92 protein-coding genes (1 of these 92 running past the window's edge) are annotated in these 115,343 nt (G+C 42.6%); 52 read left to right on the forward strand and 40 right to left on the reverse strand.

Annotation, left to right across the window (positions count from 1 at the left end; translation table 11 throughout):
- The first annotated feature begins 18 nt into the window (after nt 1–18).
- Nucleotides 19–951, forward strand: a complete 933-nt coding sequence (locus U1P77_RS03155; RefSeq protein ID WP_321155948.1) for an ATP-binding cassette domain-containing protein — start codon at nt 19–21, stop codon at nt 949–951.
- 406 nt (nt 952–1,357) lie between these two features.
- Entirely contained in the window at nt 1,358–2,617 is a 1,260-nt protein-coding gene (gene pncB, locus U1P77_RS03160; RefSeq protein WP_321155949.1) for a nicotinate phosphoribosyltransferase, read from the forward strand.
- A gap of 10 nt (nt 2,618–2,627) precedes the next feature.
- On the opposite strand, the gene xseB is transcribed toward pncB, so the two are convergent.
- The 3 genes from xseB to U1P77_RS03175 all read right to left on the reverse strand — a co-directional run bounded on the left by xseB (nt 2,628) and on the right by U1P77_RS03175 (nt 5,461).
- A complete protein-coding gene (gene xseB / locus U1P77_RS03165) occupies nt 2,628–2,885 on the reverse strand; it encodes an exodeoxyribonuclease VII small subunit (RefSeq protein ID WP_321155950.1) in 258 nt (85 codons plus the stop codon).
- Between the two features lie 257 nt (nt 2,886–3,142).
- The gene (gene xseA, locus U1P77_RS03170) at nt 3,143–4,693 is read right to left on the reverse strand and encodes an exodeoxyribonuclease VII large subunit (protein WP_321155951.1); all 1,551 of its coding nucleotides are present in this window, start codon (nt 4,691–4,693) and stop codon (nt 3,143–3,145) included.
- Nucleotides 4,694–5,080: 387 nt separating this feature from the next.
- Complete coding sequence (locus U1P77_RS03175) at nt 5,081–5,461, reverse strand: hypothetical protein (protein ID WP_321155952.1); 381 nt, start codon at nt 5,459–5,461, stop codon at nt 5,081–5,083.
- A 331-nt stretch (nt 5,462–5,792) separates the two neighbouring features.
- Between U1P77_RS03175 and U1P77_RS03180 the strand changes: the two genes are divergently transcribed.
- The 11 genes from U1P77_RS03180 to purF all read left to right on the forward strand — a co-directional run bounded on the left by U1P77_RS03180 (nt 5,793) and on the right by purF (nt 17,105).
- Nucleotides 5,793–6,452, forward strand: coding sequence for an alpha/beta hydrolase (locus U1P77_RS03180; RefSeq protein WP_321155953.1), 660 nt, complete (start codon nt 5,793–5,795; stop codon nt 6,450–6,452).
- A gap of 229 nt (nt 6,453–6,681) precedes the next feature.
- Complete coding sequence (gene zapE / locus U1P77_RS03185; protein ID WP_321155954.1) at nt 6,682–7,782, forward strand: cell division protein ZapE; 1,101 nt, start codon at nt 6,682–6,684, stop codon at nt 7,780–7,782.
- 84 nt (nt 7,783–7,866) lie between these two features.
- Nucleotides 7,867–8,460 carry a nitroreductase family protein gene (locus tag U1P77_RS03190; protein ID WP_321156598.1) on the forward strand — a complete coding sequence of 198 codons (594 nt, stop codon included), beginning with the start codon at nt 7,867–7,869 and terminating at the stop codon, nt 8,458–8,460.
- A 173-nt stretch (nt 8,461–8,633) separates the two neighbouring features.
- Nucleotides 8,634–10,010: an NAD(P)H-dependent glycerol-3-phosphate dehydrogenase gene (locus U1P77_RS03195; protein WP_321155955.1), complete on the forward strand. Its 1,377-nt coding sequence runs from the start codon at nt 8,634–8,636 to the stop codon at nt 10,008–10,010.
- A 57-nt stretch (nt 10,011–10,067) separates the two neighbouring features.
- Nucleotides 10,068–10,526 (forward strand): phosphohistidine phosphatase SixA, encoded by a 459-nt coding sequence (sixA, locus tag U1P77_RS03200; protein ID WP_321155956.1) that lies wholly within the window; start codon nt 10,068–10,070, stop codon nt 10,524–10,526.
- Between the two features lie 156 nt (nt 10,527–10,682).
- On the forward strand, nt 10,683–12,020 hold the full coding sequence (gspL, locus tag U1P77_RS03205; protein ID WP_321155957.1) for a type II secretion system protein GspL: 1,338 nt from the start codon (nt 10,683–10,685) through the stop codon (nt 12,018–12,020).
- A 136-nt stretch (nt 12,021–12,156) separates the two neighbouring features.
- Nucleotides 12,157–12,717: a type II secretion system protein GspM gene (gene gspM, locus U1P77_RS03210; protein WP_321155958.1), complete on the forward strand. Its 561-nt coding sequence runs from the start codon at nt 12,157–12,159 to the stop codon at nt 12,715–12,717.
- A 235-nt stretch (nt 12,718–12,952) separates the two neighbouring features.
- Entirely contained in the window at nt 12,953–13,444 is a 492-nt protein-coding gene (locus tag U1P77_RS03215; RefSeq protein ID WP_321155959.1) for a DUF4870 family protein, read from the forward strand.
- Nucleotides 13,445–13,633: 189 nt separating this feature from the next.
- The gene (locus U1P77_RS03220) at nt 13,634–14,668 is read left to right on the forward strand and encodes a quinone-dependent dihydroorotate dehydrogenase (RefSeq protein WP_321155960.1); all 1,035 of its coding nucleotides are present in this window, start codon (nt 13,634–13,636) and stop codon (nt 14,666–14,668) included.
- Between the two features lie 110 nt (nt 14,669–14,778).
- Nucleotides 14,779–15,276 carry a CvpA family protein gene (locus tag U1P77_RS03225; RefSeq protein WP_321155961.1) on the forward strand — a complete coding sequence of 166 codons (498 nt, stop codon included), beginning with the start codon at nt 14,779–14,781 and terminating at the stop codon, nt 15,274–15,276.
- Nucleotides 15,277–15,569: 293 nt separating this feature from the next.
- A complete protein-coding gene (gene purF, locus U1P77_RS03230; protein WP_321155962.1) occupies nt 15,570–17,105 on the forward strand; it encodes an amidophosphoribosyltransferase in 1,536 nt (511 codons plus the stop codon).
- 120 nt (nt 17,106–17,225) lie between these two features.
- Here purF and U1P77_RS03235 read toward each other — a convergent pair whose 3' ends face one another.
- The 6 genes from U1P77_RS03235 to yajC form a co-directional block, all read right to left on the reverse strand.
- The gene (locus U1P77_RS03235; protein WP_321155963.1) at nt 17,226–17,585 is read right to left on the reverse strand and encodes an AzlD domain-containing protein; all 360 of its coding nucleotides are present in this window, start codon (nt 17,583–17,585) and stop codon (nt 17,226–17,228) included.
- A complete protein-coding gene (locus U1P77_RS03240; RefSeq protein WP_414479037.1) occupies nt 17,575–18,297 on the reverse strand; it encodes an AzlC family ABC transporter permease in 723 nt (240 codons plus the stop codon). Before U1P77_RS03240 ends, U1P77_RS03235 begins: the two co-directional genes overlap by 11 nt.
- Nucleotides 18,298–18,405: 108 nt before the next feature.
- On the reverse strand, nt 18,406–19,842 hold the full coding sequence (locus U1P77_RS03245; protein WP_321155964.1) for an MATE family efflux transporter: 1,437 nt from the start codon (nt 19,840–19,842) through the stop codon (nt 18,406–18,408).
- Between the two features lie 198 nt (nt 19,843–20,040).
- Complete coding sequence (gene secF / locus U1P77_RS03250) at nt 20,041–21,303, reverse strand: protein translocase subunit SecF (RefSeq protein ID WP_321155965.1); 1,263 nt, start codon at nt 21,301–21,303, stop codon at nt 20,041–20,043.
- 9 nt (nt 21,304–21,312) lie between these two features.
- Complete coding sequence (secD, locus tag U1P77_RS03255) at nt 21,313–23,190, reverse strand: protein translocase subunit SecD (RefSeq protein ID WP_321155966.1); 1,878 nt, start codon at nt 23,188–23,190, stop codon at nt 21,313–21,315.
- Between the two features lie 507 nt (nt 23,191–23,697).
- The gene (yajC, locus tag U1P77_RS03260) at nt 23,698–23,976 is read right to left on the reverse strand and encodes a preprotein translocase subunit YajC (protein ID WP_201553887.1); all 279 of its coding nucleotides are present in this window, start codon (nt 23,974–23,976) and stop codon (nt 23,698–23,700) included.
- 680 nt (nt 23,977–24,656) lie between these two features.
- Here yajC and U1P77_RS03265 point away from each other — a divergent pair.
- The 3 genes from U1P77_RS03265 to U1P77_RS03275 all read left to right on the forward strand — a co-directional run bounded on the left by U1P77_RS03265 (nt 24,657) and on the right by U1P77_RS03275 (nt 29,929).
- Nucleotides 24,657–25,847, forward strand: a complete 1,191-nt coding sequence (locus U1P77_RS03265) for a CNNM domain-containing protein (protein ID WP_414479064.1) — start codon at nt 24,657–24,659, stop codon at nt 25,845–25,847.
- A gap of 336 nt (nt 25,848–26,183) precedes the next feature.
- A complete protein-coding gene (locus U1P77_RS03270) occupies nt 26,184–26,681 on the forward strand; it encodes a hypothetical protein (protein WP_321155968.1) in 498 nt (165 codons plus the stop codon).
- 233 nt (nt 26,682–26,914) lie between these two features.
- Complete coding sequence (locus tag U1P77_RS03275) at nt 26,915–29,929, forward strand: LysM peptidoglycan-binding domain-containing protein (protein ID WP_321155969.1); 3,015 nt, start codon at nt 26,915–26,917, stop codon at nt 29,927–29,929.
- A gap of 171 nt (nt 29,930–30,100) precedes the next feature.
- Here U1P77_RS03275 and U1P77_RS03280 read toward each other — a convergent pair whose 3' ends face one another.
- Both U1P77_RS03280 and U1P77_RS03285 read right to left on the reverse strand, forming a co-directional pair.
- The gene (locus U1P77_RS03280; protein ID WP_321155970.1) at nt 30,101–31,300 is read right to left on the reverse strand and encodes an MltF family protein; all 1,200 of its coding nucleotides are present in this window, start codon (nt 31,298–31,300) and stop codon (nt 30,101–30,103) included.
- A 1,119-nt stretch (nt 31,301–32,419) separates the two neighbouring features.
- Nucleotides 32,420–33,274, reverse strand: coding sequence for a Nif3-like dinuclear metal center hexameric protein (locus U1P77_RS03285; RefSeq protein WP_321155971.1), 855 nt, complete (start codon nt 33,272–33,274; stop codon nt 32,420–32,422).
- 307 nt (nt 33,275–33,581) lie between these two features.
- On the opposite strand from U1P77_RS03285, the gene U1P77_RS03290 reads away from it, so the two are divergent.
- Nucleotides 33,582–34,910: a S1C family serine protease gene (locus tag U1P77_RS03290; RefSeq protein WP_321155972.1), complete on the forward strand. Its 1,329-nt coding sequence runs from the start codon at nt 33,582–33,584 to the stop codon at nt 34,908–34,910.
- A gap of 96 nt (nt 34,911–35,006) precedes the next feature.
- Here U1P77_RS03290 and yfaE read toward each other — a convergent pair whose 3' ends face one another.
- From yfaE to U1P77_RS03340, 10 genes are all read right to left on the reverse strand, one after another.
- Nucleotides 35,007–35,273 (reverse strand): class I ribonucleotide reductase maintenance protein YfaE, encoded by a 267-nt coding sequence (gene yfaE, locus U1P77_RS03295; protein ID WP_321155973.1) that lies wholly within the window; start codon nt 35,271–35,273, stop codon nt 35,007–35,009.
- A 184-nt stretch (nt 35,274–35,457) separates the two neighbouring features.
- On the reverse strand, nt 35,458–36,591 hold the full coding sequence (gene nrdB, locus U1P77_RS03300; RefSeq protein WP_321155974.1) for a class Ia ribonucleoside-diphosphate reductase subunit beta: 1,134 nt from the start codon (nt 36,589–36,591) through the stop codon (nt 35,458–35,460).
- 64 nt (nt 36,592–36,655) lie between these two features.
- Nucleotides 36,656–37,012, reverse strand: coding sequence for a hypothetical protein (locus tag U1P77_RS03305; protein WP_321155975.1), 357 nt, complete (start codon nt 37,010–37,012; stop codon nt 36,656–36,658).
- Nucleotides 37,013–37,615: 603 nt separating this feature from the next.
- Entirely contained in the window at nt 37,616–38,287 is a 672-nt protein-coding gene (locus tag U1P77_RS03310) for a hypothetical protein (protein ID WP_321155976.1), read from the reverse strand.
- A 24-nt stretch (nt 38,288–38,311) separates the two neighbouring features.
- Nucleotides 38,312–38,593 carry a hypothetical protein gene (locus U1P77_RS03315; RefSeq protein WP_321155977.1) on the reverse strand — a complete coding sequence of 94 codons (282 nt, stop codon included), beginning with the start codon at nt 38,591–38,593 and terminating at the stop codon, nt 38,312–38,314.
- Between the two features lie 101 nt (nt 38,594–38,694).
- Nucleotides 38,695–40,971 (reverse strand): class 1a ribonucleoside-diphosphate reductase subunit alpha, encoded by a 2,277-nt coding sequence (nrdA, locus tag U1P77_RS03320; RefSeq protein WP_321155978.1) that lies wholly within the window; start codon nt 40,969–40,971, stop codon nt 38,695–38,697.
- Between the two features lie 552 nt (nt 40,972–41,523).
- Nucleotides 41,524–41,883, reverse strand: a complete 360-nt coding sequence (locus U1P77_RS03325) for a YbeD family protein (protein WP_321155979.1) — start codon at nt 41,881–41,883, stop codon at nt 41,524–41,526.
- Between the two features lie 246 nt (nt 41,884–42,129).
- Nucleotides 42,130–44,007 (reverse strand): RNA polymerase sigma factor RpoD, encoded by a 1,878-nt coding sequence (gene rpoD / locus U1P77_RS03330; protein ID WP_321155980.1) that lies wholly within the window; start codon nt 44,005–44,007, stop codon nt 42,130–42,132.
- Between the two features lie 499 nt (nt 44,008–44,506).
- Nucleotides 44,507–46,609 (reverse strand): DNA primase, encoded by a 2,103-nt coding sequence (locus U1P77_RS03335; RefSeq protein ID WP_321155981.1) that lies wholly within the window; start codon nt 46,607–46,609, stop codon nt 44,507–44,509.
- Nucleotides 46,610–46,761: 152 nt separating this feature from the next.
- The gene (locus tag U1P77_RS03340) at nt 46,762–47,976 is read right to left on the reverse strand and encodes an outer membrane protein assembly factor BamD (RefSeq protein ID WP_321155982.1); all 1,215 of its coding nucleotides are present in this window, start codon (nt 47,974–47,976) and stop codon (nt 46,762–46,764) included.
- 791 nt (nt 47,977–48,767) lie between these two features.
- Here U1P77_RS03340 and U1P77_RS03345 point away from each other — a divergent pair.
- The 9 genes from U1P77_RS03345 (at nt 48,768) to U1P77_RS03385 (ending at nt 60,709) form a co-directional block, all read left to right on the forward strand.
- A complete protein-coding gene (locus tag U1P77_RS03345; RefSeq protein WP_321155983.1) occupies nt 48,768–49,973 on the forward strand; it encodes an RluA family pseudouridine synthase in 1,206 nt (401 codons plus the stop codon).
- Nucleotides 49,974–50,032: 59 nt separating this feature from the next.
- Complete coding sequence (locus U1P77_RS03350) at nt 50,033–51,058, forward strand: purine nucleoside phosphorylase YfiH/LACC1 family protein (protein WP_321155984.1); 1,026 nt, start codon at nt 50,033–50,035, stop codon at nt 51,056–51,058.
- Nucleotides 51,059–51,116: 58 nt separating this feature from the next.
- Nucleotides 51,117–51,743, forward strand: coding sequence for a flavodoxin family protein (locus U1P77_RS03355; protein ID WP_321155985.1), 627 nt, complete (start codon nt 51,117–51,119; stop codon nt 51,741–51,743).
- A 973-nt stretch (nt 51,744–52,716) separates the two neighbouring features.
- A complete protein-coding gene (locus tag U1P77_RS03360; RefSeq protein ID WP_321155986.1) occupies nt 52,717–54,186 on the forward strand; it encodes a cytochrome c in 1,470 nt (489 codons plus the stop codon).
- Nucleotides 54,187–54,322: 136 nt separating this feature from the next.
- Entirely contained in the window at nt 54,323–55,924 is a 1,602-nt protein-coding gene (locus U1P77_RS03365; protein WP_321155987.1) for a flavin monoamine oxidase family protein, read from the forward strand.
- Between the two features lie 46 nt (nt 55,925–55,970).
- A complete protein-coding gene (locus U1P77_RS03370) occupies nt 55,971–56,678 on the forward strand; it encodes a c-type cytochrome (RefSeq protein ID WP_321155988.1) in 708 nt (235 codons plus the stop codon).
- A gap of 259 nt (nt 56,679–56,937) precedes the next feature.
- On the forward strand, nt 56,938–58,287 hold the full coding sequence (locus U1P77_RS03375; RefSeq protein ID WP_321155989.1) for a cytochrome c: 1,350 nt from the start codon (nt 56,938–56,940) through the stop codon (nt 58,285–58,287).
- A gap of 90 nt (nt 58,288–58,377) precedes the next feature.
- A complete protein-coding gene (locus U1P77_RS03380) occupies nt 58,378–59,979 on the forward strand; it encodes a flavin monoamine oxidase family protein (RefSeq protein WP_321155990.1) in 1,602 nt (533 codons plus the stop codon).
- Nucleotides 59,980–60,055: 76 nt separating this feature from the next.
- Entirely contained in the window at nt 60,056–60,709 is a 654-nt protein-coding gene (locus U1P77_RS03385) for a c-type cytochrome (protein WP_321155991.1), read from the forward strand.
- A gap of 49 nt (nt 60,710–60,758) precedes the next feature.
- On the opposite strand, the gene U1P77_RS03390 is transcribed toward U1P77_RS03385, so the two are convergent.
- The 4 genes from U1P77_RS03390 to tolQ all read right to left on the reverse strand — a co-directional run bounded on the left by U1P77_RS03390 (nt 60,759) and on the right by tolQ (nt 64,549).
- Complete coding sequence (locus U1P77_RS03390; RefSeq protein WP_321155992.1) at nt 60,759–62,051, reverse strand: beta-propeller domain-containing protein; 1,293 nt, start codon at nt 62,049–62,051, stop codon at nt 60,759–60,761.
- Nucleotides 62,052–62,199: 148 nt separating this feature from the next.
- Complete coding sequence (locus tag U1P77_RS03395; protein WP_321155993.1) at nt 62,200–63,231, reverse strand: cell envelope integrity TolA family protein; 1,032 nt, start codon at nt 63,229–63,231, stop codon at nt 62,200–62,202.
- A gap of 119 nt (nt 63,232–63,350) precedes the next feature.
- Entirely contained in the window at nt 63,351–63,809 is a 459-nt protein-coding gene (gene tolR / locus U1P77_RS03400) for a protein TolR (RefSeq protein WP_321155994.1), read from the reverse strand.
- Nucleotides 63,806–64,549, reverse strand: a complete 744-nt coding sequence (gene tolQ / locus U1P77_RS03405) for a protein TolQ (protein ID WP_321155995.1) — start codon at nt 64,547–64,549, stop codon at nt 63,806–63,808. The genes tolR and tolQ overlap by 4 nt, the downstream gene beginning before the upstream one ends.
- A 705-nt stretch (nt 64,550–65,254) precedes the next feature.
- Here tolQ and U1P77_RS03410 point away from each other — a divergent pair.
- The 3 genes from U1P77_RS03410 (at nt 65,255) to U1P77_RS03420 (ending at nt 71,208) form a co-directional block, all read left to right on the forward strand.
- A complete protein-coding gene (locus U1P77_RS03410; protein WP_321155996.1) occupies nt 65,255–66,550 on the forward strand; it encodes an NCS2 family permease in 1,296 nt (431 codons plus the stop codon).
- 708 nt (nt 66,551–67,258) lie between these two features.
- On the forward strand, nt 67,259–70,504 hold the full coding sequence (putA, locus tag U1P77_RS03415; RefSeq protein WP_321155997.1) for a bifunctional proline dehydrogenase/L-glutamate gamma-semialdehyde dehydrogenase PutA: 3,246 nt from the start codon (nt 67,259–67,261) through the stop codon (nt 70,502–70,504).
- Between the two features lie 11 nt (nt 70,505–70,515).
- A complete protein-coding gene (locus tag U1P77_RS03420) occupies nt 70,516–71,208 on the forward strand; it encodes a 1-pyrroline-5-carboxylate dehydrogenase (protein ID WP_321155998.1) in 693 nt (230 codons plus the stop codon).
- A 169-nt stretch (nt 71,209–71,377) separates the two neighbouring features.
- On the opposite strand, the gene U1P77_RS03425 is transcribed toward U1P77_RS03420, so the two are convergent.
- A complete protein-coding gene (locus U1P77_RS03425) occupies nt 71,378–72,550 on the reverse strand; it encodes a cupin domain-containing protein (RefSeq protein WP_321155999.1) in 1,173 nt (390 codons plus the stop codon).
- Between the two features lie 154 nt (nt 72,551–72,704).
- Between U1P77_RS03425 and U1P77_RS03430 the strand changes: the two genes are divergently transcribed.
- Complete coding sequence (locus U1P77_RS03430; protein ID WP_321156000.1) at nt 72,705–72,896, forward strand: NF038104 family lipoprotein; 192 nt, start codon at nt 72,705–72,707, stop codon at nt 72,894–72,896.
- Between the two features lie 108 nt (nt 72,897–73,004).
- On the opposite strand, the gene purB is transcribed toward U1P77_RS03430, so the two are convergent.
- The gene (purB, locus tag U1P77_RS03435; protein WP_321156001.1) at nt 73,005–74,402 is read right to left on the reverse strand and encodes an adenylosuccinate lyase; all 1,398 of its coding nucleotides are present in this window, start codon (nt 74,400–74,402) and stop codon (nt 73,005–73,007) included.
- Nucleotides 74,403–74,526: 124 nt separating this feature from the next.
- A complete protein-coding gene (gene mnmA / locus U1P77_RS03440; RefSeq protein ID WP_321156600.1) occupies nt 74,527–75,756 on the reverse strand; it encodes a tRNA 2-thiouridine(34) synthase MnmA in 1,230 nt (409 codons plus the stop codon).
- A 220-nt stretch (nt 75,757–75,976) separates the two neighbouring features.
- On the opposite strand from mnmA, the gene ispF reads away from it, so the two are divergent.
- The 6 genes from ispF to U1P77_RS03465 all read left to right on the forward strand — a co-directional run bounded on the left by ispF (nt 75,977) and on the right by U1P77_RS03465 (nt 81,318).
- On the forward strand, nt 75,977–76,468 hold the full coding sequence (ispF, locus tag U1P77_RS03445; RefSeq protein ID WP_321156002.1) for a 2-C-methyl-D-erythritol 2,4-cyclodiphosphate synthase: 492 nt from the start codon (nt 75,977–75,979) through the stop codon (nt 76,466–76,468).
- A gap of 181 nt (nt 76,469–76,649) precedes the next feature.
- The gene (gene grxD / locus U1P77_RS03450; RefSeq protein ID WP_321156003.1) at nt 76,650–77,000 is read left to right on the forward strand and encodes a Grx4 family monothiol glutaredoxin; all 351 of its coding nucleotides are present in this window, start codon (nt 76,650–76,652) and stop codon (nt 76,998–77,000) included.
- 201 nt (nt 77,001–77,201) lie between these two features.
- A complete protein-coding gene (locus tag U1P77_RS03455) occupies nt 77,202–77,708 on the forward strand; it encodes a hypothetical protein (protein WP_321156004.1) in 507 nt (168 codons plus the stop codon).
- Between the two features lie 248 nt (nt 77,709–77,956).
- Nucleotides 77,957–79,852 (forward strand): tRNA uridine-5-carboxymethylaminomethyl(34) synthesis enzyme MnmG, encoded by a 1,896-nt coding sequence (gene mnmG / locus U1P77_RS03460; RefSeq protein WP_321156005.1) that lies wholly within the window; start codon nt 77,957–77,959, stop codon nt 79,850–79,852.
- 239 nt (nt 79,853–80,091) lie between these two features.
- Entirely contained in the window at nt 80,092–80,247 is a 156-nt protein-coding gene (locus U1P77_RS13505; RefSeq protein WP_414479065.1) for a ChaB family protein, read from the forward strand.
- Between the two features lie 111 nt (nt 80,248–80,358).
- Nucleotides 80,359–81,318 carry an AEC family transporter gene (locus U1P77_RS03465; protein ID WP_321156006.1) on the forward strand — a complete coding sequence of 320 codons (960 nt, stop codon included), beginning with the start codon at nt 80,359–80,361 and terminating at the stop codon, nt 81,316–81,318.
- A 124-nt stretch (nt 81,319–81,442) separates the two neighbouring features.
- Here the strand turns inward: U1P77_RS03465 and U1P77_RS03470 are convergent, their stop codons facing one another.
- From U1P77_RS03470 to U1P77_RS03485, 4 genes are read right to left on the reverse strand one after another with little or no spacing between them, the layout of a single operon-like run.
- The gene (locus U1P77_RS03470) at nt 81,443–82,033 is read right to left on the reverse strand and encodes a condensin complex protein MksE (RefSeq protein ID WP_201555489.1); all 591 of its coding nucleotides are present in this window, start codon (nt 82,031–82,033) and stop codon (nt 81,443–81,445) included.
- Complete coding sequence (locus U1P77_RS03475) at nt 82,030–83,403, reverse strand: hypothetical protein (protein WP_321156007.1); 1,374 nt, start codon at nt 83,401–83,403, stop codon at nt 82,030–82,032. The genes U1P77_RS03470 and U1P77_RS03475 overlap by 4 nt, the downstream gene beginning before the upstream one ends.
- Nucleotides 83,400–86,318, reverse strand: coding sequence for a coiled-coil domain-containing protein (locus tag U1P77_RS03480; RefSeq protein ID WP_321156008.1), 2,919 nt, complete (start codon nt 86,316–86,318; stop codon nt 83,400–83,402). The genes U1P77_RS03475 and U1P77_RS03480 overlap by 4 nt, the downstream gene beginning before the upstream one ends.
- On the reverse strand, nt 86,308–86,940 hold the full coding sequence (locus U1P77_RS03485; protein ID WP_321156009.1) for a hypothetical protein: 633 nt from the start codon (nt 86,938–86,940) through the stop codon (nt 86,308–86,310). Before U1P77_RS03485 ends, U1P77_RS03480 begins: the two co-directional genes overlap by 11 nt.
- Nucleotides 86,941–87,684: 744 nt before the next feature.
- Between U1P77_RS03485 and U1P77_RS03490 the strand changes: the two genes are divergently transcribed.
- From U1P77_RS03490 to U1P77_RS03520, 7 genes are all read left to right on the forward strand, one after another.
- On the forward strand, nt 87,685–88,950 hold the full coding sequence (locus U1P77_RS03490) for an NAD(P)/FAD-dependent oxidoreductase (RefSeq protein ID WP_321156010.1): 1,266 nt from the start codon (nt 87,685–87,687) through the stop codon (nt 88,948–88,950).
- A gap of 55 nt (nt 88,951–89,005) precedes the next feature.
- The gene (locus tag U1P77_RS03495) at nt 89,006–89,344 is read left to right on the forward strand and encodes a RidA family protein (protein WP_321156011.1); all 339 of its coding nucleotides are present in this window, start codon (nt 89,006–89,008) and stop codon (nt 89,342–89,344) included.
- Between the two features lie 584 nt (nt 89,345–89,928).
- A complete protein-coding gene (locus U1P77_RS03500) occupies nt 89,929–91,374 on the forward strand; it encodes an NAD(P)/FAD-dependent oxidoreductase (RefSeq protein ID WP_321156012.1) in 1,446 nt (481 codons plus the stop codon).
- A gap of 90 nt (nt 91,375–91,464) precedes the next feature.
- A complete protein-coding gene (locus U1P77_RS03505) occupies nt 91,465–91,812 on the forward strand; it encodes a hypothetical protein (RefSeq protein WP_321156013.1) in 348 nt (115 codons plus the stop codon).
- Between the two features lie 235 nt (nt 91,813–92,047).
- Nucleotides 92,048–93,286, forward strand: a complete 1,239-nt coding sequence (locus U1P77_RS03510; RefSeq protein WP_414479038.1) for an efflux RND transporter periplasmic adaptor subunit — start codon at nt 92,048–92,050, stop codon at nt 93,284–93,286.
- Nucleotides 93,283–94,506, forward strand: coding sequence for an ABC transporter permease (locus U1P77_RS03515; RefSeq protein ID WP_321156014.1), 1,224 nt, complete (start codon nt 93,283–93,285; stop codon nt 94,504–94,506). The genes U1P77_RS03510 and U1P77_RS03515 overlap by 4 nt, the downstream gene beginning before the upstream one ends.
- Nucleotides 94,499–95,206 carry an ABC transporter ATP-binding protein gene (locus U1P77_RS03520; protein ID WP_321156015.1) on the forward strand — a complete coding sequence of 236 codons (708 nt, stop codon included), beginning with the start codon at nt 94,499–94,501 and terminating at the stop codon, nt 95,204–95,206. The genes U1P77_RS03515 and U1P77_RS03520 overlap by 8 nt, the downstream gene beginning before the upstream one ends.
- 311 nt (nt 95,207–95,517) lie before the next feature.
- Here the strand turns inward: U1P77_RS03520 and U1P77_RS03525 are convergent, their stop codons facing one another.
- The 7 genes from U1P77_RS03525 to U1P77_RS03555 form a co-directional block, all read right to left on the reverse strand.
- On the reverse strand, nt 95,518–96,678 hold the full coding sequence (locus U1P77_RS03525; RefSeq protein WP_321156016.1) for a glycerate kinase: 1,161 nt from the start codon (nt 96,676–96,678) through the stop codon (nt 95,518–95,520).
- Nucleotides 96,679–96,879: 201 nt separating this feature from the next.
- Nucleotides 96,880–97,698: an enoyl-CoA hydratase gene (locus U1P77_RS03530; RefSeq protein WP_321156017.1), complete on the reverse strand. Its 819-nt coding sequence runs from the start codon at nt 97,696–97,698 to the stop codon at nt 96,880–96,882.
- A 579-nt stretch (nt 97,699–98,277) separates the two neighbouring features.
- The gene (locus U1P77_RS03535) at nt 98,278–98,952 is read right to left on the reverse strand and encodes a glycosyltransferase family 2 protein (protein ID WP_321156602.1); all 675 of its coding nucleotides are present in this window, start codon (nt 98,950–98,952) and stop codon (nt 98,278–98,280) included.
- Nucleotides 98,953–98,985: 33 nt separating this feature from the next.
- A complete protein-coding gene (locus U1P77_RS03540; protein WP_321156018.1) occupies nt 98,986–99,900 on the reverse strand; it encodes a class I SAM-dependent DNA methyltransferase in 915 nt (304 codons plus the stop codon).
- Nucleotides 99,884–100,702 carry a PIG-L deacetylase family protein gene (locus tag U1P77_RS03545; RefSeq protein WP_321156603.1) on the reverse strand — a complete coding sequence of 273 codons (819 nt, stop codon included), beginning with the start codon at nt 100,700–100,702 and terminating at the stop codon, nt 99,884–99,886. Before U1P77_RS03545 ends, U1P77_RS03540 begins: the two co-directional genes overlap by 17 nt.
- A gap of 56 nt (nt 100,703–100,758) precedes the next feature.
- Nucleotides 100,759–101,577, reverse strand: coding sequence for an acyl-CoA dehydrogenase family protein (locus U1P77_RS03550; protein ID WP_321156019.1), 819 nt, complete (start codon nt 101,575–101,577; stop codon nt 100,759–100,761).
- A gap of 222 nt (nt 101,578–101,799) precedes the next feature.
- A complete protein-coding gene (locus tag U1P77_RS03555) occupies nt 101,800–102,516 on the reverse strand; it encodes a 3'-5' exonuclease (RefSeq protein WP_321156020.1) in 717 nt (238 codons plus the stop codon).
- 372 nt (nt 102,517–102,888) lie between these two features.
- Here U1P77_RS03555 and U1P77_RS03560 point away from each other — a divergent pair, with 372 nt between their 5' ends.
- The 3 genes from U1P77_RS03560 to U1P77_RS03570 all read left to right on the forward strand — a co-directional run bounded on the left by U1P77_RS03560 (nt 102,889) and on the right by U1P77_RS03570 (nt 105,684).
- Nucleotides 102,889–103,896, forward strand: coding sequence for a DUF1852 domain-containing protein (locus U1P77_RS03560; protein WP_321156021.1), 1,008 nt, complete (start codon nt 102,889–102,891; stop codon nt 103,894–103,896).
- A gap of 67 nt (nt 103,897–103,963) precedes the next feature.
- Nucleotides 103,964–105,022 (forward strand): methionine synthase, encoded by a 1,059-nt coding sequence (locus U1P77_RS03565; RefSeq protein ID WP_321156022.1) that lies wholly within the window; start codon nt 103,964–103,966, stop codon nt 105,020–105,022.
- Between the two features lie 161 nt (nt 105,023–105,183).
- Nucleotides 105,184–105,684, forward strand: a complete 501-nt coding sequence (locus tag U1P77_RS03570; RefSeq protein ID WP_321156604.1) for a flavin reductase — start codon at nt 105,184–105,186, stop codon at nt 105,682–105,684.
- A 647-nt stretch (nt 105,685–106,331) separates the two neighbouring features.
- On the opposite strand, the gene U1P77_RS03575 is transcribed toward U1P77_RS03570, so the two are convergent.
- Nucleotides 106,332–107,411, reverse strand: coding sequence for an alpha/beta fold hydrolase (locus U1P77_RS03575; protein WP_321156023.1), 1,080 nt, complete (start codon nt 107,409–107,411; stop codon nt 106,332–106,334).
- A gap of 631 nt (nt 107,412–108,042) precedes the next feature.
- Between U1P77_RS03575 and U1P77_RS03580 the strand changes: the two genes are divergently transcribed.
- The 6 genes from U1P77_RS03580 to U1P77_RS03605 form a co-directional block, all read left to right on the forward strand.
- Entirely contained in the window at nt 108,043–108,528 is a 486-nt protein-coding gene (locus U1P77_RS03580) for a class I SAM-dependent methyltransferase (RefSeq protein ID WP_321156605.1), read from the forward strand.
- Nucleotides 108,529–108,740: 212 nt separating this feature from the next.
- On the forward strand, nt 108,741–109,610 hold the full coding sequence (locus tag U1P77_RS03585) for a PP2C family protein-serine/threonine phosphatase (protein WP_321156024.1): 870 nt from the start codon (nt 108,741–108,743) through the stop codon (nt 109,608–109,610).
- Nucleotides 109,611–109,710: 100 nt separating this feature from the next.
- On the forward strand, nt 109,711–110,799 hold the full coding sequence (locus U1P77_RS03590; RefSeq protein WP_321156025.1) for a helix-turn-helix transcriptional regulator: 1,089 nt from the start codon (nt 109,711–109,713) through the stop codon (nt 110,797–110,799).
- 51 nt (nt 110,800–110,850) lie between these two features.
- Nucleotides 110,851–112,089, forward strand: coding sequence for a PDDEXK-like family protein (locus tag U1P77_RS03595; protein ID WP_321156026.1), 1,239 nt, complete (start codon nt 110,851–110,853; stop codon nt 112,087–112,089).
- 67 nt (nt 112,090–112,156) lie between these two features.
- Nucleotides 112,157–114,871 carry a leucine-rich repeat domain-containing protein gene (locus U1P77_RS03600; protein ID WP_321156027.1) on the forward strand — a complete coding sequence of 905 codons (2,715 nt, stop codon included), beginning with the start codon at nt 112,157–112,159 and terminating at the stop codon, nt 114,869–114,871.
- Between the two features lie 94 nt (nt 114,872–114,965).
- Nucleotides 114,966–115,343, forward strand: the 5' portion of a protein-coding gene (locus tag U1P77_RS03605; protein WP_321156028.1) for a DUF1810 domain-containing protein. 72 nt of this gene lie beyond the right edge of the window; the window shows 378 of its 450 coding nt (coding positions 1–378); its start codon is at nt 114,966–114,968; its stop codon lies off the right edge, out of view.

The following is a 115,343-nucleotide window of genomic DNA, read 5'->3' on the forward strand; positions in this document are numbered from 1 at the left end:
AAAACAACGAGAATAATAATGAATCATATCCAGCTAGAGAATATCAGTAAAATTTACAATGCCAATGCGACCCAAGCACAGTCCGCGCTAGCATTATTGGCCGAAGGTATGGACAGCATTGCGGTCAAAGAAAAAACAGGTTACTCGGTAGGGCTTTATGATATTAATTTAGCGATTAGAGCTGGCGAGCTACATTGTATTATGGGGCTGTCAGGTTCGGGGAAGTCGACCCTAATAAGACATATTAATCGTTTAATTGATCCCACTAGTGGCAAAATATGGGTCGATACTGGTGTTAATTTAAACAGCAATTCAAATAACATCTCGCAACCTGCTTTATCAACCTCAACAGCGGCCGTTAACAATATAGAAAAAATGGCAACGGAGAACGCTTCCTCATCGTCAGCTATCAATATATTAGAGCTCGATGATAAGGCGTTACAAGGGTATCGCCAGCAAACAGCCAGTATGGTGTTTCAACATTTTGGTTTAGTACCGCATATGACGGTCATACAAAACGTTGCTTACGGTCTGCGCGTACGTAAAATGAGTACTGCCGAGCGCCATGAAATCGCACGGCATTGGTTGAATGAAGTCGGTCTGCCTAACTTAGAGAACAGCTATCCTGATGAATTATCAGGTGGTATGCAACAGCGCGTGGGATTAGCAAGAGCGTTAGCAACTGACACGCCTATTTTGCTCATGGATGAAGCGTTTTCTGCCCTTGATCCGCTAATTCGCGCCCAATTACAAGATCAGCTGCTTGAGCTACAAGCGCGTCTTAATAAGACCATTGTGTTTATCACTCATGATATTGATGAAGCAGTCAAAGTTGGCCAGCGTATAAGCATCTTAAATGGCGGACGTTTGGTGCAAACCGGTACCCTAAGCGATTTACGTCATAATCCGACAGATGATTACGTAGCGGAGTTTATAAGTGCTAAGACATAAAGCATTTAATTTTCTACATTTATCTCCATATAACAGTCAAGCAATTAGGCTACGCACCACTAGTGAAGTTGGTTAAACCGGCGAAACCGTATTTGTATAATAGCTATTATACAAATACGATCTAATTTGCAAAAAAGACGTTAAGGAATCCTTAGCGTCTTTTTTTATAACTTATGTGATGTAAACAGGGTTGTAGATAATCTTATTAATCGTAGTAGTTTTGCTGTTATAGCGTGTGAACTCAGAAAAACACCCTAAATTTCGTTATACTCAATAGCTTATTAATAGTTCATTGTTCATCTATACACAATATTATTAACCGCGTTTAGTAACACTCGCCCCCATATTTTGTCGCTCAATTGATTGAGCGGTGTTCATTTCTTATTTTTGCGTTTAAGGCTGTAACATGACCGTTACCCATGCACCTATTATTACCTCATTACTTGATAACGATTTGTATAAATTTACTATGCTACAAGCCATGCTGCATCAGTTTCCGCAGACTCATGGTGTGTATCGTTTTCGCTGTCGCAATAACAAGGATGCTACTTACCCGCTTGCCGATATTAAGGACGCTTTAGAGCAGCAATTAGACAGCTTATGTGAACTGCGTTTTTTGCCAGATGAGCTAGATTACTTGCGTGGCTTGCGTTTTATGCGCTCAGATTTTGTTGATTATCTGGAATTATTCAAATTTAAGCGTCGCTTTATTACGGTCAGTACTGATGTTCAAGGTCGCTTGTCTATTGACATCGAAGGCCCGATGATTCAAGCGATGTTTTTTGAAGTGTTTGTATTGGCTATCGTCAATGAGTTGTATTTTAAAGCTTTCCCAGACCCCAGTGTTATTGAAGAAGGGCAGCGACGACTGGATGAGAAGGTGGCATTGTTGCATAGCTATTCTCAGCAACAAAAGGCCGAGCAGCAGGCGACTCAGAAGCACAAGACCAATGCACCGCCCTTTATTGTCGCTGATTTTGGTACGCGACGCCGTTTTAGTAAGGTCTGGCAGGCGCATGTAGTGGCTACGTTACATAATGCTGAGCCCAATATTGTTAGTGGGACCTCCAACGTTCTGCTTGCCAAAACGCTAGGAATGACCCCGATAGGAACCATGGCACATGAGTTTATGCAGGCTTTTCAGGCATTAGATGTGCGTTTACGCGACTCCCAAAAAGCGGCCCTTGAAGCTTGGGTGCATGAATATCGAGGTGATTTAGGTATTGCCTTGACTGACGTAGTGGGAATGGATGCGTTCTTACGTGATTTTGATTTGTATTTTGCCAAGCTGTTCGATGGTTTGCGTCATGATAGCGGCGACCCTTATATTTGGGGTGATAAAGCCATTGCCCATTATCAAAAATTAAAAATAGACCCGAAGACTAAGATATTAACCTTTAGTGACGGTTTAGACTTGAATAAAGCCTGGGATTTGCATCAATACTTTAAAGACCGTATCAAGACCAGCTTTGGTATTGGTACCAATCTGACCAATGATATGGGCTTGACTCCGCTTAATATCGTTCTTAAATTGGTCGAGTGCAATGGCCAGCCAGTTGCTAAGCTATCTGATAGCCCGGGCAAAACCATGATTAATAACGATACCTATTTGGCTTATTTGCGCCAAGTATTTGACGTTGATGAACCTAAACCTGAATCTGAATAAAAACCAAACGTTAACTAGCGTTGCTGTCTTCGATAATGGTGCTATCTTCTTCGGCAAAGGCAGCATCTAAGGCACGTTGAACCGCATTGATACGAGTTTCGCAGACTCGATAAGCGGTGATTGATTCTTCAACGGTAGTCATCAAGTTGTCGATATCAGGTTCGTCTTGTTGCTGTAATTCGGCGGCATTGGTTTTTAGAATGTCGTAGGCTGCCTTAAAGGTTTTTGGGGCAGCTTTTTTGCGTTTACGAGTAGAGGCAGTGCTCATAATAGTTCCTAAGGTTTTAGAGTAATAAACAATAAAGTATGAAAAAAATAGCTAGATAAGGATGTGTTATTAATTTGGCAAATTATCAATTGCTGCGGTCTCAAGATTAATGCTTTTAATATAGTTAATCTAATTTGGAAACGGTACCGTGCTACTGGGATGCTATTGTAACAAACGTTTTGCAGCCTCTGTCACGCTGGCGAACAGCACGCAAGAAAAAATGATACCAGTAGCGCGTTGCTATAAGAGTATCTCTTTTATTTTGAATCGACTATATCAGCGCTTTCAATATCAGTACTCTTAACATCCAAAACCCGCGCCGTTGCTTTACCATCTTTTAAGATAATATGAATGGTCTGCTCAGGGTGGAGCTGGTCGCTACTTGTCAGTATCTTTCTACCTTTCTCATCAGTAAGCATAGTATAGCCTTGCTTGAGCACGTGCGTTGGCCGATGTAATAGCACGATATCACGTAGGTGCTCACTATTACGCTGCGCATGAATGACCTGCTGTTGGGCGTTCTGCATGGTGGTTTTTTGATAGCTGTCACACTCAACATGCGCGCTTGCCAATTGCTGGTAAGCCGCTGTTTTCGTTTGCGATTGCCATTCAGTGGTCAGTCTTGCTGCTTGCTTGACCTGCCGCTGCGCACTTTGTTGAATACTACGCCAAGCAAAATCACTGTCTTTTCGCATGGCCGTCAGCCGACCAATAGTTTGCGATTGTATTTGACTTAGTTGCCGCGCCGTTTGCGGCTCAACCAGAGTCAGTTGACGCTGGGCTGACTGTTTGATTTGCGCTTGATAATGGAGCACTTGAGTAACCAGCTGCGCTAAATGGGCACCAATCGCAGCAATTACTTTCGAGGGTGTATCAAAGCTACTGTGCGCTACCTCATCTAAAATAACCTTATCACGCTCATGACCAATACCTACCCACACGGGGACAGGCTGCTCGGCGACTAAGGCTGCCAGCTCATAATCATTCAGATAGGCAAGATCACCCACTGCACCGCCGCCGCGAATAATAACCAGTAAATCTGGCAGACGCTGATAAGTGGCGTAGAACTGTTGCTGGGCGCTGACAATCGCTTGGCGTATTTCGGCTGGCGCGTGATTACCCTGAAAGGTAGCGTTATGGTAATGAAATTGACAGGCACCCGCTGTCGCCAATCTATCCGCATCGGCTTGAAAGTCGCCCAATCCTGCGGCCTTTTCAGGGGCGATGACGATAACGTGTTCGATATCAAATGGGGCTGGCAGTTGCTGATTCAGGTTTATCAACCCTTCGCCAGTCAAACGATCTACCATCTCGGCATATTGCCGCGCCAAATCGCCTAAGGTATAACTGGGGTCTATATCTTCGATCGTTAACGAAAAGCCATATTGCGCATGAAAGCCTGCGGATACTTTGAGCAGAACGGTCAAATCACGACTGAGTGCCATACCCGTTGCGCGCTCAAACTTTGCCAATACTCGGGCGGCTTTAAAGCGCCAGAGATTGCCTCGGCAGCTAGCGACCACTTTACCATCATCGTCCTTTTCAGCCAATTCAAAGTAATAATGTCCGCCTTTGCTAGACAAGTTACGAATCTCAGCTTTGACCCAAACGCGGTGATCAAAGGTCTGTTTGATGACCATCCCAACCGCCGCCAAGTAATCACTGAGCCGCAAAACGGTATCTTCAAGGTTTTCTTCGAGACTGCCTTCTCGCTCAGCAAGCTCGGCTTCGAGGGTCGTTAAGTCTTTGGCAGGGGCTAATGTCTTGGCTTGTTTAGCATTGATCTGTGCCAGATTGGGTTTACGCATAATATCAGACCGATTATAGATAATAGGTGTGGTTAAGAGTTTAGCCTAAAAGAAGGCTGGCAAACAGAGTATATATAAAAAGAAAGCCAATAAGCGTACGATTAAGATGTTGGCTTTATCGCATACTTATTGGCTAGAGGCTGTTTTTTTATTTAACAGCTAAATTACTGATTGCTATTGTAGGTACACTTGAAAACAGAGACAGTGCGGCTGGTAGAAATTTTTGCAGCCTCTGTCTGGCGAAGCGCACAGCACGCTAGAAAATTTTTACCAGCTGCACGCATTTATCTACGTATCTCTTTTATTTAGTATTGACTATAGATAACTATTTTGTTCAAAGTTATTCACTCAAAACAGCCTATTATCTTAGCTTATTAGCATCAACACTTATTGGCAGCGGAAGTTAATCATATATTCATAATCATCATCGCGAGATAAGTTAGGCGAGCCGGTACCAAATATTGAACCGACGACTGCGCCCACTTGATCAATCATACGACCTGTATTTTCATCTAAAATGCCATTATATTTAACCTTATCCTCAACGACAATAACTTGTTTACCGCGGCAGGTATTCTTGGCACTGTCGAGCGCGTTTTGTTGGGCTTTCACTTTGGTAGTGGCAATACCTGTGGTCTCATAAATAGAGTTAGCACGCTGAATTACTGGTGATGATGGGGTGCTTTGGCAAGCACTCAAGGCGAGTGCAGCGGCTAACGTTGCCGTTAAAGTGGCTGTTTTGGTAAAAGTTGTGTTTAAAATAGTCATAAAAGGTTCCTGTGAAAAGTCAAAAGTCAAAAGTCAAAAGTAAAACAAATCAAAAGCTGGGCAATAAACACTGTAAATTTAACCTGTTTATACTCTTAAGGTCTAGACTGTTATTGTGTGCGGTGTTGCGGCCATGTTTCGAGCTTTATTGTAACTTTGTTTCAAAATTATTCTAGTTATTGGATGCCTGCTTAAAGAGGGGCAGTTAACTGTAAAAAGCACTACGAATTACTGTGAAATAGGACAAATCTTACCAATACACAGCAAATCACTTGAAATATAAATCATATCTAGGATAATTGAATCAACTTTTTAACTAGTATTTAAACTTATGCCATTAATTCCTGCTCCTGCTGGCGTGTTAGAGATCGATGCGCTGTGGCAACAAGACAACCCAAACGATTCTAATACTGATACGGTGGCGCTACTTTGCCATCCTAATCCGCTGTTTGAGGGGACGATGAATAATAAAGTAGTTACTACCATGTACCGATTTGCGCGCGATCATGGTATGCATGTGGTTCGTTTTAACTTTCGCGGTGTGGGGCAGTCAACCGGTGAACATGATTATGCTGAAGGGGAAGTGTTGGACGCCATGACCGTGCTACAATGGATTGCTGGGCAAACCAATGCGCGTAAGTTATGGCTGGGTGGGTTTTCTTTTGGCGGTTATGTGACCGCACGTGTCGCTGAACAAGTGCTGTTATCGCCACATGTGTGGGGTTTGAGCGATTTTGAGATTGCCAAAGTTGCCCTTATCTCACCATCGATAGAGAAGAATAGTAGCGAGAATTTAAGCTTGCCCATTGAAAAGACTTTTGAGATTTATGGTGACGCTGATGAGGTAATCGATCCGGCTAATATGCAAGCCTTTGCGGAACGTTTGGGCCTTGATATTAGTGTGGTTGATGGCGCTGGGCACTTTTTCCATGGTCGATTATCTGAGCTTAAGCGCTTATTAGAACAGCATAGCTTTGGTAACGTAGATTAGCTCTTCCCCAAAATATAATTATTTTTATCGTATTTAACAGCACTAATTTTATAGCAATACCTATTTATTAAAGCAATGCCTTAAGCCGTGTTAACCTAAAGAATGGCTATGAAGAGCCATTCTGACATATCAGTCGCCACTGTCTCAGTGTAAAAACCATAAGTTAGTGGCAACTGACGGTATCAACATATTACTTTATTATTTATTTTGTCTAATGACGAGTCGCATTATGAGATTATCTCCACTGCAGCGCTATGAGCAAGCCATCAGCACTGATGACTTTACCCGAGATGAACAGCAGTATCAGGCCATGAGCTACCTAGATGATTTATATCAGGAGCTCAACGATACTGCGGAACAGAAAAAAGGGTTTTTTAGCTTCCTAAAATCCAAACCTGCGGCACCAAAAGGTTTGTATATGTGGGGAGGCGTTGGGCGTGGTAAGACATGGATGATGGACATGTTTTATGACTCATTAACCATCGATCGCAAAATGCGCCAACATTTTCATCATTTTATGCAGCGTGTACATCATGAACTAAATGAGATACAAGGCGAGAGCGATCCGCTGGAAAAAGTTGCCGACATTATTTACGAAGAAGCGGTCATTATCTGCTTTGATGAGTTTTTTGTCTCTAATGTGTCCGACGCCATGATTTTGGGTGATTTGTTTACCATGCTGTTCGACCGTGGTATTACCTTGGTGGCTACCTCAAATATTGTGCCATCGGGACTATACAAAGATGGCCTACATCGCGACCGTTTTATGCCCGCTATTGCTGAAGTTGAGCGTCATACTACCGTGATGAATATTGATTCTGGTATTGACTACCGTCTGCGAGTTTTGCAGCAAGCCGAGCTATATAAGTCGCCTATGACCAAAAGCAACCATCACTGGCTGGCCAACCGCTTTGCTAGTCTCTCGAATAACTTAAAGATTAGCAATGAACCCATTACCATTAATGGCCGTGAAGTTAAAATCAACGCTCGCACTGAAACTATATTGTTTTGTGACTTCCGCCATTTATGTATGCAGCCGCGTTCAGCCGCTGACTTTATTGAAATTGCCAGTCAATTTAGCACGGTACTGGTCAATGCAGTTCCCGCACTAAATGATGATCTTCGCGATCCGACTCGCCGTTTTATCTATATGGTTGATGAATTTTATGATCGCCGCGTAAAGTTATTGATTCGGGCAGAGCAGTCTATTCTTGATTTATATCAAGGCGAAAAGCTAACGTTTGAAATAGAGCGTACCCGTTCGCGGCTACTCGAGATGCAGTCAGAAGACTACCTAAAAATGAAACATCACCTTGATGACGCGGCTTAAAATTACAAATAAGGATAACTCATGAGCACGCTTGACGATAATAAAATACAGCAAAATAACGAGCAGGCTCGTATTGAAGATGAGATGTCAGATAACGCACAAGTCACTGACGAGCAGCTGATCAATTGGATTAAATCAAGACGCAGTATTGGCAATCTAGATATTCCTGCGCCCACTCATACCCAGATTAAAGCCGCCATTGAGTGTGCGGCTACTGCGCCTGATCACAAAAAGCTGCAACCGTGGCGCTTTATTGTCACTGAAGGTAATGCCCGTCATCAACTAGGGCGCGCATTCCTTGCTGCTGCTGAAGCGAAAGCGGCTAAAGAAAGTGAGGTGCTGTCTGAGAAAACTCAGCAAAAAACTTACAATATGCCGCTACGTGCCCCCGTTATTATTACTGTCGTTACTAAGATGCAAGACCATAAAAAAGTACCACCCTTCGAGCAAATGCTGAGCGCCGGTGCGGCAGTACAAAATCTTATTCTGGCTTTAAAGGCGCAAGGATTCAGTACCGTATGGCGTACGGGTCTGCTGTGTAACGAGCCTGCGGTGAAAGAATATTTTGGAGTTGCAGAAGATGATTATGTCCTGGCTTTTGTTTATACTGGCACCAGTCCCTGTGATAAACCCGTACGTAAACCTATGGATATTGAGCCGTTGCTACGCTTTGAGTAATAAATAAACGTGGGCAATATCAAAACTTTCGCATTAATTTGGCATTATCAAAACATTCACACTATCAAATAGGCTGCTTTTAATTAAGCAAATTAGCCTCACCATATGTGCACTACAAGTGCTATAAATAATAGCGATAAACCATATAAGTCGGCTAACACGGATAAATAATTATGACCAGCTCAACTGATAATAATTCTAAAGATACAGATGCAAGTACTGACAATAGCGAAGCAGAGAAAAATACCGTTGAAAAACAAAATAGCCTACTGGCAGGTATCATTGAACGTGCTGCGTCAGGTCTTGGCCGTAAAAAACTGAATCCTAGTACCGTTGAGACTGCTGTAGCCAAAAACATGGCGCAAATCCACAATAACCCTGCTAAATTGCGCTTAGCCTTCTTAGGCGGCGGTAGTTTTGGGACGGCTATGGCAAACTTAGCCGCACGTAATGGCTGTGATACCACGCTATGGGTACGTAATAAGCGTACCGTCAAATCTATGGCCAAGCTACGGGTAAATAAAAAATATCTACCCGGCTATAAACTTGATGATCGCCTCAAATACAGCCATGATTTAGAAGAGACAGTCAAAGATAAAGACATCATCTTCATCGCTGTACCCAGTTTGGCTTTTCGTGAGACTTTAAAAAGTATCGCTCCTTTTATCACAGGGCAGTCGATCGTTTCACTGACCAAAGGTATGGAAAAAGATACTTTTGCCTTCATGAGTGACATCATCAAAAATGAGCTGCCTGAGGTCAATTTTGGAGTCATGTCAGGACCCAATTTAGCCATAGAAATTATGAAAAATATGCCGTCCGCAACCGTGATTGCCAGTAATTCTGAGCCATTACGTCATGCGGTACAAGCAGCGCTGCACAGTGCATTTTTTCGAGTATTTGCCAGTGATGATGTTCGCGGTGTTGAGCTTGGTGGCACGCTTAAAAATATCTATGCGATTGCGATGGGTATGGCAGCCGCTTATGAAGTGGGTGAAAATACCAAAGCGATGTTATTAACGCGTGCCTTAGCCGAGATGAGCCGTTTTGGGGTCGAAACGGGCGCTAATCCGCTGACATTCTTAGGCTTATCTGGCGTTGGCGATCTATATGCTACTTGTAGTTCAGAGTTAAGCCGTAATTACCGCATTGGCAATATGCTTGGTCGCGGTATGAGTATCGATGCTGCAATTAAGAAACTGGGTCAGACGGCTGAAGGGGTAAACACCATTCAGCAGGTGCACGAAAAAGCCAGCAAAGAGGGTATTTATATGCCCATTACCCATGCTCTATATGCGGTAATTTATGAAGATAAAGCCGCACTTGGCGTCGCTTTGCACTTGATGGAAGTGGGATTTCGTAGCGACGTCGAGTTTGTGATGCCTCATGACCATAGCAATGCCGCGCTCACGGCACAAATGCAAGCGGCAAGCAATAACTCGGTTGATGACGACTCGCACACTGATGCTCCCGACAATGAACTGGTTAAAAATAAAGCTGATAAAGATAAAGCTGATAAAGATAATAATGTTAATAAAAATAAAGACTAAACGTTATAAAGATAATAGGAATAAAGGTTTTAATCGAGACCTAAATCAAGGAATGATATGAAAATTATATTGATGCGTCACGGTCAAGCAGAAGATGAAACGCGCCCAGATAGCGCGCGGCAATTGACTGGTTTTGGACAACAGCAAGCTGCGCAAACGGCAGATTATATTACTAAAAGCTACGCGCCAGATTATTTTGTAGTTAGTCCTTATGATAGAGCGCAGCAGACTCTAGCTCAATTGCAATCGTGCGCGCCTGACGTTGTCACCACTGTGCAAGATAATATTACGCCTCCTGATGACGCACGTACCGCTCTAGCCGAACTGGCGAATATTGAAGCAGAGTGTTTGGTGGTAGTGTGTCACATGTCTATCGTAGCTAATATTGCTAGCCTTCTGACTGGTGATAACCCTGAGGGCTTTTCTTTAGGTGAGGCCAGAGTGTTTGAAATGGAATTTGTAATGTCAGGAATGGCCAATGAAATTGACCGCTTTATTCCCGTTCAGCCGCATTAAGATTTATAGCCGCACTGCCATATTGTTATTTAATTGAGCCTCAATGCTGTTTAATATCGACGACAAATTTAATAGTAACTTTTATAACAACCGTTTAGATTTTACTTTTATCCCTGATCCAATAAATCAGCAGTTTAACAAGTAAGGACGCGCTTAGTGTTACACGTTTGGTTAAGAGCGCAGCATAGTTCGCTAGCTGTTTGGCATGCCGATACGAAACAGTGGCAGTCAGTCGATGGTTGGCAGCAGTTGCATGATGTTTATAGTATTCGTGGACATAAATCACTGTGTTTGTATTTTCCCTCAAGTCATGTATTACAAGTAGATACGGCGCTCAATACTGCCCAGCTTAAACAATTAGGCAGTAGCGGTAAGCAATATTTATTTGAAGAAACGTCATTAACGCTTGTCGAACAGCTGTTAGTCCGGCAAATGAGTCATGCCAATGCCCATTGTCTATACGCACTAGCTCAAAGCGATATTGAGACTTGGCAACAGAGTGCTACTCTCGCTGGCTTAAGCATTGTTGCGTTACTGCCTGATTTTTTATTGTTACCCACTCCAGAAGAGGGCGCCGGGCAGCAAGTTGTCTTATATCAAGACGAGCAGACGATGCTACTACGGCAATCGCTACTTCAAGGGATGGCAGTCAGCTACTTACCTTTAATTTTTGAAAGATTGCCGCATTTGAGCGAAGTTTGTGTGTTGCCATCTATTGAATCGTCTGGCAGCTCCTCAATCAGCTCTCCAACCAATGCTTCTGTTAATGCGTTTGCTGACGTTGTAGATAATGATAGTAGTATAGCTTTACAAAAGACCACATCAGCATCAGAACCCATGTCAGGAACAGCAGTAACCACTATTGCCGAGCAAACAGCAGCGCTTATAGCTGAGCACAAATTGCTATTAACCACGCTGCCCACTATTCCTACGCCTGTTGACAGTCCTGAGCGCCATGCGCTTAATTTCTTTACCAAATCATCGGACTCGCAGCTGTCTCCTTATCTACGCGTGGCGATGATGGTAGCGTTATCGGCATTAGTGCTACAAATTGCGACCGATGGTGTGCAAAGTTATCGCTATAACGAAGCGGCGGCTGCCACTAAGATAGCGGTTGCTGACCAGTATCAGTCTTGGTTCCCTAATGAACCACTCAGCACGCGTACCAAACTACAAGTGCAACTGCAACCAAAACTACGTAGCGACAGTCAAGCACCAGCCTCGCATATGGCGGTATTGGCACGAATATCACCACTGATTAAACAATCCTCAATGCAAGCGCAAGCCTTAGTTATGCAGCCGTCTGCGCTTAGCTTTACCTTGATTGCGCCGGATCGTGGTAGTCTTGATCAGTTTACCAGTACCCTGGTTGCACAAGGTTTGACTGCCAATTTAGAGCGGGTCAATAGTAATGAGCAAGGGCAGTTTAGTGGTCAAATCACAGTAAATATCATGGAAGACAGCGCTACACAGAATAAAATGGCTGACTCTTAATTATTTAACTTGAGATATGCTTAATCTTAGCCTGGTTTAACTTTAGCTTTATTTATCCATTAAACGTTTGTCTATTAACAACCCAGCTATTAGCAATTCATCCATCAGCAACCCATTTAGTAATAAAGGTCAGGTAATGAAACTATTACAGCGTCGCGCCAAAAGTCGTGCTAAAGACAGTAGTTCTGCGAACGTCATATCAGAGCGTATGAACAGCTATCAGAATATGCTGTGGACACGCTGGCAAGCATTGTCATCACGTGATCAAGTTGCCTTAGGTATATTGTTAGTATTTTTACTGCTATTCGTTGGTGGCTATGGTGGCTATAGCGTTCATCAAGCGGCTAAAGACAGTAAGTCTGACTATCAAGAGCAGATCGCTGATTATTTTTGGCTACGTGCGCAAGCGGGCAATATTAATAGCAATGCTTTAAGCGCTGCTAATACGCAAGGCGGTGATGCAGAAATGCCACCTGCCAGTAGTGTCAGCTCGTTATTGAATGCCTCTAGTATCAATAACGCACAAGTGGTTGCTGCTGGGGGCGCGGTGCAACTGAGCTTTACTCATCCTAGTCAAGCGGTAGTGAGCGCGGCACTGGGCAAGCTTGAACAGCAAGGCTGGCAATTTACTCAGCTATCGATACAGCAAGATCTAGCCACTAAAGCTATTCAAGTACAAGCGGCGGTTGTCTCCTAAGTAATGCCTCTTAAATAGGGTCTTTTAAATACAGTCTCTTAGCGGCATTGTAGTCTCATAAGTTTTTAATTTTAATGATAGGGTAGGGTTTAGGTGATAGCGCCTTATTTTTTGGTAACGGTTTCTAGAATTTATACTTCAATATCTGTATCTTGAAAATAGTCTTATCCGCCACAATTAAATACCTAGTGGCTACGTTATTATTAGAAGTTATTGTCAGTTATGGATATTTATTATGAATCATTCTTCTGATCCTAAATCTCCTGACCTTCAATCTAACGAGCAGCCCAATCACCAGCTTTCACAGCAAGGACAAAACGCTATGATGAGTGATAACAAGCGCCGCTCTTTAATCACCTATAACCATGTGACTTACTTATTGTATGTGGTCAGCTATTTTACCGCAGGACTGCTGTGGATTGTACCGATTGTGATGAACTATGCGAAGCGGCACGATGCCGATGGCACATGGCTCGCGACCCATTTTGATTGGCAGATTAAGACTTTTTGGTACAGTACTGTCTTGTTTGCCATCGGAGCACTATTGATCGTGTTTGCACTGGGTGGTTTGGGGGTTGGTATCATGGCGGACAGTGGTAATATAACCATTGGCTCATTTTTATTGACGGGTCTTGGTCTGTTGATTATGGCCTTTACGTTTGTTTGGCATCTTTACCGTATTATACGCGGCTGGGTTGCGCTGACAGATGGTCGTCCCGTACCATAACTAATACCAAGTTAAACCTTTTTTATAACAATCAAGTCTTTGTTTATAAGCGATTGCACGCCCTTTTATATAAAATGATGTCGCATGAAAATTTGGTCTTATTCCTGTTAAGCTGATATAATCGCAGCGCCTGATTCTATTCATTTTGTCCCATTCACCATTTCTTCTCAAGCAGGGTTTATCGCCATTATGTCTTATGCCTTACTTCGCCCGTTTTTATTTAATATGGACCCTGAGAACGCTCACGACATGACCTTGTCTTTACTGCATAAAGCCCATAAAGCGCGTGCTTTAGGTTTGGTCTATGGTCAACCTATGCAGCCAACGGATTGTATGGGGTTGCAGTTTTCTAATCCGGTCGGGCTAGCAGCAGGTTTGGATAAAAATGGCGACTATATTGACGCCTTAGCAGAGTTAGGTTTTGGCTTTATTGAAGTGGGCACGGTGACCCCAAAGCCGCAGATTGGCAATGATAAGCCGCGGCTATTTAGACTTAAGCAAGCAGATGCGATTATTAACCGGATGGGCTTCAATAATCAAGGCGTTGATTGTCTTATTGAAAACGTCAAGCGCTGTAAATATAAAGGTAATATTGGAATCAATATTGGTAAAAATGCCAGTACGCCGGTCGAAAATGCAGCTGATGATTATGTCTATTGCTTAGAGCGTGTTTATCCTCACGCCTCATATATTACGGTCAATATCTCATCGCCAAATACTGCGAATTTACGCGACCTACAAAGTGGTGAAGCGTTAACTCATTTATTAGATACTATTAAGAACCGTCATGATCAGTTGGCAACAGAGTATGGCTTTTATGTGCCACTAGTACTAAAGGTCGCGCCTGATTTAGATCCGCTACAAGTCGATTATATCTCCCAGCAGTTATTAGATTTTGAGATTGATGGTTTGATTGCGACCAATACTACTTTGAGCCGGGTCGGTGTCGAAGATTTGCACGACAGCAATCAAACAGGCGGCTTATCAGGTCGTCCCGTCAGCCACATTAGCACTCAAATTTTACAACAGTTTGCTGACCAGCTAGATAATAAAGTAGCTTTAATTGGCGTTGGCGGCATCGATAGTGGTGAAAAAGCCGTTAAGAAGATTAAAGCAGGCGCAGATATGGTGCAACTCTATACTGGTCTTATTTATAGAGGCCCCGGACTGGTACAGTCTTGTATTCAAGCTATCGGCGGCTATTACGACGCCATGGAAAGCTAGACAAACGACAGTAATATCAAAATGAAAGTAGTACTAAAAAGCAGTACTAAACAAACAGCAAGTAAAAAAAGTTAATGGGCTAAAGTTAAGAGATTAATGAGGCGGTAAGCATGAGTAGTCTGGATATTATGATTGCCATTGTTGTCTTAATTGGCTTATGGCGAGGTTTTCAGGTTGGGCTGATTAAGACGGCCTTGGGCTTAATTGGGTGGTTTATTGCCCTTATTGCGGCCACCCAGTTGGCAAGCGCTGTTGCCCCGCAGCTAGCAGGTATCGTGCAAAACCCTGTCCTACAAATGGCATCGGCCTTTTTATTGGTAGTGATAGTCGTGTTAGCCATCATGCACATGGTGGCCTTTGTATTCTCAGGAGTGCTTAAAACCTTGCGACTTGGGGTAGTTGATAAGATGGCGGGCGGCGTACTGGGCGCCGCCAAGAACGTACTGATGATATTGGTCATACTTAGTGTCAGCGCCCCTTTATTAGTACAGATGCCACAATGGCAGACTTCAGTACTTGCTCCTGAATTGCTACCTTATGCGCCGATGGCAAAAAATTTAGTAACAGATGCGTTCGGCGTTGCTTGGGACCAAGTTAATCAGTCGTAAGCTTTGATAGACCGAGCTTTGATAAACTCAGCTTTGATAAATCTAGCCTTGATCAACTGGCCTTGATAAAAAATTATTTAACAGCATTTAGCGTTCATAAAGTACAATTTATTAGTCATCAATAATTTATCTTCTTTTGCGTATCAGGAAGACTTTTTTTTAGTAACAACCTAATTTATAACAACCCAATTTCAGCAAATAAAATCATCAGTGCCGATCGTCTGACAGATATTATTGTCAGTAATTGTGCCATCATTGCGTTACTAATGTATGATCTAAAATAGGACATAACTATGTGTGGAGTCGTTGGGGTTGCAGCTCATGAGCCAGTCAACCAAATTCTTTATGATGCCTTAACCATGTTGCAGCATCGCGGACAAGATGCGGCAGGTATTGTTACTTTGCAGGACGGGCGCTTATATTTACGTAAAGAAAACGGCATGGTACGCGACGTTTTTATGAACCATCATATGGTTAGGTTGGTCGGAAAGTTTGGCATCGGTCACGTCCGTTATCCTACTGCTGGTACCTCAAGCAGTGCTGAGGCTCAGCCATTTTACGTCAACTCACCTTATGGTATTACTTTGGCGCATAATGGCAACTTGACCAATGCCGAGAGCTTGGCCAAGTCCTTATATCAAGATGACCGCCGCCATTTAAACACTGACTCAGATTCTGAGGTGTTGTTAAATGTGTTAGCGCACGAAATGCAAAATTTAGGTAAAACTCATCCGACTGCTGATGATATTTTTGAAGCAACAAAAGCGGTTTATAGTCGCTGTGAAGGGGCTTATGGTGTGGTCGCGCTGATAACCGGTCATGGCTTACTCGCGTTCCGTGATCCAAACGGTATTCGTCCGCTAATTTTCGGTGAGCGTTTGGCGGCAAATGGTGGTACTGAATATATGGTTGCCTCAGAATCAGTAGCGCTTACCGGCTCAGGTTTTAGCATTATTCGTGATGTTAAACCAGGGGAAGCCATTTTTATTGACTTAAATCATCAATTACATACTCATCAGTGTGTGGAGCAGCAAGAATATACGCCTTGTATCTTTGAATATGTTTATTTTGCGCGTCCCGATTCGATTATGGATAATATCTCAGTTTATAAATCACGTTTGCGTATGGGTGAAAAACTGGCTGATAAGATTCTTGCGGAATGGGGTGAAAATCACGATATCGATGTGGTCATACCCATTCCTGATACCTCGCGTACTTCCGCGATGGAATTGGCCCTAAAGATGAATATCAAGTACCGTGAAGGGTTTATGAAAAACCGCTATATCGGTCGTACCTTTATTATGCCAGGTCAGCAGCAACGTAAAAAATCTGTTCGTCAAAAACTTAGCCCTGTACCATTAGAATTTAAGGGCAAAAATGTCTTGTTAGTTGATGATTCTATCGTCCGTGGTACTACTTGTCATGAAATTATTCAAATGGCACGCGATGCAGGCGCTAAAAAGGTGTTTTTTGCCAGTGCGGCGCCGCCCGTGAAATACCCCAATGTGTATGGTATTGATATGCCAGTACGTAGTGAACTGATTGCCTCAGGTCATACAGTGGAAGAGGTACGTGACATTATCGGTGCAGACCGCTTAATTTTTCAAGATTTAGAAGACCTTATTGATGCGGTAAAAGATACTAAGTATAGTAAGGTTGAAGGTTTTGACTGTGCGGTATTCAATGGCTGTTATGTTACGGGTCAAATCAATGAAGCCTATCTTGATCATCTACAAGATCAGCGCAATGAAACCGCTAAAACAGGTAAGAAGGGGATGCAGATAGTTGCTGATACTCCCGTTGATATTATGGGTGTAGAAGAATTTTAAGCTAGCAAATCGTTAAAAAATAATAGCGAATTGTAAAATACAAAAAGGCTGAATTCTATAAGGAATTCAGCCTTTTTCGTTGAAACTAAGTTAATTTATACTAACTCATCTAATAATAAACTAACCTAAAAAATAGCTAAATAGCCACAACAACCCATTTATAGCAGCGATACCAACCACCATACTCACTAGCAGCTGGCGACTAACATGATAGACCAGCAACACCAGTAGTAGGGCACCAATCTGCGCCAACAATAAATGCAGCTCCGCGCTACTTAAGCCAATATTCGCTGATAAATCTTGGTAAGAAAGACTGGTTAAAATTAATAATACCAAAACGGATAACGGTAAGCTCTCGTTAAGACGATGTAGCCAAGGTTTATCAAGTAGTTTTTGCGGTATTAGTGCTGGAATAGCACGAGTGATAAACGTGACTCCTGCCATTGCCAAGGTTGCGAAAATCAGATAGCTACTGGTCATTAGAATCTCCTGTTACTGTCCGCTGTATCCAAAATGCACGCGTTAAGATCAGCAACATACAAATCGCAATCGCTACTAATAACAACCAATCACTGGTAAATAGCAAGGCACTAACTAAACCAATAACGGCAATTCCAATCGGAAAATAACGTTTAATACTCTGAAACTGCTCATAAGCTAAAATCACAAACAGACAAATAAGCGCAAAGTCCAAGTTTGGTACTAGATCATTGAGAGCGCTGCCTATCATTACTCCAACGGCGCTCGCCAATACCCACCAGCTTTGATTAAATAAGCTTACCGGCAGTATCAGCGCTTGCCGTGTATTCGCAGGCAAACTGGTCATGACCGAAAAAGTCTCATCAGTGAGGGCAAATAAGCAATAAGTTTTGGCAAGCTTATGGGTCGGTAAGTATTGCAATAACGGCACACCATAAAACACATGGCGTAAATTAATAGCAGCGATATTGGTCGCGATACTACCAACCGGTAATCCGGCGCTAAGCATAGGCAAGCAGGCGTATTGAGCGGCACCCGCATACAGTACGATACTGAGCATAATGGTCGCCCATACTGGTACGCCTGCAACTTGCGCCAATACGCCAAAGGCAATACCCGCGGGCAGGTAGCCCATTGCTACCGGAATACTTTTTTTAAAGCCTTCAGCCCACTGGTAGGTCGGCTCTCGTTGCTGCTTAGATTGAGTGATCACAGGATGTCCTAAATTTTTCTAGCTTGATTATTAATTTTCTAGTCGTTATTTTGGTTCAATAATGCACGATGGTTTTTAAATAGTTGTACTGCTTATAACCTGTGCTGCTTATAACTGGGGCTGTAATTTTTCATAGCTACCAGTGATATGAGCGCGGTATAAAAATCCACTAAGAATAATGAACCGTAGGAGTAATAAGCACCAAACACTCAGCCAAATACCGGTCATACCCCATTGTTGATAGAGTAGCCAGCTTAGCGGAAAAAAGATAACCGCCAATATTAATGCCGCATTACGAATCACATTGCCAGCGGTTAATCCAAAGAATATCCCATCGAGCCAATATGCCCCGACACCGATTAAGGGTAGCAATACCGCATACACATGATAATTATAAGCAAGGGTAAAGACTGGCTCAATATTGGTCATTAGTTGCAAATATGTGGGCATCGCAAGCCACCATATCGCACTTAATATCAAGGCAAGACCGTAGCTGACCACACCGGTGCGCTTGACAATAATACGAAAGCGCGGCCAATCACGCCGTCCTGCGGCCTGACCACTCAACGTCTCTGCTGAGACCGCCACGCCATCAAGCGCAAAGGCTGAAATGCTTAACACTTGTAATAAGATAGCATTGGCGGCCAGTATCAAATCGCCACTCTGAGCCGATAATCGTGTTATCCATGCAAAGCTTAAGGTTAAAATTAACGTGCGAATAAAAATGTCTTTATTTAGCGAAAATAGCCTAAGCATTTTTTCTTTAGCAAAATACTGTGGGTCAGCGGTAAATAGCGCTCTCCAAGTTAGTTGCAAGTGACGGCGGCTCAACCACAAGGCTAAAACAACTCCCATCCAGAAGGCGATAGTCGTCCCTAATGCCACGCCTACCAGTCCCATCTGCATACCATAGACAAAGAACAGGGTCAGAATGATATTGAGTATCGCGATAAAACCTTGTTGATAAAGCATATAACGGGTCTTACCTTGGCCTGCAAACCAGCCAATAAAAGCAAAGTTCATCAGTTCAGCTATCACACCCCAAAATCGTACGTCTAGATAAGTTTTTGCAGCAATTCCACTTTTAGGATTGGCTGATAACGCTTGTAAACCAAAATCAATCAGCCACGGTTTAGCGAGTAGTAGTATTGCCCCGATGATAAACGCTAATAATAATGCCCGCTGTAAAATAGACAGTAGTGGTGATTGCATTTGCGGCTTATTACTTGAGATTTCATTTTTCGAGGTGTTAGTTGCCGAGGGGTCATCATTATGAGCCAGTTGCCCTAGTGCCTGAGCGGACAGCCCAGATGAGGCATATTGCAAAAAATTAAAGCTAACCAGTAATAAGGACAACAGCTGTATCGCCAAACCCATACCCGCAAGCTTAGCCGTATCGTTCATATTGCCAACAATCGCTGTATCAATGACGCTTTGTAGCGGCATGGCTAGATTGGCCAATAAGACCGGCAAGGCAATGGCAATGATGCGCGAGTAGCGGGTGTCGATAGGTGGCATGGCACGAGACGGCGTAACGGTTGGCATTCTAGGGTCGCTTATGCTGAAACACAGAAAATATTGCCCGTCACCTTAAACTGTGGCGATAGGGTGGGAGTGCTTTAAAAAAGGTACGATTTGATAGCCACATAAAGACAAAAGCACCTATTTATTAGGTGCTTTTGTCATGATAATACTTATAAGGTTAATAGACTAAAAAATTTGACTATTAGCCCTAATTAACTATCAATCTTGTTCAAACATCTTTGGATCGTTAAAAGTGACAATTTCCTCTTCAAATTCTGGTTTTACTTTTACCACAAAATCATCACGTGATAATCCCATACTTAGCGGGATAGAGCTTGAAATATAGATTGAAGAATAAGTACCTGCAATCAAGCCAATGGATAGTGCTACAGCGAACCAGTATAAGCCGTCACCGCCTAGGAATAACATCGCTAACACCACTAACATCACCGTTGAGATAGTCATAATAGTACGGCGTAACGTTTCTGTTAATGATAAATCAATCGTTTGACGGGGGCTAATACCACGGACCCGACGAAAGTTCTCGCGAATACGGTCATAGACCACAATAGTATCATTCAATGAATAACCGATAAGCGCCAGTACGGCCGCCAGCACCGTTAAGTCGAACGGCAAACCGAACAAGGCAAAGAAACCGACAGTCACGATAGCATCATGAAATAGCGCCACTACCGCACCTATAGCGAGCTTAAACTGGAAGCGTAGGGCAACATAGCCCAGCATACAGGTTAGCGCTAAGGCCACTGCCATTAATGAGTTTAAGTACACCTCGTTACCGACTTGGCTACCAATAATATTAACGTTACTAATTTCAGCATTATTATTGGGTAAATCAAGCGCTTGATTCAAAGTAGCATTCAGGCCATTGATATTATCTGACTGCGGTGGCAGGCGTACTAACAGCTCTTGGCGTGTACCAAGATACTGCACTACGGAATCATCAAAGCCATTATCAGCCAGCGCTTTAACCACTTCCACTTGTTCAGCCGGCTGCTCATAGCGCACATCTGCTGAGACCCCGCCGGTAAAGTCAAGACCTAGGTTAAGGCCATTAATCGCAATAGCTAGAATACTACCGATAATTAAAACGATAGATAAAATCGCCATCGGCTTTTCTAAACTCATAAAGGGAATGAGGCGTTGATTGCCGATCGCTTTGATGCCACCTTCTGCTTTTGCTGCCGCGTCATCAGCTGCGTCATCTGCCGAGATATTAGGATCGATATCAGTAGTAGAATTAGGACCTTGTGTTGCTAATGCCTGACTGTTTTGACCGGCGCGACGACCTTTACCTTTGCTCGATTTTGGAGTAGTAGAATTATTGGTTTGGTTATTGCTACCTTTACCATCACGGCGCGGCTTATTACGGCGGCGACGTTTATCGTCATCTGAACCACCGCCTGAGCTGTTCGAGGTCGGCGTGTTTGGTTTTTTCGTGGGATTATTCTGTTCAATCGCCATATGTTTCTCCTAGCCGATGCTCAAACGTTTGATAGATTTGCGCTTACCGTAAGCAATTTGTACCAGTGCCCGCGTGACTAAAATTGCGGTAAATAATGAGCTAATAATACCAATTGCTAAAGTGATCGCAAAACCTTTAATTGGACCCGTACCAATAGCAAACAGGATAAATGCGACCAATAAGGTGGTGATGTTGGCATCGAAAATACTACTAAAGGCACGATCAAAGCCTGCCACAATAGCAGATTTGGGCCGCACCCCATTTGCCAGCTCCTCACGTATGCGCTCAAAAATCAGCACGTTGGCATCGACCGCCATACCAATGGTTAATACGATACCCGCAATACCGGGTAGGGTCAGTGATGAGCCTAAAATAGACATGATAGCGATAATGATAATGACGTTAACTGCCAGTGCCACATTAGCAATCACACCAAATAAACGGTAAAAAATAATCATAAAGGCAAAAACTAACAGATAGCCAACTTGGGTAGAAAACAGACCTTTGTCAATGTTCTCTTGTCCTAATGACGGGCCGATAGTACGTTCTTCGACAAAGTACATGGGTGCCGCTAATGCGCCTGAGCGCAATAACAGAGCAAGCTCTGCCGCTTCAGCACTGCTGTCTAAACCAGTAATACGGAAAGACGAGCCAAGTACCGCTTGAATATTGGCGCGGTTGATCACTTTAGTTTCAGCATAAGGCGTCCGCACTTCGACCGTCTCGCCAGTAACTGAATTTTCTTCATAGGTGATTTTTTGCTTGTTTTCGATAAACAATACGGCCATTTGCTCGCCAACTGCGGTACGCGTGGCATTTTGCATCAGCTTGCCGCCAGCACTATCTAAGGTGATACTGACTTCGGGCATACCACCTTCATCAAGGCCAGTCTGAGCATTAGTCACTTTATCACCAGTGACAATAGCTTGACGATCTAACAGTACTGGTGGACCATCAAGCGTTCTAAACGGAAAGGCTTCAGTGCCAGCAGGCGGAATCCCGCCCATGAAGTCTTCGCTACCTTCTGCCACCATCCGGAATTCAAGGTTCGCGGTACGACCCAACACACGCTTGGCCTTAGCAGTATCTTGCACCCCAGGTAGCTCAACCACAATACGGCTAGCCCCTTGTGACTGTACTAACGCTTCAGTAACACCAAGCTCGCTGATTCGGTTACGCAAGGCAGTCAAGTTCTGATTGACTGCATAGCTGTTAATCTCATCTAACGTCGCATCGTTATACGTCATGATTAGCGCCGGACCTTGATCATCAATAGAGGATTGGAGACTAAAGTTATTACTCATTGATCCTTGTAGGATGTTTTGGGCACGATTACGAATATCCGTATCGGCAAAATGTAGCACGATACCTTGTGCCTCTGTTTTGATACCCTTAACCGCAATACGCTCAGCACGTAGTTCACGGCGCACATCGCGGCTAGCACTTTCTAGGCGCTGCTCGAGCGCCTTATCCATATCGACTTCTAAAACGAAGCGTACCCCACCACGTAAATCTAGTCCTAGCTTCATCGGTTTAGCACCGATATCACGTAACCATTGAGGGGTGGTTTGCGCTAAGTTTAGCGCTACCACATAGTCATCACCCAAGTTCTGTCTTAATGCTTCTTGTGCTTTGAGCTGCGCGACTGGATTGTCGAGGCGTACCAGTGCACTATTACCCTCAAATGTACCATCATGATAGCTCACGCCAGCCTCTTCTAGCAGGCTCTGTGACTGGGTCAAGATACCCTCAGACAGCTGTGTACCTGCTGCCGCACTGGTAATCTGCACAGCAGGTTCATCAGGGTAAAGGTTCGGGGCAGCATACAGACCGGAAACGATTAGCACGATGAGGATGACGAAATATTTCCAAGCGGGATATTGCATAATCACTTCTTTAAGTTGATAAAGTACTGGCGACGCAGGCCACAAGTCAGCAGATGGGATGTTAGCGATCGCAATGGGTGACTGCCATATTTAGTAACTGGCATCTTTATCATTTGCAATTGTCCACCATCGCGATCATCCGCTATGATAATAGAGCATAAAACGGTAGCGTATAAAACACTTTAAGGTGCAAAGCGATATAGCTTCTAAAAATAGCTATTTAGTTTTTTCTAAAAACTTATATTACCTTTATAACTGCAAGTTAAGTTATTTATAGAACTATAAGGTATAACGACAAGCCTATTACATGAAGCCTGTTTGACTATATTCTTGCTTTAATTGACTGACTAACAGCGTAAAATGACCGTAAACAATGAACGGTCATTTTTATAAATACGATGATAATAGATAAATACCACGACTCTAATAGCAACCAAAGAGTAACCAACTGTGTTTATAATTAATCACAGTTATTAGTGACTACTAGTAAATCACGATCGCTGATATTTATACGCTCTCAATAGTACCTTTAGGCAATACTGAAATCACAGAGGCACGTTGCACCTTAACATCGGTATTATTGTTTAAGCTAACAACGGCATAGATATCTTCAAGACTTTTAATACGACCCATCAGACCACCAGCAAAGATTATTTCACTGCCAACGGTTAAAGAGCTGACCATCGCGCGGTGTTCTTTAGTACGTTTAGACTGCGGACGGATCACCAAAAAGTAAAAAATAGCAAAAAATGCTACTGGTAATAAGATTTGACCGAATACTTCCATATCTCTCTCAATATATAATAGACAATAATAAAATTAGACGCATAGTAACAAAAAATACCAGACTTAGTAACTGTTAATCATGGGATGAGCGTATTTTTCTTAACGCATCGGCATACTATCAGTCGTTATCTATCACGACAATCCTTTTGGCTTACTAAAGAGGAGAATCTACAAAACTATTAGGCAGATAGGTATTGAATTTAGGTGTATTAGATGCCATAGACATCGGCTGTAATAATAGGTGGTGTTAATATTAGCGATCATACTTAAGTGGTGTATTTACTTTACATTAGTTTATCTATAATAAATGATTATTTTTGAAAACAGATAGCATTAATAAAAACAGATATCATCACAAATTATTGTTAAAGAGCAGTATCAATGCTAATATCAAATGGCTATTTTTATCTCTACTAAATTTTATAAAAATTGGTTAGTAATATCAATTGATGGCGTTTCTAGTACCATTTTTTAGTGAGATAGATGATAAACAGCACTTAGTTAATATTTTATATATGGTCGCAGATTTCATCGTGTTTCATCCTTTTTCATTTTTCTTTTTGTTTAGGTTACCTAACTTGTCCACCACTTTTTTGTTTACACCCCGTTTGTGTCGTCCACGCGCTTATCGTAAAGAAGCGTCTGCTAAACCTCCCCCGACGACTTGTCACCACACTTGCCTGAAGGCGGCACCAACATTGATAGTGTTATTACTGACGATACTTCCTTATTCAGCATCAGCCGCTGAGGTGTTGGTAGAGCAGCCAACCACTACCAATGTAATGCTACTGATAGGTTTTGTCAGTATGGCTATCGGCTTGTCCTTTATTTGTTCGATGGCAGAATCTGTACTGCTCAGTATGACACCTTCATATATTGCCGATGTTCAAGACAGCAATCCTAAAAAAGCGAAAATGCTCAAGCGCTTGAAACAAGATAAAGTTGATCAATCACTGGCAGCGATTTTAACCTTAAATACGATGGCCAATACTTTAGGCTCTATCGGCGCTGGGGCACAAGCGACTATTGTATTCGGTAGCGCTTGGTTTGGACTGTTTTCAGCCTTGATGACACTTGCTATCCTAACTTTTTCTGAAATCATCCCCAAAACATTGGGTACGGTATATTGGCGTCAGCTTAGTGGGCCAGTAGCTTACTTCGTGCGCGGCATTATTGTTGTCTTATATCCCATTATTTGGCTTTCAGAGCGTTTGACCAGACTATTGGTACGTGGAAAAGAGACCGACGTCTTCAGTCGCCGTGAGTTCGCCGCTCTTGCCAGTATTGGTGAAGAGGCCGGGCACATCGATCCACTAGAGTCACGGATTATTCGTAACTTGTTAGCATTCGGTGCGATTAAAGTTGAGGATATTATGACGCCGCGTTCAGTAATGCTGGCGTTTGAGCAGACTAAAACGGTTGCTGAGGTACTGGTCGATCGCCCAAAGTTAACCTTTTCACGCTTGCCAATTTATGATGGTGAGCTTGATAATATCACCGGCTTTGTATTAAAAACGGATATGCTATTAGCGAAAGTTAATCATGCCATGCACAAGCCACTGACTCAGTTTCAGCGAGACATTACTTATGTATTCTCAAAAATGAAGCTGTTTGATTTATTAGAGTTGATGCTAAAAAATCGTATTCATATCGCTATTACCGTCGGTGAGTATGGTGAAGTAAAAGGACTGGTTACTTTAGAAGATGTGTTCGAAACCTTATTAGGTCTTGAAATTGTTGATGAGATAGACCGAGTAGAAGACATGCAGGCGCTGGCACGGCAAATGATGGATAGACGAGTAGAGCGCTTAGGGATGAAGCTTAGTGATGATGAACGGTATGATGATATTAATACTGAGACTAAGCTTTAAAGAAAAATACTTATTATAATGCTAACTTAAACGCAATAGAATAAAAGTAGCCTTATAAATACCGCAATGGGAATGTTAGCGGTAATACCATGAGGCGCTAACGGTTACCAGTTATGGGCAAACTTATTGTGTTCATGTCAGGATTAGGATACACGCAAGAATTACACATGGTGTTACATGGCTGTGAGGATTAAATGCTAGGCTAAAGCATATTATTGGTTAACCACAACGACGAAAATAATATCGATAAGGGCTTTTTTATTAAAGGCTTTTTAACCAAGAGTCATGCTAACTAAAAACTATGTTAATTAAAGGCTACGCTAACTAAGGACTATGATGAAACGACTATGGGGGCAAGGGCTATTTGCTCTACTGATCAAAGCTGCTAGCGCAACTGCTTTATTCGCTGTAGCAAGTACAGTAAGCATCAGTGCACAAGCGGCTACTATGACCGAAGGCTTGGTACAAAACTATGCTTCGGCTATGAAATCAGCAGCCAACAGCCAAAATACCAACCAAGTGGCACGCCTCGTTTCTGATGATGCGTTGATCTCATTGTCAAGAAAAGGCAAGTCTACCAGCTTAGACAAAGATGCGTATTTAAGGTTGTTGCAAAACAGCTGGAACCAAACGTCGAACTATCACTACGATATCACTATCGATAACATCGTCATTACCGGAGTGCAGGCTAAAGCCAATGTAACAACAAACGAAAGCTGGGTAAAAGAGGGGAGAAATGTCTCATTTGTGACGACTTCACGAGTGACGCTGACCTCACCAACTGGTAATGCGGTACTTTTACGTGCAGTATCGCAAGTGACTATTGAATATTGAATAATAAAAGACAATGAGGATACGCCCTAGTAACATTACTCTAACCGACTAATACTTCTAGTACTTCGGTTTATATAGCTAGTACTTATGGTGTTAGTCTTAACCTTTAAGACAATCGCTTAAGTTTTGTCTGTTATCTTTTATATTACACTGGTCTTTGCTTTACATTGCATACTATACTGTCAATTAATTTTATTTCCATCTATTCTTGTTGTTAGGAAGCTCCTATTATCATGTCTACTGTGTCATCAACTTCTCGCTCATTTATCGCTTTACCACTGACGCTTGCGGTGTCGGCTTTACTCCTCAGTGCTTGTAGCAATACCTCAGCAGTGAAAAGTACCGGTGCAACCAATAGCGCGCCTGTGGTCACTAAACGCTCTGCTACTGCGGTAAAACCAACCACTAGCGCTGACTATTCAACCGCTTATTTAGACGCTGATAGCTTGGATGAGTTGGCAGATTTATTAGAAGCCAGTGATATGACCATGGTTGAAGACAATAGACTTGCCATTCAACAATACGGAGACTTGTGGAGTCGTCTGCGGGCTGGCTATCAAATGAATGGTAGTAAAGCGGTTTATAATCAGCGTATTGAAGGACAAAAAAGCTGGTTTACCAGCCGTCAGGATTATCTAAACCGCTTGACTGCGCGCGCCAGCCGCTACTTGTACCATACCGTACGTGAAGCTGAGCGTCGTAATATTCCTACTGAGTTAGCATTGTTACCCGTCATCGAGAGCTCGTATGACCCTAGTGGCACAAGTAGTGCTGCTGCGGCAGGTTTATGGCAATTTATTCCGAGCACCGGCCGTATTTACGGTCTGAATCAAAGTAGTAGCTATGATGGTCGCCGTGATGTTATCGAGTCGACCCGCGCGGCTTATGACTTTTTGACGGCATTACACAATCAATTTGGCAGCTGGGAGCTGGCCTTAGCTGCTTACAATGCGGGCCCTGGTCGTGTTCAAAAAGCTATCGATGCCAATGCGGCTCAAGGATTGCCAACTGATTATTGGTCACTCAGGCTACCGACTGAAACCATGAACTATGTTCCGCGCTTTTTAGCCGTTGCTGAAATTGTTGCTCAACCTGAGCAATATGGGGTTTATCTACCAGCGATTGCCAACCGTCAGCATTTTCGTAGTGTGCCAGCCAATTATGGTGTGAGCTTAGCTGAAGTGTCGCAATTGACAGGGGTTAGTTATGACGAGCTAGAAAAGCTTAATACGGCCCTAACCTCATCACGTATTGACTCATCAGGTCCACAGCGGGTCATCATCCCTAATGACGTTAACTTAACGGTTGATGCTAAGTTAAGCGCATTGAGAGGTAATGGCAGCAGCAATGTCATTGCTTCAAGCAACGCTAATAGTAATACGACTGCCCCTAGCTATTCAAGTCCAACGTCTCCTAGCTATAATAGCAAGCCTTACACTAGCTCATCGTTGCCTTCTACGGGTGGTGGTTTAGCTGATTATGCAGCCAGTGCTAGTGTACCTCAGCAGACGACCAGCTATATTACCCCAACCAGCACGCCCACTAGCAGCTCTGTTTATAGCAGCAACGTGTCAGTCCGTACTGAACCACCGCTTACCAGTAAAGAAACCAATAAAATCAATGCTGAGCTAAAAAGCAGTAATAGCTTACCAACTACTTCGGCAACGATTACCCAAAATAATACTATTGTCCAAGAACCACCATTAAGTAAAGAAGAGCGCGATTTTATTGTTAATCAAATTCAGACACAAACGCCGGAAACGAATGTGGTTAGCACCATTGACGGTAACATTAAATTATCGGCAGTACAGACACAGCAGTCTATATTAGAAGCTAGCGGCAAAGAGAAAAAGCTTAGCTTCCCTAAAACCTCAACCAGCAAACCAAAACCGCAAGGTCAACGTACCACCTACGCTGTAAAACGTGGCGATACCTTGTCTAATATTGCCAGCCGAGCTGGTGTTAGCTGGCGTGATATCGCAGAGTGGAACCAAATAGATGCCAGCTCAAAATTGCTCTCTGGTAGCACTTTATATCTGTATGATGCCAAAACAATTGAGCCACTGAGCAGTGCCAGTACTAACAGCGCAAATCAACCAGAAAGCTACGTGGTACAAGGGGGCGATACTCTTATTGGTACTGCCAACCGTTTTGGTTTGTCAGTGACCCAGTTAGCAACCTATAATAATTTGAGCAGCCGTGCTGACTTATTAAGAGGCCAAAAGCTGTGGTTGATACCAGGTAAAGTGACTGCACCTATAAGTACGCCAGCGGCACCATCTTCGAAATCTAGCAGCAAGTCCACAGGCGCGACTAAAAACTACAGAGTACAATCTGGCGATGGTCTGATTGCTTTGTCACGGCAATTCAATGTCTCAATCGATACTTTAGCCAGTCTCAATAGTATTGGTACCACAGACTCGCTGTATGTGGGTCAAACGCTGAAAGTGCCTGCCAGCGTAGACGTTACTGCTGCTAGTAGTAATAGCGCTAGTAGTAACACCAGTAATACAAGCAGCTCAACGCCTACCAGTAACTATAAGGTAAAGTCAGGTGACACTTTAATCGGTATTGCCAATAGTATCGGGGTTAGTGCACAGCAAGTAGCAGCTGTTAATAGCAGCTTTGATGCTAAGGCTCGTTTACAACGTGGACAGACGATTAAAGTGCCAGCATCTAAAGCAGAAGTAAACCGTCAATTAAATGATCAACCAACCAACTACAAAGTGCAGTCGGGTGATACTTTGACTGGGGTGGCCAAACGCTATAATATTGGTTTGAGCGACTTAGCATCAGCGAATGGTTTGAGCAGTACCTCAAACTTGATACTTGGTCGTACTATCACTATTCCTGCCAGCGGTAATAGCGTGAGTATTCCAACTAGCAAGAGCAGCAGTAGTGGTAGCAGTAACACAGCGACCACTAGCAGTAGTGGCAAAAAGCTGGGTAATACAGAAAACTATAAAGTTCAGTCAGGTGATGGTTTGATTGCTTTAGCACGCGGCCTTGGGGTTTCAGTAGAAGACTTAGCGGCGACCAATAATATGGCGGCTAATGCACAGCTACAGCGTGGGCAAACCATTAAAGTCCCGAAAGTCACGGTCAGTTATACCGTTGGCTCAGGCGATAGCTTGATTGGATTGGCACGGAAATATGGGGTCTCAACGCAAGAGCTGGCTGATATGAATAAGATCGCGCCAGATACGATGTTACAGCGTGGTCAGCGTCTGACCGTACCAAATCGTTAATATCTGCTAGACAAATCATGGTTTTAACTGACTGTGGTTTTAACTGGATTTTAACTCATAGAAAAAGCTGCCTTAGTGATAAGGCAGCTTTTTTATTTGAAGATTTTTTATTTAAAGTCTTCTTGTTTAAAGACTTTTTTAGAGAGTGCTATCAAACCGTTTCAGTCTTAATTAAACAGTCTCGGTCTTGATAGTTTCAAGATAACTTCTAATGTTGCTTACATAGTGCATAGCCTGACCGTAACGGCTATTCGATGCTCTATGTTCTGATAGATAGGCATAGACGTTCGCCCAGCTCTTGTCATCAATACCGTCAGCACTAAGCTTACGCTGAATGCGCTTCACTGCATTCGGACCCATATTATAGCCAGCTAGCGCGAACCAAATGCGATCTGTTTTTGGCACATCCGCAAAGTCGGACTTCATCTGCTCTAAATAGCGGGCGCCGCCACTGATACTTTGGCTAGGGTCAACGCGGTCAGAGACCCCCATGGCTTTTGCGGTGCTATTAGTCAGCATCATAAGACCGCGCACCCCTGTTGGTGATACGGCATTGGCATCAAGATGCGATTCTTGATAGCCCATTGCTACCAATAGCTCCCAATCATGATTATAGTTTTGCGCTTGCTCTTCAAAAGAAGACTGATAATCAGGCAATTTCTCGGTCAGTGTGGTCTTGAAATGCTGCTGACTATAAGCGTCTTTGAGTAAGTTTTGATTATAAAATGCCGCTAATTTTTGAGTCTCTTCTAGCTTGATACCATTACATAAAAAATAACTGGCTTTTTTTGATAACGGATCATCTGCTCCGTTAAACGTCCAGCTGACTTTAGGGTGTAAGCCATTTTTAGTCAAGCTGGTATCATAGCCACAGCTCAAATTAACTGAGGATAAGGCAAGCTGGCTTTTCAATTGGGTACTAGCAGTCGTTAACGCCATGTCAGCATCACCTGACTGTAGCGCTCTTAGTGCCGCTTCCTCACTAGCATAGGCTTTTAGATCAATAGTGACCCCAAGCTCATCTGCATAGCTGCGTACCAAGTCATAACCGAAGCCATGTTGGAAGCCATCAGTGGCAAAGTAGGTACTGTCGCCAGGCACAGCCGCGATAGTTAACGTCTGTTCCAGCATGACCTGATCATAGGCTGGCACCGGATCGCCCATTGTCGTTAGACTCTCGGCGGGTAGGGATAATAAAGCAATGCTGGCTGCTTGTATTAATTTTTTAGACTTTCCAAAACGAGACGATGAAAGGTGGGGAACGAGGTTACTTCTAGTGCTAAGTGAGCGCTTGGCCGGACGCAGTAGGTAAGAGATACGGCGTTTGGCACCTTGCGCAGATACTTTGACACGATAAGTAATACGTTGCATTGAGGTCTCCTAATTTTAGCCATCCTGCTTACCCTAAAAATGCGTTATCAGCGTAGACCTATAATCATAAGACAGGCATACGCTAAAATTACATCTTAAATGACATCACACTTAGTAATAGCATAAGAGTGGTATCACTTTGAATAAATATAGAAGCCATTTACAGAGGTTATTTACATGAGTTAGTCATACAAAAAAACAATATAAAAATGGCGGTGTAACCCGTTTGCTAGCGTAAGATTAAAAGTAATAACGCACAGCACGAATAAGGACAAAAATTAAATGATCCTTCAATCAAAAACAGGTTAAACAACTATATTAAACATAGGTAAGGTCATGAATAAGTTATCGAGACATAGGCGTGGGCAGTAATACTGACGTTGATACAGTCGTTAAAAAATACAACTAAAACTTGAATCAACTTTTACTGCGCTATTGTTAGTGGTTGTATACTCTATATATAACTGATAGGGCATAGTCTTTACTGATACGCTAACGTCTAGCAACACGAATAAATAACTGACTTTATGAAATTTATCATTCAACTAATAAATTAATTTATAAAATCATGCTACACCGTTATTGCTATGCTAAATATAAGAGATACGGTGACGCTGAGTATATATTGTGCAATCACAGTGTCTCTTTAGGTAATTATTCCGATTTTCATCAGTCATTATTATTGGTAAATAGCAAACAAAAACCGATTATTTCGTATATTTGAAGCTATGTACCATATGATGTGATGAGTATGTAAACAATGACCATTTATCTAGCGCTATAACTGGAAGCTGTAATAAATGGGAAGTTTCATGACAAAACGTTCTTTTACAAGTAACTAATATGCGGTTATTAGTCACAGTATTCAAGTTAAGTTAAGAAAAGAGCGATAAAACTTAACAATCAGGCTACAGACGGTCAAGAAAAGACCTATTTAATATTTTTTTAGTAAACTAAAGTTTTACAAATATAAAATAACTCTTGCTTAGCATCTTATCTTTATAGTGGGAAGTTAAATTAAGGAATAGCGTTGATTGGCTCATCAAATCAGAGCAACTATTATGTTTAATTAGCGAAATGCATCATTATCATGCCTCATTCGATGAGCTTAGCCGCTTATTAGGCTGGGTTATCAATGTCAATAAAGCTTACTGGTAATTTAAAATGTTGGGCGATTAACTCACCCAATGCTTGGATACCGTTGCGTTCTGTAGCGTGATGACCGCAGGCGAAATAGTCGATTCCAAGCTCACGAGCAATATGGGTGGTACGTTCTGAGATTTCACCTGAGATAAAAACATCACAGCCCATTGCTGCTGCTTGTTCAATCATGTCTTGTGCGCCGCCAGTACATATTCCGATACGCTTAAGCAGCTTTGAGTCAGCAGTATTGTTTTCGATATCAGTCGGGATATTAGTGGGAGTATTAGAATGTTGATAGTTACTTGAGATATGCAGCGGTTCTCTTCCTAGTGCTTGAGTGATGCAAGTAATCAGACTTTGCGCACTTTGCGGAGTACAAGTGGCAATATTGCCCACCGGATGCGACTCATTAGGGTACAGTGGCCCAGTAATGGTCATGCCTAGCATCTCTGCAAGTTTAACGTTATTGCCGATGACGGGATGTCCATCAAGGGGTAGGTGATAGGCAATTAAAGAGATGCCATGCTGCATTAATTTACGGATACGTTGACCTTTCATGCCTACTAGGGGGGCAGATTCCCCTTTCCAAAAATAACCGTGATGTACCATAATAGCTTCGGCGTTAGCTGCAATTGCGGCGTCAATTAAGGCCTCACAAGCAGTAACACCAGTAATGATACGTCGAATAGGTCGTCCGCCATCCACTTGTAAGCCGTTGGGGGCGTAGTCTTTAAAGGCGTCAGCAGATAAGTACTCATCACAAAATTGCGTTAACGTTTGCGCGGTTATCGATGTATTCGATAGTTCAATTATGGCATTTTTAGTTGTCATTATATTTTCCTGTTGTGCTTTAATTAGTGTAATAATTAATGGGATTTAATTATTAGTGGGTTTTGCTGAATTTTTGGTATTACTTATAGCATCAAAAGACAGAACAATAGCTAGAATGCTTATAAGAGTGATTTTATCATACCGCTGAAAAAATTCTGATAAGCACACTAACTGAAATGGTACACGATGCGTTACTATTGGACTGTGTTGCCAGTTATAATTTACATACATGAATGTGTCCATCTGAAGCACTCAGCTGATAACCCTTATCAACGCTTGTTTATATAAAATTTATAGAGGTTTTTATATGTCGTCATTCTCGAATGCCAACAATAGGGCAGCTTTTTGGCAATGGTTACCATGGTTATTATTGCTAGTTTTTGTTGCAGGGTTTATTTGGCTATTTGTGAGTATGAAAACGGCTTCGGAAGCAAAATGGGAGCCACCAAGAACCACGCCTGCTGAGCAGCAAGCCTCCGCGCCTGTTGCCGACACGCCAGCACCTATCTCTTCTTATCACAATGCGGTCGCTCGGGCATCGCAGTCGGTGGTCAATATTTATACCACCCAAACTATGGCTGAGCATCCTTATATGGATGATCCCGTTTTGCGGCGCCTCTTTGAGTTTCATGGTGAGTCTCCGCAAGATCAAGACATGACCAATTTAGGCTCCGGCGTTATTGTGTCAGAAGATGGCTATATCGTTACTAATGCTCATGTGATTGAAAAAGCGGATGAGATCACCGTGGCTTTTAGCGATGGCCGTAAGAGTCGCGCCAAAGTTATTGGTACCGATCCTGGTAGTGATTTGGCAGTAATTAAAGTGGGTATGACAGGATTGATTCCCCTTAGCTTTCGTGAAGCGCCCATTCGAGTTGGCGATGTAGCGTTGGCCATTGGTAATCCATTTGGCGTGGGACAGACGGTCACTCAAGGGATTATTTCAGCGACCGGGCGCACTGGACTGGGAGTGAACAAGTTTGAAGACTTTATCCAAACCGATGCTGCTATTAATCCCGGTAACTCAGGTGGGGCTTTAGTCGATGCTCGTGGTGAGTTGGTGGGTATTAATACCGTTATCTTCTCGCGCTCTGGCGGCTCTGTAGGGATTGGTTTTGCCATTCCCACAGTACTGATTGAGCAGGTAATGAATGGTTTAATCAAAAATGGTCGCGTGAGCCGTGGCTGGTTAGGTATCGAGATCCAGTCACAGCTGCGTGATCCAACCCGTCTTGAAACCTCAACCGGTGTGGAAGTGCTTAACGTTATCGATAAAGGTCCTGCAGCCAAAAGTGGTTTGAAAGTTGGTGATATTATCCTAACCATTGATGGGGTGGAGATGACCGACGCCAATAAGTTGATTCAGTATGTGGCTCGTAAGCCGCCAACAACTGAGCTCAACGCACAAATATTGCGTAATGGCAAAAACAAACAAATCAAAATTTTGCTAGCTGAGCGCCCACAGCAAGAAATTGTTGAAATGCCCGAAATTATCAATGATGAAAGCTTTGAGGATCAGCCAAGCTATCACGGCCAAAATCAGAACCAGCCGACGATGTCGGAAGAAGAGCGGGTTCGTATGCGTGAAGAGTTGCTACAGTTGTTTGAAAGAGACGGTGCACCCCAATCTCAGTAGGAATGAATGTTTAAAGTAATATACAGACAATGAAAAGCGCGTTATCTTGCTTAAGATAGCGCGCTTTTCATTGTCTGTTTTTAAAGGACTTATAAGTTAGTTTTTGATATATTCGTGATTGATATAAATAACGCCTTGCACACGACAACAGCATGACAATATTTCATCGTCTTCAATCATTGCCAGCGGCGAAAACGGATAATCAACTGGGTGTGAGCTTGCAATGCGGCGTATACGGCAGCTGCCACAATAGCCTTCTCTGCATTGATAGTTGACCTCATGACCCGTCCGCAATAGCCCATCTAGCAGACTCTCATCGTCATGCAAGTAGAACTGCTTTTTACTGGTCATTACCCATGTCATAGCAAATCCTACGCTGTACTATCAGCCTTCAAATTAAGTTTAGCAGTTAGTTTGACGATATCGAACTAACTGCTGTTCTATAGTAAATACTCAGTAAAATAGTTACAGTATATAAACTTGCGGGCCTGATAAAATTGTTGCGCTTGCTGTGCGACTGTATCACTCAAGAGGCTGCAATAATTCCTTATAACTCAAAGTCATCAAAGTTACTGTCTGATAAATCCGAGTCAATTTGTCCGACTAAATAAGAGCTGATTTCAGTCTCTTGTGGGGCGACCTGAACATTATCAGACGACAGCCAAGTATTAATCCATGGAATTGGATTTGACTTAGAGTTCGGGAACGCTGATGGCAGGCCGACCGCTTCCATACGCAAGTTGGTAATATATTCGATATATTGGCATAGAATGTCTTTATTCAGCCCAATCATCGAGCCATCTTTAAATAAATAGCCTGCCCATTCTTTCTCTTGCTCAGCCGCTTTGCGGAATATCTCAATGCTTTCTTCATAGCAATCATTGGCAATCTGTACCATTTCTGGATCATCTTTACCGTTGCGCATGAGGTTCAGGATATGCTGCGTACCGGTTAAATGTAGCGCTTCATCACGGGCGATAAGCTTGATAATCTTGGCATTACCTTCCATTAGCTTACGTTCAGCAAAGGCGAACGAGCAAGCAAACGACACATAAAAACGAATGGCTTCTAATACGTTGACCGCCATGATGCACAGATAAAGCTGCTTTTTAAGCGAAGTTAAATCAACGGTAACTTGCTCACCATTGACCGTATGCGTACCTGCACCATATAAGTTATATAGCTGAGCATTATAATAGAGATCATCATAATATTTTGCAATATCAGAGGCGCGCTCCAAAATATGGTCATTAGCCATGATGTCATCGAACACGACGCTGGGATCGTTGACGATGTTACGAATAATATGGGTGTAGCTGCGTGAGTGAATGGTTTCAGAAAACGTCCAAGTCTCAATCCAAGTTTCAAGCTCTGGAATAGAAACCAAGGGTAATAGTACGACGTTTGGGCTGCGACCTTGAATAGAGTCGAGTAGGGTTTGGTATTTTAGATTACTAATAAAGATATGTTGCTCATGCGAGGATAGATTACCGTAGTCAATCCGGTCGCGTGAGACATCGACTTCTTCTGGTCGCCAAAAAAACGACAACTGCTTTTCAATCAATTGCTCAAAGATAGGATGCTTTTGCTGATCATAGCGCGCCACGTTGACCGGCTGACCAAAGAACATCGGTTCTTTCATAGCGTCATTTGGCGTTTGATTAAAAATGGAGTAAGTCATGGGGCTGCCTTATAAGTTATACATATTATTAATCTAAAATTTTGAAAACATCAGCAAAAATGAGTTATAAGTTCTCTAAAGATATTTGTATCGGTACTTGTCCATCATTCATATAAGCTTTAAGCATTTCGCTTAGCTCGACATCATCCAATGCGTCTAATTCATCGATAGCACTCTTACGCCGCGTACTCAAATCAAAATCTTGTGGTTGTTTTGATGATTGCTTTGGCGTCTGTTTCTTCACTGGTTTTTTGAGTTGTTTTGGCGCTTGTTTCTTTGGTTCTGCACTTGAGCTTAATTGCTTACGCACATCTTCAATATCTACTTCTACTTGTACAATGTGTGAGTGACCATCGTTTAAGTCTGAAAATACGTTAGGGATAAACAAACCACCGTCTTTGATGATTGCGGTATATTGCACGTCTATGACCTCCGTCGTTTTTATTCTTTGTATGTGTTTCAATTATAGCGGTGAAGCCAAAGTGTTTTCGTTTTATAGTATAAATTTTGGGTAGCCAATCCCGCCTACCGCTTGTATCTGCCTAGCCGATGTCGTGCGGTCTAATGTGTCTGGTCGCATTCCTGTTGTCTCGATACTACGCCTAGCCACGGACCGCATCGCCATCGTCGTCAGCAGGATACCGCTATAGTCGGGGCTAAACAACCTTGTTAGGGCGTAGTTCATTATTTATTAATGGTAAAATCTGGCGTAGGGTGCTTTTTAAGCACCTTTTAACAAGCAAATGTGAACCTAATTTTTACATCTATTAAAGTATTTATTACTCATAAAAATTAGACTTTTCATAACATCGGTGCGTGGAACGCACCCTACAACACAATTAACCGTACGCTATAAGTTGGGCGTAGGCTGTAGCTTTAGCACAGCAACAAGGTTGCAAATTTCTAAATTCTGGGTTAAAAACCCAGCCTACAACACCTGCTACGGTTCTAAAAGTAGGTTGTTGTCGAGGGACGATACACAACCTAAGATAGCTTTTATTTTTTAACAAGCATATATATGATATTAATTAGCGTAGATATAAGTAGAATGATCATCATTTACTGAGATTTCAAAGTCAAAATGCTTACTTATTTCTATTGAAAGCTGACCTATGTTCAAAATCTCATCAAACTTCGGGTTATCAGACGAGATATTACTTAAAATACGTTTGTATATGCTTTCCAATTTAATAAAAAATTCTAAAAACCAACTATGCTCAATATGTTTGTACAGGGCTGTTTCTTCGAGATTCTTATTGAATTCATCATTGAACATCCACCCCAAATAATAGTTTGAGTACTTTATTAAATTCCCGATATTTCTAAATATAATCATCATCATGTCAAATGGTTTATCACTTAAGCCTTTTGCAAAGTTTAATTCATCTACGATAGTTTCTAATTTTTCTATAACTATTTCTCTAAAACTCTGTTCAGGATTTTCCCCAATATTAGCACTAAAAAAACATGCTGAAAATTCTGACCAACCTGCCATAGAGGTTTCATACACAATCTGTTCGTAATGACTTTCATAGTCTTTTATAGTTGGTATTGTTTTAAAAATGCTATGCAATAAGAAATCAACATGTATATGACCGCATTCATGAGCAATTATTTGTAGCATGCGCATTATTTCTTCTTGATTTCCACTTTGTTCTTTAACCAGCAATGGAATGATTGAAATATCTTTAAGCACGATATAACTTTGTAACCCTTCTTCTTATTCTTTTGTTATAGCCATTGCACATCCTATAACTTCACCTTCAGAAGGTTTTCTATTTTCATCAATTAGTTTTATAGCTTTTTTGTACCCTGAATCACCACAAGCTATAGATATACCTTTTAAATTTTCTAAGTCTAAAAGCTTGCCGACTTGAAAAAAAATATCGCGTAAGTTTGAGCAAATGCTATTGGATTGACTATCGGGAATATGGACACAAGTTATTGGAGTCTCATAACTAAAAGTAGATGGATAATCTTCGTATGAAATTTCATTAGCCATTTTCTATCCTTTACAGCAAATTTCAATAGTTGCTATGGGTTCTAGTTTAGCAATAAACAGCGAGCTCAACCCAAAAGCCAAGCCCGCCATCCATCAAAAACCTAAATCTTACAAGCGCCACCAGCACAATCATCTTCCATATCCGCTTGGGCATCATTCGCACCGTCACGAGTGTTGTGATAGTACAACGTCTTCACACCAAGCTTATACGCGGTCAACAAGTCTTGTAATAGCACTTTCATCGGTACGCGCTGACCTTCAAAGCGAGTAGGGTCATAGTTGGTATTGGCAGAAATACTTTGATCCACGAACTTTTGCATGATGGCGACTAATTTTAAGTAGCCGTCATTGTTCGGCATTTGCCACAATAGCTCATACTGGTTTCTAAGCTTGTCAATCTCAGGAACCACTTGCTTTAAGATGCCATCTTTTGACGCTTTAATAGACACCAGACCGCGTGGTGGCTCGATACCATTGGTCGCGTTGGCAATCTGACTGGAAGTCTCAGACGGCATCAAGGCGGTTAGGGTTGAGTTGCGTAGACCATGAGTAGTAATCTCAGTACGCAACGTTTCCCAATCTAGATGTAGCGGCTCTTGGCAGATTTTATCCAAGTCTTTCTTATAAGTATCAATTGGCAAGATACCTTGCGAATAAGTGGTCTCATTAAAAGCAGGGCAGGCACCTTGCTCTTTTGCTAATTTGTTTGACGCTTTTAGTAAATAATACTGTAGCGCTTCAAAGGTTTGATGAGTCAGACCTAATGCTGAGCCATCTGAATAGCGCACGCCATTCTTGGCAAGATAATAAGCGTAGTTAATCACGCCAACACCTAACGTACGGCGGCGCATACTGCCATTTTCAGCGGCTTTAACCGGATAATCTTGATAATCGAGTAGGGCATCAAGCGCACGTACGATTAGCTCAGCTGGTTCTTCAATATCGCTGACGTTATCAACTTTACCTAAGTTGACCGCAGATAGCGTACATAGGGCAATCTCGCCTTCCTCGTCATTGATATTATCAAGTGGCTTAGTCGGTAACGCAATTTCCATACATAGGTTCGATTGGCGAATAGGTGCGACGGTTGGATCGAATGGGCTGTGAGTGTTGCAATGGTCAACGTTTTGGATATAAATACGACCGGTGCTGGCACGCTCTTGCATCATCAGGCTAAACAACTCCGTCGCTGGAATTTGGCGCTGACGAATTGATTTGTCTTGCTCGTACTTAGTATATAGCTCTTCAAACTTGTCTTGATCTTCAAAGAACGCATCGTATAAGCCAGGGACATCTGATGGTGAGAATAAAGTGATGTCTTGACCTTTAATCAAACGGCTGTACAAGGTTTTATTGAGCTGAACGCCGTAGTCCATATGGCGAACACGGTTGTCTTCAACACCGCGGTTGTTTTTTAGTACCAATAGCGACTCAACTTCTAGATGCCATAAAGGATAGAATAAGGTCGCTGCGCCGCCACGGACGCCACCTTGTGAGCAGCATTTAACAGCGGTTTGGAAAAGTTTGTAGAAAGGAATACAGCCAGTATGCTGAGCTTCACCGCTACGGATAGGGCTACCAAGGGCGCGAATACGACCGGCATTGATACCAATACCCGCACGCTGCGAGACGTAGCGTACGATAGCACTGGTAGTGGCGTTGATTGAATCTAGGTTGTCACCACACTCAATCAGCACGCATGAGCTAAACTGACGTGATGGGGTACGTACACCTGACATAATCGGCGTTGGTAAAGAGATTTTAAATTGTGAAGTGGCATCATAAAAGCGTTTTACGAAATTCAGACGTTCTGATTTATCATATTTGCTAAATAAACACATACCGACCAGCATATATAAGAACTGTGGACTTTCATAAACTTTCTTAGCCACGCGGTCTTGTACCAGATACTTACCGGCCATTTGCTCAACGGCAGCATAGGCAAGGTTCATATCACGCCAATGATCGATATAATCGTTTAACTCATCAAACTCTTCGCGGCTATAGTCCGCTAAAATATGTTGGTCGTATTTGCCAGCGTCCGTTAACTTCTGTACATGGTCAAACAAATGCGGCGGTGTAAATCTATTGTAGGCAATTTTACGCAAATGAAAGATAGCCAAGCGTGCGGCTACATACTGATAGTCAGGTGTATTTTCAGAGATTAAATCAGCCGCAGATTTAATAATAGTTTCGTGAATATCGCGAGTTTTGATACCTTCATAAAACTGGATGTGCGATTTTAGCTCAACTTGTGATACTGACACATTATCTAAATTGTGAGCGGCCCACTCAATGACTTTATGGATTTTATCTAAATCAATTGGCTCGAGACGTCCATCACGTTTGGTCACTTGAATTTTATCGATATGTGTCATGCTACCCTCTATTGTTAATTGCTGATATTATTTGTCGCACGGATAAAACCGTTTGACTTTTCTGTAGCACACGGCTATTCAGTATTGCGTTATCTGAGCTTTTCTTAAGCAAAAGACTACCGCTGCTCATGGTGATGTTAAAAATCACTGAACACTATATATAGCGTGTGTAGTAGTAAGTAGGCACAATATAGCGGGAAAATACTAAAAATACTAGATTGATTTTATCAGGATTATATGTTGCGAGTAGAACAGAAGGGTTCGTTTGCGACGTAAAGAACGATGGGATAAGGGTTAGCTGTGATTGGCTTAAAAATAAAATATTTGTAAAAAAATAACTACGATTTGTTTTTTATCACCTGGTGAAATTGTCAATAATAATAGTGATAATAAGGGTAAAAATACGGGTGCTGATTGTACCTGAGACTATAAAAAATCGCCACCCATATGAGTGACGATTGTGGTTATTATAATAGCTGTTATTTTCAATGTTATACGTAGTTTAATAACGTTAGATCATCACCGTACGTACATTACAACGCTATAGGCAAATCACAGTGCCATACGTACGGTTTTCGCACCATCAAGTGACGCATATAGGGTATTGACTTGTTCGGCTGATGTTAAATACAGATTGACCCGTGCCGAGTGGAAACGCCCAGTTTTGGATGGTTTAACTTGGATAGAAGCCAAATCAAAATCAGGGAATTGACTGCCAAGAATCAGCTTTACTTCATTGAGTAAGCTTTCATGCTCGCCTTCATGACCGATAATGCTTAATGGATAGTCCATAGGGAAGTTCCACAACTCAGGATTCTGAATGTCGGTTTTTTTGCCTTTGATATTATCGCTATTTAAAGAAATTTCACTGACATTGACTTCTTTTTTAGGGTCTTGTTGATTGTCACTCATTATAAAATCCTTATCGCCATTTGAAAATTAATTATTTGAAAAATGCGGGTTTAATTATATTTATTTGATGGTTCGATACTGCTTTGGTGGTTCAATTTTGGTGGTTCAGTACTACTGTACTTAATGATAAGCCACAAAAAAGCTGAGACGCGCTCAGCTTTTAGGGTTATATCTAGTACTAGACTTAAAGGTACTGTGCTTAAAAGCTAATACCTTTATAAGGACTTAGCTCCTTACTTTCAAGAACTAGTCATTTTCAAGGAATGAACGCAAGTGCTCAGAGCGTGAAGGATGACGTAATTTACGTAAAGCCTTTGCTTCAATCTGACGAATACGCTCACGGGTTACATCGAACTGCTTGCCGACTTCTTCAAGGGTATGATCGGTTGGCATATCAATACCAAAGCGCATTTTTAGCACGCGCGCTTCACGTTCAGTCAGATTGCCAAGTACATCACGAGTCGCTTCACGCAGACCCTCTGACGTTGCATCATCAACGGGGCTGGAGATAGTCGAATCTTCGATGAAATCACCTAAGTGTGAGTCTTCATCATCACCGATAGGGGTCTCCATGGAGATAGGTTCTTTGGCAATTTTGAGCACTTTACGGACTTTAACTTCGTCCATCTCTAAGCGTTCGCCTAGTTCTTCAGGTGTTGGCTCACGTCCCATCTCTTGTAACAGCTGACGAGAAACGCGGTTAATCTTGTTAATAGTCTCAATCATATGCACCGGAATACGGATGGTGCGCGCCTGATCTGCGATAGAGCGGGTAATCGCCTGACGAATCCACCAAGTTGCATAAGTTGAGAATTTATAACCACGACGATATTCAAACTTATCAACCGCTTTCATCAGACCAATATTACCTTCTTGAATAAGATCCAAGAACTGTAGGCCACGATTGGTGTACTTCTTAGCGATAGAAATAACCAAACGCAAGTTAGCTTCGACCATCTCTTTCTTAGCGCGGCGAGCTTTCGCTTCACCAATAGCCATACCACGTGCCACATCTTTCATATCATGAATTTCCATGTTGAGCTTATGCTCATAATCACGGATAGCACGTTGCAGAAGAATAACATCATCGGTAACTTTTTCTAGCGTTGCAGCAAACGCCGGCTTACCTTTTAGACGCTCGGTGAGCCAATCAACGTTGGTTTCGTTACTGGGGAAAGTCTTACGGAACTCTTCGCGCGGCATACGACCACGGCGAATAACCAAGCGCATAATTTGACGCTCTTGTTTGCGCACATCGTCATAGACGTCATGCATGATCGCCATGACTTGATCTGACAAGCGATTGTTAAGCTTAAGCATCATAAAGCGCTCGGCAAGCTGTTTATAAGCTTCGTCAGCTTGCGTACTACCACGACCGTAATCAAGCAAAGCTTGTTTGGCAGTAATAAATAAACCTTCAATCTCTTCTAAGCGCATGCGCACTTCTTCTGGATCAATACCGCCCGTTTCTTCTTCCTCTTCTTCAGTGTCTTCTGCTTCGTCGTCTTCTTCAGCATCAGCCTTAGCGGTCACTTTAGGATTGACCTTTGGCTTAATGACAGGGATTTTTACTTCTTTGGCAGCCGCTTTGTCTTCATCAGTTTCGGGATCTAAAAACCCAGTGATAACATCAGAGAGCTTTTTGTCGCCATCTAATACGCGCTGATATTCATCAAGCACATATTGCACCGTTCCTGGCCAATAAGACATCGCATGCTGAACATCACGAATACCTTCTTCGATACGCTTGGCAATGACAATCTCGCCTTCACGCGTCAGCAAATCAACCGTTCCCATCTCACGCATATACATACGCACAGGGTCAGTGGTACGACCTGGCTCGGTTTCAACAGCAGCCAATACCGCTGCCGCCTCGTCAGCTGCCGACTCATCATCACTTGAGTCATCGTTCATCAAGATGTCATCGGCATCAGGTGCAGACTCAAATATTTTGATACCAACGTCCGTTAGCATCTGGACGATATCTTCGATCTGATCGCTTTCGGTAATGGAGTCGGGCAGCTGGTCATTCACCTCAGCATAGGTCAAATAGCCTTGCTCTTTACCCATTTGGATCAAGGTGGCCAGCTGAGACGTGGACTTAGAAACTGACTTATCGTTCATAAATACTCACTTTGTTTGCGTCGGACATTTTCGTGATATGACGGGCTACTGCTTGCTCAGTGCGCTGATCTAATCAACAGATTGATCACAAAAAAGCGTAGGGGTTGTCAATAATAACAAAAATGAATTGATATGAATAAAGGTTCAAAAAACGTCAATAAAAACACTCAAAAAACGGCTAAAAATTAAAAGCCTAAAAAATATCAAAAATAATAGGGTCTAATATTGCTGTCAATATAACCGCGGCACAGTTTAACACAGACCACAGTAATCAAGCACAATGTCACTGCTAAACGTTCAACAAGATGACTCTGACGATTGCTAACCATAATCATAAATAATGGGGCCAATATACCTTAATTTAAAGGGCGAGCACATTATAAACAAAAAGTTAACCCTAAAAACTTAATATTAAATATCAGTTTTTACTATTAATGAAATAAAAACTGGCAAAACAGGGTAATAACATCGCTATATCTACCTATATAGGCTATCTATATTAAATACTAATCATTTGCGCCGATTGTTCTGCTTGCTGTGCCCGTAACCAGTTGCTTAATAACTGCGCCTGAATGCGTACGATAGTTGCCTTGATATGATCAGGATTTTTTACCAGCTCTTGTATTTTTTTCTTCATATTGCGTTCTAAGAGTTGACTCACTAAATTTTCAATCTGCTCATCAAGGCTTAAAATATTCCTAGTGATAAGGGTTTTATAAAATGACCCCCAGTTACGGCTAAGTCCTTCTTGAGTTGAAGGCTTTAAGTTAGACAATACAAAATGTGCGGCGGCGTTAGCATCTGGCGGTAAATAACTTAGGCAGCGTTTAATGGTGCTGACCACATCCAGTAAGGCAGTATCTTGCAAGTCTTCCCAAGCTAATGGCCGTAAAGCATCAGGAGAGGCCTTTTGCTTGATATGCGCGGGTAGGTTCAAGCCATCAATACCAGCTTGTTGCCAAATCAACTCAATCGGATCATCCGTTAGGGCGCGCGGCTGAAACAAAAAACACAGCTGTAATTGCTGGCTGATGGTCATATCGCCATCAAAGTCTAATAGCGCATCTTTTGCCTCAATATTTTGGCTGCGTTTGCCGCCCAGCTTTTGATAAATGTCATTATTGAGTAGGTAACGAAAGCTGCTACCTTTAGGTAGTGAGGTCGTCAGCGTGCGCACTTGCGACATCAGCTTGGCTTTACCTTCTGCCAAAGTTAAGTCGTAGCGCTCACTTAAATAGGCAAAAATGTACTGCGATAGCGGCATGGCATTGGTGATCTGCTCACGCATAGCTTCCACGCCATGACTTTTAATAAAAGTATCTGGATCATGGTTGTTAGGCAGAGACAAAAACCTCAGCTCTTTATCATCACCGAGTACGGGTAGGCTGACTTCAAGGGTGCGCCAAGCGGCTTTTTGTCCGGCACTATCGCCATCGAAGCTTAAGGTCAACGTAGGATTTAGAGTCAGTAGGCGTGATATTTGAGCTTCATTAATGGCCGTGCCCATTGAGGCGACTGCGCCATAGATACCGGTTTGGTATAGGGCAATCACATCCATGTAACCTTCGACCACCAACCAGCGATCAGCGCGCTGCTGGCGGGATTCGTAATAGCCATATAATACGTGCTGCTTATGAAAAACAGGCGAGTCTGAAGAGTTAATATATTTGGGTTTTACTTCATCATCGAGCGCGCGACCGCCAAAGCCAATAATACGACCTTGGTTATCACGAATCGGAAATATAACCCGATCGCGCAGCAAGTCATAATCACGCCCAGACTCTGATTGGCGCACCAAGCCTAAGGCTTTAAGTCCTTCTATATCTTGCGGAAACTGATGCTCAAGATGTTGCCAACCGAATGGTGCATAACCCAGCCCAAAGGTTTCTAAACTTTGCTCAGTGACACCGCGCGTGGCAAAATAGTGCTTAGCGTGGGGATGGGTGGTTAGATTGTGCTGATAGAACTGCTGAATTTGGGTCAATAACTCATATAAGTTACCGTCTTTATCGGCGGCGGCATTGTCTACATTTGAGCTTATGGATTCAGCGTCATCTGTCAGCCATGCTGGCGGACTGCTATTATGATCAGTGCCGTCATAATCAGTAGCATAAGGTATGTTAGTGGGAAGGTTGTTGTCACTGGCATTGTCATCATAGGCGTACTGATCCTCATACTGAGGATAGTCAGGTGGGCTACTAGTTGCTATCGACTGTCCCTCTGAGGGTATAACAGGCGCTGCTGGTTTTACTATAGGCTTAGTGACCGGTTTAGGTTTGCTACGCTGATAGCTGACATTTTGCTGTTCTTCTTGCGGTACTTCAATGCCTGTTTGCTTTGATAGTTCATTGACCGCTTCGATAAAGGTTAAGTTCTCATAGTCACGCAAAAAGCTGATGGCATTACCACCAACGCTACAGCCAAAGCAATGATAGATGTTTTTTTGTGGATTGACATAGAACGAGGGCGACTTTTCACCATGAAACGGACAGCAGCCTTTATATTCACTACCGGCGCGTTTAAGCGTGGTATGACGACCAATCATGCTGATCAGGTCAGCTTGGCTATTTAATTGTTCGAGAATATGGTTTGGAATGCTCATGGAAAAAATATTTTACCATAGGATGCTGAAGGATACTTGAAGACAGAAAAATAAGGCCAACCGTATCGTTGACCTTATTTTCTAATAGCGTTTATTTATAATGCAGGGACTTCTTTATGAACTGCTGTAGTTAACAAGCCCTAATGTTAAAATTAATCATCTTCGTTCATATCGTCGCTATCAGACTCAATAGGTGGCAAGGAGATGCTATCGCGGCTATCATTAAGTAACGTAGTGCGGCGCGTAGGATTGATATTTTGTGGATCAACCTCAGCTTCTCTAGCGGCGGCGCTGGCACTACCTTGGCCAGAAACTTGCTCGGTTGAGCTTTCAGGTAATCCTAAACCGAGATTGACACCACTTCGGCGGGTAGGCGTACTGCTAGCAGTTGGAGCGGCGGCCGCATTGTCGGCGGGCAATCTGAGCTGGGTGGCGGTACGAATCATCTGCGTTTTAGTCGCGCCCGTATACTGACCTTCCGTAATCGACGTATCTTTCATGCTGGCACGTCCAAGCTGCCCAAAGGTCAATTTATTCAACCAAGTGCGATCGCCTTTAGTATCAAGCTTGACGCGTCCGTCATTAGTAAGCCAATTTGGATAGTTGATTTGTAGCAAGGTTTTGTACTCCTGTGCTAAATCTGTTAGACCCAATTTTTGATGGCTATAAGCAAGGATAGCAATGGCTTCAGGCATAGACTCGCTCAACGGATAATATTGAAATACCCATTTAGCACGGTTGACTGCAGCGACATAAGCTTCACGCTCAATATACCAATTGGCCGCAGTTAGCTCACTTTCGGCAAACTGATTATAAATAAAAGTCATACGCTGGGCAGCATCTGGCGCATAGGGACTATTAGGATATTTATTGATAAGCTCTTGGAAGTTGGCAAAGGCGATACGCAAATAAGCGGTATCACGTTCGGCCTGATTGGTCTTGAATAGCTTGATGCCTTCAGATGAGCCTTGCATATTGGCCACACCGCGTACGTAATAGGCGTAGCTGACTTGCGGGTTAGACGGATACAGGCTGATAAATCGATCAGCGCTGGCGGCGGCCGTTTCATAATTGCCACTTTCATATTGCGCATACAACGTATCGAGCAGTGCTTGTTCAGCGTACTGTCCGGTAGGGTAGAAGGTACGCAAGTTAGTGAGGTCTTCAATAGCTTGGGTATAGCGTCCTTTATCAATCTGAGTAATGGCGTCACTATAGTAACCTTGCTCTGACTTCTCGGCAGTTTCAACCGCATCGACGTCTTTACCGGTCAAGTTTTTAAAGGTTTGACAGCCGACTAGGCTTACGCTTAGCGAAAGCAGAGTTACTGAGGATAGTTTGATAAACGTGTTGCCAATAGGGCGCATACTTCTTCTCCGACACAAGACGCATAATAGCAGCGGCGCTATCACACTATATAACAGGTTAATGATAAAAAGGCGATGATCACGGTAACGATAGACTGTCTATCATTGGGTGTGCTTATTATTACACGTGTCTATTGATTAAAAGAGTCTATTAATTATAAAATTCTATATTTGACATAACCGTAATTAAACATGCTTTTGATTAGATTTAACTTTGAACAAATTGCAATCAAATACAGTGCCATAGCATACAGCAAAATCTTAACTAATTTATATAATAACTTGCGACTGGTCTACTTTTTCACTATCTATTTTGTAGTTATTTGGCCAGCAAGTCATCAAATTCTATAATGAGTTAAGTTTTACCCCCTTTGTTTAAAGTAGCCGCTGCATTTTTATTAACTCACTGCTATTAATCAACTGTTATTAACTGAATAGACCGCAAGGGAGCTATTTAACGATAAGTGAGCTGTTTAAAATAGCTGTTTGTAGTCTAGCATGGGCGGCTTTAACGGGCGATGACAAATGCCGCCAGCGTTGATAAATATACAGTAAATTAACCGCAATGTTGTATTGCAGAGAGTTAATAGCTTATTATCAGGACGCTAGAGGATGAGTAACAAATGACAGATAACGGTTAGCTACTATAGGGCTTGAGCACTTGGCATGGTACACTACAGCGACCTTAGACCCGCTTTTTTTTGGCTATTTATATTTTTAATAGTCAGCTAATGGCCTATCTGTTTTCTTATAAAGCTCACCTTGGTGACTTTGCCACGTATGAATCTGCTATGAATAATGATGCTATGACCAAAAATTTAACGCCTAGTCCGTTGCTAGATAATGATTTATCAGCGCAAGAGTTACCCGTGCAGGATGAGTTGCTAAACGACAATGAAGCACGTGACGATGAGTTACTTGATAGTGACTTAATAGAAAGTGACTTAATTGACAGTGAAGACGATAATGATGATGGTGATGGTGATGGTGATGGTGATGGTGACGATTCATCTGTAGCTGGACAAGCAGTGCCAGAAATAATCGATATGACTCACACGGTGTCTGAGGAAGAATCCGGTCTGCGCATCGATAAACTGGCCTCGCAAGTGTTTACGGATTTTTCACGTGCGCAGCTACAAGGTTGGGTCAGTGATGGCAGTTTACTCTGTAACGATAACACGCAAAAGCCAAAGTACCGCGTTAAAGTCGCAGACGTTTTACATCTGTCCACGACCCTACAGCAGCATAGTGAAGATCAGCCAGAAAATATAGATATCGATGTCGTTTACGAAGATGATGCGGTATTGGTCATTAATAAACCAGTAGGCATGGTCGTGCATCCGGGTGCGGGTAATCAGACGGGCACGCTAGTTAACGCGCTACTGTATCATTATCCGCAGCAGCACCATTTACCGCGGGCAGGCTTGGTACATCGTATTGATAAAGATACCTCGGGGCTGTTACTTATTGGTAAAACCAAGCCTGCGCAGATGGCCTTGATGGCGCAGCTCAAAGATAAGTCAGTTTATCGTCATTATCAGTGTGTGGTAGCGGGTGATCAGGCCAGTCTAATGCGTAATCGACGTATCGATGCGCCGATTGGTCGCCATCGTAACCAACGCACCAAGATGACCGTAATGACCGCAGGACGTGAAGCCGTCACGCATTTGTTAGATATCACTCCGTTAAATCACAATTATTGTTTATTAGACGTGGGACTTGAAACCGGACGGACGCATCAAATCCGTGTGCATTTGAGTCATATCAGTTATCCAATAGTGGGCGACCGTGTCTATGGCGGTCGCAGGCAGTTGCGAGCAGGACTGACAGAAGAGCAGCGCAATGCCATTAGTAACTTTTCGCGGCAAGCGTTGCATGCTTACGCCTTAGGTTTTGTCCATCCGACGACGGGTGAGGATGTTAAAGTGACTACGCCTATTCCTGAAGATATGCAAAAGTTGATTGCGGCGTTAAATGATGGTTATGATCCTGAATAAAGAGTGTTGAGTATAAAAAGCTAAATGAGCTGCGATGAACTAAAAGTGATGAATAAGCCATGACTAATAAGCTTCCGATGACACTACTGGCGCATTTGGACGATGTAGCTGTTTTTCAAACAGCAGCTTTTGCAAGCGCTGATGTTGAAAGTTTAGATGTTGAAGGTGTTGGCTTTGAAAGTATAAGTTCCGACAAGGCTGACCAGAACATGCGCCAATCAGAGCAGGCGAGTTATGGTGAGTTGAATCTAGGTTTGCATGTGAATGATGATATCGCGCAAGTATTAACCAATCGTATGCGTCTGTTAGCGGCTATTAATGAGCAACTCAGTGCTCAACCGCTAACGCCACAACGTGCGCCTATTACCAACTTGCACTGGATGAATCAAGTCCATGGCAAACAAATCTATGACGTTGATAATACGCCCTTTAGTATGCAACCCGTAGACGCTGACGCAATGATCAGTCAGCAAGATAATCTGGGGCTAGCGGTGATGACGGCTGACTGTGTGCCTATCGTTTTATATCAACCGGCAAGTAGACAAATAGCAGTCATTCACGCCGGCTGGCAAGGGCTTGCCTGCGGCGTTATTAAAGCGACGGCTGAGCGCTTTAGTGCAACTGGGCAGGTTATGGCATGGATTGGGGTCTGTATTAGCCAATCAAACTATGAAGTCGGCAGCCATGTCCGCGACCAGCTGCTGGCAGGTTGTCAAGAAAACAAATCATTAGCACAGTCAAATATTGATAATTTCGAGCAACTGTATGCTGTGGATTCTCAATCTGACGTTGAATCTAATGTTCAGTCTGATGATCATATCGAGCTTGGGCGCTTACATAAGACAGTTGATAAATTATCAAATATCGCTAAAGTAAGCACGAGAAAAATAAAGTTGAACTTACCAAAGCTTGCTGTTGATCAATTGGAAAATGCAGGCATTACCGTGAATATTGACATGCCTATAGATTGCAGCTATGCCGATACGCGCTATTATTCGTATCGGCGTCAGACTCATTTGCAACAGCTGGCAACAGGACGGATGGCATTGATTGTCGTGCGTCGTCCTTCTATAGTCGCCATTTAGATCATTACCTTGATCTTATTAATATTTACCGAATTAATCACCTATTATTAGAGTTCGTATGAATACATCTGTAGCGCCTTCTGTACAATCTTCTCACGTCGCAACTACTGATAACGCGCCTAGCGTAACGATAGCCGTTATTTATCACAGCAATTATGGTCATACCAGGCGCGTTGCTGAAGCAGTGGTCAGAGGCGCACGTCAACAACTACCAGAATCTCAGGCCAAAGCGATAGATATTCATAATGTAGATTGGGATTTTATTGATGAAGCAGACCTACTGGTCTTTGGTAGTGCGGTATATATGGGTAGCGTGACTGCTGAATTCAAAACTTTTATGGATGAGACCTCAAAGCGTTGGTACCAAAGGAAATGGGAAGGCAAGTGGGCGGCAGGCTTTGCCAACTCGGGCGGACTTAGTGGTGACAAGCTGGCCGTCTTGCAGCAGATTTGTCTATATACTATGCAGCATGGCATGAACTGGATTGGGTTGCCGCTGATGCCTACCGGACATAATGATCATGACTTAAATCGCCTGTCCAGTTTTTTAGGACTGATGACCCAGTCAATCGACGCGCCACCTGAGAAATCGCCGGGTAAAGGAGATATCGATACCGCTATTTGGTTTGGTGATCATTTGGCTAAAACCATTATCAAGCACCAGCCAACAGTATCAGCACCGTAAAAGTAAGTTCGCATCAAGTAGGTAATAAAAGTGTCATAAAAAAAGAGCAGATACCACTATTGGTATTTGCTCTTTTTTTTGCTCTATACAAACCGTCTATTTATCCGCAGTACTTATTATCCGCATCACTTATTCATATGAATTATCAACACCACATTTATAAGCAGCCTTCAGCGAGTATTGAACTATTTACCATTATTTTTGCCAGAGGGAGCAGTTACTGGAATAGGGCTATCGACAAACTGAAACAACAATTGGCAGCCTGTGAGTAGCGTCAGCAGTATAAGCACACACGTAAAAGTCAAAGTTTTCATAGTTGTTCTCAGCATAGCGTCACCGACCATAAAAACTATCAATAAAACCGACCATAAAAACCGATGATAAAATAAGTTACATCATAGACAGAATACGGTATTAAGCAATAGCATGATTCTATTAATTATAGAGATGATATCCATCAATAGTAGCGAATATCAGTATCAAAATTTTTATACTAATACCAAATCTGATGCTAAGTTTTAGATTTTGGACTATTCAGTTTGTATTCATTATGTACGTGATAAAACGCAATACTAGCTATAAAATAATATTTTCGAGTGTTACTAATAATGCATACTTAACAAGGCTTTAGAGTGTTTTGTTATCTTTGTAGCTTAACTGCTGTTTATAAAGGGTTTATTAAATTCTGTTGGTTTAATAGGTTATTAACCACAACAAAAATCTTAAAAATCGCACACTGTTTAGGAGTTCATAGAGATTTTGTAAATAAATAGGAGTGATAAGTTACTATTTGAGTAATACCAGCGAAATAGTTTTACCTTAGTAGGGTAGATAGACATTATTTGGCAACTATTTGTGTTAAACACTAAAAATCAGACGTAATATTGAATGTTAAATATCAAGTGCTAGAAAAGCACTAAATAATAACTAAAGCACCCCAGATGCCAGCTATAACCAGCTATAAGAGGATATTATGAAGCCACTTTCTGTGATGTTATCAATGCTTGCTATTGGTATCACTTCCAGCGCCGCGATGGCTCAAAGCGCTAATCTCCCTAACGCCAGATTAGTCAATGCCAGCCTAGCCAATGCTAGCTTACCTAATGTCAGCCCAGCCAATAGCGATTTGGCCAATCGTGGAGCTTATATCGCTCGCGCTGCTGACTGTGTTGCCTGTCATGGTGAAGACTATACCGGTGGCTCGCCTATCGAAACGCCGATGGGAGCTATTTATTCCACTAATATCACCCCATCTAAGCGTTACGGTATTGGCAATTATACTGAAGCCGATCTCAAGAATGTTCTGCAAAAAGGTCGTGCACCTGAGTATATGCTTTATCCTGCCATGCCGTACCCTTCTTATAATGGCATGACTAACGAAGATATTAGTGCATTATTTGCCTATTTGCAGACTGTGCCTGCCGTTGATGAAGCAATAGAACATAAAACTGATCTGCCGTTTCCTTTTAATTTCCGCAGTCTAATGTGGGGTTGGAATCTTATTAACGTGCCATCTACAGAAAACCGTGATGGTCTGACTCAAACGCAGCAGCGCGGTGAGTATCTGGTTAATAATTTAGCGCATTGCGGCACTTGTCATACCCCGCGTAATAGCACCATGGGCTTTGATAAAAGCATGTATTTATCAGGTGCGCCACTGGGCAATTGGCATGCACCGAATATTACTCCTAACGACTCTAGCGGTATCGGCAGCTGGAGTGAGCAAGATATTGTCACCTATTTACGAACTGGTGAGTTGGATCAACGCGCCTATGCTGGCGGACCAATGGGTGAAGTAGTAGCCCACAGTACCCGCTATCTAAAAGATGAAGACTTAGGGGCGATAGCCTCTTATCTAAAAGCCGTTCCTGCCATCCAAACGGATGACAAGGTCACTGCGGTTGATGTAGCCCGTTTACCAAGTCCAGCAAGTGAGTCGATTACTCATGACTTACTTGAGCAAAAGGACTATTTAGCCCAAGCAAAAGCCAGTGTGGGTGCGGGCAGTAACTCGCCAGAGATGCTCTATCTTGCCACTTGTGGTAGCTGTCATGGTGTGGACGGCTACGCGCAGCCTGATGCTCGCTATGCGCCTATCGTTGGTTTAAGTAGTATTCGCCGTGACAAGCCTGACGCTCTAATTAATGTGATTGTTCATGGTATTGATGGGGCGACTAACACCAGTCCTAAAATGCCTGGCTTCTCTGAAGATTTAAATAGTGAGCAAATTGCCGGTATCGCTAACTATGTGCGCGTCAACTTCGGTGGTCTTGCAAGAAGTGATGTCAGTACTGCTGATGTTGATCGTGTTATGACAGCAAAGCCTGATCAACCATTTTTAATTAAATATGCAGGCTTACTGGCCACTCTCGGTATCATTGTGGCACTTATTATTATTGTATTTATTATTCGAGGAATTATACGTTCAAGGCGTCGCGGTTAATGTAAGTGATTTTAATTTGAGTCGCTTCAATTTAACAGCGCTTAAACAACACGGCAATTAATCCTATAAACCTTTAACAAGATTGCTATAAACGCTTATCGCCAATGCACGAACGTCATACTATAAGGACACTATTATGAAAGACATGCTTCAATCACCCACGCGGCGTCAACTGCTCTCTATGATCGGTAAGACCGCTGGGGCAACCGCGATGTATCAGGCCATGACTACATTAGGATTTGCCTCAGAATCTAGCTTTAAAGAATCAATGGATCTAAAGGGCGCGCCTGCGGGTGCCAGCGTGGTTATCCTTGGTGCTGGACTAGGTGGACTTACTGCTGCTTATGAATTACGTAAAGCCGGATACAAGGTTAAAGTTCTTGAGTTTCAAAACCGTGGCGGCGGGCGCAGTTGGACACTGAACAGTGGCGATGAATATACTGAGCTTGGTGGCGAGAAAGTGACCTGCGACTTTGAGGAAGGTAACTACTTTAACGGTGGGCCATGGCGTCTACCAAGCCATCATTATGCAGTGTTCCATTATTGCCGAAAGTTCGGCGTCGAGTTACAGCCATTTATCCAGACCAATGACCGTGCTTATTTGCACCGTACTAACCACTTCGGCGGCGTACCGCAGCGTCTAGGTGATGTGAAAAATGATATACAGGGTCATGTCTCAGAGCTACTATCAAAAGCCGTCAACGTCGGTAGTCTTGATCGTTCAGTAAATACCGAAGATAAAGAGAAGCTGCTAGAAGGTCTAAAAGGCTGGGGTGTTCTTGATAACGACTACCGTTATGTGACTAGCCATGCGACCAGTAAGCATCGCGGCTATAGTGTTTACCCCGGTGGTGGTTTAATGCCGAACTCTGAGCCATCGAGTACCTTACCCATGGATGAGTTATTGAACTCTGGTATGTGGTCGGATATTTATAACAATTATACGGTCCATGTGCACGAACCAACGATGTTCCAGCCTGTTGGCGGTATGGGTAAAATTGGTGATGCGTTCACCCGCGAATGTCGCGATATGATTGAGTTCAATGCCAAGGTGACTAAAATACATCAAGATGAAAGCGGCGTGACTGTCGATTATGTTGATAGTAACAACCCAACAGGTGCGACCAAAACCGTACGTGCTGACTGGTGTATCTGTAATATCCCGCTCACCATATTGACTCAAATTGATATTAACGTTTCAGCACCGATGAAAAAGGCGATGGCGGCAGTGCCTTATGATACTTCTTATAAGGTGGGCTTAGAGTTTAATCGCCGCTTTTGGGAAGAGGATGAGTGGATTTATGGTGGCGTGACTTATACCGACATGCCTATTACCCAGATATCTTATCCTTCGCAAGACATGTTTAAAGATGGTACCGGCGTACTGCTTGGCGCATATGGATTTGGTGCGACTTCTTATAAGTTTAATACCTTAACGCCGCAAGAACGCATTAACGTTGCGCTTGCCTATGGTAAATACATCCATCCCCAATATCCAAAAGAATTTCGTTCAGGCACTTCGGTAGTATGGCATCGTATCCCGTGGACACTGGGTTGCTACGGTATTTGGAGTGAGTCAAGCCGCGATCAGTATTACGATACCCTATGTAGTATCGACAATCGCATTGTGTTGGCAGGTGAGCATTGCTCGCATATTCCCGCATGGCAAGAAGGTGCGATTTTATCTGGCATGGATACCGCAAAGCGTTTACACCAAAAAGCAAAAATGCTCGGTTGACTTTTATAACAATAAGAATTCAGAGGCTATCATGGACAATATAATCATGAAAAACATGACACCCAAGACGCTTGCTGTGATGTTACTGAGTATCGTTGGCAGCACCGCTTTGATAGGTTGTAGTCAGCATGCGGACGACAGCACAGAAACTATTGGCAGTAAGCAAGAAACAGAACAATCCGTTGATTATCAAGCCAGCCGTAATAACGGTGCGTGGGGCGGTGTTGTTATGAGCCGCGATGAGCTCAGATCGCCACCGGCTAATATCGTTGATGCCAGCTCATTGCCAGCTATGGCAGATGATCCCAGTTTGGTAAAGTGGCGGGAAAAATTCGAAGGTATAGAGGTAGAGAGCAGGTATGAAGGGGTAAATGCAGAGGCTAGATCTGCAGGTACAAATACAAGGACCGTGTTTGAAAATACAAACGGCTTTGTTACTACTAATGGTAAAAATCTCTATCACGACTCTTGTGCCGGTTGTCATATGCATGAAGGTCAAGGTGCACAAGGAGCAGGCTATTATCCGCCGCTTGCTGATAACAGCAAAATGCAGTCAAAATATTACGTCATAGATATTTTAATTAATGGCTTTCGCGGCATGCCATCCTTTCATAGCATGATGAATGACGAGCAGATGGCAGCGGTTACTCAGTATGTGCATAGTGAACTGAATAACTTTACTGATACGGTGACTGCCGCTGATGTGGCAAAACTACGTCATGACAATCCGCCGGGCACTGATCCTAGTGAATAAATCTACCATGCTTAATTATCAGAGCTCAGCTCATTATTAGAAAGTATATAATTAGGAACAGCTTATTATTTGCTCATAATTTAATATAAATTGCCCTAATTATTTTGCTTATTTAGAATATTTCTTATTTTAATTTTTGTAAAAAAACGTGCACTATGAATAATTAAGCAAGCTATCTCATTCAAATAGTTTTATTTTAGTAAGGGTGATTTAATGTTATCTGCCAGCAATCAGTTTTTGCCAGCTCTATGAGGTCTATATGAAGCCATTTTCTGTACTGTTGTCAGTAATTGCATTTAGTATGGCCTCCAGCGCTGTAATAGCTGATGGCGCAATTTCTCCTAATATTAGCTTACCCAATGTAAGCCCAGCCAATAGCGATTTGGCCAACCGCGGTGCTTATGTGGCGCGTACTGCTGACTGTATGGCCTGTCATCGTGAGGATTATAGCGGCGGCGTACCGATTGAAACGCCCGTTGGCAATATCTATTCGACCAATATTACACCCTCTCAACGTTATGGTATCGGCAACTATACCGAAGCCGATTTTAAAAAGGTTCTAAAAAAAGGTCGCGTACCCAACCATCAACTTTATCCTGCCATGCCATATCCGTCTTATCACGGCATGGCTGATGCTGATATCAGCGCATTATTTGCCTACTTTCAGACGGTACCCCCAGTAGAAGAGGCCCCTGAAAAAACCACTAAATTACCATTTCCATTAAGTATTCGCAGCTTAATGTTGGCTTGGAACGTTATCAATGTGCCCGCTACCGAAAACCGCCCAGGTCTCACCCAAACGCAGCAGCGCGGTGAATATCTGGTTAATAATTTAGAACATTGCGGCACTTGCCACACCCCGCGCAACATCACTCAGGGACTTGATAAAGATATGTACTTATCCGGTGCGCCGCTTGGTAAATGGTATGTGCCAAACATCACCCCTGATAAGGATAGCGGTATCGGGCGCTGGAGCGAGCAGGATATTGTCACTTATTTGCGTACTGGAATGCTCGATAAACGCGCTTATGCTGGAGGGCCTATGGCTGAGGCCGTTGCACACAGTACCCGTTATCTAACTGATAAAGATTTGAGCGCAATGGCCGCTTATCTAAAAGTAGTGCCGATTATCAAAACAGATGATTACCTAATACCGGTGAATGTCGCACGCTTACCAAGTCCAGTAAGTCGATCTATTACCTATGATTTACTTGAACAAAAAGACTATTTAGCCCAAGCGAAAGCCAACACTGCGACAAAAGCCAACACTACTACTAATAACAGCACTGTCGATGGCAACTCGTCAAAAGCGCTATATCTCGCTAACTGTGCCAGCTGTCATGGAGTGGACGGCTACGCACAACCTGATGCTCGTTACGCGTCTATCGTTGGACTCAGTAGTATCCGCCGTGCTAAGCCTGATGCGCTGATCAACGTCATTGCTTATGGGGCCAAAGGCGCGTTAAATACAGCGCCTAAAATGCCCGGTTTTGCTAAAGAGCTAAGTCCTGTGCAGATTGCCAGTATCACCAATTACGTCCGTGTCAATTTCGGTGGTCTTACTAGCAGTGATGTCAGCGCCACTGAGGTTAAACGCATACTGAAGTAAGCGCTATTAACCCAGCTATTAACCTTAGCTACAAAAATATAAGTCACTATCTGTGGTCATGGACGAGTGCGCTCTTACAAGGACAATAAAATGAACGATCTATTCCAATCGCCCACACGAAGACAGTTACTCGCGATGATTGGTAAGACCGCTGGGGCAACCGCTATGTATCAGGCGATGACCACGTTAGGGTTTGCTTCCGAGTCGAGTTTTAAACAAGAAATGGAGTTAAAGGGAGCGCCTGCTGATGCCAGCATTGTCATACTTGGGGCAGGGTTAGGCGGTCTCACCGCTGCCTATGAGCTACGCAAAGCGGGCTATAAAGTGACCGTCCTTGAGTTTCAAAATCGTGGTGGCGGGCGCAGTTGGACATTGAATAGTGGTGATAAATATACCGAGCTTGGTGGCGGCGAGGTGACCTGCGACTTTGAAAAAGGCAATTATTTCAATGGTGGACCATGGCGACTGCCGGTTCATCATTATGCGGTATTTCATTATTGTAAGAAGTTTGGGGTAGCGTTACAGCCATTTATACAAACCAATGACCGTGCCTACTTACACCGTATCAATCATTTTAATGGCGCACCGCAGCGCTTGGGTGAAGTGCAAAGTGACATACGTGGTTATGTTTCGGAGCTATTGTCTAAAGCGGTTAACGTAGGCAGCCTTGATAGTAGGGTGACTAAGGAAGACAAAGAAAAACTGTTAGAAGGTTTAAAAGGTTGGGGTGTGCTTGATAATAATTATTGCTATACCAAAAGCCATGACACCAGTGAGCATCGTGGCTATAGTGTTTATCCGGGTGGTGGGTTGATGCCTGATGCCAAGCCGTCGACACCGATACCAATGAATAAACTATTGGAGTCGGGCATGTGGTCAGATATTTATGCCAACTATACTATCTATGATCATCAACCGGCGATGTTCCAGCCGGTAGGCGGTATGGGAAAAATCGGTGACGCGTTTACCCGTGAGTGCCGCGATATGATTGAGTTCAATGCTAAAGTTACTAAGATCTACCAAGACGATAGCGGCGTGACTGTTGATTATGTCGATAGCACTAATCCAGATAGCGCATCCAAAACCATTCGTGCGGACTGGTGTATCTGTAATATTCCATTATCAGTCTTAACGCAAATTGACATCAACGTTTCAGCACCGATGAAGCAAGCAATGGCGGCAGTGCCTTACGACAGCTCTTATAAAGTGGGTTTGGAGTTTAAACGTCGGTTTTGGGAAGAAGACGAATGGATTTATGGGGGCATTAGCTATACCGATATGCCTATCTCCCAAATCTCGTATCCTTCACAAGATCTGTTCACTACTGGCTCAGGGGTACTACTGGGTGCGTATGGATTTGGAGAAGCCTCTTATAAATTTAATACGCTAAGTCCAAAAGAGCGTATTAATGCGGCACTACAGTATGGCAAACAGATTCATCCGCAGTACACCAAAGAGTTCCGCTCTGGCACTTCAGTCGCGTGGCACCGTATTCCATGGTCACTGGGCTGCTATGGTATCTGGAGCGAATCAAGCCGTGATCAATATTACGATACTCTATGTAGTATTGACCATCGTATCGTGCTGGCAGGTGAGCACTGCTCGCATATTCCCGCCTGGCAAGAAGGAGCGATTTTGTCAGGCATGGATGCAGCCCAGCGCTTACATCAAAAAGCAAAAAAGCTGGGCTAGTAGCAATAGCTCTCAATTAGGTGTAATGATTAAGTAGGGATAGTGGTTAGTAATAATAATGAACTCAGAGGTAATCATGGATATGATCAAACCAAACCTGCTGGTTACGGTAATAACATTGAGTGTCGGAGTGACAGTCGCATTATCAGGCTGTAGTCGCTATAACAAAGACCAAACCGCTCATACAGCAGCCACCCTTGCTAATCTACAAGCAGCGCAAGTGGTATTTGATAATCAAGCCAGTCGCAATAATGGCGCGTGGGGCGCAGTTTATATGACTAAAGAGGCGCTCAGATCGCCGCGAGCCAATATCGTTGATGTTAGCTCGCTACCAAAAATGTCAGACGATGTAAATCTACAGCAGTGGCTAGCAAAATTTGAAGGTAGTTTAGAAGGTAAAACCGGATTTTTTACTACCAATGGTAAAAAGCTCTACGACGACTCCTGTGCGGGCTGCCATATGAAAAAAGGCGAAGGTGCGCAAGGCGCAGGCTATTATCCACCGCTAGCTGACAACAGTAAGATGCAATCTAAATACTATATTATCAGTGTTGTGATCAATGGCTTGCGCGGCATGCCCTCATTTCACAGCATGATGAATGATCAACAAATAGCGGCGGTCACGCAATATGTGCAAAGTGACCTTAATAATTTTACCGATACTGTCACTGCTGCTAATGTCGCTCAGCTGCGCCATGACTTCCCGCCAGGTTCTGATCCGAGTGAATAGCCTTAATGCGTGATAAATAAAAAATTAACTATAGTTGTGCTGATGTTACTTATTTAGGACTGGCAGACCACACTGGTGAGCGGAGGATCCCTTGACCTGATTTATCGAATGATTCTCCACCGTTGAGAGACTTAATAGTGAGTACACCTTTGCCGCCCTGAGTTGAGGCGTAGACCACACGTTTACCGTTGGGTGAAAAGCTGGGGGCTTCATCAATACCAGTGTTGCCAAGATTGGCCGTTACCGCGCCGCTGCTGTTCATAATGGCTGCTGAGCGCCCATTTAAGAAGGCAATTTGCGACCCATCATTACTAAACTGCGGACTAGTCGCATAACCGCTGTTAGACACTTTGATAGTACGTCCTGAACCGAACTCATAGCGGTAAATTTGCGGTTTATTAAATCCAGATTTATCAGAGACGAATACAAAAGATTGGCCATCAGGTGCATAGTTTGGCTGGACTTCACTACTTGGCCAATTGATAATCCGTCTTGGTGTGCCACCACTAGCACTCATCTCATAAATATCAGAGCTGCCTTCAAAGCTACTAGAGAATAATATCCGGTTGCCATCCGGTGAAAATGAAGGGCTTAAATTGCTACCAGCAAACGGGGTTAGTACACTGGCGCCGCCGCCACTGACACTTTGTACATAAATGACCGGGTGTGATTTTTCACGCTGTACGGCATAGGCGATACGATTGGCATCGGGCGACCATACTGGCGAGAATATAGATCCTGTGACCTCAGTGATAGTTCTGGCATTTTCGCCATCAGCATCCATGACTTTTAGCCGTGAGACTTTATCCTTGCCGCGTCCAATCTCTTCAATATAGGCTATACGTCCTGAGAAGTCGCCTGGAGTTCCGGTAATAAGCTCATACACTTTATCAGCGATGACGTGACCGGCGTAGCGCATACTTTCTTTGTTATTGTCAGCGCTTAAGCTTTGCTTGCCTTCAATGACTAGTCCTGACTTCACATCAATCACTTCATAATCGGTGACTATTTTACCGCGATTGGTACGGGTACTACCGATGACTAGATAGGGAATGCCCATGTTTTGCCAGACCGGTAATGTACCAGCCAGCTCACTACTACTACGAGGCTGCTGTGGTAGATTTTTGCTGGTGACATTCAGCTCAGTTCGACTCAAGTCGCTTAGGATAATAGGTGATAATACGGAATCACCAGCAAAAGGGACAAAAGCGACTTGGTTTTGTTGTACAGGGATTTCGTAATCCAATTCCAATACCACAGGTGCAGCGAATAGACTGGGGGCGACCAGTAAACCTGAGGCGCTGGCAAGTAGAGTAATTAGTAGTTTTTTATGGGTACGCATGACTAAATTGAACTCCTAAAAATAGTGTAATAGCTGTTCTTTATAGACGATAAGTTGGCTATTACGGTAAGACAATATGGCAGGCGGTGCAAGTTGCTTAAGGTAAAATTAGCGGTAATAGAGTAGATAGTAAGGTTTGAGCAATTGATTAGTTGCTGCCCTTAAACTGTATGGTAAAAGTAGGGTATTTAGGATCATCAGTATCAATTGGCAGATTACGGGTGCTTAGCACCGCTTGTTTGGCGGCTTCATTGACCGCACTATCAGAGCCTGAGGCAGAGACGGTCACCACATCACCATTGGCATTGACAGTAATCGTCAAGGTAGCACGCTGGGTCGAGCCTTTAGCCGCTATGGGTGGGTTATAGTTACGTTTGATTAAGTTGATAATCTCGCTATTACTGGCCCCACTACTACCATTTGACGCAGAGCGGCTACTACCTTTTGAGGTACTAGAAGTTGCCATGTCGCCAGATAAGGTAGATTGGCCCTCTGATAAGCTATAATTTTTGCCGCCACTACCTGAGCTACCGGTATTGATTTCTATATTACGCTGGTTGCTATTAGGACGCTCAATCTTGGGGAAAGTGTTCTGTTTGGTGCGAAACTCTTTTAGTTTTTCACGCTCTTCTTCGAGGTTGCTTTGTTTGTTTTGTTCAACGCGCTCTAGTCTTTCTAACGTTATATCATCCTGTTCTGCTGTCCACTCAGCGAGATTACGGTCATACTCTTGTGATTGCTCAGTCAGTCGTTCCTGCTGCTCTTGACTCATGAGCATAGGCTCATCAGAAGGAGCGTCTGAGCGCATAAAGACAGGTACCTGCTGGGCAGTTGAGGATGAGCTGTTGTTGGGTGCTGCGACGCTATTATCATTGGGGTTTAGCGGCTCGTTACTTATAGCACCGCTAAGGCTATCATTGGTTTCTGCTGAGCCATTAGAAGCAGCGGCACGATTGGCTAATATTTGTCCTTGCATCTCAGCCAGTTGTTCAGGCGACACCATAACGGTTTCAATACTGCCAGCAGTTTCTACTTCAATATTTTGATAAGTATAAATCAATATCCCAATCACTAGACCATGCGCCAGCAAGCTTAATAGCGTGGGCAACGTCAGCCCATTACCTTCAGGCTGGGTAGGCACATAGACGGCAGGAGCATTATGCATTACGTTGATACTCATGGACGTGATTCATAGGGTTGTCTACTTTATTAAGCCAAGCTTGTTTGGTTGTTTAATGGAGCGAATTTCATGGAGGGGTACATCATTGATAGCTATGTCATCAATAGATAGGTCACTCATTATAATGTAGGCGTGGGTAGGGGAGCACCGGTTAATAGCCCCACCTTTTGAATGCCTGCTTGTTGCAAGTTTGCCATTAGCGCCATGATGGCACCATATTGATTATTCTGATCCGCATTAATCATCACTTGTAATGGCTGCTCACCGGTATTACTGTTTTGTGTTTGCAGGTTTGACAAGGTATTGATCAGTTCCGGTTCACTGATTGGCATGTCGATGTTGTTCTCATAACTGATAAAAATCTCGCCGCTGCCCGTTAAGGAGACAATCACTGGCAGCTGATTTTGACTCAAAGTATTGGTTTGCTCTCTTGGCAAGTCCACATCGACCCCAGTCGTCAGCATTGGGGTGGTCACCATAAATATCACCAGCAGCACCAACATTACATCGATATAAGGAACTACGTTCATTTCCGCATTGAGCGCTTTTTTCTCACGGCGGTAGGGACTTGGCTTCATAGTCCTTGTACCTGAGTGGTTTGTTTGCTTGCTTGACTGCCTAGGCTGGATGAGGTGGCAGCTACGGGATTATCTGTGCTGGTTTCACGCTGTAGCATACCGGTCATCTCATCACAGAAGAGCGCGCGCGAATCATAAAGGTGACTTGATTTGGCGGTAAAATGGTTATAGGCCAGTACAGCGGGAATAGCCGCAAATAACCCCATCGCCGTGGCAATTAATGCTTCAGCAATACCAGGAGCGACTGAGGCAATGGTAGCTTGTTCGGTTTGGGACAATCCCAAAAAGGCATTCATAATACCCCATACCGTACCAAATAGTCCGACATAAGGTGCCACCGAACCTATACTGGCTAAGGTCGTCAGTCCAGACTCTAGTTGTTGCTGCTGGCGACCCAGTCCAACCCGTAACTTACGCTCAACACCGTCGATGATATCGTCTTTGGGTTGACGTTTTTTATGCATTCTTAAGTATTCAGAAAACCCGACATAGAAAATCTGCTCAAGGCCCTGACGCTCCGGTGAGCCTTGAATGCCTTGATATAGCTTGGCTAAGTCTTCACCTGACCAAAACCAGGTTTCAAACTGTTCATCGAAGTTCCTGGCGGTACCTAAGCGCGCGCTCATACGAAAAATAATAACCCAGCTGAGCAGCGAGGCTAATAATAATAATGCCATTACAATCTGCACCAGTAGACTGGCTTGGGTGATAAGATCGATAATGTTTAGTGATTCAGGCATGTAATAGACTCACGGATAATTAATAACAACTAAGCTAAGCGGCACACTTAGGCCAGATAAAACCTTTCATGGCTGATATGAACAGATAACAGCTTAAGAAGCCCATATTATAGTAATAAGCATTTATACGTGTTCATAAGGTAGCTCTTTGATAATACTATATTAAAAGTACATAGGTTAAACAAAGGATACAGAATAGCGCGGTAGGCTCACATTAACCCGCTAGTGTACTGTTAAATGATAAAAAGGTCATTTATTAATGTGTTAAATGCGTATTGAACAATCGCTTTATTAAATAAGTAATGACAACCTTCTAGATATATATTACTGTGCAATTAGTAAGACAAATTGTAACTTTGTACTCACAAGGTAAGCGTAATGATTGAATTCGTAAGCCGAATTCTCTAAGATGTTAATCTTTGTTACTGCAACTTTCTAATTATAACGTTACCATTTTTTCTTCAGGTAATTTGTTTAGTATTCATAAGCTGTTTATCATTTAGTTAGAAGCGTCATCTACATTCACGGTTCGGAAGCGTTATTTATAGTCGCCATTAGGAGGCGTCATTCATATTCGCAATTTGGAAGTGTCATTTACATCCTCAATTTAAAAAGACGTTTGTTTATAGCTGCAATTTGGAAGCGACATTGACTTAATGCAATTTGGAAGCGACATTTACTTAACGCCATTTGGAAGCGATATCTATGAATGCAATTGAACGCTATTTTGGTATTAATGGTGAAAACACCACGATCAAAACAGAAATTCTTGCTGGTGCAACCACGTTTTTAACGATGGCCTACATTATTTTTGTGAACCCTAATGTATTGGCAGAAGCTGGCATGGACAAAGGCGCGGTATTTGTCGCCACTTGCTTAGCTGCTGCGGTGGGTTGTTTTATAATGGGTATCTACGCCCGCTTACCGGTCGCATTAGCGCCAGGCATGGGACTCAACGCTTTCTTTACTTATGGCGTGGTTCTGGGTATGGGCTATGCGTGGGAAACCGCACTGGGTGCTGTATTCCTATCGGGTTGTATCTTTGTACTTTTAAGCTTGTTTAAAATTCGTGAATGGATCATCAATGCCATTCCAATCGCTCTTAAACAAGGGGTGGTCGCTGGTATCGGCGCGTTTTTAGCCTTTATTGCGCTGCAAAGCTCTGGCATTATCATCGGGCAAGACGCGACCTTGGTTGCTCTCGGCGATATGACAACTTTTGCACCCGTGATGGCTTCGTTAGGGTTCTTTGTCATCGTGGGCTTATCCTATAAAAAAATCCCTGGTGCGGTAACGATTGGTATTTTATTGGTCGCCTTAATCAGTTTATTAACAGGTAATACCCAGTTTACTGGGATTATGTCTACGCCGCCATCAATTGCGCCAACCTTAATGCAGCTTGATATTGCTGGCGCGTTTGACGTGGGCATGATCAGTGTCATTTTTGCCTTTCTGTTCGTAGATTTATTTGATACCGCAGGTACCTTGATGGCTACCACTAGTCAGGCCGGTCTGGTTGAAAAAAACGGTAACGTTCCTAACCTAGGTAAGGCGTTGTTAGCGGATTCAACAGCGACTGTTGCAGGCTCGTTGTTTGGTACGTCATCGACGACCAGTTATGTTGAAAGTGTCGCAGGGATCGCCTCAGGTGGCCGTACCGGACTGATGGCAGTAACGGTCGGCGTGCTGTTCTTACTCAGTATTTTCTTTGCGCCATTAGCCGGTATGATTCCAGCCTATGCCACTGCTGGTGCCATTTTTTATGTGGGCGTATTGATGCTGGCTACCCTAAAAGATATCAATTGGGGAGATGTAACGGATGCCGCACCTGTGGCAGTCGTGCTGTTGTTTACACCGCTAACATACTCTATCGCTGACGGTATTGCTCTTGGTTTTATTACCTTCACTGCGGTTAAATTATTGGCAGGTAAATTTTCTGAAATTACCCTTGCCGTTTGGGTATTAACGCTAATTTTACTGGCTAAAATTATATTTTTATAACTGAATCCAGATAACTCAATAACATTGCACTACTAATATTATTCAGATTTAAACCCTCCTTATTATTGAATAATAAGGAGGGTTTTTTTATTAAAAATGAGAGCAGTTTGTAAGGCTTTATTTAGCGTGATTCGTTGATAGAATTGTGCTTAATCGTCAATAGTAAACAAAAAACTATAACTTAAGCGTCATTACTACGAATGTTCTGTTATCTGTTTGTTTTTAAAGAGTATATTTATTCGTGCAAATGGCCGATATCGTTAGTTTGAAAATTTTTTTCGTGATAACATAGCGGAGTTAAGCGCATCACCTCAATCAACGCCGTAGAGGTTTTTCTTACAGTGAATTAGCATCATCCAAGATCACAAGTTGACGATATTAAGGCTATGCTTCGCCATACTTTAATAGTCGGATAATCTACTGGTCATACTCCTTTCACTACCAACAAGAAGAAGGCACTAATGCCGCTTAACTGTTCGTTGTTGCCTTTGCATTGTTAACGTAGTTCGTTGAACGCTCGAACGACATACTTAACCGTCTCCAGCATATGCTGGATTTGCTCGTTTTGTGATGGCGCCGTTCGGTTCTTTGTTGATAGTTTTTATAAATTAACGGCTTGTGTAAATAACTGGCTTTTATAAACCGCTTTCATAAAAAGTTCCTGCGCACCATTTATTATGGTTTTTAAACGATAGTTGTGGAGTTGGTATGAACCCAATAGACCAGTTTGCCCCGAAAGAGCCGATTTTATTTAATCCCACCGAGTTATTGGTGCCAGAGTATATTGAGCAGTCAGCAGATGAGCTGTATGCACGTATCTCGCCATTATATAGTGTGGACGAAGACCGCTGGTTAACCGACTTGCTGCCACTTGCCAAGCCTAGTGATGAAGAGCGCGAAGCTGCTGCTCAGCAGACGCGCAAGCTAGTCGAGTATGTGCGCAATGATGGTAAAGCCGTCAAGATGGTAGATTCACTACTGCTTGAGTATAGCCTCGATACTCAAGAAGGTATTTTGCTGATGAGTCTGGCAGAAGCCTTAATTCGGGTGCCAGATAACTATACCGCTGATGCACTCATTCGCGACAAGATGAGCGTCGCGGATTGGAAAAAGCATCTCAAAGGTGACAATGGTTTTATCACTAATACCTCGACGTGGGGGTTGATGATGACCGGACGTGTGGTTAGTATTGATAGTGATACAACGGCGTCAGGATTTTTGGATCGCATGACCAAAAAAATGGGCGAGCCGATGATTCGCGGCGCCATGCAAAAAGCCATGCGCGTTATGGGTCATCAATTTGTATTGGGCGAGACCATTGAAGAAGCCAACAAGAACAGTCAAAGCTACCGTAATAAAGGCTATACCTATTCGTTTGATATGCTAGGTGAGGCCGCGGTTACTCATAAAGATGCTGAAAATTATTTTAACGACTATTTGCATGCAATTAAGTCTACGGCCAATATCAAAGTCAAAGACGGCATGCCTAAGCCGTCCGTATCTATTAAGCTATCAGCGCTACATCCCCGCTATGAAGCGACCCAAGAAGCACAAGTGATGGGACTGTTGCGTCAGCGCTGCTTATTGCTTATCGAAGCGGCACGTGAAGTTAACGTCGATCTCAGTATCGATGCTGAGGAAGCGGATCGCCTAGAGATTTCCTTAAAGCTGTTTGAATCGCTATATCGTGACCCGCTAACCGCTGACTGGGACGGTCTTGGTCTGGTCGTGCAAGGCTACGCAAAACGTGCTATTGCTATTTTTGCATGGGTGGCTCGCTTGTCTACTGAAGTCGGTGATCGTATTCCGCTACGCCTGGTAAAAGGCGCGTATTGGGATACTGAAATTAAACTGGCTCAGCAAAAAGGTCTGTCCGGTTATCCGGTATGGACGCGTAAAGAAGGCACGGATACCGCTTATCTGGCATGTGCGCGTTTCTTATTATCAGAGCATTTGCGTGGGTTAATTTGGCCGCAGTTTGCAACTCATAATGCCCACACGTTAGCGACCGTAATGACCATGAGCGCGCATAGAGACTTTGAGTTTCAACGTTTGCATGGCATGGGCGATGCGCTTTATGATCACATTTTGCAAGCCTATAACATTCCTGTGCGCATTTATGCACCGGTTGGTGCGCATAAAGACTTGCTGCCATATTTGGTGCGTCGCCTACTTGAAAACGGTGCGAACAGCTCATTTGTCCATCAGTTATTAGATAAGTCTTATCCTATCGATAAGCTGGTCGTGCATCCGTATGACAAGCTGCTCACTAATGACACCTTGCACAATCCAGATATTCCATTGCCACTTAATCTTTACGGCGATCGCCGCGCCAGTTATGGCCCCAATATATTCGTCGAGTCGCAATGGCATCCGTTTAAAACAGCTGTTGATACTCATTTGCATAAATCATGGACAGCGGCGCCTATTATAAATGGCCAAACTATTAGCGAGTATGCGGTTGATGGCGTATCTAGTAAGCTTGATAGCCACACGATACGTGCCCCTTGGAACCATGAAATCATTGCAGGCAAAGTGCGCTATGCCAATGCGGAACTTGCTCGTAAAGCTATAGATACAGCGGTTGCTGGGCAAGAGGCGTGGCAAGCAGTATCTGCATCTAAGCGCGCTGCGATATTGCGTAAAACAGCTGATTTATATGAAGAAAACTACGCTGAGTTTATGGCACTATGTCAAGTTGAAGCGGGCAAGACCATTCAAGACAGTATTGATGAAATTAAAGAAGCCGTTGACTTTTGTCGCTTTTATGCGGATGAGGCTGAGCGCTTAGACGACGTCGTTCATCAGTTTACCGATTTGACTGGCAACCAATCGCGCCAAGTTTATAAGGCGCGCGGCACATTTGTCTGTATCAGTCCTTGGAACTTTCCATTGGCCATTTATACCGGTCAAGTGGTGGCAGCATTGGCCGCTGGTAATACAGTGGTTGCTAAACCTGCCGAACAAACCAGTTTAATTGCCCACTTTGGTGCGCAATTGATGTATCAAGCGGGCGTACCTGCCGAGGCACTACAGTTTGTTACGGGTGCTGGCGAAGTTGGTGGTGCACTGACCGCAGCGGATAATCTATCGGGTGTTATCTTTACCGGCTCAACCCAAACGGCTCAACGCATCAATCAAAGTCTCAATGACCATGCACAAGCCAGTGGCGAGCTACCGGTATTGATTGCTGAAACGGGCGGTCAGAATGCTATGATCGTCGACTCAACTGCCTTGCCTGAGCAAGTGGTCAAAGACGCGGTATTATCTGCCTTTGGCTCAGCCGGTCAGCGCTGCTCGGCGTGCCGTATCTTATGCGTACAAGAGGAAGTGGCCGATGGCATCATTGAGCTATTACAAGGCAATATGGCCGAGTTGGTCGTGGGCAATCCTATTCATGCTGCCACTGATGTGGGACCAGTTATTGATAGTGATGCCAAGCAAGGCCTTGAGGAGCACATTGAACGTATGATTGCTGAGCCAACGGCGACTATTCTAGCGCAGACTCCTATGAGTGCTAGCTCAGTGGTTAGCGAAGAGCAGTCTACCTTTGTATTGCCAACGGCTATTGAAGTGCAAAGCATTGATGTGATCGGTGGCGAGCACTTTGGCCCGATATTGCATGTACTGCGTTATCAAGCGCGCGATTTAGACAAGCTTATTGACGCGATTAACGGGACTGGCTTTGGCTTAACCTTAGGTATTCATAGCCGTATTGAAAATATCGCTGAGCATATTGAGCGCCGTGCTTTTGTGGGTAATACCTACGTCAACCGTAACCAAATCGGTGCGGTGGTCAACGTGCAACCCTTTGGTGGTTGTGGTCTCTCTGGCACAGGTCCAAAAGCCGGTGGCCCGCATTATGTTCCACGCTTGATGCGCCTCATTAATGCAAACGATACTAAAGCAAGCAGTGGCACTACTCATTCATCTCTTCAAACTGACATCGCATAAGGAGTAGCAATATGGCGACTGAATTCAAAAAAAATCATGCCCAAGTTTGTGAAGCTTGGCGATTACTTAGCGCGGTCAATCGTGCTATCTATCTTGAAGCAGCTATTCCCAAACTGGCATTGCTTACTGGTGATGCTAATAAAGCGCGGCGCTTATTCAATCATTTATTAAGCGCAGCACCTAAGCTTGACGAAGTGCAACGTATGAGCGGTGCAACTGGCGAGTCTAATGAATTATATGTGACCGCTCGTGGTAAAACGATGGTTATCGGCGCCGAATCAGCCAGAACGATGGCAGTCCTTGGACAGCTTATCGCCGCTTTATTAACGGGTAATGAGGTAATACTGCATTGCCCAAGCCAAGATGATATGTGCATAGAAGCCGTAAAAGTGCTTTATGAGACCGGCATCAGTGATGATGTCATCAGTATCGCTAATGACTCACAGACGATTACTTTGTTATATATCGATCGTCTCGCGCAAGTGGCCGTTACCGGTAATAATGCTGAAGTACAAACCGTCAGTCAAGAGCTCGCCAATACGGACGGTATCTTAACGCAAGTGATTGCGGTAACCGATATGGAAGGCTTATCAGATATGCTCACACCTGATTATCTGTATCGTTTTATCACTGAACGGGTAAGAACTATCAACACCACCGCGATTGGTGGTAATGCTAGCTTACTTGAGCTTGGTACAGAATAAATAGCTTGATATGGATTGAATGACTATAAGATTAATAGGACGCTGTTTGGACTTGCTAGATAAAGAATGAGCAGCGTTTATTGATTAAATATTTAGTCTAAAAAAACCGATATCTGGATGTATTCCGGATATCGGTTTTTTATGGCGCTAATTTAAGTTTTATTAAAAACTACTCAGCACAATCTATCCAAATCCAACCATTTTCCAGCCATTCCATCAAATCGTCTGGGTCAACATCTGTAATATCTTCAGATTTTATATGTTCACCATTGGCAAGGCGTACCAGCAGTGCTGTGGCATGATTATCAACACCATCAAGCCGCTGGCCATTGACGTATATGCTTATGCCATCAGCATTCTGGTTATATAATAAACGACCACTATAATCCGCTTGTAGCGTGGCACCTTGCGCCAAAGTTTGTATCAGCTCATCGGTATTCATCGTTTCTTCAGGAACTAGCGCATCATATTGACGCTTACTGACCACTTCACATACCGCTTGGCGAATAATATCAGCACCACGATCCGACTGTAGTAGCTGTAATAATTGTGCGGTGATGGCATCTATACTTTCCGCTTGTAATTCACCTGAAGCTTGTGGCGCTTGTGGCAGAATCATCGGAATAAATAAATCACTATCGTTGGTCGCTACATCGGCAATACTGTCGATAATTTGCATTACATTAGGGCGACGGCAGCCAAATGAAAAGGTCATACAATCGTCTTGCGCCACGCCAAAATGAGATAATTTAGGCGGCACATATAGCACATCACCAGCTTCTAAAACCTCATCAAAGATAATCTCGCCCATATCATCAAAAATACGAATCGGCTCATCAGGTACAAACTCAGTCCGCTCATCACAAAATTTGCCTAACTGCCAACGGCGCTGGCCGTAACCTTGTGCTAAGAACACATCATAATCATCATAATGCTTACCGACTGAACCGCCTTTGGGTGCATAAGACACCATAATGTCATCGCGCTGCCACTGCGGGATAAAGTCAAAGGCTTGCCATAATTGCCCCAGCTCAGGTGACCACTGTTCTAAATTTTGTACCAGTACCGCCCACTGCTCGGGCAAGTTGTCAAAGTCAGTTTCGGTCAACGGTCCTTTTTTAAGTTGCCATTGTGGTTGGTTAGCTTGCTTGGTTGATGATTGGGTTAGTAGGCGAGTTGATGCATCCTCTTCAAGGGCAAGCCCGAGCATATCATCTGGCTCAAACATATCAATCAGCTGCGGCAAACCTTGTTTGATTAGTAACGGCTTTTTTTGCCAGTATTCTGCTAGAAACTGTTCTGGTGTTATGGAATCGGGTAAACAAAGTCTTAAATCACTCATTGATAAATCCATGTCATTTAATTCATTTAAAATGGTTAGGTTGCTTTAGAAAAAGAATTTAATAGTTTATGATTGCCAGTAATCTAGTTATTGATACTCAGTCATTGTTATCTCATTGCTGTTATCAAGCCATTCAATCAGTCATAGGACTTTCATGAAAAAATTACAAATTATCGCTCTACTTGCTAGCGTCTTTCTACTACAGGCTTGTGTGCACAAACTGGTTACTGTACCTGTCAAAGTTGCCTATAAAACTACCAAAGGCGTGGTCAAAGGCACGGTCGCGGTTACTAAGGCCATCATACCTGGTGGCAATGAAGAAGAGGACCAAAAAGATAAAAAATAAAACCTTACTCTGCATACTATGTTTTATTAAGAAAGCCATAGTATGCAGAGTAAGGTTATAGATTGGACTTATTTAAATGAGTAACTAGCAAATGCTCATTTTTATCTCTTATTTATTGAGCTTAGCAATCCACTCTTTAATCGTACGCGCTTGCCCAGCGGCGTTACCGATATAGGTTGCAGGCGTCATTTCACGTAAGCGCGCCTTATCGGCATCACTAACCGCAGACAGCTCGTCGCTTTCAACGAAGGTCAACATTGCTTCGCGAGTCATGGCATTACCACGGGTTAAGGCTTTAAGCTTCTCATATGGATTTTCGACACGGTAGCGACGCATGACGGTTTGAATCGGCTCAGCCAACACTTCTTGCGCCTGATCAAGATCGCTATTAAGACGCGCTGAATTCAGTTCAAGCTTACTCACGCCTTTTAGGCAGGCATCATAAGCAATCATGCTTTGTGCCAGACCCACACCGATATTACGTAAAACGGTAGAGTCTGATAAATCGCGCTGCATCCGTGAAATCGGTAGCTTTTCGCCTAAATGTGCCAGCATCGCATTCGCCACACCAAGGTTACCTTCAGAGTTTTCAAAGTCAATCGGATTGACTTTATGCGGCATAGTTGACGAACCCACTTCACCATCTTTTAGGCGCTGTTTAAAATAGCCTAAGCTAATATATTGCCAAATATCACGGTTAAAATCGATAAGAATAGTATTAAAGCGCTTCACTGCATCAAACAGTTCAGCGATATAATCATGGGGTTCGATCTGCGTGGTATATGGGTTAAAAGTCAGCTCAAGACGCTCATCAATGAAACGCTCAGCATGCGCTTGCCAATCAACGTCAGGATATGAGGCATAGTGAGCATTATAGTTACCGACCGCGCCATTGATTTTACCTAGTAGCTCAACTTGTCCGACTTGTCTAATTTGACGAGCAAGGCGATAGGCGACGTTAGCCATCTCTTTACCTAGCGTAGTTGGGCTGGCCGTTTGTCCATGAGTGCGTGACAGCATGGGCTGATCAGCGTGAGTCAGAGCCAAATCAACAATACTATCAGTCATTTGCTGCATTTTATCGAGTACGATTGTGCGGCTGTCTTTTAACATTAAAGCATACGATAGATTGTTAATGTCTTCGCTAGTACAAGCAAAGTGGATGAATTCTAACGAGTCGTTAAGGGCTGCCTGACCACGGAATTTATCTTTAATAAAGTACTCAACCGCTTTCACGTCGTGATTGGTGGTCGCTTCGATATCTTTAATCGCCTGCGCATCCGCTTCACTAAAATCATCAACGATAGCGTTTAAAAAGGCATTGGTCTCGTCATCAAATGCCGCCAACTCACCAATCGCATCATTGTCAGCCAATGACTGTAACCAGCGAATCTCTACGGTGACACGAGCTTTGATTAGACCGAATTCAGATAAATAAGGACGCAAGCTGTCGGCTTTGGAGGCGTAGCGGCCATCAATCGGGGAGAGCGCGGTAAGTGGGGTCATAGTAATGCCTCAAGTAGTTTTAGTAATGAAAGAAATTAAGAAATAAAACAGCATTTAAAAAATTAAATTTTTATTAAAAATCTGACTCAAAAAGTGGATATAAAACAGTACGTTTTTTCTTTTATTAAAACCCACACGGCGCATCAATAGACTCAATCACACCACCGCCTAAGCAAATCTCGTCAATATAAAATACCGCTGATTGACCAGGAGTTACTGCGCGTTGGGGCTTATCAAATACTACCCGTACTTGGCTGCCATCATTCTCATTATTACTATTGGCAGCAAATACGCGGCACGCTTGATCCGGCTGACGATAACGAGACTTTGCCATACAGCGCAGACCGTCTGAGCTAAAGATAGCAGTAGGCGGTAGACCATCGACCCAATCAAGCTTATAAGCGTGCAACTCATTGCTTAGCATCATGGGGTGTTCATGGCCTTGACCGACTATTAAACGATTCTTATCTAAGTCTTTTGCCAGTACAAACCAAGGCTCCTCGGGGCGGTCTTTGACGCCGCCAATACCGATACCACCGCGCTGACCTAAGGTATAGTACATCAGCCCGTCATGGGTGCCAATGAGCTTATTATCATCAGTAATGATTTCGCCTTTTTGAGCAGGCAAGTACTGCTGTAAAAAGTCTTTAAAACGGCGCTCACCGATAAAGCAAATACCGGTAGAGTCTTTTTTATTGGCGGTAATTAAATCATGCTCTTCGGCAATTTGACGGACGACAGGTTTTTCAAGTTCGCCGACTGGGAAGAGGGTTTTAGCAATTTTGTCACCGCCAACCGCATGCAAGAAATAGCTTTGGTCTTTATTATTATCAAGGCCGCGTAATAGTTGCGCGACACATGTGCCATCAGCGTTGGTATAGTTAACACTGCGGCGGGTATAATGACCGGTAGCAATATAGTCTGCGCCCAGAGTTAAGGCATAATCTAAAAAGGCTTTAAACTTAATTTCTTTATTACATAAAATATCAGGATTGGGCGTACGTCCCGCTTTATATTCAGCCAAAAAATGCTCAAATACTCGGTCCCAATATTCCATGGCAAAGTTGGCCGTATGTAGCTTGATGCCAATTTTATCGCATACCGACTGCGCGTCTGCTAGATCGTCCATCGCGGTACAATATTCGGTGCCGTCATCTTCTTCCCAGTTCTTCATAAACAGCCCTTCCACCAGAAAGCCGGCCTGCTGAAGCAGAACGGCAGATACGGAAGAGTCAACCCCACCTGACATACCGACAATGACGCGCGTGTCGGCAGGATTGTTAATATCGGCAAGGGTCAAGGCGCGATGGGCATTAAAAGAATCAGATAAAGGCGTGGCTGATACATCTGGCATGGCTGGCGTAGCTAACATAAAAAGCGCTCAACAACTTATGGTAAAATAAGCGTCATATTATAACAGCTAATTGAAACCGGTGGCGAGCTGCACGCTTTTACTGCTTTAAAATTTTAGATAACAATCATTGATAGACTTCCATTGATAAATATTGGAATAACGGTTTTCAAAACTTATAAATCACTTTTACCTCTCATTTCTAATAGCTTTTGGAATAATCATGATAAAAATTGGTCAAGGTATCGACGTTCACGCTTTTCATAATAATGGTCAGCAGCAGCAATATGTAGTGCTGGCTGGCGTAGCTATTGAGCACAGCCATAGTTTACTCGCGCATTCTGATGGCGATGTGGTATTACATGCCCTTGCGGATGCCTTACTTGGCGCACTAGCGCTGGGGGATATTGGACAGCATTTCCCTGATACTGATACGGCGAATGCTGGTCTTGATTCTCGAGTTTTGCTGCGTTATGTTTATGGTAAAGTACAAGCGGCGGGCTATACATTGGGCAATGCCGACATTACTGTCATGTGTGAACGGCCAAAGCTGGCGCCTCACAACCAAGCGATGCGTACTAATATCGCCAGCGATTTGCAAACCGAAGTCAGTAATGTCAGTGTCAAAGCAACCACCACTGAAAAGCTTGGTTTTACCGGTCGCCAAGAGGGTATCATGGCCAATGCCGTGGTATTATTAATCCCAAATACTTAAAACCCCCGTACGCTTTAGTGTCAAATGCGCAAATATTACGACATGAAGTCTTGCGTAGATAAAATAAGCTTGTAATGTGGGGATTATCGCCCCATGTAGCAGAAGTATGCAGACCTTACTGTTTAATCTTAATATTTAGTATAGTCCTCTTTAATAAATTGTTTAATCAATAGGAGCTTTTATGAGTGAGCAAACCCCAAATACCGCCGCGAACGACGTTGAACAGCTGATTCGTGACCAAATTAAAGATAATAAAGTTATCTTATATATGAAAGGCACGCCGCAGTTCCCACAGTGTGGCTTTTCTGCCAAATCGATTGAAGTACTCACCCAAATTGGTCGTCCGTTTGCGTTTGTGAATATTTTAGAAAGCCCAGAAATCCGTACTACTTTGCCAAAAGTCGCTAATTGGCCCACCTTTCCACAGCTATGGATCGATGGCGAATTAATGGGCGGATCAGATATTATCCTGCAAATGTATCAGTCAGGCGAGCTTAAGCCTTTGGTTGAAGCCAATAGCCCTGCTGCATAAGTAAATTTTTACGTAGGCGTCTTTGATGTCTACGTAAATAAGCTTTGCAACATGAAGCCCAAGTAGTCTAATGAGGACTGCTTGGGCTTTGTGGTTTTTGAGCGCTGGTCTTGGCAATTCATTTGTTTTTACTGTTTTTACCCCCATACAGTGCTCATGACAAATACCCTATAAAGACAGTTTGAATAATAAGAGAAAACTATGAGTAATCAGTCGAATGAGCAACAAGCAATCGAGAAACGCCGTGAGTGGCTGAAGCTTGAGTCAGCGCGTATCATTGATATTGCTAATAGCGAGTCGAATTCAGCGCTAAAATGCATTCATCAACTCAGTGTGGCGGGTGGCGCGACCGAAGGCACTTATATCGCTATTGAGCAACGTATTGTTGCGGATCAAGATACCGCTGGGGCCTATCACTTGGCATTACTGGCACAAAATACGCCAGATTTACCGATTGATGCACGCCAACTTATCGAGCTGGTAGTGAATAAAGGCGACAATCAACAGCGTTTGGCATTGCTCAAAAACTTACCATTACCGCCAGTTGATACCATTAAAGAACTGATCTTGGCCAGTAATGATGGTGATGCGATTGGACAAATGAATGCTTATTTGCAAATCAATCCCGAAGGTTATGGTAGCCAGCATATGCTTGCAAGTGGTCAGGCTGATCGAATCGTACCGTTAAGCCCTGGTAATAACCGTTAATAGGGGCTTGCTTAATAACAGTACTGATCATCAACGACTAATTTCAAGATTTTTAACGCAAAGATTTTTATGCCGTGCAATTATTGTTATAATTATCGGCTATCTATTCAGATTTTAGCGGCTTATCTCAGCCGTTAACCATTTTTTAAAATACGATTAACGTTTATTCGTCACCCAGTAGGTCATTGTTATCATTTTAATAAATGCCCCGTGGTCAACAGTCGCGTTATGAGTCAAGTGAGGCACACATGCAATACCCAAAAACTTACGACGTGGTGGTGATCGGCGGCGGTCATGCTGGCACAGAAGCGGCACTTTCGGCTGCACGTATGGGTGCGCAGACTTTGCTATTGACCCATAATATTGAGACGCTCGGGCAGATGAGCTGTAATCCGGCGATTGGCGGTATCGGTAAATCGCACTTGGTGCGTGAAATTGATGCGCTTGGCGGCGCGATGGCGCTCGCCACTGATAAAGCCGGTATTCAGTTTCGGGTATTGAACAGTCGTAAAGGCGCTGCCGTCCGAGCGACGCGTGCGCAAGCGGATCGTATTCTATATAAGGCCGCTATTCGCCAAACCCTTGAAAACCAGCCCAATCTTGACATATTTCAACAAGGCGCTGATGATATCTTAGTCGAAAATGGTCGTGCCACTGCGGTGGTGACTTCTACTGGTATTGTTTTTAAGACAGAAACGGTCGTACTAACCTCAGGAACGTTCCTAGGCGGTGTCATCCATATTGGCCTTGAGAATTCTAAAGGTGGACGAGCAGGGGACCAGCCTTCGATTAAACTTGCGGACCGTTTGCGCGAGCTTAAGCTTCCGGTCGGACGCCTTAAAACAGGCACGCCAGCACGTATTGATGCGCGTAGTGTTGATTTTAGCGTGATGAGCACACAGCCGGGCGATACTCCATTACCGGTGATGAGCTATATGGGTAACGTTGCCATGCATCCTGAGCAAGTCAACTGTCATATCACCCATACCAATGCGCGTACCCATGACATCATCCGTGAAAATTTAGATCGCTCACCGATGTTCTCTGGCAAAATTGAAGGCGTGGGTCCGCGTTATTGTCCGTCTATTGAAGACAAAATCCATCGCTTTGCTGATAAAGACAGCCATCAGATATTTATTGAGCCGGAAGGTCTGACCACTCATGAGCTATATCCGAATGGTATCTCAACCAGCTTGCCGTTTGATGTGCAGTTAGACTTTATCCATAGTATGAAGGGGCTTGAGAATGCTCACATCACGCGTCCCGGTTATGCGATTGAATATGACTATTTTGATCCACAAAGCTTAAAGCCAACGCTTGAAACTAAGTCTATTGATCGTTTGTATTTTGCTGGTCAAATCAACGGTACCACCGGTTATGAAGAAGCGGGCGTTCAAGGTTTATTAGCAGGCATTAATGCGGCCTTGGTTACTCGAGATAATAGCGAGTTTGAAACTTGGACACCGCGCCGCGATCAAGCCTATCTTGGTGTACTTGTCGACGACTTAATCACTCACGGGACTACTGAACCATACCGGATGTTTACCAGCCGCGCTGAGTATCGTTTGCTATTACGTGAAGACAATGCCGATCAGCGTTTGACTGAAACCGGACGTAAACTTGGTTTGGTTGATGATGTGCGCTGGCAGGCCTATCAAGAAAAAATGGAAGCGATCAGTAAAGAGACCTCTCGTCTAAAAGATCTATGGGCCACCCCAGCGAACGCTCTAGGGGAACAAGTAACCGCGCAAACCGGCGAGGTACTGTCGAAAGAATCTACCGCTTATGATTTGCTAAAACGCCCGCAGATACATTTTAATGATATTGCTGCTATTACTGATTCACAAGTCGATGCAAAAGTGGGCGATCAGATTGAGATATCGGTCAAATATGCCGGTTACATCGACCGTCAGCAAGAAGAAATTGATCAAATGAAGCGCTTAGAGAACACAGCGTTGCCAATAGATTTTGATTATAGTGTGATATCTGGATTATCAAATGAAATTGTCCAAAAGTTGACCCAAGTTCGTCCCGCGACATTGGCACAAGCCGGTCGCGTTAGCGGTGTGACGCCTGCAGCGATTCAGCTATTGGCGATGACCGTCAAAAAGCATAAAAAAGCGAAAGCCGCTTTAGAGTCATAAAGTTATGTGTGATCAGGCAATAAAGATGTGAACTACAAGGATGTCAGGCTGTTGACAATTTCAAAACAGCCTGACACTTAGTCATTTTAGTTTGAGGGTTAGCCGTGTGTAAAAATACGATAACTAACCGCAATGACCTAAATGAACAATAAGAGACAAGGAATACTCTTATGCCTTATGATAAATTATCAGACTTACCAGATGCTGTAACCGATTACTTACCGAAACACGCGTAACAGATATTTCAAGCGGCATTTAATAGCGCCAGCAAAGAATATGAGGATGAGTCGCGCTGGTTTGCTACTGCATGGACAGCAGTTGAAAAAGTCTACGAAAAAAATGAAGATGACAACTGGGTCAAAAAACCAGACTATAACCAGAACAAAAATAGTTAGATAATACGCATTATAGTCAACCTTCCCTAATTCAGCGCAATCTAAATCCAACGCGACCTACAGCAATGCTGTCCTTATTAATTTAGCCACTTTGCTGACTTGAGCCTATTTATGATTGAAGCTATTCTATTTGCGATTACTATTGTTCTACCCAACCTGGCTTTAATAGGGTTGGGTTTTTTTATGCAAAGACGCGGTGAGGTGAGTCAAGCCTTTATTGACCAAGCCTCAAGCTTTGTCTTTAACTACTGCTTACCTTGTTTACTATTTTTTAGTGTGGTCGATAGTAACGTGAACTATGCCAAGCAAATAATATTAATAATTGCCGGTATTGTGGTGACGTTTATTTTATTTATTAGCTCAGAGATTTATGCCAAACGTTTTATAAGTCAGCCAGCCGACCAGGGCGTTTTTGTACAAGGTATCTTTCGCAGTAATATGGCGATTATTGGCCTTGCAACCGTCGCCAACGCTTACGGGGAGCAGGGTCTGAGTATTGCTGCCGTGTATATGGGTGTCGTGACGATATTGTTTAATATCTTAGCGGTGATTACGCTTAGCCGCGTGTCCAAAAGTGCCGATGACACTTGGCCTAGCCGTAGCATTATGATTATCAAAAAGCTATTTACCAATCCGCTTGTCCTCGCATTATTGGCAGCGTTTGCTTACAAAGCATTGCCACTACCACCAATTCCAAGTGTTATTAATACTACTGGCGGTTTACTTGCGGCTGTTGCGTTGCCGTTGGCACTGATTTGTGCAGGTGCCAGTATTGATTTGAAATCTATGCTGAGTCCTTCGGGGCTATCGATGCAAGCCAGTATTGGCCGCATTGTTATCGCGCCCTTAGTAGCCATTGCAGTTGGGCTTGGTTTTGGACTGACAGGCATGCATATGGGCGTGCTGTTTTTGATGGTGGCATCGCCAACGGCGGCAGCCAGTTATGTGATGGCAAAAGCCATGGGTGGGAATGACATATTGGCGGCCAATATTTTAGCGTTTACTACAGTAGTTGGCCTATTCGGTATGGCAATCGGGGCGGCGCTCTTACGTGGATTGGGAATGATGTAGTTGCTAAAAGTGAACTCTTTCATGATTACAATAATAAATGTACTCATGCTTTTTTTGTTCTATCGACTTTAATTAAGATACGAAGAGCTAAATACCCTGTACTCTGTAGTAAGTACTCATCCAGTCATATCTCTGGACAGTCGTTTTCCTCGTCCATAAACCTATGCTTGTTTTCCATCAATTCTTCAAAAAAGGCTTTGCCTGCTTCTGATAACACGTAAGACTTACTGCTTGGCTTTTCCAGCATGATACCTCTATCAACCAGCAGGTTTTTAACGTGACCCATTAAGCTATCTTCGCTCTTACCAGTCATTTTGGATTTTTCTAAAATTTGATCAACGTAGGGAATATTTGCCATCTCCTTAAAATCATCAGGGGTCAGGCCACCCGTATGTGAGGTGATTTTAGTTATAGAATGCCCATTAACCGTTAGGTATTTACCTATAATTAAAAGAAGAAAATATACTTTCATACTAATATCAGTCTTACCATCCAACCCGCCTGCATCATTTAAGTAAACGTAGGTTGGCGTTTCTATTAACTCAAACCCGTTCATTGCGTTATTCTTACGATAGTCTGCTAGGTTATCCATGATCTCAGTGAATAGAGGGTCTGCTATTGGCTCACCACTGTTGCTTAATTTATACTTATTGATGATACGCCCATTCATTAGCTGGTCAAATATCTCAACGCTCAACCCCATGTTTATACTCATATTGTTTCTTCCTCACGGTAGCTTAAGACTATATATTCGTAAAAGTATTTATTGTCACTAATCTTGTTCCTAATGTTTTGCTGTTGCAGGCCATTAGTGTCTAGTAGGGGTAACAGGTATTCAATGCCATACAGAACGTCTATCAAGCTGAAGTCAGTAAGCGCCGTAAATAAGGTCTCATAAACAAACAAATATATATCATCAACTCTGCTTGGTACATTTACCTCACACATCAGGTCAAATATTCCATTGTCCTTTTCGTGCTCAATAATCATATCCATCGGCAGCGGTTTTAGTTTTGATGGTGCAGGCTTGATTTGCCTAGTTTCTATCTGCTCAAACCAAACCTTAAAGGCCAACATAGAATCATCTTGCGCTAGCGGGCGATTGAGGCGTTTATAGTAGCGTTGCTTGAAAGTAAATAGACCGTCGAGTGAGTTTAAGTGCTGCAACACCTTGCTATCAGCGGTAAGGAATTTGTTTTGTATTCGTCCATGTTGGAGCGGCTCAATGGATTTAACAAGGTCGCTAAACGCACGCTCTATCACCATGAAGTACTTACGGTCTTCAGCAAGGCTACTTAGATAGTGCTGCAACCTTGCGGTGACTCTATTTAAGTCTTTATAGTAAGAAGTCACTGCCGTCTTGCGATACTGAATATAAATATCGTCACTAATAAGCCCTTTTTCCTCGTAAAAAACTTGTAGATTATTTAGTGACTCAATAAACGTATCGCCACCTTGTAGTCGCATCGCAGGGTCGATAAATTGTAAGCAAGGTATTATGTTTCTCGTGTACAGCTTGTCGGCTTTTTCATATAACTCAATGACAGATATTTCACACAAGCCCTGCTCCTTTTGGCGATATAAGTCGGATATTTCATCTACCTTGATATTTAGTACCTCAATGTTGCTTTTGATCTCACTTAGAATGTCATTAATAATTTTATTAAAGTGAGTATAGGCTTCCTTGTAATCATCGCTACTGCTTGGGTTTGCCATTATATTTTTAACCGTGGCGGATATATTCTGTCTAAAGTTGGCAAACTCTATACTGCTAAATTCACGACTGCGTGATATATCCAAAAAGACTAAAAAGTCATACATGGCTTTTGATAAGCCAATCATGCCTGAGTTTTTATTATCATAGACAAAAACATCACTTTTAACCAGAGCATCTAAGCTCATGATGTTCTTTAAGGCGTTATCCTTATGTACCCTAACGATTTTCTCATAGAACGCTAAATAAAGGCGTTTAGGAAACTCTGAGGCAGTGTTGTTTTCATGGATATAGTCAATAAATTTAAAAAAATCGCGCTCAAAGCCATTAGCAAATATCTCTTTTATGATGGTCTGTCTATTAATTCTCATACGACACGCTCTTCAGCTGAATCTCTTTTACCAAAAGTGTCTATGTGTTGCGGTAAGATATGCAGCACACAGTCAGGGTGCATTAAGTCTTTGTTAAATTTGCAATAATCAATATTGATGTGGTTGCCAACGTGCTTACATACCGTACTTAACCGATGCGGGGTCGCACAGAATACAGAAAAGCCTGATTGAGCGATTTGGTTAACAATGGTTTTAATGTTTTTCTTATCCATGTCAGCAATTTCATCGACGATAACCGGCATCATAAGGGTGCTGTCTTGGGCGAAAATCTTGCTAAGCAGTATAGAGATAATAAAAGAGGTCACTGTGCTTGTGGTGCCACCAGACTGTGGTTTTGTCTCTATATGACCGGTGTCTTCAACGTACTCGTAGCTGATAGATTTAATGAGATTAACCATCTTTAGCGTACGTTTTTTACTATGGCTATTCTCTTTAATGTAGCTTATGAGCGAAGTATAAAATTCAGGCTCAAGCAAGGTATCTTGGCTCAAGTCATACTTACTGCAATTGTCTAATAGATTTCTATAGTCGGCTTGAGTGGTTAGGCGCAGGCGTACCGCATCAAAGTTAGATACTTTATGGTGGCTCAGCTCTTGGTTCATCGCGGTTATTTCTGACTGTAGCAGCCTGTTTGCATTCTTAATTTCTTCAAGCATGCTGGCAAGATAGGAGTGATGCTCATAGACTTTGTGCTTATAATCCTCTTTTTTAACATTAATTCTGTCAAAAGTGTTCTTGTACAGGGCTATAATCTCGCTGTACTCATGCAGGCCAGTTATTTCTTTGTGCGGATCAAGATCTGCAAGCGGTATGTCTTCCATAAACCGTTGTAACTTTGTTTTATACTCAGATTTCTCGGCAGCTAGTGCTATCGCTTTATTTTGTAGTTTTTCAAAGTCTTCAAGCTCTAAGACTAGTATGCCATCAAGTGTCGCTAAATACTGCTCATCATCATCAGGGATGTAGGTTGCTTGAAAGTGACTATTGCTGCGTTCAATGATTTTGTCAGTAGTATCAAAGCGACGTATGAAGCTCTCAATGTCCTCTTTTTGCTTGCTGTAGTCGGTATAGGCTGCATAATAACCATTTAACTCTTCTTGCTTGCCAGCGTGCTTATCGGTTGCTAACCCATGCTCTTTAATTACTTTATTTAACGTCGCTTTGCTCTCAGAAATTTGCCGTTTGATGACTGCCAAACCACCTATGTCATCGATATTTAAGCTGATTTGATCATGCTCTGTTTTTAGTTTCTTTTTACTGTGATCTGCCACTGAATTATTGGCGTCAGCGATAATACTATTGAGGCTGCCAATATCCTTCCTTAGTTTCTGAATATGAGCTTGATTGTTAATTATTTGCTCTACATTCTTTTTGGCCTCTGTCTCTTTATCATAAAAAACAAAATTGGTATTAGCCAGCGTTGACTCTTTAAATGTTAATACACCTTTCTCGCTATTGAACAACTCAGCAAAGGCATTAATAGTTTGAATATCACTATCCGACAAATCACAAATTAATTCTGAAAACTCGTTATTTAAGCTGATTAAAACACTGGCACTATGTTCAGGCAATTGACTGGTCGCCAGCAGACTTAGATTATCCTCTGCGGACTCTAAGCGTGCAAGGCGTGCGGTTAGGGTACTGATCTCATGAGTTTTGGTTGTGATAGCTGTGGTCGCCTGATCTATATTATCAATGCTTTTTAACATATCAGACAGCTCTTCAAGACGAACTCTAAGCTCATACATAACCACATCAGCAGGCTTATTAAACTCACTTAATATGGTCTCAACGGCAATCTGCTTTTGCTCGTAGATGTTGATGTTTGTCAGAAGAGATTTATGCTGGGTATTGAGCTCGATAAGCTGAGTCTCAAGGTTTTTAACCTCGCCTGCTAGTGGGTTTTTCTTGGCATTAATGCTATTAAGTTGCTGGGTGATATCGCCAAGTTTATTAGCTTGCTGTTCCTGACTACGGTTTAGATAGGTCTTTAGTACTTTAAATGACAGGCTGTAATCATTAACCGATGCTAGCATCGCATCAAACTGACCTTTTAGAGTCTCGTAAACTATCTTGTTGTTTTCATACTTTTTGAGCATCATGCCTTCATTGGTCAACTTCTCATAATCATCTTGAAGGGCACTGAAATCAGCATCCATCCGCTCTTCATCTCGGCCCCGCCGCATCTCAATTATAGTAGCTATCGCTTGGGGCAAGGTGCTTTCCTCACCTTTACCTGAGTTGAAAGCCAGCTCAAAAATATTGATAAAAGCCTCTATTGATGACTCTCTTTGGTCTTTGAGCGGCACTAAGCAGTATTTTGCATCTGCACTAGCGAAGTTACCAAATAGAATTTTAGATAATATGGCCTTATTGCTGACGTGTAACCCTTTATAGGTCTTTACCGCACTGAGTATCGTTTGCACGCTAAGATTGGGCGTGAAGTAGTTGTTTTCGCTATCCCAGAATAAATGGCGGATATCATCGAACGGTACAGGCAGTAGCACACGGTTATACTCATAGTTGCCTGCTCGGTATAGAATCATGCAAAATTCACCTGACGGGTTTTTACCTTCCATAATCAAAAAAGAATTGGCAGTGGGAAAGTAATACTCATATGATTCGTCACGCTTGAATTTTCTGCCTGACTTGCTGACAAAGTTAAACTTGCTCTCACACTTATTAAAGTTAGTTTCAGGGTAGAGTAGTAGCTTGGTTGCCGACAGGCTTGCCGTCTTACCTAAGTTATTGTCACCGAACATCGCCAGATGCTGATCAAGGGCTAGCTCTGTATAAGCATGGCTCGCTGAATTAACAAATACAATTTGCTTGAGCACATAGCTGTAATCAAAATGCTCATCGTTTAATAGCTGATTAAAAGTATCAGTCGGCATATAAATAGCTCTCTTGTTCGATGAATTTCATGTGGTTACGAATTATTTCGCAGATAGGTTTAAGTGGTGGGCAGTCTTGGCCAATCGTGATTACTTTGCCTAATTCTTCATTGCCAAACTTTTCTACCACGCCAGCCAGTCGCTTCTGAATGTCGCTTGGGTATAAAAAAACTTTAGAATTATTCATTGATAGGTTATATAGATTCTTAGCTATGGTCAGTCCACCTAAGTCAAAATCAAACAGCATATATAAGGTATCGTATTTACTCAATAGTTTCTTATGTAGACTATTGGATATCTCATTACCTGCACCGAATATAATATCTAATTCATTATCTTTGGGTAGGTTGCAGTGTTGATATAGGAAGGTCAGTGTTCTCTCAATATAGATAAATAGCTGACGATTTTCTATAAGAAGGGCTTGCTTGGCAGGGTGGTGGGTGTGCTGGCAGGTGTGCTGATAATTACCATCAGTATCAAACAAAATCACTGCGGGATATTCTACTGATTTGCGAATAAGGAGTATTGAGCCATCAACCTTATAGTCATGACTTCTGTTTTGTCGCGCCCCTGATACCCTGTCTTCATCCACACCAGCGGTAAGGCGACGTAATTCACTCATGAGGTCCTCATCAACACTTTTTATAAGATAGTAACCAAGTTTTGCTGTACGACTAGCGTTAATATTAGTTGGGCTATATCTGTGAGTGAGGCTTAACTGTTCAATCATTTTTTGTAGACGGCGAAGATTGACAGGTTTGCTATTATCAATACTATTAATAAACCTTTTTAAGGTTTTCACGCTCATGCTATATCCCTTTGTTTTTTAGTTATATTGTTGGTCAATCAGAACGTCTTGTTGGTTAGCATTAATATATTTTGTTATAGTCAATACCAAATAAAATAGACACACACGTAATTTCGCATAGTAGGTAAAAAATTTTCTAGCTTGCTATGTGACTGTGTCACTCCAGAGGCTGCGAAAATTTCTCCCAGCCATACTGTGTTCGTTTCAAAGTGGCTCAACTATATACCTAAACTAAGGCGTGTCATCAATTAAAACATTTTTAACCCTCATAATCTAATTGATGATAAGCCCTAGAATGTTCTTAATGATAATACGTGATTATTACCTTTCAATACCCACTTAGCGCCCTTTAATACCTGCACTATTCCAACCGAAAGACTGTTTGAAAGAGAGCCATAACCAAAAGTAATTAATAACAAAAAATTCTGTTAGATAGTAGTTTAATATTTATCATAATGGCGTTACTATGACCCTAATATTCAAGGCTGAGATTTTAATATTCAAGACTTGGGTTTTAATATTCAGGATTCTATATTCCTATCGTCAAAAGGATAAGCTATGCGCTACGAAGTTATTGTTATTGGTGCGGGTATGGTTGGCACATCGATTGCTTGGCACCTACAAAAGAATAACTCTAAAGTTCTATTGTTAGACAGAAAGCTACCAGGACTCGAGACCTCATACGGTAATGCTGGGCTGATACAGCGCGAAGCGATTCATACCCATCCCTTTCCTCGACAGCTGACGGAGCTGGTAAGAGTCATGCCCAATCGTGGCACTGATATTCGCTATCGCTTGCCAGCTATCCTGCGTTATCATCAGGCGCTCCTCCAGTATTGGAAGTATTCTACGCCAGCCTCTGTCAAAAAAATAGAAGCAGAATGGCAGACCCTGATTGCCCATTGTACCAGCGAGCATCAGACCATGATTACCGCATCAAACGCTGATGAGTTGATTAGACGTGATGGTTGGCTGCAGTTACATCGTTCTGAAGATACCCTTAAGACCGCCGCTGCCTTAGCCATAAGTGACCGTGAGCAAGGGGTTGAGCATAAAGTATTGTCCGTTGAAGAGTTAAAAGTGCTTGAACCCAATGCTAATTTTGATGGTTTTGTCGGTGCGATTCATTGGTTGAACTCATGGCAGGTCTCCAACCCAAGTATGCTAGTAAAAGCCTATGCCAAAAATTTCGAAGACATGGGTGGTACGACACAAGAGAAAAATGTAAAAGAGATCACTCCCGATGACAGTGGTGATGGTCAGGGTTGGAAGGTAGTCACTGATAATGACACCTATTATTGCGATGATTTGGTAGTCGCTGCCGGTCCTTGGTCTAACGAGTTGATAAAACCGCTGGGATATAATTTGCCATTATTCCCGATGCGCGGCTATCATCAGCACTTTAAAACCACTGGTAAAAATACGATCAATCACAGTATGTTTGATATGGATAAAGGCTTCGTTATGGGGCCGATGCAGCAAGGTATTCGCATTACCACCGGCGCTGAGATGACTACGATGGATGCGCCAAAGAACTTTGGACAGCTAAAAACAGTACTGAAGCTTGCTAGAAAAATATTGCCATTAGAGGAAGCGGTAGAATCTGAGGCGTGGGCTGGCTCGCGTCCGTGTATGCCGGATATGAAGCCGGTCATTGGTCCTGCGCACAAACATGAGAAGTTATGGTTTGCCTTTGGTCACAGCCATCAAGGTTTTACTTTAGGACCTATGACCGGGCGCATTATGGAAGAGCTGATTCATAATAAACCTGTCATCGTAGATGTAGAACCATTCAATGCGCAGCGTTTCTCTAAGATTAAATAAACGGTCACTCATTTAAAACCTTTAATAAATAAGTTAGATATAAGGATAAACCGTCATGCAAAAACTGCATAGCAATCATCGTATGAGTAAAATCGTCATCCATAACCAGACCATTTATTTATCAGGTCAAGTGGGCAATGCTGAAGACGATATCGCTGCTCAGACCTTAACCTGCCTAGAGAAAATTCAAGGCTTGCTAGAAGAGGTGGGCAGTGATAAGTCAAAAATTCTATCGACAACCGTATGGATAAAGACCATGTCAGATTTTGCCGCTATGAATGAGGTATGGGACAAATGGTTTGAAGGTACGCTACCGCCAGCTCGAGCTTGTGGTGAATCGGCTTTGGCGCGTCCAGAGCTGTTAGTAGAAATGATTGTAATCGCTGCTGAATAACCGATCAGAAGTATTAAAAGCTATTTTTTATCAAAATTTAAATAAAAAAGTGTTTAACAATGTCGGTCGGTCAGCATTATTTATTATGAATGGCTATAAATTCAGTGCTTAAAGCGCTACTCATCAAGCTTTCTCTTACCTGTATAGTCTTAAATGCATAATAATAAATGAATGTATATATTTTAATAAGTGAATGTTATAGATATTATATACAAAATAATATATTATAATTAAATATATAACGTATTTTAAATTAGTTACTTTGATATCAGGGACTTTGATATCAGGGACTTTGATATCAGGGACTTTGATCTCAATGACTGTTATTACATTAATTATATTTAATAGTTCATTTTTGTCTTTTGGTATTTAAAGTATAACTCTCAAATATTTTAGTCATTAGCAGACCTTAATTATAAATAGGGAGTCTCTATTACCGGTGGTTATGAGGCGTGGGTTGAGGCAAGCCAACTTTGATGCCAAATGTTGGGGTTGATTTTGGTTAGTCTATTATTTTAACGGTCAGTGTTAAAAGGTACAGATGAACAGAATCTGATATAACGATTGGCCTATAAGGACATATCATGAAACGATCTTTGAGTAACTCGCCTCATACATCTAATCAAGGTGTTAATGCCTCTGATACTAATATTTCTAATACCAATTTTTCTATTACCGATGTTTCTAATAATAATAGCGCTGATAATGCCCTAAAGCTCAATGACTTAAAACTGTTAAACCGCCGTCAATTTATTGGTGCGGGTGTGGCGACTGGGGCGGTCATGGGGAGTATGGCACTGATCGGCTGTGCGTCTTTACCCAAACATCAAGAAAAAGCCAATATCGTTATTGTGGGTGCTGGCATTGCAGGGTTAGCGGTGGCCAATCGATTAAGCCGTCAACTGCCCAATGCTAAGCTGACCATTTTAGACAGTCGCCAGGCGCATTACTATCAACCTGGTTACACGCTTTTAGCAACGGGGGTCTGGAATAATACTGACAAGGTCACTGATAGCAATGCTGACTTAATACCTTCGAGCATCGCCTGGGTGCAAGAAAATGCCCGTGAGTTTTTACCTGATAGTAATCAAGTGATAACCGACAGTGGTAAAAAAATTAATTATGATTATTTGGTAATAGCGACTGGATTGAGATTGGGTTTTGAGCAGATTGAGGGTTTGAGTATTGAAGATTTAGGAACTGACGGTATTGGTAGTGTCTATCCTAGCCCAGAAATCGCCTTAAAAACCTGGCACCAAATAGATTCATTTCGCCAAAAAGGCGGTCGTGCTGTGATGACGCTAGCCCATACCGATATGAAATGTGCAGGTGCGCCATTAAAAATGACCTTTATGTTGCACGATAGACTCATACAAGCAGGTACTCGAAAAGATAGCGACATTCAGTTTTTTAGTCCGCATAAGACGGTGTTTAGTGTCCCTGCTGTCAATGAGAATATATTGTCACGATGGGCTGCTTACGATCCACCGATTGGGACGAATTTTGAGCAACGCTTAACAGCAATCGATAAAGGGGCCAAAGTGGCCTATTTTACGAATGAGCAAGGCACTCAGAGTCGCCAAGATTATGATTTTATCCACGTTGTACCGCCCATGTTCGCGGTAGATAGTGTGCTAAATAGTCCATTGGCAAATAAAAAAGGCTGGCTAGATGTTGATAAATATACACTACAGCATAAGCATTATGACAATATTTTTGGTGCTGGTGATATCAATGGGACGCCAAAAGGAAAAACCGCTGCCACCATCAAAAATTCTGCCCCGATAGTGACGGCTAATCTTATTGACGTCATACAGGGGAATGTGCCAAGCCAAAAATTTAATGGCTATACTTCTTGTCCGCTGTTAATAGAAGAAGGTAGGGCGATGCTGGTTGAGTTCGATTATGAAAATAAATTGATACCAAGCGTTCCTTTGGTTGACCCTTTAAAAGAAAGCTATTTTGCATGGTTCTTAGAAGAGATGATGCTAAAGCCTGCCTATATGGCGGTTGCCAAAGGTCGAGTTTAGATCGGCATTAAACGTTAGTATTGTTTATACCCGTGCTTTATATTTTCTTAAACTAAGACTGCTTAGAAGAAGGTTTACAAAGGAGCGGCCATGTTATTTTTAAATCAAGCGTTTATGATGTTATGGGAAGCAATACTAGAGAATGCCACGTTGGTCAGTGCATTATTACTAATATTATTAGCCGCATGGATTTACTGGGCCGTTGCAGGTAGGCATAAAAAACTGGCATATGGTCTTGCTGGCATACTGGCGAGTGCCATTGCAGTGGTCGGATTTTTTACCTTACCGCTATTTTTTAATGCCAGCTTAGGAGACCTCACCTATTGGGTAGATTGGGTGTTCCATTTGGTTATGGTAGTGGCATTGTTGGTTTATGCCTATGTAGTAATGTTGCCACTAGTCACAGGTCTGACTGGTTCGATCAAACGTAGGGTTTAATTTATCATCATCAGCTATCTTATGATGGTAATGTATGAGCAAGGACTTCAGTGTTAATTAACCATATTGCTAACGATTGCTAAATCATAGCTGTCTACAATTTTTAATCTTGACGTTCAGCTGAAAACTTAAAACCCTAACTCTTGATCCTTGTCAGCTGGACGCAACTTCTCTTGATAACGCTTATAATAAAAACTACGATAAGCATCTGAAGCATCTGAACGGGAGAAATTCATTGCGCGCTGTCCCCTATAAATATGTAGTTTATGTGGTTATTGGCATACTGCTGATGCTTGCAGCTGGTTCTGCTGTATTTCGCTGGTGGCAGGGACCGCTATTGCCGAGCTATACCGTGATTTCAAGGCCATTGGTACAAACGGTAGTGGCGACTGGGCGAGTGGTGACGGTATCACGCACTGAAGTGGGTAGTGAAATTACCGGTGTGGTACTTAAGCGCTTGGTAGAGGAAGGTGATCAAGTTGCAAAAGGCGATCTGTTGCTGGTACTGAGGTCGGATGAGGTTGCTGCCCAAGTGCGGCAAGCGGAGGCTACGCTGAGCGAGCTTGCGACCAGCACGCGTCCACAAGCGGCAGCGGATTTGGCTAATGCCAAAGTACAGTTAGCACAAGCCCGCGGTAACGTTGAGCGTAGACGTGAGTTGGCTGCGATTTCGGCAATTTCGGCTGAAGAGATGGCGCAAGCAGAGCAGGCTCAAAGTCAGGCACTGAATAATCTTGAGTCAGCACGTTTAAAAGTAGCCGCCTTGGCTGCTGGCGGGGTCGAGGAGGCTCTGCTGCGCGAGCGTTTGACTGCGCTACAAGCTCAGTTCGCTAAAACCGAAGTACGAAGCGAGGTGACAGGAACAGTGTTAACCCGTAATGTGGAGACCGGCGATCTGGTACAGCCAGGTCGGATACTGTTCACCATTGCGCTAGAGGGTAGTACGGAAATCCGAGTGCCGCTTGATGAGCGTAACTTATCACGGCTGGCGTTACAGCAAAGAGCGGTAGCTATTGCTGATGCCTACCCAGAGAGTCCTTTTCCTGCTCGTATCAGTTTTATTGCACCAAGTATTGATCCACAGCGTGGTACGGTAGAAGTTAGGCTGACTGTTGATCCTGTGCCTGAGTTTTTGCGTCAAGATATGACAGTGTCAGTGAATATTGAAACGGATCGACGCACGCAGGCACTAGTGATCCCGAATGATGCTTTAGGCAGTGTACAAGGAGATAAGGCGGTAGTGCTGTTGCTGCGTGATGGAAAAATACAACGCCAGAGAGTAACGCTTGGTTTACGGGGCTTGGCAATGTCTGAAGTAATTGCGGGTTTAAGCCTAGATGATCAGGTACTGGCCGATGCCGCATCGTCGTTAGCTAATGGTGCGCGGGTACGTATTAAGTCACAACAGCTCCCATTTATGGATAGTGTTGACGCTATAGGTCTTAGCAATGAATTACCGGAGAAAACCAATTGACTGGCTTTTTCGGGCGACTATGGATCGAGTCAACCATTGCGATGAGCTTTTTGCGCGAGGGGCGCATGCAATCGATCATGATCACCGTGGGTGTAGCAGTAGGCGTGGCAGTTATTATTTTTATTACCGCTTTAGTTCAAGGGCTACAGTCTAACCTTATCGAAAACACCCTAGGTACTCAGGCCCATATTCGTTTATTACCAACGGATGAAATTAATATGGTACTTCCGCCTGTAGCGGGTACCGTGCAGTTGCTACAGGAAGATAAACGGCCACAGCGGCTACGATCAATTAACAACTGGCAGCAAATTACCGCTACTCTGGATCAATTACCATTATTAACGGCTGTATCGCCAACGGTGTCAGGACCCGCGTTTGTAAGGCGTGGTGAGGCATTAGCGTCGGTGGCGTTAGTAGGTACGGACCTTGAACGTTATCAGAAGATCATACCGCTTGAAGAGTATTTGGTCAGTGGCCAACTGCGAATGGGCGCTGACAATGTACTGATTGGCAGCCAGTTAGCTAAAGATCTAGGGGTGCAAGTAGGTAATAAGCTGCGCCTAGAAACCGGGCAGCAGAACAGTGCAGTGGTGAATATTGCCGGTATATTTGAGCTGGGTGTGCGCGAGCTAGATGCACGCTATGTATATTTGGACTTAAAGCAGGCACAATCGCTACTCGGTCTCCCAGGGGGTGTCACGGTGATCGATCTGACCGTAGCAGATATCTTTGAAGCAGAAAATATTGCAGCACAGGTAGGACGCTTGACATCATTGCAAGCAGAAAGCTGGATTATGACTAACGTGCAGTTGATGAATGCGCTTTCAGCACAAAGTTTGTCTACTAATATGATAATTGTCTTTGTGGCTATTTCCGTGGCCTTTGGTATTGCTAGTGTGTTATCAGTCAGTGTCGTACAACGAACCCGAGAAATTGGTATTTTGCGGGCGACTGGCGCGACAAGGCAGCAAATCTTACGTATATTTTTGATTCAAGGTGCCGTATTTGGTCTGTTAGGTTCGGTTGTGGGTAGTGCTGCCAGTTACGTGCTGGTGTGGGTATTTAATACTTTTGGCCCAGGGTTATTTTATATTCCAATCTCTGTAAAGCTGGTTATAGTGGCAATGTTACTGGCGACACTCACAGGCGTACTGGCTGCTGCTATACCATCGCGCCGAGCAGCAGCACTGGATCCGGTGGAGGCCATTCGTTATGTCTGATAAGTCTCATGAAGTCCTACGCTTAGAGTCGCTGCGCAAATCTTATAATGTTGGCCAGCCCAACGAGATTGAAGTACTACATGGTATTGATTTGTATATTGGCAGCAATGATTTTGCGGCACTGATTGGTCCCTCTGGCTCTGGCAAAAGTACCTTATTAAATATACTCGGCTTGCTTGATAAGCCCAGTGATGGTGAGCTTTATTTGTTAGGTCAGGCCACCAGCGCTATGGAGGACGCTGGACGTACTGCGCTGCGTGGTAATAGTATCGGTTTTGTTTTTCAGTTTCACCATCTGATCCAAGCATTTACGGCATTAGATAATGTGTTGATGCCGTTGATGCTGACACAGGGTAAACCAGATAAACTTGTGCTACAGCAAGCGCGTGAGTTGCTTTCTGCTGTTGGGCTGGAGAAGTTTGCTAATAGTAAGCCTAATGAACTCTCGGGAGGTCAACAACAGCGAGTAGCTATTGCCAGAGCCCTTATAACCCAGCCTGCGTTACTATTAGCCGATGAACCTACCGGCAATCTTGATACGGTTACGGCTGCTGAGGTATTTGAATTATTCCGTAAAGTTAATCGCGAGCGTGATTGTGCGGTACTGCTTGTAACTCACGATCCACGGTTGTCAGCATCCTGTGATCGCACTATTAATCTAGTTGATGGTCGTATTGAAAGTGACTCGCTAAATATATAGCCCCACCACTTATAAAGTAGCAGGGCTATTCTTATTTGTTCACTTTACTGGCTTATTTTATCTCGACATCAATTATATTTACAAATAGGAGATAACCCTTAAATCAATCACTTAATGCTTCATCTATTAGTTTGGTATTATTAAGACGATGCAAGTTTAGTGTTAGTAATATCATTTCATCAAAGCTATCGTTTAGAAACAAGCTTCGATAGTCTTTTACCTAAAAAGCTACTCTGCTTGATGGATCTTCAGTACATCTCTCTTTAAATTTTACTATTTTATGATTTTTAAGCAATCAGCCATTAAAACGATCATTTCAATTTCTGTCCTAGCCGAATAGCAGCGGCAATATTTACCGCAGTGGTTTCGATATTGTCATAAGCATTTTTCAATACATTATCAATAGAATCTACTTTTTGGATACTGGGCATAACCACATCAAATTGTGTAGTGTGATCATGCTTAAGTCCATCCACACTACCGCAAATGGCAATAACAGGCGTCTGACTGAGCTTAGCAAGTTGACTGATACCGCCAGCAACTTTACCCATTGAGGTTTGCGCGTCGAGCTTACCTTCCCCTGTTATTACTAGGTCAGCATTCGCAATGTGCTGTGATAGATTGACCGCCTCGGCCACGGTATCAAACCCTGATTGCAACTGTGCGCTGCAAAAGGTCATTAAGGCAAACCCAAGACCACCTGCGGCGCCTGCACCTGATACGTTTTGATAATTCTCATTACTATAATAATTACCATTTTGTTTATTATGCTGACGACAAACCGTCGCAAAGTGATTTAAAGACTTATCTAAAAGCTCAACTTGTTCAGGGCTTGCACCTTTTTGTGGGCCAAAAACAGCACTGGCTCCTAACGGACCATATAACGGATTGGTCACATCGCAGGCCACTTCAAAGACAGTATTTAAAATATTCGGATTGAATGCTGAGCTGTCTACCTGTTGCAACTTATTAAGTTGCCCACCGCCTTGTTTTAAAGGCTCTCCTTGCTGATCATAAAATACCATTCCTAGAGCCGTTAGCATGCCAACACCCGCATCGTTGGTAGCACTACCTCCAAGACCGATAATAATACGTTTTGCCCCTTCATTTAAGGCGTCTTTGATCAGTTCGCCAACTCCGTAGCTACTGGTAATAACTGGGTTGCGCTCTTCTACCGTCAACAAATGCAGACCGCAAGCCTCGGCAATTTCAATAACGGCCGTAGCATCAGGTAATAGCAAATATTTTCCAGTAATGGGTCTCATGAGCGGGTCATGTACCACCACATCTTTCCAACGTCCGCCGAGTACATAGGACAAAACAGCGGCAGTGCCTTCGCCGCCATCGGCCATTGGTAATAACGTATAGTCTGCATCCGGAAATACCTGACTAAATCCAGACTTGATAGCCTGGCAAACCTTAATAGCTTGTAAGCTTTCTTTAAACGAGTCTGGGGCGATTAAAATCTTCATTGAGCTCTCTTGAAATAATAGGGACGCTAAAATATTGATGGCTTCATCGCCAGTATTGCTTTACTGGTGGCTGAACGCTTGGCGCCGTGAGTAAAGCAATACGCTATATTTGCTCATCATTCAGTCGAGCCTGGTCATGCACGTTTACTTAAATTATTGGATACTGAACTATGTCAATTTTAATTAATGGTTATATAACCATCAACGTCCTGTCCATACCGCATGTCGCTTCTCGATAAAGGCATCAATTCCCTCTGCCACATCGTCTGCCATCATATTACCTACCATTACCTCACTGGCATAATCATAAGCATCCGCCAAACTCATATCCAACTGTTTATAGAACATGTTTTTGCCGGTGGTGACTGCAATAGGAGATTTAGCAGTAATGGCGTCTATTAAAGACTGCAGGGTATCGTCTAATTGATCCGCTGGAGCCATACGATTAATCAATCCTTGTTGTAAGGCGGCATGCGCATCAATAAACTCACCAGTGATAAGCATCTCAAACGCTTGTTTGCGAGCTAGATTGCGACTGACAGCGACGGCAGGCGTTGAACAAAACAGCCCAACATTTATCCCAGAAGTCGCAAACTTTGCACTATCAGCGGCAACTGCCAAGTCACACGTAGCAACCAGTTGGCAGCCTGCTGCCGTAGCGATGCCTTGTACTTTGGCAATCACGACTTGTGGCATATTATTGATGGTAAGCATCATTTGACTACATTGCTCAAATAATGATTGGTGGAATGCTTTATCTGAATTTGCTCGCATTTCTTTGAGATTATGACCAGCACAAAATGCTTTGCCATTCGCCGCAATCACTACGACTCGGACAGTGCTATCTTGTGAAATGTTATCCAGCTCTGTTTGCATAGCAGATAGCATATCGACGGATAACGCATTGAATTGTTTAGGACGGTTTAGAGTGAGGGTAACAACGCCGTTACTGTTTTCTCTTATGACCAAAGGGTCTTTTGAGTCGGGAGCAGCGCTCGTAATAGGATTAGAGTGTGTCATTTATCATCCTTGATAATTGATATTAATAGTTGGCTTCAATAAATTTTTTGTATAGTAATTTGAATAGCATTCTAAAGAGTAGTCTGAGTAGTAGCATATCTTATAAATCGTATAATAGAAAGTTTTACAGGGGGTTAAAGTCTTCAACAAGACCATCAAAAAAAGTATCTAGGCTTAAAATATCATATTGGTAAAGGTGTTCAACAGAGTTAATATATGACAGCTAAATCACGACCAAAGTTGCTTCTTATTCCTTTGTTCTCATCAACGGTAAATACGGCATCTTTAATATAATCTTCTGACTGGGCTGCCATGCGTATATCAAAATAATAATGACGCTAAATCTAAATAGCCTGGTCTTTATTAATACGCGTCTGTACTGGTGTCGCCAATCCTATCGCTTGCTCAAAGTGTTCAGTCGCTGTTGATGAATCCAGCCAAGATCTAGCCAATATTTTAGTAGTACCGTCGATTTATGACTAGTCTAGAACACAGCTTTGATAAATAAGGAGCAATCAGCAGTCCTAATTTTGAATACTATGCAGCGCCTAGGTTTCTGTAAACTATTTCTGTAAATATCTATTGTAAATTGCTTTTTTCTAAATTTGCTAAAAATGCTGCAAAACCTTCTGTCGCCCGAGCTTCTAAACGGCTACTGGTAATCACACGGACGCGATTGCTCCAAGCGATAGCATAGCCTTTAGTCTCAAATTTTTTAACCAAATCCACATCTTCATAGCAAGATAATGAGGCAAAGCCGCCAACAGCGAGATAGGCCTCACCGCTAAAACTTAAATTTGCCCCATGAATATGGCGATGTCCCATAATATCTTGGTAATGAGTGATATAAGATTCCCGCGTTTGCGGCGTCAAATGCGCCCAGCTATCAACGCTCACCACGCCGCAAATCATATCAGTAGGCTGGTGCGTAATATGTTCGATTTGCTGCACCAACCAATCTGTAGTCACTATTGAGTCTGCGTCTGTACAGGCAAGCCATGTTGCTCCGTGGGTGATAGCATGGCGAATGCCCATATCTCGCACCCGTCCTACACACTGATAATCACAGCATATATAATCAACCCCCGCGGCTTTGACTAACGCCAGCGTGTCATCGGTGCAGCTATCAAGCACCACCAGCGGATACGCCGCAATGGTTGAAGGTAGTTGCTCAATGGCTGTTTGAACCGACGCCAGGCAATTGGTAATAGTCAGCGCCTCGTTATGAGCGGGAATCACAATACCGATTTTTATATCACCCATTATCTTGCTGACTGTCATATCATGTTATACCAAGTTTTCTTGCATGGCGACCGAATTTGGAGCGTTTTGCCAAACGTCTAATAAAAAATTGGTATCTACAATCTTACTTTGATGACTAAAAGCTGTGGGATGATTAAAAGCTACTGGATGACCTCCTTCATTATTTGCGTTATTTGCTAAGCTAAACGCTTGGTGTAAGCGTTGGTGCACCGTCTCGCCCGTCATCGCAAAGCCATCAATAGCGTATCTCCAATGACAGCACAGTAATGTACCGCCTATGGCAAGATTTTGCCCAATCCAAGCGATAACCGTATTAATATCATTTGGCGATAAATAATATAGAATTTCACTAATGACTATTAGGTCAAAAGGTGGTTTATTAGCGAGCGATTTATTAGCAAATGGTTCATCAGCGAGTGGTTTCTTAGAAAATGGGTTATCTGATAAAGGATAAGCTGTTAAAAGCGCCTCTTTTAAAGTCAATAATGCGTTAGGAATAGCCCCTTGTATAACCCTAACATGGGGTAACCCCGCCAAGCGTTGTTTGGCAAGTTGCACCGCTTTGTTATTACCATCTGTACTTACTAAAGCTTTACAACGACGGGCAAGTAATTCACTAAACACGCCATTACCGCACCCTAACTCAATGGCATTGTCATATTGAGCTTGCGGCAGTACCGCTAGACAGATATCACGTTTTCTTTTTTCATACCAGCGGGTCTGATACTGCCATGGGTCAGTATTGTCGCTATATAACGCATCAAAATAGCTTTCTGAATAGGTCGCTGAATACGTTTCTAAACAGGGGACAGATTGGCTTTGAGATTGGGTACAGTCAGCCGAGGTCGTTTTAGAAACAGTCAAACTGTCCGTAAGGTTACTTTGACTGTCGGTAAGATTCGTATTAGTAGACGTCGTAGATTTAGGGGTGTGACTCATATAAATAAACCTCCCAGGGCTGGCTAATTCTAGCGATAGTTTGGGCAGATAAAATTGGCGGGTTGCCCGTACTCTCATCAACGGTAATTTGACTGGCAAAGCATTCAATTGCTTGGGTTTTACGCTGTAATTGCTCAGCAGTTAAATCTAATCGGATGGCACAGTGCCAAGGAATACGACTATCATCAGGCTTTGCCCAATGCCATGCCCAAATTAATACTTGATAACACGCTAAATGGTGCTGCTTGGCAAATGCCGCTACCACTTGCCCTGTTGCTTCGTGGTCGGGATGTCCGTCGCGCATAAAGGTCGTCACTAAAATATCGTCAGGCTGGACAATAGCGGCTAATTTTTTGGTAAATTGTGCTTGTTGGGAAAACACGTCGCCATCGGTTAAATCTAGGGCAATAGACGTGACCTGATGAGCCACGCCTAATACTTCTAACGCCGCAAGGCTTTCTTGTGGACGGATGATATTAAGCTTTTGCGGGGGATAAATCTGCGAATTTGGGTGGCTTTGTTCGCCATTGGTCACGCAAACAACGACGATAGGATTACCATTAGCAGCCAACTGTTGCAGCATACCGCCACAGCCCAACACTTCATCGTCAGGATGCGGCGCAAAAATGCACACACGCTGGTGTGGCGGAAAACTTTTTGCAATATTTAATCGGGGTAAATTCTGCAACCCTTGCCAATTTTTCCAATCGTTCTGACTGGTCCCATCGCCTTCAATAACCCGGTCACCAACAATCGGATGGTTGTGTTCAGGCGTTATGGCTTGATTGGTTAGGACATTCATATGAGTCGCCGTAACACTGTTGGTGGATGAAGGGTCAGGGCTTGCAGGATTTGCTGCTACATCGAGTGCTGAAACATTAGGGACTGCCATATATTTTCCTGCCCATCTAATAAGTCACTGGTTTCGTCACTGATTAATTCGCCAATCTTTTGTAAATCAAACGCCCCATGACTTTGGCGAATAAACACCGCTAAATCTGCTGATAATCTTGCGAAATGGGCATTACGACAAAATGGCACTGCCCCCAATGCCTGTCCGACGGTCTCTATCACTAGGCGAGCCAGCTGCTCGACGTTTGATCTTAATTGACGAATGGCAAGTTCATGGCTCCGTTGCGGTTGGCTATCTATTAAGCTTGAGACACGATGAAAATACTGCTGAGTGACGGCTAATGCCGTACTAATTTGCCCCAAATACATGGCTTTATAATCATGCGGTTTTTGCTGATAAGCCGTCATTAGATAGGATGCTAAGTAAGCCGTTGCGCCATACCAGCAAGCGGCAATACCTGCCGCTCCATGCCAAAATCCCATACGTTCTAGATACGCATTCGCCGCCCCAACATTACTGGCCGTTGCCTGATTAAACTGTACGGTGGCAGTACCAGTGGCTTGCATTCCTACCGCTTGCCATTCACTATTGTCAATCTCAATCCCAGTTTGCTGCATGTCCACAATAAGCAGTTGCGAGTGACCGTGGTTATCTCGATAAGTCATTAGCGCATGATCAATAATATTCGCCCCCGAACACCAAGCCTTTGTGCCACTGACTTTGCCCTGCTGGTAACGTATAGGATCGGAGTGACCTTCTGACGCCCAAACTGCCCATAGTCCATTGGTATTTTTGTCATAGCCCACTTCATGTAAAATACTCAATGCATCTAAGTGTGATTCAAACCATTTTGCAATCGTTAAATCAATACTCGCAACATATTCTAAAATTTGCCAACGGGTTAATGTAGGTGAATTTGTCCTGTCGCTCCTAATGAGCCATATCTGGAGTGAGAAAATAAATTCGAACTCTCGACCCAGATGTTTATCCAGCTACCCAGGAAGAATATTGTCTTTTACGATAAAAAACTGACTGCATAATTGTATTTATACCGATTCTAGTGCGCGCTGGCATGCTTTAGTTAAATAAGGATCAACACTATCTTGTTTAAGCAGCCACTTAAGATAGCCTGCGCCATCAGAATTGGTAGCTAGATCTGCAATAGCCTCACCCTTATGTTTACCAAAACTCAAATGTGTAGGTATGCGTGCCATTTGGCTAAATTCATATAAGCTATTCACATCAGTTATGGCATGACCTTGACTATTAGCCAGATCAATCAGGCTGCTAAGCACCAGCTGAGTAAAGTAAATATCAGCAATGGCAGCGTGTGCATCCTTTGCTTGACTACGTGCGATATCTCGGTGGAAGTAATAGAGTAGTGCGACTAATTTATGGCTGTCGAGTGTCGGCAGAAGATGGGCAGCCATTGCAAAAGTGCATATCAGCTTAGGTGTATGAGTCACGCCAGCATTGTTTAAGACCTGCATATCAAAATCAATATTGTGACCAACTAAATACTCAACACTGCTAGGTAGTCTAAACTCTGTATGAGGGGTCTCGTTCGCAATATCTCCCTCACATATATGCGATGTTGCCATAGACCCTAAGCTAATTTCTTTAAGAGGATTAAAACGCTTAGCTCTCGGATCCTGTAATACCTTTACCTTGCCATCGTTTATCTCAACAATAGAGTAGGCCGCTTCCGTCATGTGCGGTTCACTTAGTCCTGTCGTTTCTGTGTCCAGTATATAAGTACTCATAATTAGCCTTGGTTGTTTTGATTTGTTATAGGTTTTGACTTGTTATAAATAGTTCCATTATATCAGTCTATTTCGAGTGATCTATTGATGGATTAAAGGCTACATACAGATGGTTCCATTAGGGCATATGCCAAGTCACATTCTAAGTATTTATAATTCATAAACTTAAAATGTTTTACAGGCTTAATTTTTCATTAAGTCAGTAGTCAAAATTTCCGCTGTCCACTCCTCTTTCATACCATAAACTTACAAAAATGAATTTTATTCATCTTTAATTTAAGTTAAGTCATTTTTATTCATGTATTGGTTCAGGTATGATTTATTTCATACAGAAATTGGGTTTTATCTCAGAAATTAGGGTAGCAGATCACCATGAGTAAAGAATTTACCTGTTCAATTAAGAGCATTCGTTTTGATGAAAACTATCATCCTGCAGACAGCACGCGTCTTACGACTAACTTTGCGAATTTGGCTCGTGGCGAGCATCGTCAAGAGAACTTAAGCAAAACACTAAGAATGATCAATAATCGTTTTAACGCTTTGGCGCATTGGGATAACCCGACAGCAGACCGTTATTCTGTTGAAGTTGACATCATTTCTGCAGATATGGATATTGAAGGCAAGGGTAATACATTCCCTGTAATCGAGACGTTGAAAACAACTATTGTTGACCACAAAGACAACAAGCGTATTGACGGTATGATCGGCAACAGTTTCTCGTCTTATGTACGCGATTACGACTTTAGCGTCGTACTGTCAGAACATAGCAATAAAAACTTAGCATCACCAACGCCAGAGCATTTTGGTGATTTACATGGCAAACTGTTCCAATACTTATTGAACTCAGAGGCATACAAAGCCAACTTTAATAAAAAACCTGTGATTTGCATCAGTGTTTCAACCAGTAAAACCTATCACCGTACTGCCAATCAGCATCCTATATTAGGGGTTGAATACATACAAGATGACTATTCGTTAACCGATGACTATTTCCACAAAATGGGCTTAACCGTTCGCTACTTCATGGCTGCAAATAGTGCTGCGCCTTTAGCGTTTTATTTTGCGGGTGACTTGCTGAGTGATTACACCGATCTTGAGCTGATCAGTGCTATCAGTACCATGGAAACTTTCCAAAAGATCTACCGCCCTGAAATTTACAATGCCAATTCTACAGCAGGTCAAGTGTATCAACCAAGTTTGAAGTACCAAGATTATTCACTGACTCAAATTGTGTATGATCGTGAAGAGCGCAGCCAGATGGCGGTAACCCAAGGTAAATTTACTGAAGAACAGTTCATCAAGCCATACCAAGCCATTCTTGAGCAATGGGCTGCAAGCTATGATGTTAAGAAACAAGCTGTTAAAAAACATGCAGCCTAACCAATAGAAATCTAGCCGAAATATAGAAGACCAACATATAAAAGCAAAATATAAAAAGTGGATCAACATGACAACATTATTACCGACACCATTACTGAAACCAACGTTATTACCGACGTCAACCGCTGGCAGCTTACCGAAACCTTCTTGGCTGGCAGAACCTGAGAAAATTTGGTCACCTTGGAGATTAGAAGGTGACGGGCTTATTGAAGGCAAACAAGATGCTTTACGTGTGTCATTGCAGGAACAAGTGAGTGCAGGGATTGATATTGTCAGTGATGGCGAGCAGACCCGTCAGCATTTTGTGACCACCTTCATTGAACATCTTGATGGCGTAGATTTTGAGAAGCGTGAGACCGTTCGAATCCGTAATCGCTATGATGCGAGTGTGCCGTCAGTGGTTGGTGCTGTGAGTCGTCAAAAGCCTGTATTTGTTGAAGATGCTAAGTTTTTACGTCAGCAAACCAATAAGCCAATCAAATGGGCACTGCCAGGCCCGATGACGATGATTGATACGCTGTATGATGGTCATTATAAAAGCCGTGAAAAATTGGCTTGGGAATTCGCCATCATACTCAATCAAGAAGCGAGAGAATTAGAGGCAGCGGGTGTGGATATTATCCAATTCGATGAACCTGCCTTTAATGTGTTCTTTGATGACGTGAACGACTGGGGTATTGCAACGTTAGAGCGTGCAATTGAAGGTCTAAAATGTGAAACGGCGGTCCATATTTGCTACGGCTATGGCATCAAAGCCAACACCGATTGGAAAAAGTCACTGGGTTCAGAGTGGCGCCAATATGAGAAAGCGTTTCCTAAACTGCAGCAGTCTAAGATCGATATTATCTCACTCGAATGTCAAAACTCACGTGTGCCCATGGATTTGCTTGAATTGATTCGTGGTAAAAAAGTGATGGTCGGTGCCATTGATGTGGCAACCAATAACATTGAAACCCCTGAAGAGGTTGCCAATACGCTTAGAGCTGCACTGCAATTTGTCGATGCTGACAAGCTCTATCCTTCGACCAACTGTGGTATGGCACCTTTGTCTCGCCAAGTTGCACGAGGCAAGTTGAGTGCTTTAAGCGCAGGCGCCCAAATCGTTCGTAAAGAACTGACTGCCTAGCACTTGTCAATGCACTTACCGATTCTTAAGCGGTGTGAAGGGTCTCATCAAATTGATTCATTCGGTTTGATTGAACAAATCTGATTAGACCATTAAGTAGCCCTAGCTCCATCTAGAAACAAGCTATAATCAAATTTAGGATTGCAGCAATGATTAAAGATATGATTGAAGCAACCGACTTTAGAAATGCAATGTCTTCGTTAACGACTGCGGTCAATGTGGTCACCACACAAGGCACATCTGGTCTTCACGGGTTTACTGCGTCTGCGGTATGTAGCGTCACAGATACACCACCAACGTTGTTGGTCTGTATGAATCAGACGTCTCGGTCACATGCCCATTTTATTGAAAATAAAATTTTAAGTGTCAATGTGTTAGGCGCACAGCATGAACAGATATCCAATGCATTTGCATCGAAATTGGGTTCAGAAGAGCGATTTAAACAGGGTTCTTGGACTGAATTAGCAACAGGTGCCCCTGTTTTAGAAGATGCGTTGGTGAGTTTTGATTGTGAGATTGAGAACATTCAAGAAGTTGGAACGCATAGTATTTTTATGTGTCGTGTTGTCGCAATCAAACACAGTCAACAAGATGAAAGTTTGGTTTATTTTAATCGTGCTTATCATCAGGTTGGTCAAGTTGGTCAAGTAGAAATCGCTTAAGTTAGCTGTCATTTAACTAAATTTATTCTTAACGTAAGCTGTGACTTTAGTGCAGCATTCTACTTTTGTAAAATATTTCAGGGAAATTCTATTTAAAGAATTTCCCTTGCAAAGTTATGAGCTAGGAAAAAATAAAGGTCTGGGAGACCTTTGTCCTAGTGCAAGAGAAGATTTATAATTTTCTAGCAGTACAATTTTTTAACGCTTTTCAGGGTTAAAGACCCAGTCTACGCCAATAAAATTAAATCAAACTATGCAGTAAATATCCCGTGGAATTAATCATTTTCTTAATATATGCAGCGTTTGTCGCTCATAATGTTTGCTACCTGATTAGATACTGGCGCTTGACAGAGCAACTCAGCAGGTCGTTTTTTAGGTCTTTTAGGCTCATATAGGCAATTAACAACGGTAGCGTAAGGGTCCATATGTTGCATACTTAACCATATCCCGAGTAACTAGATTGTATTATCCATGATTATAAAAATGCTGAAGACATTAATGATAACCAAGATCTTCAAAATTCTGTAAGGTTTCATAATAGACCGATCGCAGAGAAGAAAGGCTAGACGCATACGATCATTTGATAAAAATTTTAAAAGCCAGATAATAGAAATATTATCTGGCTTTAGCTGATGAGATATTTCTTTCTATACTTGTATATCAAGTAGTTCAGCTAGATGCTGATCCAATTCATTAAGGTAGCTTTGATCAAAGCCAAATAGGCCTAGATGTCCAGTGATAGTATGCAACTCTCTTAATTCACTATTTGGAGTTATTGCTTGCTCAGCTGCACAATCCGCTGTTGGGAAAAACATATCGTGGTCTATCGGCATTACGAAGGTTTTTGCAGTAATACGACCTAATGCCGCTTTAAGATCACCATCAGTATTTCGAGCAACATCACCACGTTGCCACTTCCAAGCCATTGTCAAAAGAGCATTGGGATCCATCATTCGAAATATAGTACGTAAAAATCCTTCTTGAAATTCTTCAAAAGAATTATAACCTTGTTCCTCAATTAGAGGTTGAATGCTACGCCAATATTCTGTTTTCCAGAAGTCAGTCGAAAAACCCATCACTGCCCAAAGGTCGGCGTGACGCTCTAGCCCATCCGATACTTCAGTATGTGAGCTATACTCACCATCAGCAAAACCAGGGTCGCTAGTAATAGCATCGATCAACGTCTGTGCAAAAATGAAGTTGTGTGGCGTATTTTGAGCAGTACCAGCAATAGGGGCTGCCCTCAGTACCCGCTCAGGGAATCGAACAGCCCATTCCCAAGTCTGCTGTGCCCCCATTGAACCACCAACAACCAACGCTAGCTTATCAACACCAAAAACTTCTCGTAGTAGTTTTTCCTGAGCACGAACATCGTCACTGATACGCACTTTTGGAAAGCGAGACATGGCAATAAGCTTATCTTTAGTGTTGTGAGGCGAAATTGAAAGACCGTTACCAATTTGGTTGACCACGATAATAAAGTACTTTTCTGGATCCAAAGCACGGCCATGACCAATATAAAACTGCTCCCAAACACTGTGTGTCCCAGCGAACCAGGTTGGAATGAGAATAGCATTGCTTTTATCCGCGTTCAAAGACCCGTAAGTTGCAACTGCAAGCTTTAGATCGGGAATAACACTTCCTTCCTCAAGTTCGAATTGTCCTATTGAATATAAGTCATACTTTCCTTGTGCTTCCTGCGTATAAAACGGATTGTCTAATAGCATTATTTTGATCTCCTTTTCTAATTTATTTCCCTATCATCTTTCAGACTTTTATAGTCTGACTGGACTACTGATACTATCATTAAGAATTAGAACCACCTAATCTCGTACTCTAGGTTTTGTTTAATTTTATCAGATTTGAGTCTACGTTTTGCTTAGCATGGCTCAAAGGTTGGCAGTGTTGAGCAGCTAAAAAAAGTAAATTTGTTTGATGCTATGATATACATGGATAGTATGAACGATATTTGAAAAATATAACGCCTGCAAAACAACCGTTTCTTAGGTTTCGTTGACTAGGCTTTAATGGTAGTAATCATTTCTAGTCATAATAGACATTATGGTTAGCGCCCTGATAAAGGCTTCGTGAGTAATCAAGATACCTCTGAACGAGTAAGTCAGTGGGCATATCAGATGGCAATTGAAAATAACGATCTTGTCTGGACGCCGCCCAAACAACTAAAAGTAATCAGTAAGCTAACAACCCCCAAAATATTGATTTTATGACGGTCATTAATAACACGCTTAATTATTATCAAATCAATGCCAATGAATATGCTAAGGCTACTTATTTAGTTGATATGGCAGATTTATATAGACCATTTTAAAGAAACTAGCAGCTCCTATAATTCATCACATATTAGATGTCGGCTGTAGCTCTGGGCGAGATGCTACCTATTTTGCTTCTTTGGGTTATCAAGTAACAGCGATAGATGCCAGTGTTAATTTAATTGAAGGGGCAAAGGAACATTGTAGTTCGAATAAAATTGATTGGTGTGCTTTGAGTTTCAAAGATGTTAAAAGCCAGCCGTGGCAAGGCAGGTTTACTAGGATTTGGGCCTGTGCTTCATTATTACACGTGCCTTTTAGTGAATTGGCTGCAGCTATTGAATTATTACTAGATACGCTGACTGAAGATGGTGTGCTGTATGCGTCGTTTAAATATGGGGAAGGGGAGCGAATAGAGAGTGAGCGCTTCTTTTGCGATATGAATGAGGCGCGTTGGACTACCATCGTATCTGAAACACATCATGTGATTGATTGTGATATCTGGTTATCAGAGGATAGGAGACCTGAGCATAAGGGTAGGTGGTTTAATGTTATTTTTAAGAAAAATAACTGAATTTGAGACGACTTGAATTGGAACGAGACTATAGCGAATCATACGAGCGTAAAGTATTTTAAGCCAATATATCAACTTTATATCAAAAGATAATCGATAGTCAGTAGAAGCTAATTATACTACTAAAATCTTAAATATGATCCAACCTAGAAGATAAAATTACAGGTTGTCCGCTATACTAGCCTTTGTGATCAACACAGGGGTTCACTGCTATGAATACTTCCTCAAATGAACGCTATCCAAAATCCATCAATTCAATAGCGCAAGCTTGCGCCATAACTTTCCAAGGCAATGCCAGTAACCAGCGTCAGCAGGATGCTTTTTTCTTTTTGGATAACTGGTATCAAGAGACCTCAGGTATTACAGAAATTATATCTATAGAAATGCCATTTTGCTTTGCGGTATCGGATGGGGTAGCCAGCTCTAACTATTCACAGTATTGCTCAAAGGCAGTTGTAAAAGCAATCAAAGCTTTATGGGATGGCAATCAATCAACTACTCAACCCATCACTTCAAATCATATTCATCATTTAATCAGTCAAACCAAGCACTCGCATAAACGTTATGGCGCCGCAGCCACTCTCGCTATGATTACAGGAACATTCAATAGTGATGAAACCATTAGCGTGAGAATAATGCATGTTGGTGACAGTCGTGTCTATAAACTGCTTAAAGGTGAGACGCAATGGCAGTGCTTGACTCGAGATGATAACTTACTCAATGAACTAATTGATCAGCAGGCGCATGAGCAAGGGAGACAAGCTACGTTTGCAGATTATAACCGTGACGGTATGGCAGGTAGCTTGTACAGCATCACGGAATGCTTTGCATTGACTGCTGATAATGATTTTCCGAGCAGCGAGGCGCCAGATAGTACCGCGCAGACCATTACTATTCAGTCAGGTGACTGTCTAGTGGTTTGCACTGATGGAATTCATGATTTGGTACCAAGTAAAGATTGGCAGCCTATCAATGCCGAGACTGATTTACAAGACTGGCTAAAAGCCCTTAAAACTCAGGTGTATCAATCTGATGGTCATGCTTATGATAATGGCACAGCGATTGTGGTTCGTTTTTATTGATTGACCATGTTAGTTGATAACCGACTAATCAATCGAGTAGTAAGTATGATTATTAGGATTCAAGCTTAAGCACCCATAATCTCTATAAAGTGAAATCACTATGCCCACACATGCTATCGCCAGCTATAACAAATCAGAGCGCTTATTTATCCTTTATCAACGTTTGCCGCGTGATAAAGAGAAAGCCATATCATTAACGGAGTTAATGACAACTTATGGTAACGATCCTAAGCATTTCGCTAATGAGCGCAAGAACTTAGAAAATGATCTTATTAGCTTAAAACAAATATTTAACGATATATTTTATAGTCAGGCTTTAGTACGAGCACCAGCATGGGAGCAAAATATCAGTGGTAAGACAGCAAGGTTTTATATTGAAGCTGGTTTTAGCATTGATATCATTAACGAGCAAACACTGTTTTTTTGGGAGATGCTTAGCAATTATACCGCGTACTATTTGCCAGTCTCTATGCAGCTGACCATATCTGATAAGCTGTCGCAGATTCGCCGGCAAGATAAGCAGGCCTTTGATAGTAGTCCATTAGGGCAATGGCAAGAGCATCTGATTACCTTACCAAGCATTGTGCAAGCGCCAACGCTTAATAGCGATGTGCTTGCCAGCATTCATGAATCCTTACTGCAAAACTGCCTGTTGCATATCTGTTATCACAAAAAATGGGAGGATAGTCCCATTCAAAGGGTGATTTATCCGAAAGGACTGGTTTTTATTGACAATATGATGTATTTCACAGGCTTTAATGCTATTGAAGATAATATTGATGATGAGGTGTTACTGAAGCAGCATCGTAATTTTGCGGTCAGTCGTATTGTTGAGGCTACAGTCATTGATGAGCAAGTACCTGACTGGCTAGGGCGAGATATCTTTACCCTGACAAGCTTACAGCAATTGGGCAAGCTAGAGTTTACCGACAATACTGAAATTAGCTTGGTTTTAAAAGTACAGAAATATGCCTGTCAGCACCTTTATGAACGTCCACTCTCAGCAGATCAGAACATTGCTATTGTTGATGATACTTGGAATCAAGTAAGCGCTACTGTTGCTAACACGCAACGCTTGCAAGACTGGCTAGTGAGTATGTCGCAGCTAGCAGTGGTAGTAGAGCCGATATCATTGAAAGTCATTATTCTTGAGCGCTTACATAGTGCGTTAGAGTTGTATGAGGATTAGTAAAATAATATGTATTCAACAACCATTAATAAATGATAAGGAAGCGTAAATATGAGCGCAGTGAAGAGTTTAATAAATGAAGTCAGCCAAAAGCTTAGTGCCTTAGAGACTGCGCAAGCACTCTACAGTCGTCAGCTCTCACCTGACTTTAATACTTTTGATTATATCAACACCGATGAATTGGGTCTTAGTCGTATTTTAGCGTCTCTGCTTGATCCTAAAGGCAGTCATGCACAGCAAGGAAGCTTTTTAAGTCTATTCGTTGAGTACTGCTTACCTACCGTATATAAAGAGAATAAATGGCAGGGTTTTCTTGATAATATAGATAAAACTGATGTTTTTCTTGAAGAAGTAACTGGAAAAAGCAATAGCCAACGACGTATGGATATTTACTTAAGGTGTCAGGTTGGTGATGAAAGCTATGGTATTTGTATTGAGAATAAGCCTTACGCAGGAGATCAGTTTGAACAATTAAAAGATTACGCTATAGAGCTTGATAATAGAAAGCACAAGGCTTGGCATCTCATATACCTAAGCGAGTATCAGGATGTACCAAGTGAGTATAGTATAAAACCTGATGACTTAAATACTTTGACTGATAACAATCAGTTTAGCGCTGTAAAGTTTAGCGATCTAATAGGTTGGCTCAAGGCCTGCCAAGTCGAATGCCAAAATCATAGCGTCAGTGAATTTATTGCACAATTAATTAAGTTTATTCAAAAGCAGTTCATGGGAATAGAAGATATGAATGAAGATAATGCAGTTTTAGATATTATTAAAAAAAATGCAGCTACCATCGATGCCAGTATCAAGGTGTCTAACACTGTAGATCGAATGAAGAAAGAGCTAATGGCAAAGCTGAAAATAGACTTATTAGCAAAATGTAAAAAAACTGATTATGAATTGGATATTAGTTACCTCGGTGATGGCAAAAGCTATGAGCGGATTAACCTTATAATCCCAGGCTACGATATCGGATATATTTGTTTTGAGTTTCAGAATAAGAATTTTGACAAACCATGTTTGGGTATTAAGTTTATCTCAGCAGAGGCAGTAAAAACCTCTCCATATACAGAAAAAATGAAATCGGTGCTAAATATAGCATTAACCGACAAAAATATTTGGAGTTCATCACTTTGGCCAGCTGGTTATTACTTTCAGCCTCAAGACTGGAAGGGCTGTAGCAAAGCATGGCTAATGATAAATGAAGGTACAATGGCAGATAAGATTTTGGATGAAATGGACAAAATCTTTAGTTTGTTAAAAGATAACAACCTTCTTATTCAATAATAGTTAACAAAAACTGAGCCAAAGATTTTTAGCCTACTAAACATAACTCAATAAAGGAATCCATAATATGTCAGCTATCGATAATGTGGTTGATACTGCTACAACAGAGCCATGGATGACAGAGTTGTGGATGTGGGCCGATAAGTTTGAAATTCCTGAAAAGGATTTGCCACGTAATAAGGATGATCTGTTAGCTATAATAAATTTAGATATTAGCTACAAAGGATTAACTGAGCTACCTGATAGTATCGGTCAGCTCAGTAATTTGGAATCGCTAAATATCAGTGGAAATCAGCTCATCACGCTACCAGAGTGCATAGTTAGGCTGAAGAAGCTGGTTTGTTTTATTATTGATGAGGGTGGTTCTACTCATAGTGCTAATAAGCTAATTAATTTATCTACAGAAGTCACTGATTTTTTACGAGTCTTAGGTGAGGGTTGTAGAGGATGGAGTGACCCTATCAAATCCACTAAACCTAGCAATAGTATTCAAAAGTACATACAAAGACAGATAGTATCGAATAAAAGACAGATAATCATAACTGAAAACATCGACAGGGAGGCACTACAGTCAGTCATCGACTGGGCAGAGTCATGTGACCTATCTGTTTATAGCATTCCAAGAGATATTGATGAACTGGCTAACAAGACATATATATCGATCGATTCGTACACGCAGCCAATACCAAAAGCTATTGGTTGTTTGACGCAACTAAGACACTTATCTTTATGTGAATCTATGTCATTAGGTGACAATAATTGCCAAGCTGATGATAGATTGCCAGACACTATTACCAATTTGGTGAATCTTGAAGAGCTCAGATTAACTTGTAACGATTCTGATTTTATACTTACTAACTTAAATGAACTAAAAAGTCTAAAAACTTTGGAAATTAGGTTTCATGATGTGTCTACGGTTCCTAAGGTATTGGTAGAGATGAGTTGTGATATCAAATTGCATCTATCTAGTAAGCAAGATAAGTTACCAGACAACTTGACGGATATCAGATGTCTAACCGAATTATTTATCGATGATGACCGCTTAACTGTATTGCCCGATAGCATCGGAGCATTAACTCAGCTTCAGTCTTTAGGCCTAAGTTGCAACAGCCTTACTCATTTACCTGAGACAATCATAGGATTGGAGCAGTTAACTGAACTTACTGTTTGGAGCGAGAGTCTAACGGTGTTACCCGATGCCATTTCCAAGTTAACAAGCTTAAAAGAACTACAACTTGATTGTAGGCATTTAACCTACTTACCTAATTCATTAGAATGTCTAAAAAACTTGCACGAACTAACTATCAGAAGTGAACACTTAAGCAAATTACCCAACGATATCGCTGAGTTAACCGGTTTAAAAGAACTGCACATGGCTTGTCCAAGTATGAAAACTTTGCCAAGTAGTATCGATAGACTGCAAAATATTAAGACTTTACTCATCAATTTTGACAACGATGGTCATGTGGAATCATACCAAGGTAGCAGAGGTGAGGCATCGATATTATCAGGGCAGGTCACTACTTTACCTGAATCGATAGGGAACTTGCCAAATTTGGAAATATTAAAAATTCGTAGTACTTATCTAGATAAGTTACCCGATAATATCGGCAGTTTGAAGACCTTAAAAGAATTAACAATCACCAGTCATCATTTAAAACAACTCCCACAGACTATTGGTGGTCTAACTAGCCTGACGGAGTTAACGCTAAACTGTGAGAGTCTTGAGTGTTTACCAGAGACATTGGGACAGTTGATTCGGCTAGAGAAGCTCACTATCGCCAGTGATGAAATAAAGCAACTTCCAGAGACTATCGGTGATCTAACAAGCCTGACGGAGTTAACGCTAAACTGTGAAGGTCTTGAGTGTTTACCAGAATCGTTGGGGCAGTTGATTCGCTTAGATGATCTCACTATCGCCAGTGATGAAATCAAGCAACTCCCAAAGACCATCGGTGATTTAACCAGCCTGACGAAGTTAACTTTAAGCTGTGAAGGTATTGATTGTTTACCAGAGGCATTGGGAAAATTAGTTCGGTTAGAGTGGCTCAGTGTCACTAGCAATAAAACCAAGCAGTTCCCTAAGAGCTTGGTTAACCTAACCCATTTACGTTCACTGCATATTCCTGTTCAGTTAGTTGGTCTGTTACCGCCAATTGTCATCGAAAAGTATCGCAATCAAGAGCTCCGGCTGTGTGGGCTACCTTGGACTGCTTTATACACACCGTTGGCAGGAGATTATCGCTTATCTAATTACGGATTTTTCCTCGTTGATGATGGCTGGGATGAAAAAGCACTAATCGATCTAAAGTATAAAACAGGAGTGAGTCTCTTATTCGGTTTGCAAACGTCTGACAAAAGCATTGATGAATTCGATGTGATAGATGGCATTATTATTTGCCAGCCAGCAGAGGTAGAACAAGTAATAGGGGTGTTTAAATCCGTATTAGAAAGAACAGGCTTGGTTGGTATCAGTATTGATGATTTTGAGATGGGTTGTTTGTCTGGAAAATATGCCCGCTTCATACAGGCTAATGCAATGGGGGAGTTTGATTCAGACCGAGCAATCGAGCAAATTATAAGCCAAATCCCCAAAGGTCTTAGTATTAACTCTATGATGTTTGAAGTTAAAAGTAATTGTAGTATATCGCTTAAGAAATTTGAAGTTATAGTAACTGCGATTGAGAGTAGGGCTGTGGTTGACGCACCTGTGTTCTACGGTACAGAAATTATTGATAAGCCTAAATATTGCTGGATGGGAGCGATATATGTTGCTAGCTAGTTTTATTAAGCATAAATATTGCTTGAATGAGGTTGTAAGAACTGTTGGTAGATAATTATCACTTAAGAAGCAAAGAAGATATAAGGTGAGAGATATGAATAAAGCTTTGTTTAATGATCTTATTCATGCCCAAAATACGGTTTATCCACTGGTTATTGAGGAGCTGACTCAAGGTAAAAAGCGTACGCATTGGATGTGGTTCATTTTTCCTCAGATCAAAGGATTGGGACATAGTGTACGGGCTCGACGTTTTTCGTTACAGAGCCTGGAGCAAGCAAAAGAATATCTACAGCATGATGTGCTTGGAGTACGGTTAATAGCGTGTGCTGAATTACTGCTGTTGCATCCTGATAAAAGCGCTTTAGAGATTTTTGGTACACCGGATAATCTGAAGCTGCAATCTTCTCTGACTTTATTTGCCTTTGCAGCTGGTAACGATTGTGTTTTTGAGCAACTTTTGTATCAGTTCTAC

The sequence above is a fragment of the Psychrobacter sp. LV10R520-6 genome, from assembly GCF_900182925.1.
In the GTDB taxonomy this organism is placed as follows: Bacteria; Pseudomonadota; Gammaproteobacteria; order Pseudomonadales; family Moraxellaceae; genus Psychrobacter.

What these genes read in the sequence shown, in the direction of transcription:
- U1P77_RS03155 (WP_321155948.1), top strand. Translation starts at nt 19, where the DNA reads ATGAATCATATCCAGCTAGAGAATATCAGTAAAATTTACAATGCCAAT.
- pncB (WP_321155949.1), top strand. Translation starts at nt 1,358, where the DNA reads ATGACCGTTACCCATGCACCTATTATTACCTCATTACTTGATAACGAT.
- xseB (WP_321155950.1), bottom strand. Translation starts at nt 2,885, where the DNA reads ATGAGCACTGCCTCTACTCGTAAACGCAAAAAAGCTGCCCCAAAAACC.
- xseA (WP_321155951.1), bottom strand. Translation starts at nt 4,693, where the DNA reads ATGCGTAAACCCAATCTGGCACAGATCAATGCTAAACAAGCCAAGACA.
- U1P77_RS03175 (WP_321155952.1), bottom strand. Translation starts at nt 5,461, where the DNA reads ATGACTATTTTAAACACAACTTTTACCAAAACAGCCACTTTAACGGCA.
- U1P77_RS03180 (WP_321155953.1), top strand. Translation starts at nt 5,793, where the DNA reads ATGCCATTAATTCCTGCTCCTGCTGGCGTGTTAGAGATCGATGCGCTG.
- zapE (WP_321155954.1), top strand. Translation starts at nt 6,682, where the DNA reads ATGAGATTATCTCCACTGCAGCGCTATGAGCAAGCCATCAGCACTGAT.
- U1P77_RS03190 (WP_321156598.1), top strand. Translation starts at nt 7,867, where the DNA reads ATGTCAGATAACGCACAAGTCACTGACGAGCAGCTGATCAATTGGATT.
- U1P77_RS03195 (WP_321155955.1), top strand. Translation starts at nt 8,634, where the DNA reads ATGACCAGCTCAACTGATAATAATTCTAAAGATACAGATGCAAGTACT.
- sixA (WP_321155956.1), top strand. Translation starts at nt 10,068, where the DNA reads ATGAAAATTATATTGATGCGTCACGGTCAAGCAGAAGATGAAACGCGC.
- gspM (WP_321155958.1), top strand. Translation starts at nt 12,157, where the DNA reads ATGAAACTATTACAGCGTCGCGCCAAAAGTCGTGCTAAAGACAGTAGT.
- U1P77_RS03215 (WP_321155959.1), top strand. Translation starts at nt 12,953, where the DNA reads ATGAATCATTCTTCTGATCCTAAATCTCCTGACCTTCAATCTAACGAG.
- U1P77_RS03220 (WP_321155960.1), top strand. Translation starts at nt 13,634, where the DNA reads ATGTCTTATGCCTTACTTCGCCCGTTTTTATTTAATATGGACCCTGAG.
- U1P77_RS03225 (WP_321155961.1), top strand. Translation starts at nt 14,779, where the DNA reads ATGAGTAGTCTGGATATTATGATTGCCATTGTTGTCTTAATTGGCTTA.
- purF (WP_321155962.1), top strand. Translation starts at nt 15,570, where the DNA reads ATGTGTGGAGTCGTTGGGGTTGCAGCTCATGAGCCAGTCAACCAAATT.
- U1P77_RS03235 (WP_321155963.1), bottom strand. Translation starts at nt 17,585, where the DNA reads ATGACCAGTAGCTATCTGATTTTCGCAACCTTGGCAATGGCAGGAGTC.
- U1P77_RS03245 (WP_321155964.1), bottom strand. Translation starts at nt 19,842, where the DNA reads ATGCCAACCGTTACGCCGTCTCGTGCCATGCCACCTATCGACACCCGC.
- secF (WP_321155965.1), bottom strand. Translation starts at nt 21,303, where the DNA reads ATGGCGATTGAACAGAATAATCCCACGAAAAAACCAAACACGCCGACC.
- secD (WP_321155966.1), bottom strand. Translation starts at nt 23,190, where the DNA reads ATGCAATATCCCGCTTGGAAATATTTCGTCATCCTCATCGTGCTAATC.
- yajC (WP_201553887.1), bottom strand. Translation starts at nt 23,976, where the DNA reads ATGGAAGTATTCGGTCAAATCTTATTACCAGTAGCATTTTTTGCTATT.
- U1P77_RS03270 (WP_321155968.1), top strand. Translation starts at nt 26,184, where the DNA reads ATGAAACGACTATGGGGGCAAGGGCTATTTGCTCTACTGATCAAAGCT.
- U1P77_RS03275 (WP_321155969.1), top strand. Translation starts at nt 26,915, where the DNA reads ATGTCTACTGTGTCATCAACTTCTCGCTCATTTATCGCTTTACCACTG.
- U1P77_RS03280 (WP_321155970.1), bottom strand. Translation starts at nt 31,300, where the DNA reads ATGCAACGTATTACTTATCGTGTCAAAGTATCTGCGCAAGGTGCCAAA.
- U1P77_RS03285 (WP_321155971.1), bottom strand. Translation starts at nt 33,274, where the DNA reads ATGACAACTAAAAATGCCATAATTGAACTATCGAATACATCGATAACC.
- U1P77_RS03290 (WP_321155972.1), top strand. Translation starts at nt 33,582, where the DNA reads ATGTCGTCATTCTCGAATGCCAACAATAGGGCAGCTTTTTGGCAATGG.
- yfaE (WP_321155973.1), bottom strand. Translation starts at nt 35,273, where the DNA reads ATGACATGGGTAATGACCAGTAAAAAGCAGTTCTACTTGCATGACGAT.
- nrdB (WP_321155974.1), bottom strand. Translation starts at nt 36,591, where the DNA reads ATGACTTACTCCATTTTTAATCAAACGCCAAATGACGCTATGAAAGAA.
- U1P77_RS03315 (WP_321155977.1), bottom strand. Translation starts at nt 38,593, where the DNA reads ATGGCTAATGAAATTTCATACGAAGATTATCCATCTACTTTTAGTTAT.
- nrdA (WP_321155978.1), bottom strand. Translation starts at nt 40,971, where the DNA reads ATGACACATATCGATAAAATTCAAGTGACCAAACGTGATGGACGTCTC.
- U1P77_RS03325 (WP_321155979.1), bottom strand. Translation starts at nt 41,883, where the DNA reads ATGAGTGACAATCAACAAGACCCTAAAAAAGAAGTCAATGTCAGTGAA.
- rpoD (WP_321155980.1), bottom strand. Translation starts at nt 44,007, where the DNA reads ATGAACGATAAGTCAGTTTCTAAGTCCACGTCTCAGCTGGCCACCTTG.
- U1P77_RS03335 (WP_321155981.1), bottom strand. Translation starts at nt 46,609, where the DNA reads ATGAGCATTCCAAACCATATTCTCGAACAATTAAATAGCCAAGCTGAC.
- U1P77_RS03340 (WP_321155982.1), bottom strand. Translation starts at nt 47,976, where the DNA reads ATGCGCCCTATTGGCAACACGTTTATCAAACTATCCTCAGTAACTCTG.
- U1P77_RS03345 (WP_321155983.1), top strand. Translation starts at nt 48,768, where the DNA reads ATGAATAATGATGCTATGACCAAAAATTTAACGCCTAGTCCGTTGCTA.
- U1P77_RS03350 (WP_321155984.1), top strand. Translation starts at nt 50,033, where the DNA reads ATGACTAATAAGCTTCCGATGACACTACTGGCGCATTTGGACGATGTA.
- U1P77_RS03355 (WP_321155985.1), top strand. Translation starts at nt 51,117, where the DNA reads ATGAATACATCTGTAGCGCCTTCTGTACAATCTTCTCACGTCGCAACT.
- U1P77_RS03360 (WP_321155986.1), top strand. Translation starts at nt 52,717, where the DNA reads ATGAAGCCACTTTCTGTGATGTTATCAATGCTTGCTATTGGTATCACT.
- U1P77_RS03365 (WP_321155987.1), top strand. Translation starts at nt 54,323, where the DNA reads ATGAAAGACATGCTTCAATCACCCACGCGGCGTCAACTGCTCTCTATG.
- U1P77_RS03370 (WP_321155988.1), top strand. Translation starts at nt 55,971, where the DNA reads ATGAAAAACATGACACCCAAGACGCTTGCTGTGATGTTACTGAGTATC.
- U1P77_RS03375 (WP_321155989.1), top strand. Translation starts at nt 56,938, where the DNA reads ATGAAGCCATTTTCTGTACTGTTGTCAGTAATTGCATTTAGTATGGCC.
- U1P77_RS03380 (WP_321155990.1), top strand. Translation starts at nt 58,378, where the DNA reads ATGAACGATCTATTCCAATCGCCCACACGAAGACAGTTACTCGCGATG.
- U1P77_RS03385 (WP_321155991.1), top strand. Translation starts at nt 60,056, where the DNA reads ATGGATATGATCAAACCAAACCTGCTGGTTACGGTAATAACATTGAGT.
- U1P77_RS03390 (WP_321155992.1), bottom strand. Translation starts at nt 62,051, where the DNA reads ATGCGTACCCATAAAAAACTACTAATTACTCTACTTGCCAGCGCCTCA.
- U1P77_RS03395 (WP_321155993.1), bottom strand. Translation starts at nt 63,231, where the DNA reads ATGAGTATCAACGTAATGCATAATGCTCCTGCCGTCTATGTGCCTACC.
- tolR (WP_321155994.1), bottom strand. Translation starts at nt 63,809, where the DNA reads ATGAAGCCAAGTCCCTACCGCCGTGAGAAAAAAGCGCTCAATGCGGAA.
- tolQ (WP_321155995.1), bottom strand. Translation starts at nt 64,549, where the DNA reads ATGCCTGAATCACTAAACATTATCGATCTTATCACCCAAGCCAGTCTA.
- U1P77_RS03410 (WP_321155996.1), top strand. Translation starts at nt 65,255, where the DNA reads ATGAATGCAATTGAACGCTATTTTGGTATTAATGGTGAAAACACCACG.
- putA (WP_321155997.1), top strand. Translation starts at nt 67,259, where the DNA reads ATGAACCCAATAGACCAGTTTGCCCCGAAAGAGCCGATTTTATTTAAT.
- U1P77_RS03420 (WP_321155998.1), top strand. Translation starts at nt 70,516, where the DNA reads ATGGCGACTGAATTCAAAAAAAATCATGCCCAAGTTTGTGAAGCTTGG.
- U1P77_RS03425 (WP_321155999.1), bottom strand. Translation starts at nt 72,550, where the DNA reads ATGAGTGATTTAAGACTTTGTTTACCCGATTCCATAACACCAGAACAG.
- U1P77_RS03430 (WP_321156000.1), top strand. Translation starts at nt 72,705, where the DNA reads ATGAAAAAATTACAAATTATCGCTCTACTTGCTAGCGTCTTTCTACTA.
- purB (WP_321156001.1), bottom strand. Translation starts at nt 74,402, where the DNA reads ATGACCCCACTTACCGCGCTCTCCCCGATTGATGGCCGCTACGCCTCC.
- mnmA (WP_321156600.1), bottom strand. Translation starts at nt 75,756, where the DNA reads ATGCCAGATGTATCAGCCACGCCTTTATCTGATTCTTTTAATGCCCAT.
- ispF (WP_321156002.1), top strand. Translation starts at nt 75,977, where the DNA reads ATGATAAAAATTGGTCAAGGTATCGACGTTCACGCTTTTCATAATAAT.
- grxD (WP_321156003.1), top strand. Translation starts at nt 76,650, where the DNA reads ATGAGTGAGCAAACCCCAAATACCGCCGCGAACGACGTTGAACAGCTG.
- U1P77_RS03455 (WP_321156004.1), top strand. Translation starts at nt 77,202, where the DNA reads ATGAGTAATCAGTCGAATGAGCAACAAGCAATCGAGAAACGCCGTGAG.
- mnmG (WP_321156005.1), top strand. Translation starts at nt 77,957, where the DNA reads ATGCAATACCCAAAAACTTACGACGTGGTGGTGATCGGCGGCGGTCAT.
- U1P77_RS03465 (WP_321156006.1), top strand. Translation starts at nt 80,359, where the DNA reads ATGATTGAAGCTATTCTATTTGCGATTACTATTGTTCTACCCAACCTG.
- U1P77_RS03470 (WP_201555489.1), bottom strand. Translation starts at nt 82,033, where the DNA reads ATGAGTATAAACATGGGGTTGAGCGTTGAGATATTTGACCAGCTAATG.
- U1P77_RS03475 (WP_321156007.1), bottom strand. Translation starts at nt 83,403, where the DNA reads ATGAGAATTAATAGACAGACCATCATAAAAGAGATATTTGCTAATGGC.
- U1P77_RS03480 (WP_321156008.1), bottom strand. Translation starts at nt 86,318, where the DNA reads ATGCCGACTGATACTTTTAATCAGCTATTAAACGATGAGCATTTTGAT.
- U1P77_RS03485 (WP_321156009.1), bottom strand. Translation starts at nt 86,940, where the DNA reads ATGAGTGAATTACGTCGCCTTACCGCTGGTGTGGATGAAGACAGGGTA.
- U1P77_RS03490 (WP_321156010.1), top strand. Translation starts at nt 87,685, where the DNA reads ATGCGCTACGAAGTTATTGTTATTGGTGCGGGTATGGTTGGCACATCG.
- U1P77_RS03495 (WP_321156011.1), top strand. Translation starts at nt 89,006, where the DNA reads ATGCAAAAACTGCATAGCAATCATCGTATGAGTAAAATCGTCATCCAT.
- U1P77_RS03500 (WP_321156012.1), top strand. Translation starts at nt 89,929, where the DNA reads ATGAAACGATCTTTGAGTAACTCGCCTCATACATCTAATCAAGGTGTT.
- U1P77_RS03505 (WP_321156013.1), top strand. Translation starts at nt 91,465, where the DNA reads ATGTTATTTTTAAATCAAGCGTTTATGATGTTATGGGAAGCAATACTA.
- U1P77_RS03520 (WP_321156015.1), top strand. Translation starts at nt 94,499, where the DNA reads ATGTCTGATAAGTCTCATGAAGTCCTACGCTTAGAGTCGCTGCGCAAA.
- U1P77_RS03525 (WP_321156016.1), bottom strand. Translation starts at nt 96,678, where the DNA reads ATGAAGATTTTAATCGCCCCAGACTCGTTTAAAGAAAGCTTACAAGCT.
- U1P77_RS03530 (WP_321156017.1), bottom strand. Translation starts at nt 97,698, where the DNA reads ATGACACACTCTAATCCTATTACGAGCGCTGCTCCCGACTCAAAAGAC.
- U1P77_RS03540 (WP_321156018.1), bottom strand. Translation starts at nt 99,900, where the DNA reads ATGAGTCACACCCCTAAATCTACGACGTCTACTAATACGAATCTTACC.
- U1P77_RS03545 (WP_321156603.1), bottom strand. Translation starts at nt 100,702, where the DNA reads ATGAATGTCCTAACCAATCAAGCCATAACGCCTGAACACAACCATCCG.
- U1P77_RS03555 (WP_321156020.1), bottom strand. Translation starts at nt 102,516, where the DNA reads ATGAGTACTTATATACTGGACACAGAAACGACAGGACTAAGTGAACCG.
- U1P77_RS03560 (WP_321156021.1), top strand. Translation starts at nt 102,889, where the DNA reads ATGAGTAAAGAATTTACCTGTTCAATTAAGAGCATTCGTTTTGATGAA.
- U1P77_RS03565 (WP_321156022.1), top strand. Translation starts at nt 103,964, where the DNA reads ATGACAACATTATTACCGACACCATTACTGAAACCAACGTTATTACCG.
- U1P77_RS03570 (WP_321156604.1), top strand. Translation starts at nt 105,184, where the DNA reads ATGATTGAAGCAACCGACTTTAGAAATGCAATGTCTTCGTTAACGACT.
- U1P77_RS03575 (WP_321156023.1), bottom strand. Translation starts at nt 107,411, where the DNA reads ATGCTATTAGACAATCCGTTTTATACGCAGGAAGCACAAGGAAAGTAT.
- U1P77_RS03585 (WP_321156024.1), top strand. Translation starts at nt 108,741, where the DNA reads ATGAATACTTCCTCAAATGAACGCTATCCAAAATCCATCAATTCAATA.
- U1P77_RS03590 (WP_321156025.1), top strand. Translation starts at nt 109,711, where the DNA reads ATGCCCACACATGCTATCGCCAGCTATAACAAATCAGAGCGCTTATTT.
- U1P77_RS03595 (WP_321156026.1), top strand. Translation starts at nt 110,851, where the DNA reads ATGAGCGCAGTGAAGAGTTTAATAAATGAAGTCAGCCAAAAGCTTAGT.
- U1P77_RS03600 (WP_321156027.1), top strand. Translation starts at nt 112,157, where the DNA reads ATGTCAGCTATCGATAATGTGGTTGATACTGCTACAACAGAGCCATGG.